The sequence below is a fragment of the Mesorhizobium kamtschaticum genome (genome assembly GCF_056174585.1).
The window spans coordinates 6,948,333-7,063,675 of the sequence record NZ_CM149691.1 but is presented as its reverse complement, the minus strand read 5'-3'; the positions used below and the strand labels follow the sequence as shown (position 1 = coordinate 7,063,675).

At 62.4% G+C, this 115,343-nt stretch carries 90 protein-coding genes, 1 tRNA gene and 2 pseudogenes (2 of these 93 cut by a window edge); 53 read left to right on the top strand and 40 right to left on the bottom strand.

Annotated features, from left to right (window positions below; translation table 11 throughout):
* The 8 genes from AC0V7N_RS34740 to AC0V7N_RS34705 all read left to right on the top strand — a co-directional run.
* Positions 1-471: the final stretch of a chloride channel protein gene (locus AC0V7N_RS34740; protein WP_475453358.1), read on the top strand. It extends 873 nt beyond the left edge of the window; 471 of the gene's 1,344 nt are visible here — the last part of the coding sequence; the start codon falls outside the window, past its left edge; it ends in the stop codon at positions 469-471.
* A 226-nt stretch (positions 472-697) separates the two neighbouring features.
* Positions 698-1,663 (top strand): ABC transporter substrate-binding protein, encoded by a 966-nt coding sequence (locus AC0V7N_RS34735; RefSeq protein ID WP_475453356.1) that lies wholly within the window; start codon positions 698-700, stop codon positions 1,661-1,663.
* Positions 1,664-1,675: 12 nt separating this feature from the next.
* A complete protein-coding gene (locus AC0V7N_RS34730) occupies positions 1,676-2,626 on the top strand; it encodes an ABC transporter permease (RefSeq protein ID WP_475453354.1) in 951 nt (316 codons plus the stop codon).
* Positions 2,607-3,458, top strand: a complete 852-nt coding sequence (locus AC0V7N_RS34725) for an ABC transporter ATP-binding protein (RefSeq protein WP_475453352.1) — start codon at positions 2,607-2,609, stop codon at positions 3,456-3,458. Before AC0V7N_RS34730 ends, AC0V7N_RS34725 begins: the two co-directional genes overlap by 20 nt.
* A gap of 11 nt (positions 3,459-3,469) precedes the next feature.
* Complete coding sequence (locus AC0V7N_RS34720) at positions 3,470-4,276, top strand: TetR/AcrR family transcriptional regulator (RefSeq protein ID WP_475453350.1); 807 nt, start codon at positions 3,470-3,472, stop codon at positions 4,274-4,276.
* Positions 4,277-4,314: 38 nt separating this feature from the next.
* The gene (locus AC0V7N_RS34715) at positions 4,315-5,679 is read left to right on the top strand and encodes an aminotransferase family protein (protein ID WP_475453348.1); all 1,365 of its coding nucleotides are present in this window, start codon (positions 4,315-4,317) and stop codon (positions 5,677-5,679) included.
* An 80-nt stretch (positions 5,680-5,759) separates the two neighbouring features.
* Entirely contained in the window at positions 5,760-6,929 is a 1,170-nt protein-coding gene (locus AC0V7N_RS34710) for an acetyl-CoA acetyltransferase (RefSeq protein WP_475453346.1), read from the top strand.
* A complete protein-coding gene (locus AC0V7N_RS34705; RefSeq protein ID WP_475453344.1) occupies positions 6,926-8,563 on the top strand; it encodes an acyl-CoA synthetase in 1,638 nt (545 codons plus the stop codon). The genes AC0V7N_RS34710 and AC0V7N_RS34705 overlap by 4 nt, the downstream gene beginning before the upstream one ends.
* A 54-nt stretch (positions 8,564-8,617) precedes the next feature.
* Here the strand turns inward: AC0V7N_RS34705 and AC0V7N_RS34700 are convergent, their stop codons facing one another.
* Positions 8,618-9,349 carry a Gfo/Idh/MocA family protein gene (locus AC0V7N_RS34700; protein ID WP_496627610.1) on the bottom strand — a complete coding sequence of 244 codons (732 nt, stop codon included), beginning with the start codon at positions 9,347-9,349 and terminating at the stop codon, positions 8,618-8,620.
* Entirely contained in the window at positions 9,298-9,771 is a 474-nt protein-coding gene (locus AC0V7N_RS34695) for a Gfo/Idh/MocA family oxidoreductase (protein ID WP_496627609.1), read from the bottom strand. The genes AC0V7N_RS34700 and AC0V7N_RS34695 overlap by 52 nt, the downstream gene beginning before the upstream one ends.
* Before the next feature lie 128 nt (positions 9,772-9,899).
* Between AC0V7N_RS34695 and AC0V7N_RS34690 the strand changes: the two genes are divergently transcribed.
* From AC0V7N_RS34690 to AC0V7N_RS34675, 4 genes are all read left to right on the top strand, one after another.
* Positions 9,900-10,916, top strand: coding sequence for a sugar ABC transporter substrate-binding protein (locus AC0V7N_RS34690; protein WP_475453340.1), 1,017 nt, complete (start codon positions 9,900-9,902; stop codon positions 10,914-10,916).
* 78 nt (positions 10,917-10,994) lie between these two features.
* Positions 10,995-11,771 (top strand): ATP-binding cassette domain-containing protein, encoded by a 777-nt coding sequence (locus AC0V7N_RS34685; RefSeq protein WP_475453338.1) that lies wholly within the window; start codon positions 10,995-10,997, stop codon positions 11,769-11,771.
* 8 nt (positions 11,772-11,779) lie between these two features.
* Positions 11,780-12,793: an ABC transporter permease gene (locus tag AC0V7N_RS34680; RefSeq protein WP_475453336.1), complete on the top strand. Its 1,014-nt coding sequence runs from the start codon at positions 11,780-11,782 to the stop codon at positions 12,791-12,793.
* Between the two features lie 51 nt (positions 12,794-12,844).
* On the top strand, positions 12,845-14,011 hold the full coding sequence (locus AC0V7N_RS34675; protein ID WP_475453334.1) for a Gfo/Idh/MocA family protein: 1,167 nt from the start codon (positions 12,845-12,847) through the stop codon (positions 14,009-14,011).
* 34 nt (positions 14,012-14,045) lie between these two features.
* Here the strand turns inward: AC0V7N_RS34675 and AC0V7N_RS34670 are convergent, their stop codons facing one another.
* Positions 14,046-14,717: a GntR family transcriptional regulator gene (locus tag AC0V7N_RS34670; protein ID WP_475453332.1), complete on the bottom strand. Its 672-nt coding sequence runs from the start codon at positions 14,715-14,717 to the stop codon at positions 14,046-14,048.
* A 238-nt stretch (positions 14,718-14,955) separates the two neighbouring features.
* Between AC0V7N_RS34670 and AC0V7N_RS34665 the strand changes: the two genes are divergently transcribed.
* From AC0V7N_RS34665 to AC0V7N_RS34640, 6 genes are all read left to right on the top strand, one after another.
* Positions 14,956-15,789, top strand: coding sequence for an HpcH/HpaI aldolase family protein (locus AC0V7N_RS34665; RefSeq protein ID WP_475453330.1), 834 nt, complete (start codon positions 14,956-14,958; stop codon positions 15,787-15,789).
* Positions 15,786-16,997, top strand: coding sequence for a M24 family metallopeptidase (locus tag AC0V7N_RS34660; RefSeq protein ID WP_496627608.1), 1,212 nt, complete (start codon positions 15,786-15,788; stop codon positions 16,995-16,997). The genes AC0V7N_RS34665 and AC0V7N_RS34660 overlap by 4 nt, the downstream gene beginning before the upstream one ends.
* A 70-nt stretch (positions 16,998-17,067) precedes the next feature.
* Positions 17,068-18,111: a Gfo/Idh/MocA family oxidoreductase gene (locus AC0V7N_RS34655; protein ID WP_475453326.1), complete on the top strand. Its 1,044-nt coding sequence runs from the start codon at positions 17,068-17,070 to the stop codon at positions 18,109-18,111.
* Positions 18,112-18,120: 9 nt separating this feature from the next.
* Positions 18,121-19,374 (top strand): 3-oxo-tetronate kinase, encoded by a 1,254-nt coding sequence (otnK, locus tag AC0V7N_RS34650; RefSeq protein ID WP_496627607.1) that lies wholly within the window; start codon positions 18,121-18,123, stop codon positions 19,372-19,374.
* A complete protein-coding gene (otnC, locus tag AC0V7N_RS34645) occupies positions 19,371-20,006 on the top strand; it encodes a 3-oxo-tetronate 4-phosphate decarboxylase (protein WP_475453322.1) in 636 nt (211 codons plus the stop codon). Before otnK ends, otnC begins: the two co-directional genes overlap by 4 nt.
* A 2-nt stretch (positions 20,007-20,008) precedes the next feature.
* Positions 20,009-20,788, top strand: a complete 780-nt coding sequence (locus AC0V7N_RS34640; RefSeq protein ID WP_475453320.1) for a hydroxypyruvate isomerase family protein — start codon at positions 20,009-20,011, stop codon at positions 20,786-20,788.
* A gap of 282 nt (positions 20,789-21,070) precedes the next feature.
* Here the strand turns inward: AC0V7N_RS34640 and AC0V7N_RS34635 are convergent, their stop codons facing one another.
* Positions 21,071-21,823 (bottom strand): GGDEF domain-containing protein, encoded by a 753-nt coding sequence (locus tag AC0V7N_RS34635; protein WP_475453318.1) that lies wholly within the window; start codon positions 21,821-21,823, stop codon positions 21,071-21,073.
* Between the two features lie 241 nt (positions 21,824-22,064).
* Positions 22,065-22,706 carry a ribbon-helix-helix domain-containing protein gene (locus AC0V7N_RS34630; RefSeq protein WP_475453316.1) on the bottom strand — a complete coding sequence of 214 codons (642 nt, stop codon included), beginning with the start codon at positions 22,704-22,706 and terminating at the stop codon, positions 22,065-22,067.
* A gap of 603 nt (positions 22,707-23,309) precedes the next feature.
* Between AC0V7N_RS34630 and AC0V7N_RS34625 the strand changes: the two genes are divergently transcribed.
* The 4 genes from AC0V7N_RS34625 (at position 23,310) to AC0V7N_RS34610 (ending at position 26,453) form a co-directional block, all read left to right on the top strand.
* Positions 23,310-23,846 carry a hypothetical protein gene (locus AC0V7N_RS34625; RefSeq protein ID WP_475453314.1) on the top strand — a complete coding sequence of 179 codons (537 nt, stop codon included), beginning with the start codon at positions 23,310-23,312 and terminating at the stop codon, positions 23,844-23,846.
* 389 nt (positions 23,847-24,235) lie between these two features.
* Complete coding sequence (locus AC0V7N_RS34620) at positions 24,236-25,546, top strand: pilus assembly protein TadG-related protein (protein ID WP_496627606.1); 1,311 nt, start codon at positions 24,236-24,238, stop codon at positions 25,544-25,546.
* Positions 25,546-26,019, top strand: coding sequence for a TadE/TadG family type IV pilus assembly protein (locus AC0V7N_RS34615; protein ID WP_496627605.1), 474 nt, complete (start codon positions 25,546-25,548; stop codon positions 26,017-26,019). The genes AC0V7N_RS34620 and AC0V7N_RS34615 overlap by 1 nt, the downstream gene beginning before the upstream one ends.
* 38 nt (positions 26,020-26,057) lie before the next feature.
* Entirely contained in the window at positions 26,058-26,453 is a 396-nt protein-coding gene (locus AC0V7N_RS34610) for a TadE/TadG family type IV pilus assembly protein (RefSeq protein ID WP_496627604.1), read from the top strand.
* A 161-nt stretch (positions 26,454-26,614) separates the two neighbouring features.
* Here AC0V7N_RS34610 and AC0V7N_RS34605 read toward each other — a convergent pair whose 3' ends face one another.
* The 9 genes from AC0V7N_RS34605 to AC0V7N_RS34565 all read right to left on the bottom strand — a co-directional run bounded on the left by AC0V7N_RS34605 (position 26,615) and on the right by AC0V7N_RS34565 (position 32,838).
* Positions 26,615-27,181, bottom strand: coding sequence for a hypothetical protein (locus AC0V7N_RS34605; RefSeq protein ID WP_475453306.1), 567 nt, complete (start codon positions 27,179-27,181; stop codon positions 26,615-26,617).
* On the bottom strand, positions 27,178-27,759 hold the full coding sequence (locus AC0V7N_RS34600) for a L,D-transpeptidase (RefSeq protein ID WP_475453304.1): 582 nt from the start codon (positions 27,757-27,759) through the stop codon (positions 27,178-27,180). The genes AC0V7N_RS34605 and AC0V7N_RS34600 overlap by 4 nt, the downstream gene beginning before the upstream one ends.
* Complete coding sequence (locus tag AC0V7N_RS34595; protein WP_475453302.1) at positions 27,746-28,909, bottom strand: CpaE/TadZ family protein; 1,164 nt, start codon at positions 28,907-28,909, stop codon at positions 27,746-27,748. Before AC0V7N_RS34595 ends, AC0V7N_RS34600 begins: the two co-directional genes overlap by 14 nt.
* On the bottom strand, positions 28,906-29,175 hold the full coding sequence (locus AC0V7N_RS34590) for a TadE/TadG family type IV pilus assembly protein (RefSeq protein ID WP_475453300.1): 270 nt from the start codon (positions 29,173-29,175) through the stop codon (positions 28,906-28,908). Before AC0V7N_RS34590 ends, AC0V7N_RS34595 begins: the two co-directional genes overlap by 4 nt.
* A gap of 72 nt (positions 29,176-29,247) precedes the next feature.
* Positions 29,248-29,547: a hypothetical protein gene (locus tag AC0V7N_RS34585; protein WP_475453298.1), complete on the bottom strand. Its 300-nt coding sequence runs from the start codon at positions 29,545-29,547 to the stop codon at positions 29,248-29,250.
* Entirely contained in the window at positions 29,534-30,973 is a 1,440-nt protein-coding gene (locus tag AC0V7N_RS34580) for a type II and III secretion system protein family protein (protein WP_475453296.1), read from the bottom strand. The genes AC0V7N_RS34585 and AC0V7N_RS34580 overlap by 14 nt, the downstream gene beginning before the upstream one ends.
* A gap of 49 nt (positions 30,974-31,022) precedes the next feature.
* The gene (gene cpaB / locus AC0V7N_RS34575) at positions 31,023-32,099 is read right to left on the bottom strand and encodes a Flp pilus assembly protein CpaB (RefSeq protein WP_475453294.1); all 1,077 of its coding nucleotides are present in this window, start codon (positions 32,097-32,099) and stop codon (positions 31,023-31,025) included.
* 146 nt (positions 32,100-32,245) lie between these two features.
* Positions 32,246-32,437, bottom strand: a complete 192-nt coding sequence (locus AC0V7N_RS34570; protein WP_475453292.1) for a Flp family type IVb pilin — start codon at positions 32,435-32,437, stop codon at positions 32,246-32,248.
* Between the two features lie 209 nt (positions 32,438-32,646).
* A complete protein-coding gene (locus AC0V7N_RS34565; protein ID WP_475453290.1) occupies positions 32,647-32,838 on the bottom strand; it encodes a Flp family type IVb pilin in 192 nt (63 codons plus the stop codon).
* A 540-nt stretch (positions 32,839-33,378) separates the two neighbouring features.
* Here AC0V7N_RS34565 and AC0V7N_RS34560 point away from each other — a divergent pair.
* From AC0V7N_RS34560 to AC0V7N_RS34540, 5 genes are read left to right on the top strand one after another with little or no spacing between them, the layout of a single operon-like run.
* Complete coding sequence (locus AC0V7N_RS34560) at positions 33,379-34,764, top strand: TadA family conjugal transfer-associated ATPase (RefSeq protein WP_475453288.1); 1,386 nt, start codon at positions 33,379-33,381, stop codon at positions 34,762-34,764.
* Entirely contained in the window at positions 34,764-35,735 is a 972-nt protein-coding gene (locus tag AC0V7N_RS34555) for a type II secretion system F family protein (protein ID WP_475453286.1), read from the top strand. The genes AC0V7N_RS34560 and AC0V7N_RS34555 overlap by 1 nt, the downstream gene beginning before the upstream one ends.
* Before the next feature lie 8 nt (positions 35,736-35,743).
* Complete coding sequence (locus AC0V7N_RS34550) at positions 35,744-36,727, top strand: type II secretion system F family protein (RefSeq protein WP_475453284.1); 984 nt, start codon at positions 35,744-35,746, stop codon at positions 36,725-36,727.
* A 24-nt stretch (positions 36,728-36,751) separates the two neighbouring features.
* Positions 36,752-37,309 (top strand): tetratricopeptide repeat protein, encoded by a 558-nt coding sequence (locus AC0V7N_RS34545; RefSeq protein WP_475453282.1) that lies wholly within the window; start codon positions 36,752-36,754, stop codon positions 37,307-37,309.
* A 1-nt stretch (position 37,310) separates the two neighbouring features.
* Positions 37,311-37,835, top strand: coding sequence for a prepilin peptidase (locus AC0V7N_RS34540; protein WP_475453280.1), 525 nt, complete (start codon positions 37,311-37,313; stop codon positions 37,833-37,835).
* A gap of 42 nt (positions 37,836-37,877) precedes the next feature.
* On the opposite strand, the gene AC0V7N_RS34535 is transcribed toward AC0V7N_RS34540, so the two are convergent.
* Positions 37,878-38,702, bottom strand: coding sequence for a sterol desaturase family protein (locus AC0V7N_RS34535; protein WP_475453278.1), 825 nt, complete (start codon positions 38,700-38,702; stop codon positions 37,878-37,880).
* Between the two features lie 225 nt (positions 38,703-38,927).
* Between AC0V7N_RS34535 and AC0V7N_RS34530 the strand changes: the two genes are divergently transcribed.
* Complete coding sequence (locus AC0V7N_RS34530; protein WP_475453276.1) at positions 38,928-39,596, top strand: methyltransferase family protein; 669 nt, start codon at positions 38,928-38,930, stop codon at positions 39,594-39,596.
* Between the two features lie 197 nt (positions 39,597-39,793).
* Here AC0V7N_RS34530 and AC0V7N_RS34525 read toward each other — a convergent pair whose 3' ends face one another.
* A complete protein-coding gene (locus AC0V7N_RS34525) occupies positions 39,794-40,780 on the bottom strand; it encodes a phosphatase PAP2 family protein (RefSeq protein ID WP_475453274.1) in 987 nt (328 codons plus the stop codon).
* A 158-nt stretch (positions 40,781-40,938) separates the two neighbouring features.
* Between AC0V7N_RS34525 and AC0V7N_RS34520 the strand changes: the two genes are divergently transcribed.
* Positions 40,939-42,081, top strand: coding sequence for a hypothetical protein (locus AC0V7N_RS34520; protein WP_475453272.1), 1,143 nt, complete (start codon positions 40,939-40,941; stop codon positions 42,079-42,081).
* 216 nt (positions 42,082-42,297) lie between these two features.
* Complete coding sequence (locus AC0V7N_RS34515) at positions 42,298-43,941, top strand: peptidoglycan L,D-endopeptidase MepK (protein ID WP_475453270.1); 1,644 nt, start codon at positions 42,298-42,300, stop codon at positions 43,939-43,941.
* A 12-nt stretch (positions 43,942-43,953) separates the two neighbouring features.
* Here the strand turns inward: AC0V7N_RS34515 and AC0V7N_RS34510 are convergent, their stop codons facing one another.
* On the bottom strand, positions 43,954-44,724 hold the full coding sequence (locus AC0V7N_RS34510) for an SDR family NAD(P)-dependent oxidoreductase (RefSeq protein WP_475453268.1): 771 nt from the start codon (positions 44,722-44,724) through the stop codon (positions 43,954-43,956).
* 229 nt (positions 44,725-44,953) lie between these two features.
* Here AC0V7N_RS34510 and AC0V7N_RS34505 point away from each other — a divergent pair, with 229 nt between their 5' ends.
* From AC0V7N_RS34505 to AC0V7N_RS34495, 3 genes and pseudogenes are all read left to right on the top strand, one after another.
* A complete protein-coding gene (locus tag AC0V7N_RS34505; protein WP_496627603.1) occupies positions 44,954-48,817 on the top strand; it encodes a caspase family protein in 3,864 nt (1,287 codons plus the stop codon).
* Between the two features lie 176 nt (positions 48,818-48,993).
* Positions 48,994-52,802, top strand: a pseudogene (gene metH / locus AC0V7N_RS34500) (methionine synthase).
* Positions 52,803-52,931: 129 nt separating this feature from the next.
* On the top strand, positions 52,932-54,326 hold the full coding sequence (locus tag AC0V7N_RS34495; protein WP_496627602.1) for a multicopper oxidase domain-containing protein: 1,395 nt from the start codon (positions 52,932-52,934) through the stop codon (positions 54,324-54,326).
* A gap of 42 nt (positions 54,327-54,368) precedes the next feature.
* On the opposite strand, the gene AC0V7N_RS34490 is transcribed toward AC0V7N_RS34495, so the two are convergent.
* From AC0V7N_RS34490 to AC0V7N_RS34480, 3 genes are all read right to left on the bottom strand, one after another.
* The gene (locus AC0V7N_RS34490; protein ID WP_056566028.1) at positions 54,369-54,656 is read right to left on the bottom strand and encodes a PTS sugar transporter subunit IIB; all 288 of its coding nucleotides are present in this window, start codon (positions 54,654-54,656) and stop codon (positions 54,369-54,371) included.
* Positions 54,657-54,676: 20 nt separating this feature from the next.
* Positions 54,677-55,138 carry a PTS sugar transporter subunit IIA gene (locus AC0V7N_RS34485; RefSeq protein ID WP_475453262.1) on the bottom strand — a complete coding sequence of 154 codons (462 nt, stop codon included), beginning with the start codon at positions 55,136-55,138 and terminating at the stop codon, positions 54,677-54,679.
* 72 nt (positions 55,139-55,210) lie between these two features.
* Entirely contained in the window at positions 55,211-56,524 is a 1,314-nt protein-coding gene (locus AC0V7N_RS34480; RefSeq protein WP_496627601.1) for a PTS transporter subunit IIC, read from the bottom strand.
* 343 nt (positions 56,525-56,867) lie between these two features.
* Between AC0V7N_RS34480 and AC0V7N_RS34475 the strand changes: the two genes are divergently transcribed.
* The gene (locus tag AC0V7N_RS34475; protein WP_475453260.1) at positions 56,868-58,184 is read left to right on the top strand and encodes an NAD(P)H-dependent oxidoreductase; all 1,317 of its coding nucleotides are present in this window, start codon (positions 56,868-56,870) and stop codon (positions 58,182-58,184) included.
* A 3-nt stretch (positions 58,185-58,187) separates the two neighbouring features.
* On the opposite strand, the gene proC is transcribed toward AC0V7N_RS34475, so the two are convergent.
* The 3 genes from proC to AC0V7N_RS34460 are packed head-to-tail and all read right to left on the bottom strand — an operon-like array spanning position 58,188 to position 61,376.
* On the bottom strand, positions 58,188-59,003 hold the full coding sequence (gene proC / locus AC0V7N_RS34470; protein WP_475453258.1) for a pyrroline-5-carboxylate reductase: 816 nt from the start codon (positions 59,001-59,003) through the stop codon (positions 58,188-58,190).
* Positions 59,004-59,062: 59 nt separating this feature from the next.
* Positions 59,063-60,409, bottom strand: a complete 1,347-nt coding sequence (locus AC0V7N_RS34465; RefSeq protein ID WP_496627600.1) for an O-antigen ligase family protein — start codon at positions 60,407-60,409, stop codon at positions 59,063-59,065.
* Positions 60,378-61,376: a glycosyltransferase family 2 protein gene (locus AC0V7N_RS34460; RefSeq protein WP_475453256.1), complete on the bottom strand. Its 999-nt coding sequence runs from the start codon at positions 61,374-61,376 to the stop codon at positions 60,378-60,380. The genes AC0V7N_RS34465 and AC0V7N_RS34460 overlap by 32 nt, the downstream gene beginning before the upstream one ends.
* 171 nt (positions 61,377-61,547) lie before the next feature.
* On the opposite strand from AC0V7N_RS34460, the gene AC0V7N_RS34455 reads away from it, so the two are divergent.
* From AC0V7N_RS34455 to AC0V7N_RS34445, 3 genes are read left to right on the top strand one after another with little or no spacing between them, the layout of a single operon-like run.
* Complete coding sequence (locus AC0V7N_RS34455) at positions 61,548-62,720, top strand: glycosyltransferase (protein WP_475453254.1); 1,173 nt, start codon at positions 61,548-61,550, stop codon at positions 62,718-62,720.
* Entirely contained in the window at positions 62,717-63,511 is a 795-nt protein-coding gene (locus AC0V7N_RS34450; RefSeq protein ID WP_475453252.1) for a WecB/TagA/CpsF family glycosyltransferase, read from the top strand. Before AC0V7N_RS34455 ends, AC0V7N_RS34450 begins: the two co-directional genes overlap by 4 nt.
* The gene (locus AC0V7N_RS34445; protein ID WP_475453250.1) at positions 63,508-64,437 is read left to right on the top strand and encodes a DUF6492 family protein; all 930 of its coding nucleotides are present in this window, start codon (positions 63,508-63,510) and stop codon (positions 64,435-64,437) included. Before AC0V7N_RS34450 ends, AC0V7N_RS34445 begins: the two co-directional genes overlap by 4 nt.
* Positions 64,438-64,439: 2 nt before the next feature.
* Here the strand turns inward: AC0V7N_RS34445 and AC0V7N_RS34440 are convergent, their stop codons facing one another.
* Entirely contained in the window at positions 64,440-65,735 is a 1,296-nt protein-coding gene (locus AC0V7N_RS34440) for a lipopolysaccharide biosynthesis protein (protein WP_475453248.1), read from the bottom strand.
* A 199-nt stretch (positions 65,736-65,934) separates the two neighbouring features.
* On the opposite strand from AC0V7N_RS34440, the gene AC0V7N_RS34435 reads away from it, so the two are divergent.
* The 4 genes from AC0V7N_RS34435 to AC0V7N_RS34420 all read left to right on the top strand — a co-directional run bounded on the left by AC0V7N_RS34435 (position 65,935) and on the right by AC0V7N_RS34420 (position 72,449).
* Positions 65,935-68,505, top strand: a complete 2,571-nt coding sequence (locus AC0V7N_RS34435) for a GumC family protein (RefSeq protein WP_475453246.1) — start codon at positions 65,935-65,937, stop codon at positions 68,503-68,505.
* A gap of 183 nt (positions 68,506-68,688) precedes the next feature.
* Positions 68,689-69,588, top strand: a complete 900-nt coding sequence (gene folD / locus AC0V7N_RS34430) for a bifunctional methylenetetrahydrofolate dehydrogenase/methenyltetrahydrofolate cyclohydrolase FolD (protein WP_475453244.1) — start codon at positions 68,689-68,691, stop codon at positions 69,586-69,588.
* Between the two features lie 8 nt (positions 69,589-69,596).
* Complete coding sequence (locus AC0V7N_RS34425; RefSeq protein ID WP_027045179.1) at positions 69,597-70,616, top strand: GlxA family transcriptional regulator; 1,020 nt, start codon at positions 69,597-69,599, stop codon at positions 70,614-70,616.
* Between the two features lie 159 nt (positions 70,617-70,775).
* A complete protein-coding gene (locus tag AC0V7N_RS34420) occupies positions 70,776-72,449 on the top strand; it encodes a vWA domain-containing protein (RefSeq protein WP_475453242.1) in 1,674 nt (557 codons plus the stop codon).
* Positions 72,450-72,511: 62 nt separating this feature from the next.
* On the opposite strand, the gene edd is transcribed toward AC0V7N_RS34420, so the two are convergent.
* From edd to zwf, 3 genes are all read right to left on the bottom strand, one after another.
* Complete coding sequence (edd, locus tag AC0V7N_RS34415) at positions 72,512-74,335, bottom strand: phosphogluconate dehydratase (protein WP_475453240.1); 1,824 nt, start codon at positions 74,333-74,335, stop codon at positions 72,512-72,514.
* Positions 74,336-74,405: 70 nt separating this feature from the next.
* Entirely contained in the window at positions 74,406-75,122 is a 717-nt protein-coding gene (gene pgl, locus AC0V7N_RS34410; protein ID WP_475453238.1) for a 6-phosphogluconolactonase, read from the bottom strand.
* A complete protein-coding gene (gene zwf / locus AC0V7N_RS34405) occupies positions 75,104-76,573 on the bottom strand; it encodes a glucose-6-phosphate dehydrogenase (RefSeq protein WP_027045183.1) in 1,470 nt (489 codons plus the stop codon). The genes pgl and zwf overlap by 19 nt, the downstream gene beginning before the upstream one ends.
* A 309-nt stretch (positions 76,574-76,882) precedes the next feature.
* Here zwf and AC0V7N_RS34400 point away from each other — a divergent pair, with 309 nt between their 5' ends.
* Both AC0V7N_RS34400 and AC0V7N_RS34395 read left to right on the top strand, forming a co-directional pair.
* On the top strand, positions 76,883-77,629 hold the full coding sequence (locus AC0V7N_RS34400; RefSeq protein ID WP_475460660.1) for an SDR family oxidoreductase: 747 nt from the start codon (positions 76,883-76,885) through the stop codon (positions 77,627-77,629).
* A 106-nt stretch (positions 77,630-77,735) separates the two neighbouring features.
* A complete protein-coding gene (locus tag AC0V7N_RS34395) occupies positions 77,736-79,040 on the top strand; it encodes a Mur ligase family protein (RefSeq protein WP_475453236.1) in 1,305 nt (434 codons plus the stop codon).
* Between the two features lie 42 nt (positions 79,041-79,082).
* On the opposite strand, the gene AC0V7N_RS34390 is transcribed toward AC0V7N_RS34395, so the two are convergent.
* From AC0V7N_RS34390 to AC0V7N_RS34375, 4 genes are all read right to left on the bottom strand, one after another.
* Positions 79,083-79,961 carry an SH3 domain-containing protein gene (locus AC0V7N_RS34390; RefSeq protein WP_475453234.1) on the bottom strand — a complete coding sequence of 293 codons (879 nt, stop codon included), beginning with the start codon at positions 79,959-79,961 and terminating at the stop codon, positions 79,083-79,085.
* A 291-nt stretch (positions 79,962-80,252) separates the two neighbouring features.
* Positions 80,253-81,539: an NAD(P)/FAD-dependent oxidoreductase gene (locus AC0V7N_RS34385; RefSeq protein WP_475453232.1), complete on the bottom strand. Its 1,287-nt coding sequence runs from the start codon at positions 81,537-81,539 to the stop codon at positions 80,253-80,255.
* 57 nt (positions 81,540-81,596) lie between these two features.
* Positions 81,597-81,962 (bottom strand): four helix bundle protein, encoded by a 366-nt coding sequence (locus AC0V7N_RS34380; protein WP_475453230.1) that lies wholly within the window; start codon positions 81,960-81,962, stop codon positions 81,597-81,599.
* Positions 81,963-82,007: 45 nt separating this feature from the next.
* Positions 82,008-83,444: a glutamine synthetase family protein gene (locus tag AC0V7N_RS34375; protein ID WP_475453228.1), complete on the bottom strand. Its 1,437-nt coding sequence runs from the start codon at positions 83,442-83,444 to the stop codon at positions 82,008-82,010.
* A gap of 143 nt (positions 83,445-83,587) precedes the next feature.
* Between AC0V7N_RS34375 and AC0V7N_RS34370 the strand changes: the two genes are divergently transcribed.
* Positions 83,588-84,298 carry an HAD family hydrolase gene (locus AC0V7N_RS34370; RefSeq protein WP_475453226.1) on the top strand — a complete coding sequence of 237 codons (711 nt, stop codon included), beginning with the start codon at positions 83,588-83,590 and terminating at the stop codon, positions 84,296-84,298.
* 7 nt (positions 84,299-84,305) lie between these two features.
* Here AC0V7N_RS34370 and AC0V7N_RS34365 read toward each other — a convergent pair whose 3' ends face one another.
* The 3 genes from AC0V7N_RS34365 to aceA form a co-directional block, all read right to left on the bottom strand.
* Complete coding sequence (locus tag AC0V7N_RS34365) at positions 84,306-84,710, bottom strand: response regulator (RefSeq protein ID WP_475453224.1); 405 nt, start codon at positions 84,708-84,710, stop codon at positions 84,306-84,308.
* A 280-nt stretch (positions 84,711-84,990) separates the two neighbouring features.
* Positions 84,991-85,233 carry an SMc00767 family acetate metabolism repressor gene (locus tag AC0V7N_RS34360; protein ID WP_006202762.1) on the bottom strand — a complete coding sequence of 81 codons (243 nt, stop codon included), beginning with the start codon at positions 85,231-85,233 and terminating at the stop codon, positions 84,991-84,993.
* 57 nt (positions 85,234-85,290) lie between these two features.
* On the bottom strand, positions 85,291-86,580 hold the full coding sequence (gene aceA, locus AC0V7N_RS34355; protein WP_475453222.1) for an isocitrate lyase: 1,290 nt from the start codon (positions 86,578-86,580) through the stop codon (positions 85,291-85,293).
* Between the two features lie 238 nt (positions 86,581-86,818).
* On the opposite strand from aceA, the gene AC0V7N_RS34350 reads away from it, so the two are divergent.
* From AC0V7N_RS34350 to AC0V7N_RS34325, 6 genes and pseudogenes are all read left to right on the top strand, one after another.
* Complete coding sequence (locus tag AC0V7N_RS34350) at positions 86,819-88,267, top strand: helix-turn-helix domain-containing protein (RefSeq protein WP_475453220.1); 1,449 nt, start codon at positions 86,819-86,821, stop codon at positions 88,265-88,267.
* 138 nt (positions 88,268-88,405) lie between these two features.
* A complete protein-coding gene (locus AC0V7N_RS34345) occupies positions 88,406-89,359 on the top strand; it encodes a DMT family transporter (protein ID WP_475453218.1) in 954 nt (317 codons plus the stop codon).
* Positions 89,360-89,715: 356 nt separating this feature from the next.
* Positions 89,716-90,813 carry a polyamine ABC transporter substrate-binding protein gene (locus AC0V7N_RS34340; RefSeq protein WP_475453216.1) on the top strand — a complete coding sequence of 366 codons (1,098 nt, stop codon included), beginning with the start codon at positions 89,716-89,718 and terminating at the stop codon, positions 90,811-90,813.
* Between the two features lie 176 nt (positions 90,814-90,989).
* The gene (locus AC0V7N_RS34335; RefSeq protein WP_475453214.1) at positions 90,990-92,129 is read left to right on the top strand and encodes an ABC transporter ATP-binding protein; all 1,140 of its coding nucleotides are present in this window, start codon (positions 90,990-90,992) and stop codon (positions 92,127-92,129) included.
* 8 nt (positions 92,130-92,137) lie between these two features.
* Complete coding sequence (locus AC0V7N_RS34330; protein ID WP_475453212.1) at positions 92,138-93,106, top strand: ABC transporter permease subunit; 969 nt, start codon at positions 92,138-92,140, stop codon at positions 93,104-93,106.
* A pseudogene (locus AC0V7N_RS34325) lies at positions 93,103-93,920 on the top strand (ABC transporter permease). Before AC0V7N_RS34330 ends, AC0V7N_RS34325 begins: the two are co-directional and overlap by 4 nt.
* Positions 93,921-94,015: 95 nt before the next feature.
* On the opposite strand, the gene AC0V7N_RS34320 reads toward AC0V7N_RS34325, so the two are convergent.
* A complete protein-coding gene (locus tag AC0V7N_RS34320; RefSeq protein WP_475453210.1) occupies positions 94,016-95,869 on the bottom strand; it encodes an AsmA family protein in 1,854 nt (617 codons plus the stop codon).
* Between the two features lie 201 nt (positions 95,870-96,070).
* On the opposite strand from AC0V7N_RS34320, the gene AC0V7N_RS34315 reads away from it, so the two are divergent.
* Complete coding sequence (locus tag AC0V7N_RS34315) at positions 96,071-98,029, top strand: acetoacetate--CoA ligase (protein WP_475453208.1); 1,959 nt, start codon at positions 96,071-96,073, stop codon at positions 98,027-98,029.
* Positions 98,030-98,310: 281 nt separating this feature from the next.
* On the opposite strand, the gene AC0V7N_RS34310 is transcribed toward AC0V7N_RS34315, so the two are convergent.
* Positions 98,311-102,420, bottom strand: a complete 4,110-nt coding sequence (locus tag AC0V7N_RS34310; protein WP_496627599.1) for a PAS domain S-box protein — start codon at positions 102,418-102,420, stop codon at positions 98,311-98,313.
* Between the two features lie 250 nt (positions 102,421-102,670).
* Here AC0V7N_RS34310 and AC0V7N_RS34305 point away from each other — a divergent pair, with 250 nt between their 5' ends.
* Both AC0V7N_RS34305 and AC0V7N_RS34300 read left to right on the top strand, forming a co-directional pair.
* Positions 102,671-103,129 carry a phasin gene (locus AC0V7N_RS34305; protein WP_475453204.1) on the top strand — a complete coding sequence of 153 codons (459 nt, stop codon included), beginning with the start codon at positions 102,671-102,673 and terminating at the stop codon, positions 103,127-103,129.
* Between the two features lie 351 nt (positions 103,130-103,480).
* A tRNA-His gene (locus AC0V7N_RS34300) sits at positions 103,481-103,557 on the top strand.
* 363 nt (positions 103,558-103,920) lie between these two features.
* Here the strand turns inward: AC0V7N_RS34300 and AC0V7N_RS34295 are convergent.
* The 4 genes from AC0V7N_RS34295 to AC0V7N_RS34280 all read right to left on the bottom strand — a co-directional run.
* Positions 103,921-105,654: an SEL1-like repeat protein gene (locus AC0V7N_RS34295; RefSeq protein ID WP_475453202.1), complete on the bottom strand. Its 1,734-nt coding sequence runs from the start codon at positions 105,652-105,654 to the stop codon at positions 103,921-103,923.
* 29 nt (positions 105,655-105,683) lie between these two features.
* A complete protein-coding gene (locus AC0V7N_RS34290) occupies positions 105,684-107,045 on the bottom strand; it encodes an HlyD family type I secretion periplasmic adaptor subunit (RefSeq protein ID WP_475453200.1) in 1,362 nt (453 codons plus the stop codon).
* A gap of 88 nt (positions 107,046-107,133) precedes the next feature.
* Positions 107,134-109,434, bottom strand: coding sequence for a peptidase domain-containing ABC transporter (locus AC0V7N_RS34285; protein ID WP_475453198.1), 2,301 nt, complete (start codon positions 109,432-109,434; stop codon positions 107,134-107,136).
* Between the two features lie 210 nt (positions 109,435-109,644).
* On the bottom strand, positions 109,645-115,343 hold the 3' portion of the coding sequence (locus AC0V7N_RS34280) for a hypothetical protein (RefSeq protein WP_496627598.1). Its footprint extends 214 nt past the window's final position; 5,699 of the gene's 5,913 nt are visible here — the last part of the coding sequence; the start codon falls outside the window, past its right edge — the gene reads right to left on this strand; its stop codon occupies positions 109,645-109,647.

Here is a 115,343-nt window from a genome sequence, read left to right as displayed (position 1 = left end):
GCGGCGATCGGCATCGCTTCGGGCGGGCTGACCTTCGGCACCGGCTACGTGCAGGCGCGCAGTGCTGTCGAAGGCACGCCACTGCCGTGGTTCTTCTTTGCAGAGAAGCTTCTTGCCGGGCTGCTGTCTATGATTTCAGGCATTCCCGGCGGCATCTTCGCGCCGTCGCTGGCCGTCGGCGCCGGCATAGGCAGTTCGCTCGGCCTCATACTCGGCGCCAGCACCGGTGCCGCCGCACTGCTCGGCATGGCCGGCTATTTCGCCGGCGTCGTGCAGGCGCCGATGACGGCCTTCGTCATCATCCTGGAGATGACCGGCAATCACGACAATGTCATTGCACTGATGCTGGCCTCGATGTTGGGCTACGGCACCGCACGCATGATCTCGCATGAGCCGCTCTACCACGCACTGTCGCGGGTGTTTATCGCAGAAGCGATCCGGCGGCGGCGGGCGGAGGCCCTTCCAACATGATTGAGACAGCGATCATTCTGGCGGTCGTCACAATGTTACAAAACATCTTTTAAGTAATTGATTTTATTAATATAAGTCAAAGCCCAATCCTCCGTCCATAGCGCCTTCTCTGTCAGAAAGCATAATTTCCTCCAAAGCTCGATTGACAAATTATGAAACTGCATTCAGTTTCATAATCGGAACAGACGAGCGCCGCCGGCAAGGCGGCCAAATATGGGGAACTGACATGAAGTCACTGATCGCACTGTCGACGGTTGCAGGTTTGACACTCACTTGCCCGGAAGTTGGCAAGGCGGAGGATGCAGCGCTTTCGGGCAAGACAGTCTGTGTGAACAGATATGCGTCGGCGCCTGTCATTGATGACATCCTGAAAGGGATGAACGATGGCCTGAAGGCTTCGGGCGGCGAAAAGATCGTCCAGAACATCCAGAACCCCGAGGCTGACGCCGCAACACAGCAAACCATAGCGCAGCAATTTGCCAATGGCGGTTGCGATCTCATCGTGGTCATTGGCACCGCCGCGGCTCAATCCATACAGCAGGCGACCAAGACTGTGCCTGTGGTATTCGTCGGCGTGTCGACACCCGTCGAGGCCGGCATTGTCCAGTCCCTCGAAAAGCCCGGCGGCAACATGACTGGAGTCTCGGATCCTCTTCCCGTCGAATCGGAAATCGACGGCATGTTGAATATCCTGCCGACCATCGAGACGATCGGTCTTATCTACAAGGTTGGTGATCCCGCGGGCGATCCGCTGGCGGCGCGCGCTGTCGCGCACATAGAAAGCAAGGGTTTGAAGCACGTCACCGCGGGTATCGCCAATGCCGGCGAAACCACCCAGGCGGCGCAGTCGCTTGTCGGACGCGTTCAGGCGATCGAGTTCCCCTGCGACACGACAACGATCTCGGGCATGGCAGGAGCGCTGAAGGTTGCCAAGGACGCCAAGCTTCCAGTGTTCGGCTGCACGTCCGACGCGGTCAAGGGTGGGGCGATCCTGGCTGGCAGCTACAGTTATGTGACTGTTGGAACGAGGGCAGCCGACCTTGTGGTGGCGGTGCTGAAGGGCGCCAACCCCGCCACGACACCGGTCATCATTCCCAAGATTGCAGGCTTCGAGATCAACAAGACCGAGGCGGGCGCCTTGGGGCTCAAGATTCCCGAGACTATGATGACCTCAGCAGTCAAAACCTACTGAGGACGGATGTCGATGCTGATCGATGTGCTCGTGATCGGAGCCCAGATAGGGCTCCTCTATGGACCGTTGGCGCTCGGTATCTACCTGGCGATCAACGTGCTCAGCCTGCCGGATTTGACACTTGAAGGCTCGTTCGGCCTCGGCGGCGCCGCTGCCGCAAGCAGCCTTCTCATGGGCTTCGACCCGATCAGCTCCTTATTGCTCGGCATGTGTGCCGGCGCGCTTGCAGGACTTGTCACAGCCCTGCTGCACGTGATCCTTCAGATGAACGTTCTGCTTGCGGGTATTCTGATGACGACGGCCGCGTGGTCCGTTAGCATCGCGGTCATGGGCACGGGCAATGTCTCGCTCGTCCGGGTGGATACGTTATTCACCTGGGCCGAGAATCTCGGACTCCGCAACCAGACCGCTTCGATCCTTGTGGCGGGCGGTGTCACCTTGATTTTCGCCACCTTCCTGGTCTGGCTTCTGCACACCGGATACGGCCTCGCAACACGCGCAAGTGGGCTGAACATACAGACCGCACGAAGTCTCGGCATCCGCACGGAGATGCATCAGGTTCTTGGCCTTATGCTGGCCAATTCGTTGGCGGCTGCATCGGGAGCGCTGGTGGCGCAGAGCCAGGGGTTCATGGACGTCTCTATCCAGGGCGGCGTGATCGTAGTCGGTCTGGCCGCCTTGACGATCGGGACCAGCGTCATTCGTTCCGACAAAGTCGCTGTCGGGGTGACCTCCGTTATCATCGGCGTCATCATCTATCGCTGTATCGTGGCGCTCAGCCTCAGAATGGGCATTCCGCCAAATTCCGTTCGATTGATCACCGCGCTTTTGGTGTTCGCCTTCATCGCGGCCCGTATCCACGGGAAGGGCACGCTTACGCTTTCCGGGTTCGAGGGCTGGCGGGCCCGTCGGCGCAAACATGTGCAATTCTTGGAGAACGATCGTGTCACCACCCTTCTCTGAGCGACGCATTGGTGGTGCACCACCAGCGATACGCCTTCGCCACGCGACGAAGCGCTTTGCAGGCCTTGGCAAAAAGGAAGTCTTCACCGCGCTGGACGATTTGACCCTTGATATCGCACGCGGCTCCTATGTTGCGCTGATCGGCTCCAACGGCGCTGGCAAGTCCACCCTGCTTTCAATCCTCATGGGCACATTGCTGCTTGATGAGGGATCCCTGCACATTGACGACGAGGACATCAGCGAGAAGCCTTCGTGGCAGAGGGCTTCCAAGATTGCGCTCGTTCGCCAGAACCCCGAGCACAACGTGCTTTCCTCGCTCAGTATCGAGGAGAATTTCGCACTGGCCGTGATGGGAAGGGAGCGTGCCTTCCGCCTTCGCCGCTATGACCGCGATAACGTGAGGCTGGCCGCAAGAAACGCGCTCCAGCGATTTGGCATGGGACTGGAAGATCGACTTGGCGAATCGACAGGCACGCTCTCCGGAGGGCAGCGCCAGGCGGTCGCAATGGCGATGGCGGCGGTCCGCAATCCGCGCGTTCTGCTGCTGGATGAGCACGTGTCGGCGCTCGACCCCAAGCGCGCAAAAATCGTGGCTGACGTAACCGGGGAGATCGTGCGCGCACAAGACATCACGACGGTCATGGTCACGCATGATCTTGGCCATGCGCTCAGCCACACGGATCGAGTGCTGATGATGCATCGCGGCAAGGTGGTGATGGATCTGTCGGGCGAGAAAAAAGCAGCGCTCGACCTGGCCGAATTGGCCGGCCAATTCGAGCGACTGGTCGGCGAGGCACTGCCTGACCGCACGCTCCTCGCTGCGGCTTCCTGATGGGAGACAAGATGACCGATCAGAACGCGCCGAACGACTTGCGAGCTGGGGCTTCAGGCCAGAGCCAAGCTGCCTCCGCCGGACCTCATCTGGCATTGGGTGATCGCTACGTCGCCGCCCTGAATGCCCAGATCAAGGGCGCGGGTGGCGAAGGCAAGAGCGCGCGGACGCGAGCAAAACTGAAGCGGGCGGCGTTCGATTGCTTGACGGAAAGCGACCTTGCCAGCCTGACGATTGGCTCGATCACCGGCAAGGCGAAGGTCGCGGCAGGAACATTCTACCTGCATTTCGATAGCATCCGCGACCTGGTGCTTGAGGTCTTCTCGGAGTTCGCCGCGGTCGATATTGCGCCGGCGATTCCCGAAGGCGACGAATTTGTCGACCTGTTCTCCCAGATGAAGGCGACTTTCATCGAAATCGTTGGAGCGTTCCGCCGCCGCCGGATGTTCTTTCGGTCGCTGTTCCAGATGAAGCGGCAGGACGCGGAAGCCAACTCGGTCTGGCTGAGGCTGACAGCGCAGTGGGCGGAAATACTTTCGGCCATAGCCAGGGATCATGCGAAGCAGCCTGTTCCCGCAGCGTTCGACCGGTTTATCGGGCACGCAACGAGTGCGTTCGCCGACGAGATCATGACCCGTATCTATGTCGACGAGATTTTTGGCGCGGCATTCCCTGACGATCCGCGCAATGACGAGCACGTGGCTGAGCTCCTGGCCTTCACGCGCCATCGGATGCTGTTCGGATCTGACCCCGACCCGAAGCTGCTGACGGCAAATTCCCCCCTCAATGGTTTCTCTTACCCTGCCAAGCGGTTCTGAAAAGACCCGCCCCCGCAGGCAACAATGCGAGGATACTCATGACACTGCGCTATCAGCATTTCATCACGCCCGAAGGCGCGAAGGAGTTTCCCAAAGTCGTCCGCGGTGAGGGCGTATATATCTGGGACAGCACCGGTCGTCGTCTGCTGGATGGATCGTCCGGCGCCATTTCGGTCAATGTCGGTCACGCCCATCCCAGGGTCCTGGAAGCGATGCGCGACCAGATGGGGCGCATTATCTACGCGCACAGCATGAGATGGGACAACGACCCCAATGAGCGGCTGGCCGCCAGGCTCGAGCGCTTGAGCAACTGGAATTATGGCGCCGCGTTCTTCGTCTCCGGCGGCTCGGAGGCCAACGAGGCCGCGATCAAATTCGCCCGTCAGGTGGCGGTGGCGCGAGGTCAGGCATCGCGTTTCAAGATTATCAGCCGCATCCCTTCCTATCACGGCGCGACGACGGCGCTTCTCGGCATCACCGGTGACCCCGACTATGCATCAGCCTACAGGCCAATGTTTGTCGACATGCCAAAGATCGACGCGCCGCTGATGTATCGGCGCCCGGCCGGCGAAAGTGAAGAGGATGTCGTCGACCGCTGTGTGCGGCAGCTGGAAGAAACGATCCTCAGGGAAGGCCCCGAAACCATCCTGGCCTTCATGATCGAACCAGTCGGCGGCGTATCGACCGGAGCCCTGGTTTCCCCGGACAGCTATTCCACCCGCATCCGCGAGATTTGTGACCGCTACGGCGTCATGCTGATCTACGACGAGATCATGAGCGGCGCTGGCAGGACGGGCAAGTTTCTCGCCGGCCATCATTGGCCGGATTGCCGGCCCGATATCGTCACGCTCGCAAAGGGCGTCAGCGGCTCGTATGCCCCACTTGGCGTGGTCCTGGCGTCAGCCGACATGGTCCACGATGTCCGCCGTTCGGGCGGCTTCAAGCACGGCCATACCTACTCAGCCAATCCCGTCAGCTGCGCTGCATCTGACATGGTTCTGAGGGTTGTCGAGGAAGATGGTCTGATGGAGCGGGCGCGGAATTTGGGCGTGCTGATCAAGTCCCGATTGGAGGACATCAAAGGCAAGACCGGCATCATCGGCGACATTCGCGGGCTTGGACTGCACATGGCCGTGGAGATCGTCGCAGACCAGGTAACCAAGGAACCGTTCCCGGCAGAGATGCGCGCGAGCGAGCGGATAGGAATGATTTGCCGCGACCACGGACTGCTGCTGTTCTCACGGCGCACGGCCGGCGGTTCGTTTGGAGAATGGCTGATGGTCTGTCCTCCCCTGACGATCAGCGAAGCGGAAATCGAGGAACTGATGGAGTCTTTCACCGCCGGCCTTCGCGCTTTCGAGTCGGAGATTTCGGCGAAGCCGGAACGGCGCGCAAGCGCCTGACAGCAATGGCGGCGGTGGATGCCGCGAGCAAAAGAACGGGCTGATTGGACGGCGCTCTTCGAGTGCCGAAAGGAACTGATATGGCCAAAGCACAGATGATCGGTTGGGCTCACAGCAATTTCGGCAAGTCCGCCGCCCCCGACACCGAGACGTTGATGGCGGAGGTCGTTGGCCCGGCGCTCGATCATGCCGGCATTGGGGCCGCTGACGTCGATGGCATCTTCGTTGGCGTCTACAACAACGGCTTTTCCCGCCAGGATTTTCAGGCCGCACTGGTCGGCATGAGTCATCATGGGCTTGCCGCGACCCCTGCGGTGCGGTTCGAAAATGCCTGTGCGACCGGTTCAGCTGCTCTTTTTGGTGCACTCGATTTCATCGAGGCCGGTCGCGGACGCATCGCTCTGGTGATCGGCGCCGAAAAGATGACTGGCCTGACTTCCGGCGAGGTTGGCGATGTCCTGATGTCCGGCTGCTATCGCAAGGAAGAGGCGGACGTGGAAGGCGGTTTCGCAGGCGTATTCGGGCGCATCGCGGAGGCCTATTTCCAGCGCCATGGCGACAGATCCGAGGAACTGGCGATGATCGCCGCGAAGAACCATCGCAACGGTGTAGCCAATCCGGTTGCGCATATGCGCAAGGACCTGGGCTTCGACTTCTGCAACACCGTATCGAAGCGCAACCCCTATGTCGCCGCCCCTCTGCGGCGAACCGATTGCTCCTTGGTGTCGGACGGCGCCGCAGCCATCGTCATAGCGGACGAGGAGGCGGCGGCCCGCATGCCTCGTGCGATCGCATTTCGCGCCAGAAGCCATGCCAATGACTTCATGGCGCTGAGCCGGCGCGATCCGATCACCTTTGACGGCGCGAGGCGGGCTTGGGCGACGGCGCTCGAGACCTCCATGCTGACCATAGATGATCTCGATCTTGTCGAGACACATGACTGCTTCACCATTGCCGAGCTGATCGAATACGAGGCGATGGGCCTCGCATTACCCGGCCAAGGTTTCCGAATCGTGCGCGAGGGGGTCGCGGAACGTTCGGGGCAGCTGCCGGTGAATCCATCTGGCGGCCTGAAGGCGAGGGGCCATCCGCTTGGCGCGACCGGCGTCTCTATGCATGTGATGGCGGCACAACAACTGATGAACGAGGCCGGCGCAATGCAGGTTTCGAATGCGAGCCTTGCCGGTGTCTTCAACATGGGCGGCGCTGCCGTCACCAACTACGTCTCAATCCTGGAGCGGTCGCGATGAACGGGGCGACTGAAGGCTCAGTCGAGCCTGTGTCCAAGCGCGTGATGAACCTGTCGCAGTTCGTCTCCCAGGCAGCCAGGCGATTTCCCGAAAGAATTGCATTTGTCTGGGGAGACAGATGCTGGACATGGCGGCAGATCGATCGGCGGATCAATGCGATGTCCTTTGCCCTTGCTGAAACTTACGGGGTAAAGAAAGGCGATCGCGTTCTCGTGCAGTCGCAAAACTGCAACCAGATGTTCGAGTCCATGTTCGCCTGCTTCCGCATCGGGGCGGTTTGGGTGCCAACCAATTTCCGGCAGACACCTGAAGAAGTAGCCTATCAGGCAGAGGTATGCGGCGCCGCGGGGATGATCTGCGGCCACATGTTTACGCATCATCAAGCCGCTTGTGCGGCCTCTTCCGCGCCTCTTCGCTTCTTTATATCCATCGGCGAAACTGCCTTCGGTGCGGACTACGACAAGGTGGTTTCGCAGCACGACGGCAAGCAGATCGAAACGGCCGCGGTCGAACGAGACGACCCCTGTTGGTTCCTGTTCACATCAGGCACGACCGGCCGGCCAAAGGCAGCCGTGCTAACGCATGGCCAGATGGCGTTCGTCATCACCAATCATCTTTGCGATCTCATGCCGGGGACGACAGAAGACGACGCATCGCTTGTGGTCGCGCCCCTTTCGCACGGCGCTGGCGTTCACCAGCTGACCCAGGTGGCGCGAGGCGCCAAGACGGTGCTTTTGGCCACAGATCGCTTTGACATCGAAGCGGCCTGGGCTCTCATCGAGAAGTGGCGCATCACCAATCTCTTCACCGTGCCCACGATCCTTAAAATGCTCGTCGAGCATCCTGCCGTGGATCGCTACGACCACTCCTCGCTTCGCCATGTCATCTATGCCGGAGCCCCGATGTATCGCACGGACCAGGAGCACGCCCTGACGAAGCTCGGCCCTGTGCTGGTCCAGTATTTCGGACTCGGCGAAGTGACAGGCAATATCACGGTGCTCCCACCCAATCACCATCGACTGGGTAATGGCGCGGATGCGAGGATCGGCACGTGCGGCTTTGAGCGAACAGGGATGCAGGTTGCCATCAAGTCCCCTGATGGCACAGAGCTCTCACCCGGCGAGACAGGAGAAATTTGCGTTATCGGTCCAGCCGTTTTTCCGGGATATTTCAATAATCCAGAAGCGAACTCCAAGGCATTCCGGGATGGCTGGTTCTGCACCGGTGACGTCGGGCACATGGATTCCGATGGTTTTTTATACATAACAGGCAGGGCATCGGACATGTATATCTCCGGTGGCTCGAACATTTACCCTCGCGAAATCGAGGAAAAGATACTTGCGCATCCCGGCATCAGCGAGGTGGCTGTGTTGGGCGTGCCCGATCCAGTGTGGGGCGAAGTCGGGGTTGCTGTTTGTGTCGCCGCACCTGGCACCGACGTCGCAACACTCGATATCGATTCCTGGCTGAGGGATAAAATTGCCCGCTACAAGCTGCCGAAGCATTATCTGTTCTGGAGCCAGCTTCCCAAGTCGGGCTATGGAAAGGTCGTCAAGAAAGAAATTAGAATGACTCTAGCTGGCGAGACAAATTCGACCGTCACTTGCCCGCAGACGCTATGGCGCTTTGCCTAGAAAGTATCGGAAGCGGCACCGCCAGCCGCTCCAGCCGCGTGTCACGCGTCTGCTTCATGTGCGGAACGTGACGGTTTCGAAGGTTTTCGATTGTGCCGACCGGGCGATCGCATCGACGGTCTCAGCAACACGGTAGCCGTCCTCAAACGTGGCTCGCGGCGCGATCGGCTTGCCGCCTTCCACGGCTTCCAGCATATGTCTGGCCTGATGGGCGAAACACTCGTTCCAGCCGAGCGGATGCTGGCCCTGGATGCCCATTGGCAGCCAAAAGTCGCTGTAGGGATGGCCGGCCTGTGTCACCATCTGCACTCGCGGACCGCGCTTCGGCTCGTAGATCACTAACTCGTTCAGCCGCTCCATGTGGAAAGCGATGGACCCTTTGGTGCCGTCGACCTCGATGAAGCCACCAAGATTATGGGCTCCGGCAACGCGCGTCGCCTCGAACGACGCCGTCGCTCCGTTTTCGAGCCGTGCCGCGCAGACGAAGGCATCGTCGTTGACGTCAAGGATCTGGTTCGAGGAATCCTTGCTCCATGTTCCGGTCATCGCCGCCACCTGGGCGACCTCGCCGACGAGGAAGCGCGCCTGGTCGATATGGTGCGAGCCGAGATCGCCGAGTGCACCGAGGCCGGCCTGCGCCTTGCTGAAGCGCCAGTTCAGCGGACCGCCAGTCAGCATGTTGAGCAGGAAGCGGGACCGGAAGTGGCGAATCTCGCCAAGTTCGCCTGAGCGGATCATGTCGCGGGCGAGGTTGAGTGCGGGATAGACCGATGCATGAAGGCGCACATGTTGATCGCGCCAGTTGCTTCGACTGCCTTCCACAGGGCGTAGGCTTCGTCGGCGGAGCCGGCGAGCGGCTTTTCGCAGAAGACGGCTTTTCCCGCTTGGGCTGCCGCGATCGAAGGTTCCGCGTGCAGATGATTTGGGCCGGCGTTGATGAAGAGATCAATATCCGGTGAGGTGGCCGCGTCGCGCCAATCCCCGCTGCTGCGCTCGAATCCATAGCGCGACTGCGCCAACTGGGCTGCATCCAGGTTTTGCTCCGACAAGGCAACAAGCCTGATGTCGATCTTGGGCTGCCAACTCGCCATCGACGCCGTGGTGAAGGTCAGGCCATGCATCTGTCCGATGAAGCCCGCACCCAGAACGCCTATCCTGATCATGTCCGTTTCCTTCTGTAGAGGGACCGCACGGGATGCCGCGACCATCCTTCCCACTTGATTTTCTTACGAAAAAGCACGCGTCGAATTTGATGTCAACTAAATTGTTGACAATTATGATGACAAAGCCTAGCGTCCCCTAACTGTTGGGAAAACAGTGTAACGGGAGAAGAAAAATGAACACCAAATTCACACGGCGCCAGGTCGGTCTGACAATCCTCTATGCATCCGCTGCTATCGCGTTCGGGTCGTTGCCGGCGCTCAGCGCTGGCAACAAGATCGCGATTATGCCGAAGACGCTGATCAATGACGTGTTTCAGATCAAGATCGCGGAGTCGGCTGAAGCCGAAGCGGCAAAACTTGGTCTTCAAACCGAAAGGTTCGGATCGAGCAACGACGTGGCCGTGGAGGACCAGATCAACATCATCGAAGCGGTCATCTCGCGCGGCGAATTTGGCGGCATCGTGCTGGCCGCGACTGTCGCCAAGGGGCTTGGCAATGTCGTCGAGCGAGCCAAGGAAGCGGGGATCTATGTCGTCCTCGTCGACAGCAAGACCGACGGCAATGATTTCGTCACGGTCATACAGACTGACAATGTGGGCGCCGCGGCGGTCGCCGCGGACTACAGCGCCAAGCTGATCGGCGGAAAAGGCAAGGTCGCCATGCTCGAAGGCGAACCGGGCGGCGAAACCGCTGCCCAGCGCACGAAGGGCTTCCATGACGGGATGAAAAAATACCCGGGAATCGAGATCGTGAGTTCTATTACTGGGCATTGGACGCTGCCCGGCGGTGTCGAGGCGACTGAAGCCCTGATCGCCGCCAACAAGGACATCGACCTCATTTTCACTGCTTCAGACATGATGGGTGTCGGCGCACGGCAGGTTCTTGATCGCGCTGCGAAGAAAGCCGAAGCCGACGGTGACACCGCGCAGGCCAAGAAATTCTCCGAGGTCAAGATCGTTGGCTTCGACGGTGTCGCGGAGGCCGTCAAGCAGATCTGGGGCGGCAAGTTTTCGGGCACGGTCGCACAGCGTCCCGACGTCATGGGAACCAAGGCGGTCGAAATTCTGGCATCCCTGATGAAGGGCGAGAAGAAGGCGTCTGATTTTCCGAAAGTCATCGATTCCGGCATGATGATGGTGACGCCCGAAAACGTCGACGACTATGCCAAGCAGATTGGCGTTCAAAAGTAGTAATATCTTCCCCTGCAACGGGGCCGCAGACAATTTGCGGCCCCGTTGCAATTAAGATGACGCTGTTGGAGCATGTCGATGTCGATCCTGTCCGTATTCAATATCCAAAAACAATTTGGAGCCTTGTTTGCCCTCGACAAGGTTTCGGTCGACTTCAATGAAGGCGAAGTCGTCGCGGTTCTTGGTGACAACGGCGCCGGCAAATCGACGCTCATCAAGATTATCTCCGGCACCTACGTTCCGGACGACGGGGAAATCGTGCTTGGCGGCCAGAAGGTGGAATTCGCCAATCCGCGGGCTGCTCTGGATGCCGGAATCCAGACGGTTTTTCAGGATCTGGCGCTTTGTGACAATCTCGACGTCGTCGAAAATCTTTATCTTGGCCGGGAGCTGCGCAAGTCCGTTGTGCCCGGCCTCTCCTACTTCGATCGCCAGCTGATGCGCGAGAGTGCGATCAAGCTTTTGAAGGAACTCGCGGTCGATCTGCCTAGCGTTGATGCCAAGGTGAAGGATTTGTCCGGCGGCCAACGGCAGTCGGTTTCGATCGCCAAGGCAGTCAATGCAAAATGCCGCATCATCATCATGGACGAGCCAACCGCGGCGCTTGGCGTGGCGCAGACCCGCAAGGTGCTTGCGCTGGTGAGAGAACTGCGCACCCGTGGCATGTGCGTGATCTACATCACGCACAACATGCACGACGTAATGGAAGTCTGCGACCGCTGCGTGATCATGAAGAACGGGCGCAAGGTGGGCGAAGTATTTACCGCCGACGTCAGCAGGGACGCGTTGGCGAACATGATCATCACCGGCGACGTTCCGCCGTCGGCTGCAACCGCCCCTCATATTGCTGAATAGGTGGACAGATGACCTTGATTGCTCCCAAAATGCTCAGAAACAATGGTTTGTCCGTTAATTTCTGGCGCTTGTTCGACAGAATAGGGCCGATCTTGCTGCTTATTGTTGTCTTGCTCGTCGTCACGGCGATCAAGCCCTCGTTTCTGACGGGGGCAAACCTGATGACGATCGGTCTGCAGGCGTCGGTGAACGCCTTGCTCGCGATCGGCATGACGCTGGTCATTATCTCCGGCGGCATCGATCTTTCCGTTGGAACAATGATGTCCTTGGCGATGGTCGTCATGGCGATTTCCACCATGACAATAGGCGTGCCGATGCCTGTCGGAATCCTGGTCGCGCTGGCGGTGGGCATGATCGGTAGCGCAATAAGCGGGTTTCTCATCGCGTATGGCCGCATACCGGCCTTCATCGCGACGCTCGGCATGCTCGGGATCGCGCAGGGGACGGCTCTCAAGCTGTCAGGCGGCTACTCGATGTATGGTTTTCCGGACTGGTTCGACTTCATCGCAAACGGGCGCGTGCTGGGCATACCTTTTCCAATCTGGATCGTTGCCGCCGTTGCGATCATCGCCCACTACGTTTTCACGCAGCGTCCCATGGGGCGGTATGCCTATGCCTTGGGGGCAAGCGAGGAAACCGTCCGGAGGGCTGGTGTCGACGTCCGCCGGCTGAAGGTGAAGATCTATGTTTTCTCAGGCGTGACCGTTGGTCTGGCGGCCGTAGTCCTGTCCTCGCGCATCAACTCCGCCCATCCCGGCATCGGACTTGGATATGAGCTCGACGCTATCGCCGCGTCGGTCATTGGTGGCGCCAGCCTCATGGGCGGTCGCGGCAATGTCGTCGGTGCGATCAGCGGAGCCCTGGTCATGGCTACGATCCGCTTCGCTCTCAACATACTCGGAATGGAACCGTTCCTGCAGCAGATCGTCGTGGGTGTGGTCCTCATCGGCGCCGTCTATCTAGATACTATCCGCGTCGCCCAGGAAGAACGCCGGACCAAGGCCCGGGCGCGGCAGCACTGACGGGCCGCCGCCGTGAGGCAACAACTGTTCAAGTCAAATGGAAGCATGTCCATGTATCACGATAGTCTTGCGAAATTCGGCCGCCGGCTACGGCTGGGTATGGTTGGCGGCGGATTCGATTCGATCATCGGCGAGACGCATCGCATAGCGTTCCAGATCGATGGCCATTATGAACTTGTCGCCGGTGCGTTTTCGATCGATCCGCAGGTCTGTCGGGAAACGGCGAAAGGGCTCTTTGTCGCCAGCGACCGCACCTATCTCGACTATCGCGACATGGCCCGCCTCGAGGCGGCCCGTGACGATCGCATCGACGCCGTCGTCATCGCAACGCCACCTGGCCTGCACAAGGACGTTGCGATTGCCTTTCTCGAAGCTGGCTTTCACGTCATTTGCGAAAAGCCTCTGACGCGGACTGTCGCCGAGGCAGAGGAGCTTGCTGCTGCCGTAAAGGCGTCGGGCAAGATCTTCGTTCTCACGCATTGCTATGCCGGGTTTCCCATGGTGCGGCATGCGCGAGACCTCGTTGCGTCGGGTGCGCTTGGCGAGATCCGCATGGTCGACATGGAATTTGCCGGCGGCGCGGCAGGGGTAGCCGAGGAGCCCGAAGATCCGGCACTTCGCCATTGGCGCTTCAGGCCGTCCGGCGGCAAGGAGATGATCCTCGGCGAGGTGGGATCGCATGCCTATCACATGATGCGCTACGTCAGCGGCATGTCGCCGTCGCGCCTATCAGCCCGCATGCAGACCTTCGCAGCACGCCGCGAAGTCTATGACAATGCATATCTCGACCTCGAGTTTACGAGCGGGGCCGTCGGCAGGCTCTGGTCCAGCTATATGGCGACAGGCACTCAGCATGGATTGGCCATGCGTATCTTTGGCGAGAAGGCCGGACTGGAATGGCGCGAGGAGGATGCGGAGTTCCTGCGCTTCCGTCCCTTGAACGGTCCCGAAACGATCCTGCGCTCGGGACAGGACGACACGTCGGAATTCGTGACCCGGTCGGCACGGTTCAGACCTGGCCATCCCGAAGGCTATCCGCTCGCCTTTGCCAACATCTATCTTGAAGCAGCGCTCGCCATTGTCGCTGCCGAGACCGGTGGGGACTTTTCCGCGCTGCTCGCCAATCTGCCGGGGGTCGACGACGGCGTCGCCGGAATGCGGATGATCTCGACCGCCGCGATTTCCAATCAGAACGATGGAGCGTGGCAGCCGCTTTAGGCGCCACGCAACGGACGCGGGTTCCAGGAAGTTATCAGGCCCGGAGTGCTTGCCGCGCCGTGGACTGGTTGCCGTAGCGGATCTGGTAGATGCGAATGTATTCTTCCGGCGAGCCGGGCAGGTGGTCGCGAATCAGCTGGACCAGGCGCTCATTGTCATTGCCCTTCATCGCGTCGATGATCGCCCAGTGATGTTCCACGACTTTCTTCATGTGGATACGGTCGCCATATTTTGTCGCGCGGATGAGATGGGCCTTTCGCGCATAGTCCTCGATCGTCTGGACGAGATGCCGGTTCGGGCAGGCTGAATACTGCAAGCGGTGAAATTCTATGTTGAGGTAGAACACGTCGCGGAACCTTTCCTGCGAAACGGCCTCCGTGTGCCGCCGCTGGACTTCGCTCATCTGCTCGATGAGTTCGTCCGACACCGGAAGCTGCGTCAGCATGCCGGCCCTGGTCTCGAGCAACTCGCGCATGTCGTAGATTTCCAGAACCTCGGCCGGCGTCAGTTCGGTAACCAGTGCTCCCTTGTTCGGGACTCTGACAACGAGGCCAAGATCCTCAAGCGTGGAAAAGACCTCGCGAATGACGTGTCGCTTCGCATCGAAGCGCTCCGCCAGACGCTCCTCGACGAGCCGGGACTGTGGCGGCAATACGCCGAAAACAATGTCTTCTTCGATAGCTTTCAGAATTTGCTGGGTCTGCATGGATTGCCTTCATTCGCGCAAGAGACAGGGCCGACTGGTAGCACAAATATATCATCGCGAAAATGCCGTCAAGATTGTTAACAATATGATTGACAGATATGTGGGAGCCGCTACAGTGTGAATTGTCGGCGATCGACGAGGGACATCAGGGCGACAAACGAGGTGCCAGTGTCCTGTCACAGGAAGTTTCGATTTCGATGAAATCGGGCCTTTCTTCATCCGGAAAGGACTATGCGTCATGCGCCCCAATGGCCTTCAGACCGTCTGGGAGACAAAGAACTACGCGCTCAACGCCTGGCTTTCCATAGGGTCGAGTTACAGTGCGGAGATATTCGCCAACTTGCCCTACAATGCAGTAACCGTCGATCTCCAGCACGGTATGTTCGATCTGGACACCGCACTTTCGATGCTCCAGGCGATTTCGACGACGAACGCCGTGCCCATGGTGCGCGTTCCTCACAACGCAACGTGGCTCATCCAGAAGGTCCTGGATATGGGTGCCTACGGCGTGATCTGCCCAATGATCGACACCCGCGCGGATTGCGAAGCCTTTGTCCGCTCAATGCGCTATCCGCCCCATGGAGAACGCAGCTTTGGGCCTTCGCGCGGCCTACTGTATGGCGGCGCAGATTATGTCTTGAAAGCGGGCTCCACGGTGCTGTCCTGGGCAATGATCGAAACGCAGACGGCCCTCGGCAATCTCGATGCGATCGCTTCCGTCGAGGGGCTGGACGGCATCTATATCGGCCCGAGCGATCTTTCGATGACGTTGGAAGGCACAATAACCAATCCGCTGTCGCCGCGTGTCGTTCGCGAGATCGAGCGGATCGTTGAGACCGCGCGAACGAATGGCTTGCGCGTTGGCATTTTCTGCCCGGACGTGCCGTTCGCCCGGGATATGGTGGATCTGGGCTGCGACCTGATCACGGTCATGAATGATGCCGGGCTGGTTCGCAAGGCGACAAGCGCTCTGCTCGACGAGCTTAAAACCGCAATGGCCGCGCGCGTCATGAATGGTGGCGCTGTGGCCGAGATCGCCGCAAGGGCTCGGCTCCAAGGAGAACTCAAATGAAGATGCAGAGCACCAAGCCGGAAACGTTGGAGCCCTTCAAGCCGGGAGAAGGCAAGCCGCCTTTCGAATCCGATCGCCTGGATCGGCTCATGGAGGAGGCCGGCCTCGAAGCGCTGCTCGTCACCTCCAAGCACAGCATCCAATATCTGCTCGGCGGCTATCGCTATTTCTTCTATTCTTACATGGATGCGCACGGCCTGAGCCGATATCTGCCTTTCTTCGTCTACATCAGGGGCAAGCCCTTCGCTTCGACCTATGTCGCAAGCCCGATGGAAACCTACGAACAGGAACTCGGCAAATTCTGGGTTTCGCAGTTCGACTTCAAGAATATGACGACCGTGGAGTATGCCGCCGCCGCTGTGCGCAGTCTTCAACGCTCCGGCTGTGTATCAGGGCGGATAGGCGTCGAGATCGGGTTCCTGCCCACCGACGCTTACCGGGTGCTGGCGGCAGGTCTCCCGGATGCGGACATCGTCGATGCGACCTTCACGCTTGAATTGCTCAGGGCGCTGAAGTCGCCGCGGGAACTCGACATCTTGCGCGTGGCATCCGAGAAGGTGATCGATTCCTTGCTTGCAGTCATGGCCGGCCATGGCGCTGGAACGACGAAGCAGGCGCTCTTCGACGCCGTCAGGCGTGAAGAGGAAAGCCGCGGCCTGAAGTTCGAATACTGCCTGACCAATATGGGGCGGAGCTTCAACCGGGCACCGTCCGATCAGGTCTGGCAGAAGGGCGATGTCCTGGCGCTGGATTCAGGGGGAAACTACAAGGGCTACATCGGCGATCTCTGTCGGATGGCCTATCTTGGCGACCCTGATCGGGAACTCCAGGATCTGCTCGGCGAGGTCGAGACGATTCAGCAGGCCGCGCGCAAGCCGATCCGTGCTGGAGCCAGGGGCGGGGACATTTACGTCGAACCCGAAGCTATGGTCGCACGCTCGGCCAATTGGGGTGAGCTTTCCTTCGTGGCGCATGGCATGGGCATCGTCAGCCATGAAGCGCCGTGGCTGACCGATAGCTGTTCGGTGCCATACCCCGCATACCACGCCGACCGGCCGCTGGAAGCCGGAATGGTCATCTCGATCGAAACAACCCTGCTTCATCCGCGGCGCGGCTTTATCAACCTTGAAGATACGCTTGCGGTAACCGCCGATGGCTGGGAAGCATTCGGCGATCATGGCCGGGGCTGGAATCGTGGGTTGGACTGATGAGCGGTTCCGGAGCGATCGAGGCTGAGAGTGTCGAAGAAAAACGACCAGCTGAGGCCGGGCGGCCATGATGAGGTTCGGACTGGTCGGAGGGGGCCGCATTGGCGCGGTGCATGCTCGCAACCTTGCTGCCAGCAATTCGGCGGTCCTAGTAGCTGTGGCCGACCCCGACAAGGCGCGGGCACGCGGCATCGTTGAAGTTCATGGCGGCACCGTGGCAGTCAGTTTCGAGGCCCTGCTTGCCGATACGTCGATCGATGCTTTAGTGATAGCGTCGCCGACGGCACTCCATACCGAACAGGTAATCGCAGCGGCGCGTGCCGGAAAGGCGATCCTGTGCGAGAAACCGCTGTCGCTAGGTCTCGACGAAGCGAAGCGATGCAGCGCGATCGTAGCAGCAACCGGCGTTCCATTCATGATCGCGCTAAACAAGCGCTTCGACCCGGCAATTGCGGAACTCGAACACCGCCTTCGCGCCGGCGAGGTCGGAAAGATCGAGATGATAAGTCTGATCGGCAAGGATCCCGAGCCGCCGCCAGAAAGCTTCATTGCAACGTCCGGAGGCATTTTCCGCGACATGATGGTTCACGACATCGACCTTGCCATGTTCCTGAGCGGAGAGGCTCCAAGCGAGGTATGGGCAACTGGGGCGGTGCATGTCTCCAGCGCCTTCGAGGCATCCCACGATTTCGACACGGCGGCGGTGATCATGAAGACGCCAGGAGGCGTGATCATCACGCAGACGCTCTCCCGGCGCGCAACGTTCGGTTTCGATCAGCGGATCGAGGTTCACGGATCAAAGGGAATGCTCAGAACCGAGAACCATCACCGAAACCAACTCGAGTCCCTTTCGGGCGCTGGGTTGGTTCGATCGCCGTTGAAGCACTCGTTCCTGGAGCGATATGCCCTGTCCTATGCGGCAGAACTCGAAGATTTCATCGACAGGGTAAGTTCCGGCCGAAAGATCGAGATCGACCTGAGCCACGCGATTTTGATCCAGTCAGTAGCCGATCTGTTGACCGCCGCCGCACGGGACGGAAGAGGTTGGCACGTTTCGGAGCCGCCTAATCGCAACCCGTTCGAACCGCATCCCAGCGCTGACGCGCGGCAATAGGAAATCGCCATGCTTTTAGGGGCCATAGCCGACGATTTCACAGGGGCGAGTGATCTCGCCAACACGCTGGCCAAGGGTGGCATGGCGACCACACAGTTCGTCGGCATCGGAGCCGGCCCAGTGCCGTCCGATTGCGAAGCCGGAATTGTCGCCTTGAAGACGCGTTCAATTCCAACCGAGGACGCTGTGCACCAGTCGCTCGAGGCCGCGCGCTGGCTGCTTGCCCAGGGCTGCGAGCAGATCGTCTTCAAATATTGCTCGACCTTCGACTCCACGCCGAAAGGCAATATCGGCCCGGTCGCCGAAGCGCTGCTCGACCTTCTTGGCGCCGACATGGCGGTCGTCTGCCCGGCCTTCCCCGCGACTGGGCGCCGGCTGTTCATGGGCCATCTTTTCGTCGGCGACCGTCTCTTGAACGAGTCCGGCATGGAGAACCATCCGCTGACGCCGATGACCGACGCCGATATCCGGCGCTGGCTTCGGCTTCAAACCAAGGGTGATGTGGGACTGGTGTCGCTGGATGCGGTTCGCAGCGGGCCGTTTGCCATCGAACAGGCGTTCAGCGAACAGAGGGCGCAAGGGCGGCGGCTTATCGTTGCGGACGCGGTCGCCGATGACGATTTGATGCGCCTGGGAGAGGCGCTTGCCGGCCACAGGCTTGTCACCGGTGGATCTGGCATCGCGCATGGGCTGCCGGAAAACTTCCGCAGGACCGGTAAGCTTTCGGGAAAGCCGAGCGGAACTGCCGGAGCGGTGGGGCCTGCCGTCGTTCTGTGCGGCTCCTGTTCGAAAGCTTCGCAAGCGCAGGTCGCGTCCTATCTTACTGCCCATCCCGGCCTCGCGCTTGATCCGGCAGCACTCATGGATGGCACCATGACAGTCCACCAGGTGGCCGACTGGTTCTGGCAGCAGGAACAGGCGCCGATCGTCTATTCGACGGCCGATCCGGGCAAGGTTGCCGATGCGCAGGCGCGCCACGGCCGCTACGAGGTGGCGCAAGCCATCGAGCATTTCTTCGCGACACTCGCGCGCCGGCTCGCCGATGGCGGCGTGCGCCGCGTGGTGGTCCGTGGCGGCGAAACATCCGGGGCGATCGTCGAGGCGCTCGGTGTGAGCAGCCTGGAGATCGGCGCCGAGATCGATCCGGGCGTGCCGGCGTTGCTGGCCGAACGCGGCGGCCCATTTGGTCTCGCGCTCAAGAGCGGTAATTTCGGCGCGAATGATTTTTTCGAGAAGGCAGTCCAGAGGATCGGCACTGCATGACCGAACAGGCAATCCGCGACAATCTGGTCAAATGGGGCAAGTCGCTGTTCGAGCGCGGCCTCACCGCAGGCTCGTCAGGCAACATGTCGGCGAGGCTCGATGACGGGTTTCTGTTCACGCCGACCAATTCCTGCCTCGGCTTCCTCGACGCGGGCAGCCTGTCGAAGCTCGACGCCTCGGGCAAGCATGTCTCGGGGGATGCGCCGACCAAGGAATTGCCGCTGCATTTCGGCTTCTACGACAAGCGGCCCGCGGCGCGCGCCGTCGTGCATCTTCATTCGACCTATGCGACCGCACTGTCCTGCCTTGCGGATGTCGATCCGGCCGACGCGATCCCGCCGATCACGCCCTACGTTGTCATGCGCGTCGGGCAGGTGCCGGTCGTGCCCTACTCGCGCCCCGGCTCCTCGGCGGTCAAGCCGTTGATCGACGCGCTGGCGGCAGAACATCCCGCAGTCCTCCTGCAGAACCATGGGCCCGTGGTAGCCGGCACCTCACTCGATGCGGCGGTGTTTGCCATCGAGGAACTCGAGGAAGCGGCAAAGCTTGCAATCATCCTGCGCGGGATGGCCGTGCGCCATCTCGACGCCGACGCCATTGCCGAACTCAACCAGCATTTCAAGTTGAAGTGACGATGCCGAAATTTTCCGCCAACCTTGGTTTCCTGTGGACCGACCGACCCTTGCTGGATCGCATCGCTGCCGCAGCGTCAGCGGGTTTCAGGGCGGTCGAATTGCATTGGCCCTATGATGTTCCAGCCGACCATGTGAAGAGCGCTTGCGACAAGCACTGCCTGGAACTGCTCGGCATCAATACCCCCGTCGGCGACACGGCCAGGGGAGACTTCGGCCTTGGCGCGCTGGCCGGCCGGCAGGCCGATTTCGAGAAGAGTTTTCGTCAGGCCGCGGCCTATGCGCGCCACAGCGGCGCGTCATCGATCCATGTCATGGCCGGCGTCGTCGAGCAGGCAGCCAAACTGGAAGCAACGGAAATCTTGGCGCGAAATCTGGCATTCGCGGCTGCCACTGCACCGGATCTGACATTGTTGCTGGAGCCAATCAACCAGCGCGACAAGCCGGGCTATTTCTATTCGACGATCGGCGAGGCGGCAGCCCTGATCGACCAAGTCGGCGCGCTCAACATCAGGATCATGTTCGACGTCTACCATGTCGGCGTCAGCGAGGGCGATGTCCTCAAGCGCCTCGAACGTCACCTACCGATGATCGGCCATCTGCAGATCGCCGCCGTTCCAAGCCGTGCTGAACCGGACGAGGGCGAGATCGCCTATCGCGCCATATTCGCGGCGCTCGATCAGCTTGGCTATGCCGGCTGGGTCGGTTGCGAATACCGACCCCGCGCCGGCACCGACGAAGGATTGCGTTGGGTGGAGAGCCTGGGGATTTCACTCTATTAATTGCGAAATATGGCTTGCGGGCTTCCGGCGATAAGCCGCCTCCGGTGGGGCCGCCCGTCAGAATCGATAGTTTCACAAGGAGGAGGCGAGTCAAGTCCATGATGCAAGGCAGCAGCCGAAACCCAACAGCTATTGAGAGGTCATTTGTTAGTCCGTCACAACGTTACAAAAACAGTCATAAGTATTTGATTTTATTAGAATGAACCAGAGTTCAATCCTCTCTCGCAGCACCAGTTTCCCCTGGTTTCGTGAAATTTTCCTGCTTTGGCGCCCCGGCTGTCGTCAGCTGTGGAGATGCGCCAGTTCAAAGCCGGCTTCATCCTGCGCATCGGACAGGCGCTGTTCGGCTGAGCGGAACATGTCCGAGAACTCCATCTCGTTCTCCAGCATCACGCCGCCGACCTTGATGGCGAGGACATCCTCGGTGCCTTTCGGCGCGAAATAGACTTGCGCGACACGCGTGCGGATACGCTCGCCGATTTCCTCGGCCTCCGCCTCGGTCGCGCCCGAGAGGAAAACCCCGAACATCGAGGCGCCGATGCGCCCGATCAGGTCCTCCTCGCGCACCGACGACTGGATGGTCGAGACGATGAGCCGCAAGGCCTCGTCGCCCCACTCAAGGCCAAAGCGCATGTTGATGGACCGAAGGTGTTCCGGGTGAATGACCAGGAAGGCGCCGGAGCGTGGGCCTGGCCCCGATCGCCTGGCTGCCCGTCGTTCGATCATCGACGTGAAGACCGGCCCGTTCAGGCAGCCCGTCACGCTGTCATACGTCCCGGACCTGTTGAGTTCCTGCCTGTAATTGCGGATTTGCATCTGCTGCCAGCCGACCAGCACGAAGAGCGGCAGGCCAATGATCGCGGGCAGCAGCGCCGCGGTGATCATGCTGCACCAGAACGGCGTCAGCGTGTCGCTGAACAAAAGCAGGTAGTTGAGGCTCACCGAAAGGCCAAGGCTCGCCGTTGCCCCCAGAACGGCCAGCAACGCAAGCTTTGTCCACGCCGGCGTGGAGGTGGTTGCTACGGTTTGTGCCATCGGCCAATGTCCTGTCAGATCAGCAGGTATAAAGCCGGCCTACCGCAATTTCAGTTTCGGCGAACCATACAAATTGATCGATCTGGCCAATGATTGTTCGCGAAACCGGCTCGCCCGGGCAAACCTGCTCCGCAACGGTCAACAAATGGAGTACCAGCGGCCGATCAGGGGCCGATCCATCTCATCTCGCTTTTTGGCATGTCGTCTTCGCAAAACCGCGATCGCTTTCGGGCGGCATGCATCAGCCGCCGAAAATGAAGGCCATCAGCAGCTCCGGCTCGAGCACCGGCGCCCGCACCGTGTTCAATTGCCCCCGGTAGCGGCGGTCGCCCGCACCGATGACGAAACCGGTGGCGACCGGCGTTTCGCCATTGGCGTCGAGCCGCGCGAATATGTCCGCGACATTGAGGTCCAGCGCGAGCTTCAGGTCGTGGCGCGCATCCTCGTTCGCCGCCACCGGCAATTGACGCCTGACCAGTTGCTGGAACGGCGCGTTGAAGGTCAGAATCTTCTTCGACGATGAGAGTGCAAAAGCCGGTGACGGGCAAGCAACCAGAATGGCGTTGATCGTCTTGATCGACGCGAGCCTTCGCAAGGTCTGGCTTTCGTCGGCCAATCCGCGCATGCAGGCCACTCGGATAGCCGATGTCAGGTTTCCTGTGTTGGCATGGCTCTCGGCGATCTCGTCGATCAGCATGCCGATCGTGCATTTGCGGCTTTCGGCCATCTGCTTCAGCGAGGTCCAGAACGCCCGCTCAAGACGAATGCCGCGTCGCGTGCCGCCACGCGCCACAACCCTGAATTCCAGCCCGAAATCCTCTGCCGCCATGGGTGGAAACAGCCGGTTGCGATCGACAAGAGGGGAGGTGGCGCTATCGCTCACTCATCGCCTCCCCACGTGCCTTGTTGATCGGCTTTGATGAAAGCCCAGGTTTCTTCTTTGCCTCTGCCACGATCGAGGCCTGAAGCACGTAATTCGAGATAGCCCTGGACAACCGAGAGCCCGATGAATTCGGACCGTTCCAGCACACGAACGAGGTGCTTGTGTCGTATTCATTCAACCCGCCCCAAACGTTTCCCCCGCACCTTCTTCGAGCGCTGAACCAAGCCTGAGCCTGTCTCAGGGGATTATCCAACAGTTTCGAGAAATACGTGAGTGATTGTTGATTTAGGTGTCGCTAAATATAGGATTTTGGACACACGGTCGGGAAATGTAGCAAAAATGGCACAAAATGGGGTCGCTGTGGCTTCATCCAAACACGTCGAGTGTGGAAAGTCGAAAGGCCCAAATGGCTTAGTGCCGGCACCGAAAAGCGCGAGAAATTTGATGACGCCTCAACCAAGATCATGGCGTGGCAGCACGGACGGACCGATGCTGAATTTCCAGCTGCCTGGATGAAACTCCCATGTAAGAGCCATAACGCCCTTCCGTTAAGCCTCGCGCAACCTCCGCAATCTAAGCTGACGCCAGATTGTCGAGGACAACATGAAGCGCAAGTCGATATTACTCTTCGCTTTTCCCGCATTCATCCTGATGATCATGGCAGGCGAGCGAGCGGCAACGCTCCTGCTCGGAACCTATCCCGCCAGCCCTGCAATGTGGTGGATCTGGCTTGAACTGCGCCCCCTGTCGACGGTGTTCTGGCAGCAGGTCGACCTCTGGCTGGGCGATTCGATGGTTCTGGATGCCGTCTTCCTGATTGCAGCGGCGATCGCCTGCTGGAGCGCTTGTTGCGTCAGAAAGTCGGCGGCTTTCTTCCTTGTCAATCACGTGGCCCTGCTTTTCGCCGGGCTGATGATCGCCGTCGGCAGCCATTCGGAAACGGCGAGCGCCATTGCCGCTTTCGCGGCTCCCAGCGGCTTCTCGTTTCCGCTGACGGTAGACTTAACCTGGGAGAACAGCCTGGTGCTTATTCTGGGTTTTGCAGCCTGTGCTTACTGTCATGTCGCGTTCCTTCGCGAGACCCGACAGCGTGGAGAAGCACTAGCCGTGCGCCTCATGGCTTTGCAGCGGGACATCTGACCCGGCGCCGCGGGCACTTCTGGAAGCGACAATAGCGACGACCTCCATCCCCGCCGTCTCAATTGATCTTGCGATAGTAGACCTTGCCGTCCGGCGTTTCCGTTCGCTGGTATCAGCGAAGCGACATTGAACTCGAACACGATCAAGATCTCGTCGCTGGTCCCCGGCACGCATAAGATCTGAGCAGCTGAGCGTATAGCATCCCAGCCGTCGAGCGCTCCGCAGGATTGGCCGGATACGGCCGAGATGGAAACCTAAGGCAAGCTCTCAGAAGACTACCCCCGAAATCGCTGTCGTCATCCTTGGCGAGGTGATCTATTGGCAGATTGTTACAAATCTATTATAACATTAGGCAGGGCTAATTTAAATGAGGCAAAAGGGCTGGGGACATGAACCTAAAATTCGGGCGCCGTCCTGCATTGTTTAATCGAGGCAATGGCGACCGCGCGAACAATCCCCGACTGTTAAGTCGGTTTCTGCGCGACGAATCGGGAACCTATGTCGTGCTTATGACATTGCTGACGCCGATCATAGTCGGCATCACCGGCCTTGCCGGAGAGGGCGCCAATCTCCTACTTACCCACCAGACTCTGCAGGCTGCGGCCGACTCCGCGGCAACGAGCGCCGCATGGGCCTACAACACCGGCTCAAGTCTCCAGACACAAGCGAACGGTATCACGGCGACGTATGGCTTGGTAAGCGGCAGCAATAAGGTCACAGTAACCGTAAACAGTCCCGCGAAGTCGGGAAACTTTACGAATGCCAGCGGCTATTCGTGCAGTGTGTATCCATGCTCAATCGAGGTTATCGTTACGAAGGGGCAAGCTCCTATATTTTCATCGCTCTGGCTTTCGCACGATATTGACGTCTCAGCGCGGGCCGTCGCCTTGGTGGGTACATATAGTGGCTGTGTCTTGGCTCTCGATCGAACGGCGTCGAACGCGATTTCCGTCAGCAACAACGCAAGTTTGACCAACTCGAATTGCGGCATTTATTCAAACTCGACCTCATCCAGCGCGTTGAATTGCAATAACAACTGCACCATCAATTCGCCGACTTTCGTTGCTGGCGGGGTTACCGTCGGCAACAACGGACACCTTAATGGATCGCCGAACGTAACAAATTCGAAGAATTTTGCGGCCGACCCGTACGCCGGTGTCTCCGCAGGAAGCGCGGGCGCTTGCACTAGGACAACTCCTGTGACAAGCGGCTCTATATCGCCGGGACATTATTGCGGCGGAATTAACGCAACGAATAATGCGACAGTGACTATGTCGTCCGGCGTTTACTACATTGACGGCACGTTCAATATCTCGAACAACGCAACGCTCAACGCCAATCCAGTGGGCGGCGTTACGATCATAATAAATGGCACCTACGCGATAGGAATTGGCAACAACGTTACCCTGAACATAACAGCCCAAAGCACCGGTCCCTTTGCCGGTATTGCGCTCTTCGGCCCGCGCAACAGCACTTCTAGCGTGACGCAAACGTTCAGCAACAACAGTCACAACAACATCCAGGGCGCGATTTATTTTCCGAGCCAAACTGTTAATTTTGCCAATAATTCCAGCTTCAACAGCACTATGTGCACTCAGGTCATTGCCGACAAGATCATCTTTGGGAATAATGCAAGCATGGGCACAAACTGCACGGGGACCGGCATCGTCGCCATTGGGACGAAACCATTGGTGGAGTGATGAACACCCGAGAGCAAAAAGACCGCATAGCGATGTCTGGGATGTGGCAGGTCGCGCGTAGGTTCTTGGTCGGAGCGGACGCAACAGCGGGTACTGCGCTGGTTGAATTTACCCTGTTCGTACCGTTGCTCGTTCTGATCAGCATCTACGCAATGGATTTTGGCCTGCTCGTTTTTAACAGGATGGAAGTGCAGCATGCTGCCCAGGCAGGTGCACAATACGTCATTGCCAATGGTTTTCCTTGCGACACGTCAGTTGGTTCGCCGATTAAATCGGCGGTGACCAATGCCACGCTCTTTACAGCCGTCACTGCAACCGTGACGACTTGCAGTTCGAGTTGCGGTGCTGGCCCGGGCAGCTATTGCACGATCAGCGTTTCGTCCAACGCCGCGTACCAAGCCTTCGTGCCCTATGGGCTGGTCCCCAGCAGTTGGGGTAACCTTACTGCACAAGCGACGGTGCGCATCCAATGAGGCTGAGACAGCTACTCGACGATACGAGAGGCGGCGCCATGGTCGAATTTACGATCACGATGCCGTTCTTCCTGGTTTTGACCTTTGGTGTCATTCAGGCCGGATTGCTGTTGTGGGCCTATGTCGGTCTACAGCATGGTGTCGAAATGTCTGCGCGTTGCGCGAGCGTAAGTGACGCTGCCATAAATTACGCGGGGCTGGACGTGACGAAGCACCCTACGCCTTGCTATAGCGTCAATGGATCTGCCGCGAGCAACGCGACCAGCATCAAGAACTATGCCGCAAATAATTCTTTTGGTATTGGTGCAGGTCCATCGGCTTTCACCATAAGCACGTGTTCAGGCGGCAATCAGGTCAGTGCAAGTCAATTGTATAATTTGATGAATTACATATTCTCGCCGACTCTGAACGCTAAGTCATGCTATTCAGGTTAGTTCATGGGACAGCGATGATTCGCATATTTAAGAGAATGTAGATATGAAAAACAAGGGGGCTAGAGCCCGTTTCCTTCCCGATTTACTTGGGATGGGGTTCTGCCTTTTTGTTTGAACATGAGCTTCTACGAAGGCTGGATTCCACGTTTCAGGATCAGGCTCTAGTTCGTTTTGCGGTAGTATACCTTACCGTCCGGCTGCTCGATGCGCTGGTAGGCAGGATTCGGAGCAGGGGGGGTGGCTTTCCTTCTCGGCGTACGCGGCATCTCGATTGCGCCGGGCTCCGCCGTATTTTCGGCGACGGTGGGAGCCTCTGCTATCGGGTCGGTCGTAACCGGCGCAGGCGCGGCGGCACTCGTCTTCGGCTCGTCGGCTGTGGAGGGCGGGTTCTGCTCGAGCCGGGCAATGCTGCCGTCAATCTCACCGAAATTCGCCTGCAATTGGCTGTCCAGTTTTTCGAACCGGCTCTGGAAGCCGTTGTTGACGGTATCTAGGCGGGCGCCGATGCGCTGCTCGAATTGCCCAAGTTCCTCCAGACGCGCTTCCACGGCGCGCAGGTCGCTGATGCCGCGGCATAGATAGATGGCGGCGGTCAGGTTCACCAGCGTGACCAGCGCTGCGCCAATGACGATGACGCCGATGGTGCCTTTGCGGCTAGGCTTGCCCGCGGCGACTTCCTGCGCGCCGATCTCGATCGCCGGAATGTCCGGGTCGCTGATCATGGTCATTCCACCACCACCTTCGCGCCCACTGCGACGCGCTTGAAAAGATCGATCACATCGGTGTTAGTCAGGCGAAAGCAGCCAGATGTGCCGTCGAAGCCGACACCAGTGGGATCGTTGGTGCCATGGATGCGATAGAGTGTGTCGCGCCCGTCCCGGGAGAGGTAGAGCGCGCGCGCGCCAAGCGGATTGTAAGGGCCAGCGGGCACCAACGCTGGCAGTTCCGGCTGGCGCGCGCGCATTTCCTTCGGCGGCCGCCAATCCGGCCATTCCGTCTTCGTCCCAACCTTGACTATCCCGGTCCAGCTGAACCCCTCCCGGCCGACGCTGATCTGGTAGCGCAGCGCCTGGCCTTGCCCTGTCACCAGGTAAAGTGCTTTCTCGTTCTTGCGGATGATGATGGTGCCAGCCCGTTCGGCGGTTGCGAAGGCGACCGTCTTGCGCAGGCTGGGACCCATGGCTGGCAGCGGCGGGCGGTCCAGCCCGGACCGAGCTTCGGCGAACTCAGCGCCCGAGGCCAGCGTCACTGCAAGTATGCAGGCGCCGGCGAGCAGTGGGGCGAGATGATGCCTAGCGAGCGGCATCGCCGAGCCGCTCCCTGAAAATCAGCTTCAAATCCTTGTTGAAGCGCGCCCGTCCGTCCACTTCGGAAGGCAGGATGGCGCGGTTGAGCGCATCGGTCAAAAGTGCGTTGTCGAGCGCGACCGACTTGATGTTAGGCGCCTTGAATATCTTTTCCAATTCGCTGTGTGAGAAGTGGTTTCCGAACCATTTACGCTTGTACTTGTTGGCAACCAGCGTAATGCTGACCGCATTGCCGCGCAGCTCGCGGATCTTCTTGTAGAGCCGCTTGCCTTGCCGCAGCGAGGCGACGTTGAGTTCGAAGACGATGAAGATCTCGTCGCTCGTCGAAAGCACCGAATTGTGCCATGGGGTCTCGATGTTCGGTAGGTCGATAACAATGTCGTCGAAGCGGTAGGCAACAAGGTCGAGCAGCCGAAATACGAAATCGGCGCCTTTCGGCTCGAATGGCAACTGCGGCCGCTCGAAAGAATAGAGCGTCAGCCCGGACGGGCGCGAAAGCTTGATGACATCCATCAGCTCGACATCGAGCCTTTCGGGCTGGCCGATGATGCCCGCAAGGTCGAACTGGTTGAACTGGTTGAGATAGGCGCCGCAATTGGCGCTCTGGAAATCGAGATCGACCAGGCAGGTCGAAGCAGCGTGCGCGGCCGACTTCGATGCCAGGAACTCCGCCGCCGACAGGGCAAGCGTCGTGGCGCCGGCGCCGCCACTGGCGCTGATGAAGGTGATGATCCGGCTCTTCGCCCCTTGGTTTCCGGTGTCGTGGAAGGTGACGGCATTGAGCAGCTCCTTGGCATCGAGCGGCTTGTGCAGCCAGTCCGACGCATTCATGCGTACCAGCACGCGTGTCCGTTCGGATGTCAGCTCATCGGAAATTGCGATCAGCGGCACCGATGACCATTTGGAACGCGCCTCGACGGTGCCGGGTTGGCCGAGCAACTCGCCACCGCCAAGGTCGAGGATGACGATGCCTGGCCGCGTATCGGCGGGTGGGCCTTTGAGAAAGTCGTAGGTCTCGGAAACCCTGACATCGTAGATGGCCAGCGCCTCGAGCCTGCTCGCCACCTCGCGCTTGAATTGCGGATCGGACGAGAACAGCGCCACCTGCCTTCGCTTGGTCTGCAGGATCTTGGTGTTGATGGCATTCATGGCGAGGTGCTCTTTGTGCTCAGCATGGAGGGCATGGAGATGTTGTCGAACCCGAGCAATCTCCGCAGGAAGAAGAGCTGGAAGATCAGGTCTGTCGCCGCTGCCATGGCGTCCGCCGCCTTCTGCAAATCGTTGTGGAGGTTATTGGCCCGGCTCATATCGATCACCAGCAGGGAAAGCTGATACTTTGCCGGCAGCATGACGCTGGCGAGGATCAGCGCTATTCCCCTTTGATCGTGCCAGAACGCGCGAATGGTTCGCAGCATCGCTTTATTCTTTGCTCCCCTGACGCCAGGTTTCCTCGTATGGCCTGGCGCGCTGAAACCGCATCCTTCTGTTCAATTCGCAGTGTTGGTCACGCCCGCCCCGCCGACATTGACCGCTATGGCCGGTGGCGGTGGCGGAGGCGGTGGAAATTTGTAGTTGTGCGTAACAGCGGCAGCCCGCGAGCCGTCGCCCTCGATCTTCGTGTTTTTGGAGGCCGGGTTGAGCGGATCGACCGTCTGCAGCAGCGAATTGTATTTCTGCGTATCGCCGGCGGCCAAGGTCACCGAGTCGTAGTGGTTCAGATAGTCCGCGGCGCAGCCCGTCAGCAGGCCGGCGGACAGAATGAGGATCAAGGCGCTATTTCTTGACATAGAGCATCTTGTCCTTCGATTTGAAGTTCAGCATGTGGCCATAGGGGCCAGTGACGCCATCGCCCGTTTCATATTTTCGGATCATGTCCTTGTTCACTTCGAGCTGACCGAGCACGAAGAATTCCGGGTCGTTGGCGGGTCGCGTCTTGTCGAACGGCGTTGCCAGCTGTTCGCCGGGCTTCACCGGCCGCACGATGTGCGGCGTGACGATGACCACCAGTTCGGTCTCTTCCTTCTGGTTGCTCGAATTGCGAAACAGCGCGCCCACGATCGGCACCTGGCCAAGCCAGGGCACCTGGTTCTGCAGCTTCGTGGTCTTGCTGGACAGCAATCCGCCGACGGCGAAGCTCTGGCCGTCGCGCAGTTCGACGACTGTTTCAAGCTTACGGTTGGAGAAGATCGGGTCGCCTGCGGTGGTGAAACCGGTCAGATCGCTGACTTCCGGCGCCAGCTTCATATGGATCTTACCGTCGTCGAGCACGACCGGCGTGAATAGCAGATTGACGCCGAATTGCTTGAACAAGATCACGACCTGGCCATTGGAGTCGACGCTGCGGACAGGGACTTGGCCGCCGGCGTTGAAACTGGCCGGCTCGCCCGACAATGTGGTGAGATTGGGTTCAGCCAAGGTGCGCACCACGCCCTTGTCCTCAAGCGCCTGGATGATCAGATCGACCTTGATGTTGCTGTCGATGACGCGGGTGATCAGCGCCGCGAAGGGATTACTCTTCGACAGCAGGCCGCCGACCAGATCGCCAGCCGCGAGTCCGGTTCCGTCGGTGTTCGCGGCGGCGACGCCAGTTCCGACCAGTGTGGTGCCCCGGCTGTTCGTGCTCTGGATCGACACGCCGAGATCGCGGCCGGCATTGCGCTTGGCTTCCAGTATGCGTACTTCCAGATTGACCTGCTGGCTGTCGTCAATGGTTACGGAATTGATGATGTCGTCGGGTCCATATTGCTTCGCCACTTCCATGATGGCCGCCATAGTGGCGCCGTCCTTGACATGACCGCCAAGCCTGACCCTGCCGTTGACCGAGCCGATTTCGATGCGCGACTTTGGGGCCACCTGCCGGATCGCCTGCGCCATGTCGCCGACATCGACGCCGACCTCGATCTGGATGACGCCGAGCGAGCGTTTGTCTGTGGAAAACAGATTGACCGTGGTGGTGCCGGCGCCCTTGCCGATGATGTAGAGCGTGCGATCGGTCATCGGCTGGGCATCGGCGATCTTCTCGTCACCGACGACGATATCGCCCAGATTGGCATTCACCTGGATCGTCACCGATTGCGATGCCGGCAGGAAAACACGATGGACGCTGGGGGTCGACACATCGATGAAGCGGTCGGCTGCCTCTGCCGAAAGGCTCAATAGCGCTGCGACACAGCACGACGCGGCCGCCGCCATCCTCACCCAAAACCCCTGCATCCCCGTCTCCCCAGTTGCCGCCGGTGGCAGCTAATATTTCGCCGCACCGTTATGGTTGTCGCGGCACGTCATACGTCTCCAGCTTCACGCCCCGAAAAACCCCGACCGTCGCTCGTGCCGGCGGCTCGGGCTGCACATACTTGACCACTTCCTTGACGACTTCCCGGGCTTCCGGCGCCGACACCACGACCGGAGCCGGCTTGACCTTGCTCAGCTGGTCGAGCTTGTTTCCCACGCGGTCCACGGCCTGTGCCAATCCCGCGATCTTGTCGTCCGCGCGCTTGCGAGCGTCTTCCGCGCTCTGACGTTCAGCCGCGGCAGCAGCGTCGGCCGCGGCCTGCCTGGCGAGTTCGGCTTGCTTTTTGGCGACGTCCGCCGGCATTTCGCCAGTCAGGTCCGAAAGCGTTACGCGCTCGGTTGCCTCCCCCTTGCTGGCGGCGGCCTGGCGAAGCGCCAGTGACAATTGGCCGGCGCCCGCCGCAAGGGTCAGCTTCTGCGCGTCCTTGGTGCTGGCCTCGAGCGTGACCGATTTGACCACGGTCGGGCTGTCCTTGCTTTCGTCGGCCACCTGGTCAACGGCGAGCACCTTCATGCCCTGCAGCAGCACGTCGACAAAACTCTGATCCGTGCCATCGTCGCCTCGCACGGTGCGCGTCAGCAGCACATCAACCCGGTCGCCAGGGAAGACGAAACCGGCGACGCCAAGCACGTCGTTGACGCGGATGGAAACTGCCTTCATGCCTTCGCCCAGAACCGCCGAGAGCGTGGCACGCTGGCCGGGGCCGGTGATCTTGGTGGCAAGGACAGGTTCGTTGACGCTGATGGCCTGCAACGCCTGCTTGGGGCCTCCGCCAACGGGAAGGTCCTTCGTCAGAAGTTCATCTGTCGTCTTGAAAGCACCGGCCGGAACCGCGCCCGCCGGCCATGCGACTTCGCGCAATTTGTCGGCCGACAGCGTGTCGCCGAACTTCAGCGCCACCGCGGCCACCACGACCGTATCGCGCTGCATATCATTCGTCTGCGCAAGCGCGCTACGCTGGTTGGCCAGCCAGATATTGGCGAGCACCACGGCAAGTACGCCGAACACGCCGGCGAGGACGATCATGATGACGGTATTTGCACGCATAGCCCCAAGCCCCAAGCCGACAATGCGGGAATTCGCCCGCCGCGACCGATATCAGGCCCAGGTTTTTACGACCCCGGCCTGAATGTTAGTCACAGTTGGTGTGGCCCGTTCTTGCCTCTCCAACCGCTTAGTTTAGCTGCCGCCGGCTAGGCCGCAGGCGTGGCTGCTTGTAGGTTGGTATTTAGTGTCGTCCACTGGCCACCCACCCATGTGCCGACTAGGATTACTGTGGCTATGACAGCCACGGTAATGATGCCAAGCAGCACCGTATATTCGACCATGGCCGCGCCGTTTTCGTCGTCGCTGAACTGCCGGGTCATCGTTATGAGCTTTTTCACGTCAAATTCTCCCTTAACCCGACGAGACGAGCGGGGATGATTCAAACCCAAGCGTTCCCGTCATCTTCAAATCGACAGCCAGCACGCAAATGCAACACCGTGAACACTATGTCAGTGTTTGCGCGTATTCCCGCCTGCCAACCGAGATCGATCGATCTCCCGCTCAGAGGACCAGGTCAGGACCTTGCGGACCTGGCCCTGCAAGAGAATTACGCGGCTGGAGTAGCAGCCTGAAGAGCCGTATTCAGCGCAGTCCATCTGCCGGTGACCCAGGTGCCGACCAGAATCACGGTGGCGATCACCGCTACCGTGATGATGCCGAGCAGCACCGTATACTCGACCATGGCAGCGCCGTTTTCGTCGTCGCGGAACTGCCGGGTCATCGTCATGAGCTTCTTCATGCCAATTTCTCCCTTTGGAGTTTGAACCCGACGAGACAGAGCCAAGGATGAACCCCATACCCAAGCATCCCCCGTCATCTCGATCCTAGGTCTCGGGAAATTGCAGAGTCAACGGGATTAACGGTTCCTTAACTTTCCAATACACGGACTTTCGAGTTCAGACAGGGGGTTAAGTTTCAGCAAGAGCTTGATTCGACTAATTTTTCAGCCGCTCTTAACCATTCGTTCACAATCATGCCGACGTGCTAATAAAGCTATCTCTAATTTAGCAAAATGGCATACCCCTTTATATCTAAGGGGTTATCGCCAATTGCGGAGTGGATACCCATGTCAGAGTACGCAAGGTGCTCAGAGTGCTGGAAGGCCTAGTGCGCCACTCAAGTTCGACGGCGCGGCAGTCACAAATAAAACGATATTTTCGGGCGCCGATTCTTAACTATGTTGAAAGTATTGGCCATGCGTGGCGCGCCCCGGCGCTTGTGCCTCGCTTGGTTAACGTTTAGTTTCCGCTAATATGCGCTCAAGGGAGTATAGCGGATTATGCTGGGGCGGTTCATCAAGGGTGGCGAGGCGCGGATCGAGCCAAGGGCGGAGTCGTTCGCGGTCCTCCCCGTTGCCAACGGCGCCCTTCCTGTCGCCGATCTCGAGCCGCATGGTGACGAGTTCCTGGCGTTGAAGGTCGATCTGCATCGACATCTGATTGACCGGTTCAACCTTGCGTCGCTCGAAACGGCGTCGAAGGACGAGATCCTGAACGAGATCCGCCCCATCGTACGCGAGTTCGTGCGCGTTCGAACCGTGCCCCTGAATGCCCGCGAACTCGACCAACTGACCAGCGATACCGCCGACGAGATGTTGGGCCTGGGGCCAATCGAACCGTTGCTCAAGGATGACTCGATCACCGACATTCTAATCAATACCCACAAGCGCGTCTTCATCGAGCGAAATGGTGTGATCGAAGAGACGAAGATCCGCTTTCGCGACGAGGCGCATCTCCTGCGCGTCATCAACAAGATCGTCTCGGCGATCGGCCGGCGCGTCGACGAATCGGCGCCGATGGTCGATGCGCGTCTGGAAGACGGCTCCCGCGTCAACATCGCGGTGCGGCCGGTCTCGGTCGACGGCCCGCTGGTCTCGATCCGAAAATTCTCCAAGAATCCTTATTCGCTCGAACGTCTGATGGCGTTCAACTCGATCCGACAGCCGATGGTCGATCTGCTGCGGATCGCCGTACAAACGCGCAAATCGATCCTGGTTTCCGGTGGCACCGGCAGCGGCAAGACGACCTTGCTCAACGCGCTGTCGAGTTACATCCCTTCAAGGGAACGCCTGATCACCATCGAGGATGCGGCCGAGCTGCAATTGCAGCAGCCGCATGTCGGGCGGCTGGAGACGCGTCCACCCAATGTCGAGGGCAAGGGCGAGGTTCGCCAGCGCGAATTGCTGAAGAACGCGCTGCGCATGCGGCCGGACCGCATTATCGTCGGCGAGGTTCGCGGCGAGGAAGCCTTCGACATGCTGCAGGCCATGAACACCGGTCATGAAGGCTCGATGACCACCATCCACGCCAACACGCCGCGCGATGCGATCTCGCGGCTCGAACAGATGGTCGGCATGGCCGGCATGCCGATGACCAACGATTCAATTCGCGCGCAGATCGCCTCGGCCCTCGACATCATCGTGCAGACCCAGCGTCTCTCGGATGGCGGGCGGCGTGTCACCTCCATATCGGAACTGACCGGTATGGAAGGCAACGTCGTCCAGGTTCAGGAAATCTATCACTTCGTCCGCCGCGATGTTCGCGCCGATGGCGCCATTGTCGGCGACTTTCGCGCTACTGGTGTCCGGCCGCGATTTGCCACCGAAGCCGCGGCTATGGGACACCATTTCGCAAACGATGCGTTCAATCCGCAGGTCTCACTCTGATGCCATCCGGTCAGACTCTCCTCTATTTCATTTATGTGCTGGCGGCGGCATCGGTCATCCTCGCTGCCGAATCCTTCTATCTTTCATACGCCGGGCGGCGGGCGCGGGCAGGTATCATCAATCGACGCTTGCAGCGACTAGGAGACGAAGCCCCGGCCGAGCGGAGTTTGCAGGGGCTGCTGCAGGAGCGTGGGCTGACCGCATCGGGCGACTTCATATACGGCGCAATCGCGCTCAACCGGCTCTATACGCAATCCGGCATCACCGGTAATCCACTGGCTTTCCTCGCAGTCTTCCTGCTTGCCGGCCTTGTGCTGGCGCTCCTCCTGCCATTGCTTTTGCACTTTTCCGTCATTGTTGCCGTCATCGTCTTCCTGATTGTCGGATTTGCCCTGCCGGTTCTCGTTTTACGAGGCGCCCGGAACAAGCGCATCAACAAATTTTCTCTGCAGCTTCCCGATGCACTCGATATGATCGTGCGTTCTCTGCGCGCCGGTCACCCGACGACCGTCGCGATAGGGGTTGTCGCGCGTGAAATGCCCGATCCTCTCGGCACTGAATTCGGCATCGTTTCCGATGAAATCAGTTTTGGCCTCAGTCTGGAGCAGGCTGTTCGAAAATTGTCGGAGCGGGTCGGTTTCGAAGGTCTCCATCTGCTTTCGGTGTCGCTCTCCATCCAGGCAAAGACCGGCGGCAATCTTACCGAAATACTCTCGAACCTGTCGTCGGTACTGCGTGAACGGAGGAAATTGCGCATGAAGATCAGGGCGCTTTCCGCCGAAGGCCGCATGTCTGCCTGGATAATCTCGCTATTTCCGCTTCTGATGCTTGGGGTGCTGTCGATCGCCGCTCCGAGCTTTTACGGTGACGTCTGGGGTAACCCGATCATCGTGCCAGTGTTTGCGATCTTTGGGTCGTTGGCACTGGTGGGCGACTTCATAATGTACCGAATGGTCAACTTCGATTTCTAGTGGCGGGCATGGACGTGTTTACCAATCTAGGAAATTCGGCCACGCTGCTCTCTCTCGCCACCTTCCTGGCGGCAGTGGCGCTTTTTTTGCTGGCCGCCTTTGTCCTCATCCCGGTCTTCCAGACAAGAAAGCTGGTTGCACAAACCCTTTTGTCCGAGGGGATCACCGATCGCCGATCGCTCTATGCCCAGCGGGAGCTCAACAGGATTTCCGCGCGGCGGCCTGTCGATGCCTATTTCCGCAGCCTGGAAAAAGAACGCGGCGAACCGAATGCCTTGGAAGCGAAACTGTTCCGGGCGGGGTTCTATCATTCAGGCGCTCCGGCAATCTACACGCTCTCTCGCCTCGGCGCCGTCTGCGTCGGCTTCTTGGTCTGTTACGCGGTTCTGTCGCGGGCGTTGCCGCCGCAATTGCCGGCTTTCGCGGCATTTGCAGGTTCGGCGGTGATCGGGCTTGGCTGCCTTGTCATACCCAGCATTGCTCTTGACCGCTTCGAAAGCCGGCAAAAGCAGGTCTATCGGCGCGGCTTTCCCGATTTCATGGATATGATGATCACCTGCGCCGACGCCGGCATGAGCCTCGAGGCGGCCGTGGAGCGCGTTGGCGCCGAGTTGGCCGGCACCCACAAATGGCTGGGTATTCAGCTCTCGATCGTGACCCTGCAGTTGCGTGCGGGCAAACCGTTGCGCGAGGCACTGCGCGAGCTTGCCGACCGCATCGGGCTTGACGAGGCGCGCGCTCTGGCCGTTCTGTTCCGCCAGTCGGAAGAGCTGGGCACCAGTCTTACAGGCGCCCTGCGCATCTATAGCGACGAAATGCGCACCCAGAGAATTATGAGCGCTGAGGAACGTGCCAACGCCTTGCCGGTCAAGATGATGATCCCGCTGGGCCTCTGCATCTTTCCGGTCGTGATGATGGTCGTCATGTTGCCCGTGCTCATCCGCATGAAGGGCATTTTTTCTAAATGGTTATATGCTTTGGTTCTAAAATAGGGTCGGGGACTCTTGGGAGACAAAATGACAGGGCCAATGCGCCTCGCAGCCGTAGCCGCAGCCAGCCTGTTGATGGCGCTTGCCGGTTGCCAAACCAATGGTGCGAACACCACCGATGGTGTCGTGCGCACCAACGAGCCGTCGAAAGGCGACGTCACGTCCTTTGGCGATGCCTTCGATGGGCTGAAGACGGTCAGCGACGTCGAATATTACGCCTCGGACCAGGCCGTGGCTGAAGCCACGAACCAGTTTCGCGCGGAAAATTACGGCAACGCCGGCGCGCTGTTCTTCAAGGCGACGCAACTGGCCCCCAATGACGGCGGTGCCTGGATGGGGCTGGCCGCATCGTGCGACCGCATCCATCGATTCGACCTCGCCGACCGGGCCTATAGCAGGGCTTTCAAGCTGGTTGGCGCGTCACCCGAATATTACAACAATATCGGCTACTCCTATTTGCTGCGCGGCAAGCTGCAGGACGCACGCAGCAGTTTCCTCAAGGCCTATGAACTGGCGCCCAACGATCCGACGGTCGCCAACAATCTGAAACTTCTGTCGTCAAGCGTGCAGAACATCGAGCGCTAGCATGTTGCTTGTCGAAGTGCTGCTGCTGAAAGCACTCGCCATACCCTTGCTTGCAAGGATTGCGTGGCTGGATTTCACCACACAGAAGATAGCCAATCGCGACGTGCTGCTGCTGCTCTGCCTGGGAGCGGGGTCGCTGTTGCTGCTGTCGCTCCAGACCGGATCCTGGTGGGACATGGGGCTGAGCGCCGTCGCCGCGCTTGTGCTGTTCGTGGCGCTCTTTCCGTTTTGGGTGCTGCGAAAGGTCGGCGCGGGCGATGTTAAGCTGATGGCAGTCGTGCCGTTTCTGGTCGGCGGAAATGATCTCGTCGGGTTTTCCATCTTGCTGCTGCTTTTCGCCCTCGCCACGGCCATGGTCGTGAAAAATCCATTCTTGCTGCCGCAAGGCGCGTTCCGGCTCTACGTTCAGCACCTTGATCGCAAAGGTGTCGTCCCGTTTGGCGTACCGATCTCAGTGGCATCGATCTGCATGATCGCCCTGCAGGTCGCATACGGCTTTATGCTCCCTGGCTCGCTATCGATGTGATAACCGACAGGCGGTGGTCTGCCGATGCGCTACTTCATTTGGCTATGTCTCGGTCGCCGGCTTTACGATGGTATCCGCGGTATTCCGGCGTTCTTGAATGCGGCGCACGAACGGGTAGCCGTGCTGGCCGATATAGTTCGTCGGGATCGGCTCATCGACTCCATATTTCTCGGGCATCTTGGAGTCTGGAACATGAAACGTGCCGAATAGAGCATCGATGATGGCTAATTGACTGGCGAAGTTCTTGTCATAGGCGTCACGTTGATCTGCATGATGCCAGTGATGGAATTGTGGGGTTGCGATCAGCCATTTGAGCGGCCCGAAGTTCATCCTCACATTAGCATGCAGAAGCAGCGCATGCCCGGTGGCGATGATGAAGTATACAGCGATGGCCTCTGACGAAAATCCCAGAAAGAATACAGGCAGAAGCGAGACAGCCTTGGTGATGATCTGGTCCACAGGATGAGCTCGGAAAGCAACCATCCAGTCCAACTCCTCGATGCCGTGATGGATCGCGTGGAATTTCCAGAGCGCCGGGATTGCATGAAACGCTCGGTGCGAGGCGTAGATGCCGAGATCGGTGAGGATGATGATCTCTATGACCTGGAGCCATGTTGCCTGACCGCTCACAGCCATTGTTACCCTCTCCGGTACCAAAGACGCCGAGGCATTCATTGCCGCTGCCGCCATGAGGAGAATGCAGATCTTGAGGAACGCGCCGTTGACCACCGCGTAGATCACATCTGTGCCGAGACCCTTGCGGAATATCCTTTGTTGCGTCCGCAGGGCGAGGAGGTGCTCCAGCGGTACGAAGATCAGGGCGCAAATGAGCAGCGATTGCAGACCAAGGAGGTCCATCGGCTCCATCTCCCAATGTCATTTACGCGAGGAGTGAACCACTTCGTGGTCCGTCACACAAGGCGATGGTTTCCAAACAGTTAACCGGTGCGCTCTGGCCATCTAACCGGGAGCTTTGATGACTTCGACAACGCGCCTCGACGAACAGTCAGTTTGGACGTTAACGCTTAGGAAACCATTTACTTGTCCGCACACGCAAGTAATGCTTCAGTGCCTCTTTGCAGGGGTGGCGAAATGTTGAATGAAGATTTTCTCGGCCGGATCGCGATCGTCTGTATCATGACGGTCCTGGCGGTTCTCAGCGCGATTCCTCTGTTCGCCTATTTCCATCAGGGCGTGTCGGCAAGTTCGCTGGCTGTCGTCAACCAAGTCCTGGCGACCGCGTTATCCGCCCTGCAGGTTTTCCTGACGGTCGGCCGTCTCCCGCCAAAAGGAACCGCCCAGGGAATAGAACCAAGGGTCACCTCGGTGGCCGGAACGTTCCTGATCATCGTTGCAATGTTTCTGACGCCAGCGGTGGAAAACGAGACTGTGCAGATGGTGGCCCTCGGCTTGATTTTCATCGGCATGTTCAGTTCTGTGTATTGCCTCTGCTGGCTCGGCCGCTCTTTCTCCATCATGGCTACGGCCCGGCAGTTGGTTACCTCCGGTCCATACTCCATTGTTCGCCATCCACTTTACATCTGCGAGGCGACATTCATTCTCGGAATGATCCTTTCGCATTTTTCGGTGCTGATGGTGGCGTTAGGCGCGGTCCAATTTCTTCTGCAGTATCGACGTGCCCGGAACGAGGAAGGTATTCTTCGAGAGACGTTTCCCGAATACGATGAATACGCTCGGCGCGTCCCCATGCTTCTGCCGCGGTTCTTCCGCGCAAGAGCAGCGGTTTCCGGGCGGTCATAGATCAACCAAACTTACACAGGCATTTATTTGTTTGCGGCTCGACGATCTTGACTGCGGGGGCTGCGGGCCGATTCAGAATGCCTTCAGCAACGTAATGTTCGTAGAATAGTATTTCGGCGCGCTCGGCGTTCTTTCGACCGCCAACATCGCGTCGACGATCTGATGCACCGGCGTCGTCTCGGTGGCCGCCGACGCTATCAGCTTCGGGCCGTGATCCTCTGAGCCAATTCTTGCTGATTTGCGCTAGTGAAGATGGTCACGCTGATGATGGCTGTGGCTGCCACGACACCGCCACCGATGACATCGACTAGGTAGTGGCCGCCCTCTGGCACCGTCGAGACAATCATAGCCGCATTAACCAGGGCAATCGGGATCAGCAAGGGCGTCCTTCGCATGGCATAGGTGATGATGATCCCGAGAGTGGTGTGGAATGAGGGAAAGCACGTGATCCCAACTGTCTTAGAGATCAGGAAGTCGAAAGGCGCCCCGGAGCGCAGCGCATCGACCGTTGCAGCATGGGACAGGCCGGCATTCGTGAAATGGTCGAATAGCGAAGGCGCCGGGTGGAAATAGAGGTAGGGGCCGTCCACCGGGACGGCGGCCATGATGATGGCGGTCAACACCGACGATGCAAACAGGATCGCGGTGAACTCGAGCAGCCGGCGCCGCTGATTTGTGGCGGCATGCCAGAGCACCACCACCGGCAACTGATAGGTGAGCGCCTCGTAGCAGAACACCAGAACTGCTGCGATCTTCGGATAGGAATTGGCGTAGCCCAGCGCCGAGGGCCATTCGAAGCCAAGGGTCTTGTCTCCGGCGACGAGCAGCCAGTCGAGCCGAGGTCTGGTTGTCGATGCGGCAAGATACATGAACAGGCAGCTGGCAATCGACATCGGAATGAATACCGCCACGAAGATGGCGATGTTTGCGAAGGCAGCCTCGGCACCTTTCCATACTCGGGAAAGTCCAGACTGGCTTCGATTTGCCATTAGGGCGGCAAACTTTCCAGCACCCCAATAAGCGCCGGCGATCGAACAAGCGATGATCAGTTCGACGCCATTATAGGCATCGATCGTGATGTTGCTGACGGATAGGCAGAGAAAATCGGCCAGAACAAACGCCGAGATCGACAGGCCGATAATTTGCGCGTATCGACGTATAGTCGGAGCTTCGTATGCCAGCATCCCCTACCCTCTCGGGGCAGAGAATATTCGAAATTTCAGAGCACTGCAAAACCTGCTCGCAAGCGAAATTAGTTCTTAGACGAATACGTCCTGCCGCTGGCCAGATGCAATCGACGGCCTATCTCGCGACGTCGTTCTGATCACAGGGAGAAGGCACCATGGCACTTCACCTTTCGGCAGATGCCCCGGCTTCCGTCGCGGCCACGCCGCAAAAATATCTCTTTGGCCCGTTCATCGACTTTTTCATGCTTGGCGGAAGCGCGCTTGTCATCCTGCCGGTGCTGTATTTCCTGCCGCTCCGCTACGAAGCCGCCGTGACGCTGACGATGTTCCTGCTCTCGCATCTCATAAACCAGCCGCACTTCGGTCATTCGTACCAGATCTTCTACCGCAACTTCGCGCGCAAGGTGCGCGGCGACGGTTACAGCCGCAACCTCCAGATCCGCTACATCATCGCCGCCATTGTCGTCCCGTTGGCCATGACCGCCTTCTTTGCCTATGGCTCGCTGGCGGGCAACGCCCGCCTGCTGGGCAACGCAACCAACGCGATGGGCTTTTTCGTCGGCTGGCACTACGTCAAGCAAGGCTACGGCATGCTGATGGTGGACGCCGTGCTGAAGCGCAAATTCTTCAGCGAACAGGACAAGAAGGTGCTGCTGTTCAACGGCTACGCCGTGTGGTTGTTCGCATGGCTTCAGACCAACGTGGTGATCAGCGAAAGGCAATTCTGGGGTTTGCAGTACTACACCTTCGCGGTCCCGCCATGGCTCCTCACCATCGCCATGTCGATCGCTGCCGCCTCCTCGGCGGCAACCGCGGTGATGTTCATCAATCGCTGGCGCAAGCATGGTGGGGCGCTACCCTACAACGGCGTCGTCGCTTACGTCGTGTCCCTCTATGCCTGGATCCTGTTCGTGACGCTGAACCCGCTCTGGCTGCTCGTGGTGCCGGCGCTCCATTCATTGCAGTACCTGGCGGTGGTCTGGCGCTACCAGACCAATGTCGAGCGCGATCGTGCGGATGCCGTCGAGAGGCCGGGATTGAAGGTCCTGTCCATTCTTGGACCGCGATACAGGCTGCGCGTGCTGGCCTTCATTGTGGTCGGCGCAATTCTCGGAGCGCTCGGCTTCTGGCTGGTGCCGATGGCGCTGATCGACCTGGTTCCCTACGACAGGGCAGTGCTCGGCTCGTCGCTTTTCCTCTTCATCGCCTGGATCTTCATCAACGTGCACCATTACTTCCTGGACAATGTGATGTGGCGGCGCGGCAATCCGGAAGTCTCGAAATATCTGTTCCGCTGAAGCGATCGGCTGAATGCTTTCGGGCAACCCGCCCCTGTCGGGAAGGCTCATGCCCGCCACGAACACGATTCGTTAACCAAGATGCTGTTCATCGATAGGACGGGACGGATGCCCGTCTGCCTGGTGGGGCCTGCTTGTCGGGTCGAGCGCTTCGAAAACAAGGCTCCCATCCGGCGAAGACGTCAAATCGCCCGAAACAGAAACAATGTGCAAGGCATGAACGTGACTGAAAGCGGACAGAACGCGCCCTCCCATCCTTGGACATGGCTGCCGGCCATTGTGGTCGCGTTCCTTTGCCTGTGCGTCACCGGTGCGTCCGCCGAGACGCGCGCTTTGCGGATTCAACATCTCCATACCGGCGAGAAGGCCGAGATCGTCTTCAAGCGCAACGGCCGCTACGATCAGGCTGGCTTGAAGAAGATCAACTTCATGCTGCGCGACTGGCGTCGCAACGAGCCGACCAGGATGGATCCGCGCCTGCTCGACCTCGTCTGGCAGGCCTATCGCGCCAGTGGTTCGACCTCCTATATCCATGTGGTCAGCGCCTATCGCTCGCCGGCGACCAACGCCATGCTGCGCAGCCGCTCGAAGGGCGTGGCCCGGGAAAGCCAGCACATGGTTGGCCGCGCGATGGACTTCTTCCTGCCGGATGTGCCGCTGAAGAAGCTGCGCGACATCGGCCTCAAGATACAGGGCGGCGGCGTCGGCTATTACCCGACCTCCGGCTCGCCCTTCATTCATATGGATGTCGGCAATGTGCGGCATTGGCCGGGCATCAGCCGCCAGGAACTCGCCAGGGTCTTCCCGAACGGCAACACGCTGCATGTGCCAAGCGATGGCAGGCCGCTGCCCGGCTTTGACCAGGCGCTTGCCGCCTACAAATCGCGCAAGAGCGCCGGTACGCCCAACATCGAACTGGCAAGCGCCGACGCCGGCCAACGCAAGTCGCGCGGCCTGCTGGCGACGCTCTTGGGCGGGCGCGACGAGGCGGAGGATGTCGCGGAGACGGCGCCGGCGCCACGCAAACCGGCCAAGTCCGTGGAGTCCAAGGCGGCAGGGCAGGGCATCGCCATCGTGCCGCCGGAGGCAGCCCAGCGGGCGGATTTCCAGGCGGCATCCGCCGGTGCGGCTGAAGAACCACTCGCCGAGCAAAAGAGTAACACGCCTGAAGCAATCGTCATGGCGATGGCGCCCAACACGGTGCCGTTGCCGGCCGTCGCCCCGCGCGCTGTCCCCACGGCCAGCATTGCGACCCCGCAAACCGCGCCGTTCGCAACGGCCGGCGCGTCCGCGACGCGGGCCGAACTGCCGGCTGCCAAGCCGGCGGCAAGCAACACGGAGGTTCCCCCGGGCAAGACGGATGCCGCTCCGGCGGCCGCCGCGCCGGAGATGGCGGCGCTCACCGTCCCCTTGCCGACATGGCGGCCGCAAAGCCAGACAAGCCCGACGCGTCAGCCGGAAGCCGCCAAATATGGCGACGCCGTCGCTGCCTTGCTGGCCATGCATCACCCCGATAACAGCCTCGATGGGCTGGCAGGTCAGCGCGCCGCGGTCCCTGCACCGAAACCCGAAGATCGTGTCCGGACAAGCCCCAAGGCCGACCGTGTCCAGCCGCGTCTCGATCCCGAAGCCACCGCCGTGATTGTGCCCGTCGCGTTGACTGTCAGGCCGCTTCAGGCAGGTCGCGGCATCGCCGGCGGGACCGGATCAGCAGCGGCGCCCGTCATCGCCGCCCATTTCATCCGCACGGCGCCGGAGCAGGTCTATCTCGACGGTTTCCAGCCGCGAGGACAGACGTCCGATCACCGCCGCTTCACCGGCTCCGCGGTCAAGTTCCTGCCCATCGCCAGCTTCAAATAGGCTGGCTGCGGCCTACGCCACCGACCAGCCGCCGTCGACCAGTATATTCGTTCCCGTAATCAGCGACGCTGCCGGCGAGGCGAGGAACACCACGGTTCCCGCGACATCGATCGGGTCGCCGATGCGGCCGAGCGGAATGTGCCCCAGCACATGCGCATGGAAATCCGGTTCAGCGAGTGACGGCCGCGTCCCGTCGGTCCAGATGAAGGTCGGCGCCACGCTGTTGACGGCGATCTTGTGCTGCGCCCATTCGGCCGCCAGGCAGCGCGTCAGATGGTTGATCGCCGCCTTGGTCATGCAGTAGATCGCCTCGCCCTTCAGCGTCACCGTGCCGGCCTGAGAGCTGATGTTGATGATGCGCCCACCTTTTTGCGCGATCATCAGTTTGCCGACAGCCTGGGTGGTGAAGAACGTGCCCTTGAGGTTGACGTTCACCGTCAGGTCGAAATCCTCCTCGGTGACGTTTTCCGCCAGGTTTTCCGGCCCGAGCCCGACATTGTTGACCAGGACATCGATGCGGCCGAAGGTGGCATGCGCATCGGCGACGCCTTTGCGAACCGTGGCGAGATCGGTCGCATCCATCTGCACGGCAAGCGCCCGCCGGCCGATGCGTTCGATTTCGCCCACAAGCTCCGCCCCGTCGGCCTTGCTGCGCACGCCGACGATCATGTCGGCGCCGGAGCCGGCGCAAGCCAATGCGCAGGCACGGCCAATGCCGCGCGAAGCGCCGGTGACCAGCACCACCTTGCCGGCCAGATCGAATTTTGGTGTGAAGTCCGTCATCGCAACCTCCCTGAAGCTTTTCGGGCCGAACCTGTCGCCAGCGCGCGCATAGGACGGCCGCTTTTGTTGAAGACTACCTGCTCACGGCGTGAAAACCAGCCGGCATCCGCGCCTCACGACAAGAACACCATTCGTCCCGCGCCTTGCCATGCGCCGGCCATCATGATGCCATCTCGCAAGGTAAGATCGCGCCTTGCGGGTTCCGGGGTGGGCGATGCAGCTTGGGCGAATGACCGTCGAAAGGGTGCGCATGTGCGTGGCGTTTGCCGCGGTGCTCATGCTGTGCCTTTGCGCGCTGCTCCCGGCTCAAGCCGAGGAGCCGAAGGCGCTGAAAGGTATCGCGCTCATCATCGGCCAGTCCGACTACAAGCATGTCGGCAAACTGTCCAATCCCGAAAACGACGCCCGCGCCATCGAGGAAATGTTCGACAAGCTCGGCTTCGAAACAACCGTGGCCACCAACCGCGACGCGCGCAAATTGCGGCGCGATCTCGAAGGCTTCGTCGACGATGCCGAGGGCGCCGATGTCGCCGTCATCTATTATTCCGGCCACGGCATCGAGGCCGGCGGCGAGAATTTTTTGGTGCCTGTCGATGCCGATATTTCGGCGCTCGACGATGCCGGCGAGAAGCTGGTGCCGCTGTTGTCGATCGTCGCCGACCTCAAGGCCAAGGTGCCGGTCACCATCGTGCTGCTCGACGCCTGCCGCAACGATCCGTTCCCGCCGGGCACGCTGCTGAAGCTGTCGCCAGGCGATGACGGCAAGCCGATCGGTGCCGGTGGTCTCGGCGAAACGCGCAGTGTCGTGGCGTTGAAGACCACCGCGCCGGCCAAGGGCTCGGCCGATGACAGTCTTGGCCAGGTGATCGGCTTTGCCGCCGAGCCCGGCAAGGTGGCGCTCGATGGTCCGGCCGACGGCAACAGCCCCTATGCGGCGGCGATCCTGCGCCACATCGATACGATGGGCGGCGAGGAATTCGGCACCGTTCTGCGCATGATCGGCGAGGAGGTCTACCTCAAGACCAACGGCCAGCAGCGGCCATGGGTCAATGAGAGTTTGCGCCGGCTGCTTTATTTCGGCACGCCGGCCGAGGCGCCGAAGGGCGATGAAGGCGACATCCTCAGCGAGCGCCGCCAGCTGCTGCTCACCATTTCGGCGCTGCCTGATCCCGAGCGTCGCCAGATCGAGACCATTTCGCGCGACGGCGGCGTGCCGATGGACGCGCTCTACGCCATGCTGAAGACACTCGGCACCGACACGCCGAAGGACCCGGCGGAGCTCGACAAATTGCTGCGCGGCCAGACCGAGCGGCTGAAGCAGGTGCTGGCCGAGCAGGCGGCGCTGAAGAGCCAGGACCCGGAAATCGTCCGCCTGTCGAAACTGGCCGACCAGGCGGTGCGCGAAGGCGCGCTCGATGCCGCCAGGAAATTCCACGAACAGGCCAAGGCGCGCGTCGGTGAATTGTCAAACACGGTCGACAAGGCCGAAGCCGATCTCAAGGCGCGGCGGCTGGAATTCGCCGAGGTGTTTGGCGACAGCGCAAAAACCTACGAAATCTCGTTCAAGTTTCAGGAAGCGGCCCAGGATTACGGCAAAGCCTATGAGCAGGCCGAGAAATGGGACGATCAGGACGCCTGGTTCTACAAGGCGGCAGAGGCCAACGCGCTCTCCCAGCAAGGCACCTTCTCTGGCGACAACGCTTTCCTGGCGCAGGCCGTCGCGGCTTATGAAAAGAGCCTGACCTATGTGTCGCCCGAGAAAAATCCACGGCAATGGGCGGCCACTCAGAACAATCTCGCCACCACGCTGTCGACTTTGGGCGAGCGCGAGGCCGGGCGCGAAAACCTCGACAAGGCGGCCGCCGCCTTCGAGCAGGCACTGACGGTCTATACGCGCGCGGCCTATCCGGATGATTGGGCGTCCACCTCAGGCAATCTCGGCACCGTCTATTGGCGACTCGGCCAGCGCGAGACCGGCACCGTGCTGCTCGACAAGGCGGTCGCCACCTTCCGCGCGGCGCTCGAGGTGCAGGGGTCGAAGAAGGTGCCGCTCGAATGGGCGGCGACGCAAAACAATCTCGGCATCGTGCTGTCGGAGCTTGGCGAGCGCGAGACGACCAGCGACAGTTTTCGCGCCGCCATCGAGGCGCATCGCGCTGCGTTGACGCAATACAGCCGCGAGCGCGTGCCGCTCGACTGGGCGTTGAGTCGGGTCAATCTCGGCGCCGCTCTGTTTCGCCTTGGTGCACGCGAGAAGGACGTCGCAACGCTCGAGCAGTCCGTCGCAGCCTACCAGTCGGCGACGGAGGAAATGACGCACGACCGCGCGCCGGCGCAATGGGCGACGATTGAGAACAATATGAGCTCAGCGCTAGAGACGATCGGCGAGATCAATGGCGACATCCCGACACTGCAGCATGCGCGCGAAGCGGCGGAGGGGGCGCTGACTGTGTGGACACGCGAGCACGCGCCGGCAAGCTGGGCCAATGGCCAGCTGACGCTCGGCAACGCCTTGCAGCGCCTCGGCGTGAAACAGGACGACACCGCGACGCTGCTCAAGTCGGTGTCCGCCTATGAGGCCGCGCTCTCGGAATATCCGCGCGAAAAGCTGCCGCTCGACTGGGCCTCGCTGCAGCAGAATCTGGGCTCGGCCTATGCCTCGCTCGGCGAGCGCGATACGGGAATCGACTATCTGCAGAAATCGGCATTGGCCTATCGCAGCGCATCGGAAGTTTACACTGCCGCGGCCGCGCCCACGGAATTCGCGTCCATCGAGCACGGTCTTGGCAGCACGCTGTCGAGCTGGGGCGATCGTGCCGGCGACAGAGCGGTGCTCGAACAGGCGGTCGCCGCCTACGACGCCGCGCTCACCGTGCGGACCAAGGACAATGCCCCGAAAGACTGGGCAAAAACGCAGTACCGGCTGGGCGCCGCTCTCTCCATGCTGGGCAAGGCCGATGGCGGTCCGACCGAAGCGCTCGAACGCTCGGTGACGGCCTATCGTGCGGCGCTCGAAGTGCAGACCCGTGACAGCGATCCGGACGCCTGGGCGGCAACACAATGGGGGCTAGGTCATGTGCTTCTGGTGCTGGGCGACCGGGTGCAGGATGGCGACGATTTCAAGCAGTCGGTGACGGCGCTCGAAGCGGCTTTGCCGTTCTACGATCTTGCCGCCGTGCCGCAGGATCATGCCCAATTGCAGAACGATCTCGGCAGCGCCTATTACTACCTCGCCGGCGCGAGCAATGATCCGTCGCTCTACCAGAAGGCGGCGACGGCGCATGAGGCAGCGCTGGCCGTCTATGCCACGCTGCCGGACCGCAAGCTGTGGGCCTCGGTCGAAAGCGACCTTGGCAATGCGCGCATGATGCAGGCAAGTGCGGCTTCCGACCCGGACATCATGGCCAAGTCCGTGCAGGCCTATGAGGCGGCACTGACGATAACGACTCGCGACAAGGATGCCGACGGCTGGACCCGCAACCAGTCCAATCTGGCGAGCGCACTGTCGTCGCTGGGCTACTGGCGCAACGACGTCGCCTTGCTGAAGCGCTCGGCCGGCATCTATCGCAGCATACAGGCCGTGCGCAGCCGGGCTCGCGATCCAGAGCGCTGGGCGACCACACAGGGCAACCTCGCCAATGTGCTGAGCATGATCGCGGCGAAAGAGCCGTCGCCTGATGTTTTCGACGAGGCGATCGCCGTCAACCGGGCGCTGGCCGAAGAGGTTGGCCGCGACCACGATCCCGACCGCTGGGCGAGCCTGCAGAACGAGGTCGGCTATGCGCTGACGATGGCCGGCCGTTCCGAAAACAACGTCGCCCGTTTCGAGGAGGCGGTGCCGATCTTGCGCGAGGCGATCGCCGTGCAGAAGAAGATCAATTCGGTGCCGGCCGTCGCCTTCACCGAGGACAGCCTGTGCGACGTGCTGACCGATTTGGGCGCGGCCCGCAAGGACAAGGCGCTGGCCGAGGAGGCTATCGCCGCTTGCCAGGAGGCGCTGGTCATCTTCAGGGACCGCAAGATGGATGATCTCACCGCCGGCTCCGAGAAGAACCTTGCCGAGGCGCAAGCCTTGCTGGCCGACTTGCACTGACACAGGAGTGCCGCGTGTCCACTTGGACGCGCAAAGGACGCCCCGGCAAAGGTCGTTTTTGACGTTTGTTGCTCTGGCACCTGCAATGGCGCGTGACTCCGTCTAGCGAGAAGCGTATATTGACATAAAGATATCCTTATGTGACATGGACAGGCTTGTCGTCCAAAGGATAGAAAATGTCGCAGAATTCTGCATCGCTGGATGACCTGTTCGGCTCCGTCGCGGCCAAGCCCGACGGTTCCGAAGTGCTCGCGGCGCTGACCGCGGCGGCGCGTGAGCGCATTCTGATCCTCGACGGCGCCATGGGCACGCAGATCCAGGGGCTTGGTTTCGACGAAGACCATTTCCGCGGCGAGGCCTTTGCCGGCTGCGCTTGCCATCAGCAGGGCAACAACGACCTTCTGATCCTGACGCAGCCCGCCGCGATCGAGGAAATCCACTATCAATACGCCGTTGCCGGCGCGGATATTCTCGAGACCAACACCTTCTCGTCGACCTCGATCGCCCAGGCCGATTACGGCATGGAGGATGCCGTCTATGCGCTGAACCGCGACGGCGCGCGGCTGGTGCGCCGGGCGGCGAAGCGGGCTGAGCAGGAAGACGGCAAGCGCCGCTTCGTCGCCGGCGCGCTCGGGCCAACCAACCGCACCGCCTCGATGTCGCCCGACGTCAACAATCCCGGCTACCGCGCGGTGACCTTCGACGAGTTGCGGCTTGCCTATGGCGAGCAGTTGCGCGGGTTGATCGACGGTGGCGCCGACATCATCCTGATCGAGACCATCTTCGACACGCTGAACGCCAAGGCGGCGATCTTCGCTTGCAACGAGATCTTCATCGAGAAGGGCGTGCATCTGCCGGTGATGATTTCGGGCACCATCACCGACCTTTCCGGCCGCACGCTGTCGGGCCAGACGCCGACGGCCTTCTGGCATTCGGTGCGCCATGCCAATCCCTTCACCATCGGCCTCAACTGCGCGCTCGGCGCCAACGCCATGCGCGAACACCTGGCCGAAATATCGGGCGCCGCGGACACATTCGTCTGCGCTTATCCGAATGCCGGCCTGCCCAATGAATTCGGCAGATATGACGAGAGCCCGGACTTCATGGCCGCGCAGATCGAGGACTTTGCGCGCGAGGGGCTGGTCAATGTCGTCGGCGGCTGCTGTGGCTCGACGCCGGATCATATCCGCGCCATCGCCGAGGCAGTCAAAAAGTACCCGCCGCGCGCCATTCCAGAGATCGAGCGCAAGATGCGCCTGTCCGGGCTGGAGCCGTTCACGCTTACGGACGAGATTCCCTTCGTCAATGTCGGCGAGCGCACCAACGTCACCGGCTCTGCCAAGTTCAGGAAGCTGATCACGGCGGGCGATTATGTGCCCGCGCTAGACGTAGCGCGCGATCAGGTCGCCAACGGCGCCCAGATCATCGACATCAACATGGACGAGGGGCTGATCGATTCGAAGAAGGCGATGGTCGATTATCTCAACCTGATCGCCGCCGAGCCTGACATCGCCCGCGTTCCTGTCATGGTCGACAGTTCGAAATGGGAGATCATCGAGGCGGGCTTGAAATGTGTGCAGGGCAAGCCTCTGGTCAACTCCATCTCGATGAAGGAAGGCGAGGAAGCGTTCCTGCATCACGCGAAGCTGGTGCGCGCCTATGGCGCCGCCGTGGTCGTGATGGCTTTCGACGAAGCCGGCCAGGCCGACACCAAGACGCGCAAGGTCGAGATCTGCACCCGCGCCTACAAGCTCCTGACCGAACAGGCCGGCTTTCCGCCCGAGGACATCGTCTTCGACCCCAACGTTTTCGCGGTCGCTACCGGCATCGAGGAGCACGACAATTACGGCGTCGACTTCATCGAGGCCACCGGCGAGATCACGTCGACGCTGCCGCATGTCCACATTTCCGGCGGCGTGTCGAACCTGTCCTTCTCGTTTCGCGGCAACGAGCCGGTGCGCGAGGCCATGCACGCGGTGTTCCTCTACCACGCCATCCAACGCGGCATGGACATGGGCATCGTGAATGCCGGCCAGCTCGCCGTCTACGACACGATCGAGCCGGAGCTGCGCGAGGCCTGCGAGGATGTCGTGCTCAACCGCGTGCCGAGCGCCGGCGGCACCGCCACCGAGCGCATGCTGGAGATCGCCGAACGCTTCAAGGGCACGGCCGGCAAGGAAGCCAAGGAGCGCGATCTCGCCTGGCGCGAATGGACGGTCGAACAACGGATTTCGCATGCGTTGGTCAACGGCATCACCGAATTCATCGACGCCGACACCGAGGAAGCGCGGCTGGCGGCCGAGCGCCCGCTGCATGTCATCGAAGGCCCGCTGATGGCCGGCATGAATGTCGTCGGCGACCTGTTCGGCGCCGGAAAAATGTTCTTGCCGCAAGTGGTGAAGTCGGCGCGGGTGATGAAGCAGGCGGTAGCAGGACTGCTGCCGCATATGGAGGCCGAGAAGCTGGCCAACGCTGCCAACGGCATCGACAATGGCGAGCGCCAGACGGCCGGAAAAATCCTGATGGCGACGGTGAAGGGCGATGTCCACGACATCGGCAAGAACATCGTCGGCGTGGTTCTCGCCTGCAACAATTACGAGATCATCGATCTCGGTGTCATGGTGCCGGCGGCGAAAATCCTGCAGACGGCGCGCGAGCAAAATGTCGACATCATCGGCTTGTCCGGCCTGATCACGCCGTCGCTGGACGAGATGGTGCACATGGCCGCTGAGATGGAGCGCGAAGGCTTCGACATTCCGCTGCTGATCGGCGGCGCGACGACCAGCCGTGTGCACACGGCGGTGAAGATCCATCCGCGCTATGCCAGGGGCAGACCGTCTATGTCACTGACGCCAGCCGGGCGGTCGGCGTGGTCTCGGCGCTGCTGTCCAACGACAGCAAGGCGGACTACGTCGAGACGGTGCGGACCGAGTACAAGAAGGTTGCCGACGCGCATGCCCGCTCCGAGGCCGACAAGCAGCGGCTGCCGCTGGCCAAGGCGAGGGCCAATGCGCACAAGGTCGACTGGTCTGCCTACCAGCCGCCGAAGCCGTCCTTCACCGGCGTAAAGGCGTTCGAGAACTGGGACCTGACCGAGCTGGCGCGCTACATCGACTGGACGCCATTCTTCCAGACCTGGGAGCTGAAGGGCCGTTACCCCAAGATCCTCGAGGATGAGGCACAGGGACCCGCCGCGCGCCAGCTGTTCGACGACGCGCAGGCGATGCTTAACAAGATCATCGCCGAGAAATGGTTCGCGCCGCGTGGCGTCATCGGCTTCTGGCCGGCCAATGCTGTTGGTGACGACATCAGGCTGTTCGCGGACGAGGGGCGCTCGCAGGAACTGGCGACCTTCTTCACGCTGCGCCAGCAACTCACCAAGCGCGACGGCAAGGCCAATGTCGCGCTGTCGGATTTCGTCGCACCAATGGACGGCGGCAAGTCCGACTACATCGGCGGCTTCATCGTCACCGCCGGCATCGAGGAAGTGGCGATATCAGAGCGTTTCGAGCGCGCAAATGACGATTACTCCTCGATCATGGTCAAGGCGCTGGCCGATCGCTTCGCCGAAGCTTTCGCCGAGCGCATGCACGAGAAGGTGCGCAAGGAATTCTGGGGCTATGCTGCCGACGAGAAACTGGCGCCGGACGAACTGATCGGCGAGCCCTATCGGGGCATCCGCCCGGCACCCGGCTATCCGGCGCAGCCAGACCATACCGAGAAGGCAACGCTGTTCCGGCTGCTTGACGGCGAGCGCAATGCGGGCGTCAGCCTGACCGAAAGCTACGCGATGTGGCCGGGCTCGTCAGTGTCCGGCATCTATCTATCACATCCCGAAAGCTATTATTTCGGCGTCGCCAAGGTCGAGCGCGACCAGGTCGAGGACTATGCTGTTCGTAAGGACATGCCCTTGGCTGAGGTCGAGCGCTGGCTCGGGCCTATCCTCAACTATGTGCCCGCGCAGTATGCCGAGGCGGCGGAGTAGGGCTCTGTCGTCTCATCCTGCCGCCATGGCAAGACACGATGTGCCCATATAGGCATTTGCACGGATTGCTCGCTCATGGTTCAAGGCGGCGATAGATATTGGGCAGCCGTCTTTGCAGTTGGAGCTTGAATGACCGTCCTTACACGCCGCAGGCTCTTGAAAACCGCCGCCATCGCTGGCGCCAGCGGGATAGGGCTCTCGGCCATCGGCAGGCTTGGCAGTTGGGCCGCCGGCAGTCCGGAACCGGTGGTGCTGCAGACGGCGAAAATCCAGGCGAAGCTGATGGATGTCGGCCCGACCAACAATGTGCTGACCTATGGCAACGCCGGAATGCCGCCTGTGCTCAGGATGAAAAAAGGCGAGCCCTTCGCTGCCCGCCTGATCAATGCCATTGATGATCCCACGACCATCCACTGGCACGGCATTCGCGTTCCAAATAAGATGGATGGTGTGCCCTTCCTGGTCCAGCCCTACGTCTACACCGGCGATCATTTCGACTACGCCTTCACTCCGCCCGACGCCGGCACCTTCTGGTATCACCCGCATTGCAACACACTGGAGCAGATGGGCCACGGCCTGACCGGCGTGATCGTGGTCGAGAACCCCAGCGATCCGAAATTCGACGCCGAATTCGTCCTCAATCTGCGTGACTGGCGCCTTGGCGACGATGGCCAGTTCATCGATCAGTTCCGCCCGCGCGATGCGGCGAGAACCGGCACTTACGGCACGGTGCGCACCGCCAACTGGCTCGACCAGCCGCAATATGACGCGCCGGCCGGAGGCCTGGTGCGGCTGCGGGTCGCGATCACCGACGTCACCCGCATCTATGCCTTTCGCGTCGACGGCGCCGAGGCCACGGTCATGGCGCTGGACGGCAATCCGGTGCCGCAGCGTTTTTCGCCCGATGCCTTGCTGCTTGGGCCGGGACAACGCATGGAACTCGCCATCCGCATGCCTGACCAGGAGGGCGCGGTGGTGAGCCTGCGCGACGTCAGGGGCACCAAGCCCAAAATCCTGGCGACCTTGCGTGGGACCGGCAGTTCTCTGAAGCGCGACATCCGCGATGTTGCACCGCTGGAGGTGAATCCGGTGGCGGAGGTCGACCTCACCGCCGCCCAGCATATTTCGCTGGCGCTCAGCGCCACGGCGGAAAACGTCCCGAGCGACGGCATCTGCGGTTCGCTTGGCTACAGTTTCTGGGCCATCAACAAGGTGCCGTGGCCAGGCGATACATCCGATCCGACCGCGCCGCTGGCCGAGCTGAAGCTCGGCAAGAGCTACGTCATCGACATGGAGAACCTGACGCCGCAATCGCATCCGATGCATCTGCACGGCATGAGCTTCAAGGTGCTGTCGTCCTCGACACGGCCGGTTCAGCCTGTCATTTCCGACACCTATCTCATCCAGCCCAACGAGAAGGTTCAGCTCGGCTTCGTCGCCGACAATCCCGGCGACTGGCTGCTGCACTGCCACATCATCGAGCACCAGAAATCGGGCATGACGAGCTATGTCAGGGTGGTTTGAAGCTGCCGCAGAGGCGTCAGCCTCCGCGACCGCTGGTGACCATCACTTGCGCAGCTGCGCCTCGATCTCGTCGAGCACCTTGTCCTTGCCGATGCCGGTGAGGAAGGCGAGGCCCTTGATGACCGGCTTGGTCACCGATGCCGAGATCGGCGTGGTGGCGACGATGAAGTCGACACTGTCGGCCAGTCCCGGCACCTCGGTGGCTTTAGCCTGCTGGGCATTGAAGGTGAGGCCCCGCTTCTTCATCGCCTCGGTGACGGCGACATTGACCGCGGTCGACGTCGCGATGCCTGTGCCGCAGGCAAAGAGAATTGTTTTCTGTCGGGACATCTCTTGCTTCTCCTTGGTTGTCAGCCGAGCGCGGCACGCACGTCGTCAAGCGTCCTGGCCGACCTTAAGCCGTCCAATGCATCTGGATTCTGGATGGTGGCCATGACGGACTGCAACGCTTCAATCTGCTTGTCCTTGTCATTGATGGCAAGCAGGAAGACGAAGCCGACCGGCAGCTTTTCGTCGGGGTCTTCCATATTGGCGAAGGTCACGGGCTTTCTCAGCGTGCCCATGGCGATGCCGGGCTTCAGCACATGTTCGGGATCGGTATGCGGCACCGCGACATTGTCGGCACGTTCCAGCGGCAGTCCCGTCGGCATGGTCATTTCGCGAAGTACGACCGCGTCGGCATAGGAGCTTTTGACGTAGCCAAGGCTCTCGAGCCGGCCGGCCAGGATACGGATGATCTCCTCATTGGTCGAGGCATCGGATCCGAGCACGATCGCCTCGGGGTCCAGAAGCTGCATGAGGCCATCTGACATGTCTTGCTCCGTTACAGATCGTGCGCCCGGGGAGGGCGCACGATCGTTTTTGCAGTGAAGGCGCGATGGCGTTCAGGCGGTGACTTCGGCCGGCTCGTCCTCGGCGCCAGCTGCCCGTTCCCAGCCGAGTGGGTTGCGGCGGTAGAGGACAAACAGTGCGGCGATGACCACGGCGATCACGATGATGCCGACAAGGCCAAGCCCCATAGCCTCGATGATCACATAGGGCACCCACAGGAAGCCGTCGACGACCGAGGTGATCTGCAAAGCGTCCGCTGGCAGCTTGAAGCCCGACGAGACGGCGGCGCTTGTGAATAGCGGCGCAAGCGCATTGGCGACATAGAAGCCGATGGCCAGGGTCACCGTGCCGATCACCACCATGCGGAACACATTGCCTTTGACCAGCGGCGCGGTCATGGCGACGATGAAGGGAATGACCGCCAGGTCGGCGAATAGGATGACGCGGTTGCCCGGCAGGATCACCGACAGGATGATCGCGATCGGCACCAGGATCAGCGACGACGAGATCGCGGCCGGATGGCCGATCAGGATCGCCGAATCGAGGCCGACGAGAAGCTCGCGGTCGCCGGTGCGCTTGCGCACGAATTCCTGCGCAGCGTCGGAAACCGGGATCAATCCTTCCATCAGGATCTTCACCATGCGTGGCAGCAGCAGCATCACGGCGGCAAGCGTCATGCCGGTGCCCAGCACCTTGGCCAGCACCACACTGAGATCGCCCGCATTGTAAAAGGCGATGGCGCCGAGCACGAGGCCGATGATCAGGCCAAGCACCACCGGTTCGCCGAACACGCCGAAGCGACGCTCGATGGTTTCGGTGTTGATGTTGATGCGGTTGATGCCGGGGATACGGTCCATGATCCAGTTCAGGATGATGGCGATCGGCAGGATCTGCGCCGAGGCGAGATGCGGCACCGAAATGCCGGGCACGCCGTAGAACTGCTGCACCGCGCGTGCCGACCAGTCGGCGAACAGCAGCGACAGTGCTGCGACCAGGGCAGCGATGGCAATGCCGTAAGCCAGATTGTTGGTCGCGGCGACAACGAGCGAGCCGACAAAGGCGAAGTGCCAGAAATTCCAGACATCGACATTCAGCGTGCGCGTCATGCGCGTCAGCAACAGCACGATATTGACCAGGATGCCGACCGGAATGACCCCTTTCGCGCCGCCGTCACCATCGGCGTCGCCTTTATCGGTATCAACCTCGTGCTCGGGCTGATGTTCACGTCGATCGGCGACGTCGCCAAGGCAGGCCTTGCTGACCTTGGCTCCCAAAACCACGGCTATGATGAAAATGACGATCGGCAGCAGGATTGTCGCGCCGAGCGTGTCGATGGCCCCCTTGAGGCCAGCGAGAACAGTATCCATTCTTCCTCCCCTGGAGCCGCGAGCCTACGCTTCGCAATGCTCCTTGATCTCATCCAACGCCTTTGCCGCCGCCTCGGCGCAAAGGCACTCCCCAGATTGCCGCGAAACGAATGCCCCTCCGAGCGTTCGTCCCAATGAACATTTGCCTTTGTCAGCAAACGAATGTTTTATTGAGGCTGTTCACAGCAATGTCAATTGGCAACCCTTTGGGCCAATCGGCTAAGGCGAAGCCGCTTTTCCCGGGGCATTTTTGCCGGGAATCGCCACCCGCGAGCGGTTTCATTGGCACACGCGACCGGTCCCTGCTAATCCGGCCGCAAATCAAGAAGCTGTGGACATCCGCATGACCAATGTCGCCTTGACCGGCCTTGCCCGCGATCTCGCCAAGCGTGCCGCTGAGGGCCGCCCGGTACGCATCGGTGTCATCGGTTCGGGCGAAATGGGCACAGACCTCGTCACGCAAGGCATGCTGATGCCTGGCATTTCGGTTTGCGCCGTTTCCACACGGCGCCCTCACACCGCCCGTGACGCCATTCGCATTGCCTATGGCGATGAAGCGATGGCAGTCGAAGCCGACACCGCGTCGAAAGTCACGGCGGCGATCGAGGCCGGAAAAATCGCCATCACCTCGAACGAGATGCTGGTCACCAATCCATTGATCGACGTTGTCATCGACGCCACGGGAAAACCCGGTGTCGCCGCCGATTTCTGCCTGTCGGCGATGGAGCATGGCAAGCATCTGGTGATGATGAATGTCGAGGCCGACGTCACCATCGGCTGCTATCTGAAGCAGCAGGCCGACCGGCTTGGCGTCGTCTATTCGGTCGGCGCCGGCGACGAGCCGTCGAGCTGCATGGAACTGATCGAGTTCGCGTCCGCGCTTGGGCTAACCATCGTCTCGGCCGGCAAGGGCAAGAACAATCCGCTCAACCATGACGCCATGCCCGACGACTATCGCGAGGAAGCAATCCGCCGCAACATGAACCCGCGCATGCTGGTCGAGTTCGTCGATGGCTCCAAGACGATGGTCGAGATGTGCGCCATCGCCAACGCCACCGGTCTGGTGCCCGACGTGCCCGGCATGCACGGCCCCAAGGCCGACCGCGACGACCTCGTCAAGGTGCTGATTCCGCGCGAGGACGGCGGGCTGTTGCTGAAAAAGGGCGTCGTCGACTACACCATCGGCAAGGGTGTCGCGCCCGGTGTCTTCGTCATCGTCGAGGCAACGCATCCGCGCATCATCGAGCGCATGGACGATTTGCATATCGGCCACGGTCCCTATTACAGCCTGTTTCGGCCGTACCATCTGACCTCGCTGGAAGTGCCGCTGACCGCCGCCCGCATCGTGCTGTTCGGCAAGCCCGACATGGTGCCGCTGCCCAGGCCGGTCGCCGAGGTCTGCGCGGTCGCCAAGCGGGATCTGGCGGCTGGCGAGACCTTCGATGCGATCGGCGAGACCTGCTACCGCTCTTGGACCATGACCGTCGGCGAAGCCCGCGCCCAGCGCGCCGTCCCGGTAGGCCTGATCGAGGGCGGCAAGGTGCTGAAACCGGTCAGGAAAGGCGAATTGCTGACCGCCGACAATGCCGCGCCCGACCAGACGACGAGGCTGTTCGCCTTGCGCCGGCTGCAGGACGAGATGCTGTACGAAACGAACTAAGGCTTACTTCCCCAACTCGATCGACCGCAGCCGCGCCGCCTCTACTGCCTGCGTGAGCAGACTGGTCAGCCGGTCCTCGCCCATCAGCACACCAAGCGCCGCCGCCGTCGTGCCGTTGGGGCTGGTCACCTGCTGGCGCAGCACGCCAGGGTCCTCGCCGCTTTCGGCGGCGAGCGAGGCAGCGCCGTAGACGGTTTGCATGGCGAGGAGCCTGGCGGTCGCCGCCGGCAGGCCCGACTTCTCCGCGGCGACAGTCAGCGCTTCGATGAAATGGAAGATGTAGGCCGGTCCCGATCCCGACACGGCGGTCACCGCATCCATCAGGCCTTCGTCGTCGATGGTGGCCACTTCGCCGCTGGCCGACAGCAGGTCGGCGACGAAACGCTTTGTATCATCGGACACGAGCGGGTTGGAAAACACGACCATCATGCCCTTGCCGATGGACGCGGGCGTGTTGGGCATGCAGCGCACGATCGGCGCGCTGTTGCCAAGGATCTGCTCGAAGGTCGCCACGGGCGTTCCGGCGGCGATGCTGACAAAGGTGGTGCGGCCGTCGCCGAAACGCTTGTAGGCGGCCGTCACCTCGCGGATCACCTGGGGCTTCACCGCGATGACGACGAGATCAGGCACGGCGTCTGCCGGAATGTCGCTGGCGTCAGCAGCCGTGGTACAGCCGAGTGCGGCGGCGCGCTGGCGCAGATCGGTGTTGGGCTCGACCACGAAAACCGCCGATGGCGCGAGCTTGCCGGATTTCAGCCAGCCCGAGAGCATGGCGTAACCCATATTGCCGCAGCCGGCGAGAACAAGCCTGATCGTCATTGGAGCCCTCCAGAAGAAGGCCCTGACATAGACGCTCGCGCTTCCCTGGGGAAGCCCCGTCAGACCGTGCGGGAAGATCGCGCATCGCGATCGGAGCCACGCACCGCGATCGGCCGCAGCGACACTTGCCTCAGGCCAAGCACGCCGAGCACGAAGAACAGCCAGACCGGGTCGCCGCGATGGAAGAAGAAGCTTTCGAGGAAAGCGTTGAGCGCGGTGAACAGCACCACCATCATGAAGAAGTCGCCGAGAAAGATGTTTTCTCGGCGCAGCGGAATGCGCATGTAGTCGCGCAGCGGCGCGATGAGGAAAGTGTAGACCGCCACGCAAAGGGCCGGGATGCCCATCAGCACGGCAATGTCGAGATAGCCGTCATGGCCGTGCACGATAGTCCTGATGTCCCACGGCCGGTCGAAGGGCTGGTCCTGGTTGAGGAGCAGCGGCGTGCCCCAGAAGCTCTCATAGCCGTAGCCGGTCCACGGCTTCTTCGCCAGCATCGAGCCGGCGAACTCCCACAGCGTCGTGCGGCCGGTATAGGTCATGTCGGGGAAATAGATCGCCGCCAGATGTTTGACCGGTGGCAGGAAGACGATGCCCAGCGTGCCGACCGCCGTGGCGATGATTGCCAGCGCAAACAGGATCGGCGTGCCGAGCCGCATGCCCATCAGGCTCGGCAGCACCACGATCAGGATCGAGAACGGCACCAGGCCGGCCGTCGTCTTGGAACCGGTGTGCAGCATGAAGATCATCGCCGCGCAGAAGATGCCAGCGCCCCACCAGCGCTGCCCGCGCCGGTAGAGATAGAGGCCCGCGAAACTGAAGCAGGCCATGATCGGGCCGGCGATGTTCTTGTGGGTGAACACGCCGCGCCACAGGCCGGCATGTTCGGGTTCCTGGGAATCGGCCGTGTGCATCGCCTCGTGCGGAAAGACGATGAGGCCGAGATAGGAAAGGCCCATGACCACGACCGCGGTGAAGATGATGACTTTCGAAAAGGATTCGGCATCGCGCGGCAGCGCCAGGATCGTCGCCATCGTCAGGATGCCGATCATGGTGAAAGACGCGGCACGCATGGCCGAGGGCGGGTCGGTCGCCAGCACCACCGACAGGAAGAAGAAACCCAGCATCAGCACCCAGGACGGGCTGAGCAGCGAGCGCACGATGCGCGGATCGGCAAAGGCCATCAGCGAGAAGATCGAAACGGCGCCAAGCGAGCCGAAGCCGAGCTGGTTGACGATGTCGCCGCCGTCGCCGGTGAGCTCGGCGCCAGCCGGCTGGAACGGGCGGAAGGACACCATGATGACGGTGAACAGCAGCGCGGCGATCGCGGTCGCCACGCCGTCGCGCGTGAACGCGTCGCTGAGCGGGGCGCGCTCAGTTTTTCTCGGGCTGGCGATACTGCTCATTGGCATATCCGAATTCGGCCATCACGCGGCCGAGCGCCACATGGACGGGGTAGATGGCGATCGCCGGCGATCCTGTCCGCGCCAGCCGGATCAGGCCGCGAAGCGGCGCTGCGGCAAGCAACGCCAGGCTCTTCGCGAACACTCTGGCGCCGGCCAGTGGCGTGCCCGCGCGTTTCTTCTTTTCGACCAGTGTCGAGATGACGCCGTTGCGCAGGCTGCGGGCCCGGATCCAGTCGGCCTCGACGCGCCGCGCCGGAACGGTTTCGCGCACCTTGGCCTCGGCGCACCAGCCGAGCACAAAGCCCCTTTGCGCCGACCGGCTGAGAAAGTCGGAATCACCGCCGCCCATGAAATTGAATCTGAGGTCGAGGAAGGGCGGCCCCATGGCGACCAGCACGTTGCGGCCGACCAGGAGATTGCCGGACGAATAGAGCGCCGGCACGCGTCCCGTCTCCCGGTAGGGCGGCGCGAAGACAGGGTGCTCGGCCCATTTGGCATGGGCGGGATCGGCGAAGACCGGCACCTGCGGACCGCCGACAATATCGGCGCCGAGCGTTTCGGCAGCCGCGCACATGCGTTCCAGCCAGTGCGGATCGGCGATCTCGTCATCGTCGATGACCAGCAAATGCCTGAAGTTCGGGAAATGCAGGATCGCTGTCTGCCAGCCGGCATTGTAGGCGCTGCAATTGCCGCGCTCATGCGCGATGATGACCATGCCCGGCATCTCGCCGCGCTCGAACAGCGGCAGCACCGCCTTGGCGCCTTCACGCGCGTCCGCTTCGTTCTCCATGACGATCACGGCAAAGCGCCTGCCGGTCTGCTGCGCGCTGAGCGACGCCAGCGTGTCCAGCACCTGTTCGGGCCGCTTGAAGGTCGGCAAGGTGACGACCGCCTCGACAGCCTCCACGTCGAGCCGGGGAGACCGTCCAGCAATCGATACCGAACTATCCGATGGCAAAGGGATCATCCGTGTCCAGCCACATGGTGAGTCGCGTTCTGGTAGCACCACGGTGATAAGGTTTCGTTAATCACCTTGCACGGAGAGGCCCCTCAGGCACGGGCTTTCGGGCGTTGAATGTGCTCGCTTAATCAAGGGTTCACCGCGCTTTGCTACCGGCTACACCACAGGATAGGTGAGATGCATCTGCTGTTCGCCACATCGATCGTGCCCGACGGTGCTCTCACCTCGGGCTACGAGATCGCCAACGCTGCGATCATCGCTGGTTTGCGGCGCGCCGGCGCGCGCGTCACGGTGATCGGCTTCATTTGGCCGGGAAAAGCTGCGACCGACCTCGAAAACACCGTGGTGCTGGGTGCCATCGATGTCCGCACCGAAAGTGCCTCTACGCTGCAAAAGCTCGCCTGGGTCGGCAAGGCGGTGTTCTCAGGCCTCACCTTCGCGTCGGTCAAGCTGCGCGCGGTGTCCGACCGCGATGTTCAGGAGGCTCTCGAACAGGCCGGCCCGTTCGATGGCTATGTGCTGAATTCCGTGCAGTTCGCCGGCGCCTTCGAAAAGCTCTTCGAAGACAAGCCTTCGATCTTCGTCGCCCATAATGTCGAGCATCTCTCGGCGGAGGAGAACGCGGCTGCCGCCGGCGGCCTCTTCCAGCGCCTGCTGTTCCGCCGCGAGGCAAGGCTGCTCAAGGTCGTGGAAGAGCGTCTCTGCGGCCGCGCGCGCTTTGTCTTCACGCTGGCCGAGGAAGACCGTGCGGCACTTGGCGTCGCTGCCGCCGACCGCTCGGCGGTGCTGCCGCTGGTGACCGGTGCCAAAGCGCCAACCCGGAAAGGCCCGCGCCGGATCGGCTATGACGCCGCTTTGATCGGCACCTGGACCTGGCAGCCGAACCGCATCGGCCTCGATTGGTTCCTGGGCAAGGTGGTGCCGCGTCTGCGGCCCGATTTCCGCATCCGCATTGCAGGCCATATGCCTTCTGGCGTCACTTCGGCGCATCCGGGCGTCGAGTTTGTCGGCCGTGTCCCGGATGCCAGGGATTTCGTCTGCGGCGCGGCCGTCATCCCGCTGATCAGCACCGCCGGCAGCGGTGTGCAATTGAAGACCATCGAGACCTTCGAGCTCGGCCTGCCATCGGTCGCCACCAGCCGTTCGCTGCGCGGCATTGACCATCGGCCCGACAATTGCGTCGTCGCCGACGACCCGGTCGATTTCGCCAGGGCCCTGGAGGCCGCCGCGGCCGACGTCCGGGACGTCGACGGCGGCGCGTTCCATCGCCAGCAGATCAAGGCGCTCGATGCCGCCATCCGGCTCGGCTTGGAAAAACTCGGGGGCGTCAGGCAGGAGGTGTTTGCATGAATATGCACAACGCCCGCGCCGTGTTCGGGCTCGACAGCTTGAAGACCATCCTCGGCATCTCCGTGCTCGCCATCCGCTGGGACGATGCCATCGCCTTGCTGAACCGCCTGATTGCCGAGCGTCGCTTCACCAAAGTCAGTTTCCTCAACGCCCACAACGCCAACATCGCCTGGACCGATCCGGTCTTCGCCGAGGCGCTCGACGACTTCCTGATCCTGCCGGATGGCATCGGCGTCGATCTCGCTGCGCAGCTTCTCTACGGCGCGCCGTTTCCGGACAATCTCAACGGCACCGATTTCGTGCCAGCCTTCCTGCAGGCCTCGACGCGGCCGCTGACTGTCGGGCTGCTCGGCGCGACGCGTGTCAACGCCGAGGCGGCGTCGGTCAAGCTGGCCGCCCTTGCCGTGCAGCACAATTTCGTGGTCATTCATGACGGTTATTTCTCCGCCGAACAGGAGCCGGAGATCATCGGCCGGATCGCGGCGCTGCGGCCTGATATGCTGCTGGTCGCCATGGGCGTGCCGCGCCAGGAACTGTGGATCGCGCGCCACATCGACGAACGCCACTGCACCATGCCGGTCGCGGTCGGCGCGCTGCTCGACTTCCTGAGCGGCTCGGTGCCGCGCGCGCCGCTGTGGATGCGCCGCCTGCGCCTGGAATGGCTGTTCCGGCTGGCGGTCGAGCCGGGCCGGCTCTGGCGCCGTTACGTGGTCGGCAATCCTGTTTTCCTGTGGCGGGTCGTCAAGCAGAGATGGTCGCATGGAGCCGAAACGGACGGAGATCTCCGTTGAACAAGCGGTTCGTTCCAGACGCCCTTGCCGGCCCCGGCCTGTTGTCGAAGACGCCGACGGCGGCAGTGGTGACGGCAAGCTACGCGCCGGATTTCGAGCGCTGCCGGCTGTTGTGCGAGACCCTCGACCGGCATGTCTCGGGCGCCGCGCACCACTACATCCTGGTCGAACATCGCGACGTCGCGCTTTTCCGCCAACTGGAAACCAGCCGGCGCACTGTCGTCGATGAACGAGACCTGCTGCCGCGCTGGCTGCGTGCTTTCGACGATCCGCTCAGCCTGTTTCGCCGGCGTGTCTGGCTCAGCCTGAAGACGCAACCGCTGCGCGGCTGGCACGTGCAGCAACTGCGCCGCATCGCCATCGCGGCGCATGCCAGGGAAGACGTTCTGGTCTTCTGCGATTCCGACGTTGCTTTCCTCAAGCCGTTCGACTGCACCGCCTTCTGGCGCGATGGCAAGGCGCGGCTGTTCCGCCGCGACGGCGTGCTGGCGGATGACGGTCACGACGAACATCGCATCTGGTCGCGCAATGCGGGTTCGGCACTCGGCATCGACCCGTCCCGCACATCGACCCACGACTATATTTCGACGCTGATCGCCTGGCGCCGCGACACCGTGCTTGCCATGTGCGGACAAATCGAGAAGGTGCATGGCCGCGACTGGGTCGAGGTTGTTGGCTCGGCGCGCAAATTCTCCGAATGCATGATCTATGGCCGCTATGTCGACGATGTGCTCGACGGTGCCGGTCACTTCCACGGTTCGGAGGAATTCTGCCGCGTCCACTGGACGGGCGAGGCGTTGTCGGACGATGAGTTCCGCCGCTTCGTTGCCGGCATGGCGCCGGAGCAGGTGGCGATCGGCATGCAATCCTTCATCGGCACCGATATCGGCCGCATCCGCCGCCTCATCGGACTTCAATCCTCGTAGTCTTAGATCGGCTTGGCCGGCCTGCGCAGCGCCGAATAGGTCAGCAGCATCGAGGCAAGATAGAGCAGCAGGAAAACGACGTTGAGCGAGAGCACCAACGTCGGCGTGTCAGTGATGGTCGTCAGCACATAAGTCAGCAACAGCCCCTTCAGTCCGGCGAGCAAGCCGAGGTTGATCGCGCGTACCAGCGTCTGCCCGCGCGCGAACAGCAACTCGGCCTGGTACTCGACCAGATTGCGCAATCCCGGAACGCAGATCGCCAGCGCCACCAGCGGTGCAGCCTCGGAGACATTCCTGCCGAGCGCGTTGGGGAAGAAATGCAGCACGATGCCAAGCGCCAGCAGCGCCAGCGTCGAAACCAGGAAGACGCCACCCTCGATGCCGCTTTTGACCGTCAGCCGCGACAACAGGTCCGGCGCGCGCATCATGCGTTGCACCAGCATCATCGAGAAGGTGCGGATCGGGATCGCGGTCAGGTCGACCAGCCGCATGATGATGGCATAGATACCGGCCAGATGCGGACCGCCGATCGCCAGCACCAGCAGCTTGTCGAATTCCGATTGCAGGTAGAACAGGATTTCGGCGCCGGCCACGTAGAGGGAATCCGCCAGTCGCCTGAGATAAAGCTCGATGCGCAGCCGCAGTCTTTGGCGCGGATAGAACCAGCCGAAAGCCAGAACCAGCGAGGCGGCATTGGCGCCGATATAGAACCATGACCAGATCCAGATGCTGTGCTGGGCCGAGAGCATGAACAGCACCGCGCCCAGCGCCCGCAGCGCCGTGGCCAGGATCGCCAGCACGGCGGCGCGGCCGAATTTGCCCAACCCGTTGTTGACGATCAGCGCCACCTCCACCGGCCGCCACAACAGCGCTTCGGCAAACACGATCGCCGAAAACACCGACAGCGGCACCGTGCCGGCGAAGAAGATCAGGTAGACGCCGAACGAGGCCGCGGCCAGCAACGGCAGCGAGACGATGCCGAGCAGCAGGAAGCCGGCTGTGAAGGTGCCGATCAGATTGGGGCGGATGGTGGCGGTGCGATAGAGCGCCGAGATGAAACCGAAGGCCAGGATCCGCGACAGCATCACACCGGCCGCCGACGCGGTGGCGAACATGCCGAATTCGGAGATGGACAGTGTGTTGGCGAGCGCGATGAAATAGGCCAGCGAAAACACCAGTCGCCCGCCGGCGCCGCTGATCGCCGAAAAATAGTCGCGCACCAGCCCCCGTCGTTCGGCCACGAAAGTGCCGATCCGGGCGAAAGTCCGCCTTTGCGGTATGCCGCGAGCCTCGGTCATTGCTGGGCAAGCCATAGGCGGCAAAGCTTAACGTGCCGTTTTGAGGTCCGGATGCGCTGAAATTCCCGCCCGTGAGGTTATGAAAAGCTTACCCGCCGGCCTGCCGAAATTAACCTTTTGTTTCCTATGCTTGTTTAGCGTGACTTAACGATTGGCCGACCGCCGCTGCCAAGCGGCCAAAGAGTGAAGCTCCAAGACAATGGTCGACAGGGAAAACCGTGAAGACTGGAGGCGCGAGCGTTCATTGCTGGCGCTCGGCCAGGCCATGCGCGGTGAGGATGACGCGTCCCTGGTCTCGATAGGGGACCGGGCAGATTCGGCCTGGCGCGAGGATGCCGCCACGCGCCATCGCCTTGCCCGTTCACGGCGTGAGGCGCGGGCGAACCCAACGCCATCCGCTGCCGCCGGAACAGAGCGGTTCCAGTCGGATGAGCAGCCGCAAGCGGCTACACAGGATGACGCTTGGCGCTCGCAGGACGACATCGGCACCAGCGATCTGCCGCCGGCCACGCCGTACGCACGCTCGGCCGCTGAAGAACCGTCCGGCAGCGCTCGGTCTCATGAGACCTCTGGACCCCGCTATGAGGGCGAAGCGAATGCGCCCTTTGGCGATCACAGGGACGATCAGCAGTGGAAGCCGCTGATCGATCCGATGCAGGTGGTGCGCGGCATTGCCAGGTCGAAGCTGCTGATCATCACGACCACCTTGATCGGTGCCGGGCTCGGCATAGCGATCGCGCTGTCGACGCCGAAAAAATATGAAGCCACCGCCGAACTGATCGTCGATCCGCGCGACCTCAAGCTCACCGACCGCGACCTCACCCAGAATGTCGTCGCCTCCGACGCCACGCTTGCCATCGTCGAAAACCAGGTCAGGGTGCTGACATCGGGCACGGTTTTGAACAAGGTCGTCGACAAGCTCAACCTGAGCAATGATCCGGAGTTCAATGGCCAGGGTGCCGGCGGCCTTGGCATCAGGTCTCTCATTCGCTCGATTCTTCCGCACCAGGATAGCCCGAGCGGTGCCGACGAGGTTCGCCGCCGCGCGCTTGCCGTCGGCAACCTGGCCGAAAGCCTCTCGGTCGAGCGCGGCGGCAAGACTTTCGTCATCACCGTCAGTGCGATCACGCAGAATGGCGAGAAATCGGCCCTCATCGCCAACACGATGACGGACGTGTTCCTGCAGACCTTTGGTCAGATTCAGTCGGACACCGCCGGCCGCGCCACCGATGAATTGACGGCAAGGCTCGATGAACTGCGCAAAGGCGTCGAGGTGGCCGAGCGCAAGGTCGAGGAGTTCAGAGCCTCGCACGATCTTGTCGATGCACAGGGCCATTTGATCAGCGACGATGAGATGCTGAAGCTCAACGAGCAGCTCTCGGTTGCCCGCGCCCGCACACTGGAACTCAATGCAAGGGCGGCATCAGCGCGCTCGATCGACGTCAATTCGGTTCTCTCCGGCACCTTGCCGGAAGAGATCAACTCCAACACGATGAGCGATCTGCGCTCGCAATACGCGACGCTCAAGCAGGAGGCGGACCGTGCCGCCATCCGGCTTGGCCCGCGCCATCCCGAACTCCAGGCGCTCAACGCACAGATCGCCGGCGCGCGCGACCGCATCGCTGGAGAATTGCGCCGCATCGCCTCCTCGCTGCAGGTCGACCTGAAACGCGCCGTCCAGCTCGAACAGGATCTCTCCTCCCGCCTTGCCCAGCTCAAGGTCCGCAGCGGCGACGTCAACAACGATCTGGTGTCGATGCGCGAACTGGAGCGTGAGGCCTCTGCCAAGCGCTCCGTCTACGAACAATATCTGCTGCGCGCCAAGGAGACCGGCGAGCAGAAAGACATCAACACCGCCAATATGAACGTGATCTCCAAGGCGTTTGCGCCGCTCGAGGCGAAGGGGCCGTCGCGCGCCTTGATGGCACTTGCCGGCCTGCTGCTCGGCTTTGCCTCTGGTGTCGGCCTTGGCGCCATGCGTGGAGCCTATGAGAGCCTGCGCGAGACCGCGAACTCGCGCTCGCGCCGTGAGCGCAAGGCGCCTCTCGAGGAGCAGGCATTCCGGGCAGCACCGTCGCCCGCGCCGCCAATGCCGGCAGCGCCGATGCCCCCGGCGCCGCCACCACCTGCATCGCCGCCTGCATCACCACCGCCCTTGGCACAGGCCGAAGCCGCTCCCGTCGAACGGCCTGGGCGTATCGCCGCGCTCATGGCGAAGCTGCGCAACGCCGTATCCCGCAAGCCGTCCACAGAGGCGGACGACGACAGCGAGTTCGCCGCCTTTGGTGGAAACACGCGGCCGGCGGATGCTGCCATGCCCTCCGGCGTCCCGAACCCGGATTCCGCCTTCATGCCTCGGGTGTCGGACTATGCACGGCCGCCTTTCCAGCCAGGCTTCGATGCCACTTATTCCCAGCCGATGGGGCCGCCGTCGCGGTCGCCCCTGATGCCGCCGCCCATCTATCCGGCTCCGCCGCCCTATCCTCCTGCACAGCAGGCGGGTTATCCGCAGATGCAGCCTTGGCAGCCACAGCCGCCGGCAGGTTCCCCCTATGCCCAGGGCATGGCGCCCTATGCCGGGCATGTGCCATATCCGCAGCCCGCTCCGCCGCAACCATCGGCCTATCCAGCCCAGCCACCGGCTGAGCCTTCGCCGGTCGAGGAAAGCGCCGAACAGGCGCCGATCGAGGAAATTCGCGCCAGCCTGCGCGAATTCCGCGAGGCTGTTCGCGAACTCACCGAAAGCCGCACCCGCCGCCGCTACTTCTGAGCCACAAATTAGGTTGCCGAGGCCGAACAAAACCATCCCGGTTTTCGCGTAAACGGCATGGGACGGCGCTTTGGCGGGATTGCGTGCCGGAATTTTCGTGACAATGCCGCGCTACATGTTGCCGATGACGCCGCGTTGTGTTGTCGAAAGCGGCGATGGGCAAAACAGTGTTGAGGATGGTTCATGGCCGAAGTGATTGATGGAAAGAGCGTTGCCGAGGACGTGGTGCGGACGGTCAAGACGCTGACCGCCGAGCTGGTCGCCAAGGGCAAGGCCAAGCCCGGTCTCGCCGTGGTCATCGTCGGCGAGGATCCCGCGAGCCAGGTCTATGTCGCGTCCAAGTCGCGCACCGCCAAGGAATGTGGCTTTCATTCGCTCCAGCACACGCTGCCGGCCGAGACCTCCGAGGAGGCGCTGCTCAAGATCATCGGCGAGCTCAACGCCGATCCGGCGATCAACGGCATTCTGGTGCAACTGCCGCTGCCCGCCCATATCGATGCCGGCAAGATCATCCAGACCATCGCGCCGGAGAAGGACGTCGACGGCTTCCATTTCATCAATGTCGGCAAGCTCGGCACCGGCGAACTCGACACGGCCTTCGTTCCCTGCACGCCGGCCGGCTCGATGCTTCTGATCGAGCGCGTGCGCGGCAAGGACCTGTCCGGCCTCGCCGTGGTCGTTGTCGGCCGCTCCAACATCGTCGGCAAGCCGATAGCCAATCTGCTGCTTGCCGCCAACTGCACCGTCACCATCGCCCACAGCCGCACCAAGGACCTGCCGGCGCTTGCCCGCACGGCCGACATCCTGGTCGCCGCCGTCGGCCGGCCGGAAATGATCAAGGGGGATTGGGTGAAGCCCGGCGCCACCGTCATCGATGTCGGCATCAACCGCATTCCCGCACCCGAGAAGGGCGAGGGCAAGTCGCGCCTCGTCGGCGATGTCGCCTATGCCGAGGCGGCCAAGGTCGCTGGCGCCATCACGCCGGTGCCTGGCGGTGTCGGGCCGATGACCATTGCCATGCTGATGGCCAATACGTTAGCTTCCGCCTACCTTGCGGCCGGATTGAAGCGGCCCTCCTTCTGAAGCCCGGGTTGACCCTGAAAGCGCCAGTTTTGCCGAACCCCACCATTTCCCCGGAGCGGCCGGTCACGAGTGATCCCGTTCAAGGTGGCCGGCAGTTCGCCTTCCTGCTGGTCGACAAGTTTTCCATGTTCTCGCTGGCCGCCGCGATCGACACCTTCCGCTCGGCGAACCGACTGCTCGGCCGCGATTTCTATGGCTGGACCACGGTGTCGGCCGACGGCGATCCGGTGATGGCGTCCAACGGCCTGCCGCTCAAGATCGACTATGCCGTCGCCGACCTGCCGCCGGTCGACATCCTCTTCGTCTCGGTTGGCCTGACGACGGAATTCCCCGGCAAGAGCAAGGTTCTGGCTGCCCTGCGCAGCTGGGGCCGGCGCGGCAACGCGCTCGGCGCGCTGTCGGTCGGGTCCTACCTGCTGGCCGAGGCCGGCCAGCTCGACGGCTACCGCTGCACCATCCATTGGGAAAACCGCGCCGGCTTCATGGAACGCTTTCCCGACATCAACTGCACCGGCAATGTCTTCGAGATCGACCGCAAGCGCTACACCTGCGCCGGCGGCACCACCTCGATCGACCTGATGCTGGAGATCGTGCGCGGCGATTTCGGCTCGAACCTCGCCAATGGCGTCGCCAACCAGTTCCAGCACGAGCGCATCCGCTCGGCCGGCGACCGCCAGCGCGTCGGGCCGGAACGCGACCTGACCGGCAAGTCGGAGAAGCTGAGGCGCATCGTCGAACTGATGGCCGACCATCTCGACGAGCCGCTGTCGGCGGTGCAGCTCGCCAAATCGGCCGGCCTTTCGGTGCGCCAGGTGGAGCGTCTGTTCCTGCGCCACCTCAACGTCACGCCTGGCCGCTATTACATGCGACTGCGGCTGGAGCGGGCGCGCGAATTGCTGCGCCAGACCAACATGCCAATCCTCGACGTGGCGATTGCGACCGGCTTCACCTCGCATTCCTATTTTGCCCAGAGCTACCGGCTGCAGTTTGGCAGGCCGCCCTCGGAAGAGCGCCGCACCACCTACTGAGCCGGACTCCGGTCTAGGCTCGGGACGCCCGCTGCCCGGCACGAAGGCTCTGTTCCCGCTCAGGGCCTCTGAACGTGATGGCTGCGCCCGGGCTTGTGTCCTGACGCGGCGTCAAATAGCTTCCCTGTGCGGACTAGGGGGCTAACTCAGGAGATTTCGATGGCGGTATTTGCGCGGGGCGTCGCTGCGGCGATCCTCCTGTTTTCCATGACGACGTTCGGCTTTGCCGCAAACAAGGTCATCATCATTCTCGACGCTTCCGGCTCGATGTGGGCGCAGATCGACGGCAAGCCCAAGCTTGAAATCGCCCGGGAGTCGCTGAGGACCGTGCTTCAATCGGTGCCCGCCGACGACGAAATCGGCTTCATGGCCTATGGTCATCGCGAAAAAGGCAGCTGTGACGACATCCAGCTGATCGTGCCGCCCCAGGCGGGCTCGGCAAGCGCCATCACGGATGCCGCCGACAGTCTGAAATTCCTCGGCAAGACGCCGCTGACGGCGGCCGTCAAGCAGGCGGCCGAAGCGCTGAAATACACCGAGGACAAGGCGACCGTCGTCCTCATCACCGATGGGCTCGAAACCTGCGGCGGCGACCCCTGTGCGCTTGGCAAGGAACTCGAGGCGTCCGGCGTCGACTTCACCGCCGACGTCGTCGGCTTCGGCCTGACCGCTGACGAAGGCAAGCAGATCGCTTGCCTTGCCGAAAACACGGGCGGCAAGTACATCCAGGCCTCCGACGAGAAGGCGCTGCAGGAAGCGCTGGTCGAAACCGTCGCAGCGCCGGCACCAGCCCCGGCTCCCGCGCCAGCACCCGAACCGGCGCCTGCTCCCGCGCCCGCCCCGAAAGCGGCCGAGGTCGACTACAATCTCATCCCGCAAGCGTTCTTGAAAGAGGGCGGCGAGGTGCCGAAGATCGACGTCTACTATGAAGTCTTCAAGGACGATGCAAAGGGTGTCGGCGGAGACAATGTCAACTACGGCTACAACACTATCAAGTTCCACGTTCCCGCTGGCAACTACATCGTCGTTGCCACCAGCGGCGGCGCCAAGGCCGAGCAGAAGGTCTCGCTGACGGCGGACAAGGCAACAGAACTGGCGCTCAACCTGAACGCCGCGGAACTCTCCATCCACGCCCGGCCGGCGCCCGGCGCCGATGTCGACCGGAATGCGCAGATCAGCATCGCCTATCCCGGCGGCACGTCTGACAGCAACTACGGCGAGGTCAAGTTCGTCGTTCCGGCCGGCGAGACCAAGGTCACCGTGAAGCTGGGAGCCGGCGAGGTGAGCGAGACCATGCAGCTTGTCGCCGGCCAGGTTGTCGACAAGGACATGATTGTCGGCGTCGGCAAGGCCAAGGCCAACGCCTTCTACACCCAGGGCGGAGAGAAGGCCGAAACCGATGTGGGTTGGAAGGTCTACAAGGCGGCCAAGAAGCTCGACGGCACGCGCGATCAGGTGACCTATGCCTACGGCCCCGACAGCCAGTTCGATCTGCCTCCGGGCGACTATGTGATGGGCGTCGATGTGCAGGCTGTGTCCACTGAACAGCCTTTCAGTGTCACGGTCGGGCAGATGACCGATGTCAGCGTGATACTGAACGCGGGCGTCCTGGCGGTCGACGCGCCAGGCGCGGACGGCTTCAAGATCTTTGAGGCCAAGAAGAACCTCCAGGGCGAGCGCAAGCAGGTCACCTACGCCTATGGAGAGAAGATGCAGACGACGCTGGCAGCGGGCGACTACGCGCTTGTGACCAATTTCACCACCGACAAGGCCGACAAGGAGACGCCCTTCACGGTGAAGGCCGGCGAGCGGACCGAGCTTAAAGTCCAGTAGAATCCAGCAGGATAAAAAAGGGCGGCTCAAGGCCGCCCTTTTTTATTTGGAAATCAGAAAGCTCAAGCCGTTCCGAAAGCGCTGGCGCCGTGGTCGGCGCGGCCAACCAACTGCCGGAACCCGGCGAAAAGCTCGCGGCCAAAGCCGAACTCGTTGCCGATGAGATCGGCTTCGGCGGTGCGGCGCAGCGCGAACTCCGTCCCCGGCACCAACACTTCGAGCGTGCCGGCATCGGCGTCGAGGCGGATGATGTCGCCGTCATGGATCCGGGCGATCGGCCCGTCCTCGACCGCTTCCGGGGTCACATGGATCGCCGCCGGCACCTTGCCGGAAGCGCCAGACATACGCCCGTCGGTGACCAGGGCCACGCGCTGGCCGCGATCCTGCAGGATGCCGAGCACGGTGGTCAGCTTGTGCAGTTCCGGCATGCCGTTGGCCTTCGGACCCTGGAAGCGGATGACGGCGATGAAATCGCCGGTGAGCGTACCCGCCTTGAACGCTTCGTTCAGGCCCTGCTGGCTGTCGAACACCTTGGCCGGTGCCTCGATGAGGCGTCGTTCCGGCTTGACGGCCGAGGTCTTGATGACGGCATGGCCGAGATTGCCCGCCAGCACCTTCAGGCCTCCCGTCGGCTGGAAGGCCTTGTGGAATGGCGCCAGCACCTTTTCGTCGCCGCTTGCCTGCGGCGAGGCCTCGCGCACCACGGAACCATCGGCGCCGAGCTTTGCCTCGACCGCATAGGGCCGCAGGCCCTCGCCCCACACCGTCTGCACATCCTCGTGCAGGACGCCTTCGTCGAGCAATTCGCGGATCAGGAAGCCGAGCCCGCCCGCGGCATGAAAATGGTTCACGTCGGCAAGCCCGTTGGGATAGACGCGCGCCAGCAATGGAACCGCTTCCGAGAGGTCCGAAATATCCTGCCAGGTCAATGAAATGCCCGCCGCCGCCGCCATGGCGATGAGATGGATGGTGTGGTTGGTCGAGCCGCCGGTGGCATGCAGCCCGACGACGCCGTTGACGAATGAGCGCTCGTCGATCATCCGCCCGACCGGCGTATAGGCATTGCCGAGCGCGGTGATCGCCAGCGCCCGCTTCGTCGCCTCGCGCGTCAAGGCTTCGCGCAGCGGTGTGCCAGGATTGACGAAGGAGGCGCCCGGCGTATGCAGGCCCATGATTTCCATCAGCATCTGGTTGGAGTTGGCCGTGCCGTAGAAGGTGCAGGTTCCTGGCCCGTGATACGACTTGGACTCGGCCTCGAGCAACTCGGCGCGGCCTGCCTTGCCTTCGGCATAGAGCTGGCGAACCCTAGCTTTCTCATCATTGGGCAGGCCGGTTGTCATTGGTCCGGCCGGAATGAACACCGCTGGCAGATGGCCAAAGGTGAGCGCCGCGATCACCAGCCCGGGCACGATCTTGTCGCAGACGCCGAGAAAAACGGCGGCGTCGAACATGTTGTGCGACAGGCCGACCGCTGCCGACATGGCGATCACGTCGCGCGAAAACAGCGACAATTCCATGCCGGGCTGGCCCTGCGTGACGCCATCGCACATTGCCGGCACGCCACCGGCCACCTGGGCGATGCCGCCGGCCTCGCGCGCGGCGTCCTTGATCAGGGCAGGGAAGGTCTCGAACGGCTGATGCGCCGACAGCATGTCGTTGTAGGAGGTGATGATGCCGAGATTGGGCACCTTGTCGGCGCCGAGCGCCAGCTTTTCCGAGGGACTGCACACCGCAAAACCATGAGCGAGGTTGCCGCAGGACAGCACCGACCGGTTGGCCGTCTGGTTCGACGCCTCGGCGATACGACCGAGATAGCGTTCACGTCCCGCCTTCGAACGTTGACGGATGCGCTCCGTGATGGCTTCGATGTCGCGTCTTGCGGTCATGGCGATCGGTCCTTTCAGGCGAGGTCCCGGAAACATCCTCCCGCCATTGCCGGGACCACTAAACGTAAAATCAGGGCGCCCAGAAAACCTCTACGGGCCTGGGGGCAGCATCGAGTACGGCACGGATCGGCTTTCGCGGCCCGGGCGCGACCGCACCGTCAAAGGCGGTGCGCTTGTCCTCGCCCTCTATGTGCAGCGCGATGAAGCCCGCATCGATGATCCGCGCCAGCGTCAGGGTCAGCCGCGGCTCGCCCGCACTAGCCGCATGAACCGGCAGGATGATCCTGTCCGAGGCCGGGTCGAGCAGTTTTGCCAGATCGTCGGCATCGGGAAAGAACGAGGCGGTGTGGCCGTCCGGCCCCATGCCAAGCACCACGACATCGAGCGGCCAGGGCAGGGCCCGCAGTGCGGCATCGTCGGATGCCGCTGCATCCTCGATGCCTGATGCCTCATGATAGAGCGGCACGAAGCGCGCCGCCTTGGCCGCGTTCTGCAACAGATTGGCGGCAACCAGCCCGGCATTGGAGCGCGGCGAGGAGGCGGGCACGAAACGCTCGTCGACCAGCGTCACGATCACTCTGTCCCAGGCAATCGGCGTCGCCGAAAGCGCTGCGAAGAATTTTGCCGGCGTCGTGCCGCCGGAGACGGCCAGCACGGCCGTGCCGCGCTCGACGATCGCCTTGGTCAGGTGATCGGCGACGCGGGCGGCCAGCGCCGCCGCCAGTTGCGGCCGGTCGGGGAAAGCGTTCCAGTTGTAGCTGGCGCCGGTCAGTTGCTCTCGTGCCATGTCCGCCCGTCACGTTCGATCAGCGCTATCGAGGCCGATGGCCCCCATGTGCCTGCCGTATAGCCCTGCGCTTCCTGCTTGGCGCCTTCCCAGGCATTCTGGATCGGGTCGATCCATTTCCACGCGGCTTCCACCTCGTCACGGCGCATGAACAGCGTCTGGTTGCCGCGGATGACGTCCATGATCAGCCGTTCATAGGCGTCGGGCGCGCGACCGTCGAAGGATTGCGCGAAGCTCATGTCGAGCGAGATCTGGCGCAGCCGCATGCCACCTGGGCCCGGATCCTTGATCATGATGAACTGCTTGACGCCTTCGTCGGGCTGCAGCCGGATGACCAGCTGGTTGGCGAAGATCGGCCCGGCGCTGTCGCCGAAGATCGAATGCGGGATCGGCTTGAACTCGATGACGATCTCCGAGACCCGGGTCGCCAGCCGCTTGCCTGTCCTGAGGTAGAACGGCACGCCCGCCCAGCGCCAGGTGCCAATCTCGGCCTTGATGGCGACAAAGGTCTCGGTGTTGCTGTCCTTGCCGAGCTCCTCGACATAGCCCTTCACCGGGCCGCCAGCCGACGCCCCGGCGCGGTACTGGCCGCGCACGGTGTGCTTCGGCGCTTCGTTGCCGTTGATGCGCTTCAGCGCCCGCAGCACCTTCAGCTTCTCGTCGCGCACGGCGTCGGCGTCCATCGACGACGGCGCCTCCATGGCGACGAGGCAGAGCAGCTGCAGCATGTGGTTCTGCACCATGTCGCGCAGCGCCCCGGCCTTGTCGTAATAGGTGACGCGGTCTTCCAGGCCGACGGTCTCGGCGACGGTGATCTGCACGTGGTCGATATGGGCGGAGTTCCACAACGGCTCGTAAAGCGCGTTGGCAAAGCGCAGCGCCATCAGATTCTGCACCGTCTCCTTGCCGAGATAGTGGTCGATACGGAAAATCTGGCTTTCGTGGAAGTCGTCGCCGACCAGATCGTTGAGCGCCCGCGCCGAGGCAAGGTCGCGGCCGATCGGCTTCTCCAGCACGATGCGCGAGTTCGGCGTGATCAGCTTGTGCTCTTTGAGCTTGTGCGAGATATCGCCGAACAGCGCCGGCGCCACCGCCAGGTAGAAGGCGCGGATGCTCTCGCTCTCGCCGATCGCCTTCTTGAGTTTGTCGAAGCCGGCGCCGGTCGTCGCATCGGCCGAGACGTAGGAAAGCCGCGCCAGGAAGGTCTTCAGCTCCTTGGCGTCGATATCGGCCGGCTTGACGTGGTCGGAGATCGCCTGGCTGGCGAAGGCCTGGAATTCCTGGTCGCTCATCTTCGAGCGCGACGTGCCGATGATGCGTGTCGGCTCTGAGAATTGATGATCACGCTGGCGGTAGTAGAGCGACGGCAGAAGCTTGCGTTCCGACAGGTCGCCGGTGCCGCCGAAAATGATGAAGTCGAAAGGGTCGACGGGGATGATCTGGCTGGTCATGGTCTGTCCGCTTTGACGCCGCTCGCGAGTACGCGGCTGATATATTCTAATCGATTTAAATTTTCCAGTGCCATGGTGTCACATCGAGGACCAATCGCTGGATATTGATTGGGTCCACCTGTGCGCTTGACACTGGCGCTTGCCGGAGGCTTGTCGGTGAACGAAGACTCCGGAAGCTTTCGCAGTTGCAGCATAGAACGTGAATGTGACGAAAGCTAAGGGAGAAATGGCGCGTTGTCTGTCGCGGCATGGGCCGAGGCGGTCAGCCACCCCATTGGCTCCGGGAAGACATCAATGAGCGGGAAAAGCATGCGTCTGGAAAACAAGGTCGCCATCATCACCGGCGCGGCATCCGGGTTCGGCGAAGGCATGGCCAAACGCTTCGCCGAAGAAGGTGCCAGGGTGGTCGTCGCCGATCTCAACGCCAAGGGCGCCGAGCGTGTGGCCGGCGAGATCGGCGAGGCGGCGATCTGGACCCAGACCGATGTTTCGCTGCGCTCCGAATTCGACGAGATGGTCTATGCGGCGAAAAGCGCCTTCGGCCGTATCGACATCATGGTCAACAATGCCGGCTACACCCACCGCAACGGCGACATGCTGAATGTCGACGAGGAAACCTTCGACCTGATCACAGCCGTCAACATGAAGGCGATCTATCACGCGGCCCTTGCCGTGGTGCCGATCATGGAGCGGCAAGGCGGCGGCGTCATCCTGACCACGGCGTCCACCGCAGGGCTCAGGCCGCGGCCCGGCCTCACCTGGTACAATGCCTCGAAAGGCTGGGCGATCACCGCCACCAAGTCGATGGCGGTGGAACTCGCGCCGAAGAACATCCGCGTCAATTGCCTCTGCCCGGTCGCCGGCGAAACCGGCATGCTGGAGAAATTCATGGGCGCCGACACGCCCGAGATCCGCGAGACATTCCGCGCCTCGATCCCGCTCGGCCGATTGTCGACGCCGCTCGATATCGCCAATGCAGCACTCTGGCTGGCATCGGATGAAGCCGCCTTCATCACCGGCGTGGCGCTGGAGGTCGACGGCGGCCGCTGCATCTGAAGCATCAAACCAGACGCAATCGCCGGCTTGATCATGCCTAGGGCTTCGACTTGACTGGAGGTTGCGTGGCCTGGTTTTCTTCCAGGAGCGAGGGGTTGGTGGCGCGATGAAGTCGAAATTACGTAAGGGGTTCAAAGACCTACGGTGGCGCGTCAATGTCTACAGGGCGAGACGTGCCCGCGCGAAAAGCAAGGCGACCTTCATCGGCGTCACTGGCAGTTCGGGAAAATCGACCGTCACGGCACTGCTTGGGCACATATTGGCCGCTCATCGACCCGTCTACACGCAGGTTCTGGCCAACACCATCCATTCAGTTGTCAGCACACTCTACAAGCGCATGAAGCAAGTGGAAGGGGCCGACTATGTCGTTATGGAAACCGGGGCGTACGGCATCGACACGATCCGGCCAATGGCGGAAATGCTGCAGCCGCACGTGGCCGTCGTCACCATGGTTCGTCTGGAGCACGTTGCCAGTTTCAGGACACTGGAAAACGTCGCCGCCGAAAAAAGCGCATTGGTCGCGGCGTTGCGACCGGACGGCCTTGCGGTCCTCAATGCCGACGATCCCCATGTAGCCAACATGGCTGCAGGCACCGGATGCCGTGTCGTCACCTTCGGCACGGCGCAAACGGCCGACTATCGTGTGACCGACATCCACGCCGCCTATCCGGACCGGCTGACCCTTTCGATCCATTGGCGGGGAGGGCTGCTGCAACTCGAGACGCCTTTTCCCGCCGAATATTTCTGGCTGCCGACCGTTGCCGCTGTCGCGACTGCGCTCGAACTCGGTGTCCCCCCCGACAAGGTTGCCGCCCAGGTGGCAACGTTCCAGCAAGTCGCAAATCGCTGTACCGTGCTGATCACCGAAGGCGGTCCGCAATTCATCGTCGATGCCGCCAAGGCGCCCTGGCACTCGATCAATCTTGCCCTGGACATGATGGCCAAGGCCACCGCCAACCGCAAGCGCATCGTAATTGGCCAGATTTCGGACTACACCGGCTCGAGCAGGAAATACGCCTACGCCTATCAAACCGCGCGGGAAATCGCCGATCAGGTGATCTATACCGGAGACAATGCACATCGCTCGCGTGCCAGTCAGATCGACCGCGACAGCGGCCAGTTTGTCGAGCTTCGGACGGCGAAGGAAGTCTCCGACCATATCAAGCGGACGGCGGTGCCCGGCGAACTGATCCTCATCAAAAGCTCATCCAATCTGCACCTGGAGCGCATCGCGCTCGCCTGGACGCATGACGTCAAATGCTGGATCCCTATCTGCGGCAAGCGGGAGGGCTGCCGCACTTGCGGTATGTATGAATTGCCTTACGAGCAGCATCGCGCCCACGTTGTTCAACGCAGGCGCGCCAAAATGTGGCGGCGGTTCCGCAGCATGTTCGGTGGTAATTCGTCATAGGCTGGCCCCGGCAGCGAAGCCGGTCCCAAACGCGCAGTCCCATTACGCGCCGGGCTTGATGTAGCTCTTGTAGATCCAGCCGTGTTTGCCGTTGTAGACGATCTCGCACCACTGCTTGCAGCCCATCAGTTGCACTGAAGTCCGGGCAGGCACTGTACCGATGGGGGTCGCCCCCTTCTTCGGCGCACTGCGCATGGTCACAGCCCTGAGGATGCGGCCGCTGCCCGCCGCCGCTACCTTCCGCGGCTTCGCTTTGGCATTGTCGTCTTGTGCATTTGCGGGTTTTTGTTCCGGTGCTTGCGGCTGCATCTCCGGGATAGCCGCGGTCTGCGCGCCATCCGGATTGCTGCCTGCCGCCGGCGCCGGTGCGGCAACCTTGGCAAGTTCGGTGGTGGCATCGGTATCGGTCGCCGATTGTGCGAATGCCGCCGTGGTAGCCGGTTTGTCCGGCGCGGGCTCATCCTGGTTGGCCACTTGGCTGGGGGCGGCTGCTTGATCGGCATCAGGAGCCGCGGAAGCAGTCTTCGGCGGCGCCCCGGTCCAGCGAGGGTCATTGGCCGCGAGCGCTTGTATGTTTGCTTTCGCTGCCGCCACGGTCGGTGAAACCTGGTCGGACTTGCGGGCCGGCTGCGGCACCGTCGCCGCGGCCACCGTGGTTCCGGCAGGGACGATCTTCATTGTCTTCACAGGAATGGTCGGAATGCTTTGTTCCTGGCTGGCGGCTGCCTGCCGCTCGCTCGTCGGCAGTGCCAGCCAGAGCGCCACCGCGGCCACGCCGAGCAGCGCGGCGGTGCCGACCGCTGCAATCACCAGATGCGAGTTCGAACGGACTTCCTGCCAGAAGGACGGCCGCATGTCGTATCCAAACTGCATGGCAAAGCGCCGACGTTCCGGCGCACCGAAACTGAAGGGCTCTCTCACTCTTGCCACCTCCATAAGCGGGCCGGTGTTCTTTCGATCGCTGCCGGAAGTCCGGCGTCTGATCGGCATCGGTCCCAAAATCAACGCGGACAAGCCCGCAGCAATCCCCGAATAATCGCCCAGAAGCGGGAACCTTTCGCCCGCGATTGTGGCATCAGTACGCCTTTACTGGGGATTCTGCGCCTTTGCCGGCATTTCCGCAATGTGCCGCTAGGGCAACAAATGTTACAATGAATATTACAATATTACATCAGGTCGTGATGGCGTGGGACCGTGGCAATCCGGTCTCGCCTAGATTCTGTCCCGCAGCGCGAACCAGTTGAGCGCCAGGAAGAGCAGCGGCGCGCGGAAGCGGCGGCCGCCGGGAAATGGCGGAATTTTCAGGTCCTCGATCAGCTTCAGCCGGTCGCGGTTGCCGGCAACGGTCTCGGCATAGAGCTTGCCGAAGAAGTTCGACAGCATGACACCATGGCCGGAATAGCCGCCGGCCGAGATCACATTGGGCATCACTTCGCGCACGAACGGTTTCCGCGGCACGGTGATGCCGACATAGCCGCCCCAGCCGTGGGTGATCTCGATATCCTTCAATGCCGGATAAAGTTCCACGATCTGGCGGCGGATATGGATGTGGATGTCCCTCGGGTCGTTGACGCCATAGACCTCGCGTCCGCCGAACAGTAGCCGGCCGTCCCTCGACTTGCGGAAATAGCGCACGACGAAGCGCGAATCATCAACGGCCTCACCGCCGGGCAGCACTTTCGAATCCGACCCCAAGGGCACCGTCGCGCCGATGAAGGACCCGATCGGCATGATGTGCGCCGCACTCACCGGTTCGAGCGTACCACCATAGGCATTGACCGCGATCAGGCATTTTTGGGCCGTCACCGTACCTCTTGGCGTCGAGACCTTGACTTTGCCGCCTGCTGAAATGATGCCCGTCGATGGCGTCCCTTCGAACAGCTGCGCGCCGGCCTGCGCCGCCACCCGCGCCGTGCCGATCACCAGCTTCATGGGATGGATGTGGCCGGTGCCGGTGTCGCGCGTGCCGCCGAAATAGGCGGTCGAGCCCAGCCGCTCAGCCGTCTCCTTCGCGTCCATGAAGGAGATATGCGGATAGGAGAAACGGCTGGCCATGATCTCGGCATGCGCTTTGTAGTCGTCGACATAGCGCGGCTTGTGCGCCACAGAGAGCTGACCCGGCATGTAGTCGATATCGATCTGGTTGATGGCGGCGAATTCAAGGAGATGCGCCTTCGCCTCCTCGGCGAGATCGAACAGTGCCTTGGCGCGGGACAGACCGTATTCCGCTTCCATATCCTCGGCCCAGGCGCGCTGCCCGGTGCCAAGCTGCCCGCCATTACGCCCCGAAGCGCCGTCGCCGAAACGGTAGGCTTCGATCAGAACGACGTTCGTTCCAGCCTTGGCCAGATGCGTTGCCGCCGACAGACCGGTGAAGCCGCCACCGATGATGACGACGTCACAGGTCCTGTCGCCGTCAAGCGCAGGATATTCGGGTCGCGGGCCGGCGGTATCCTCATACCAGGAACGGCCGGGAGAAATGGGAGATTGGTAGGGCATGATGCTCACAGGGCAGTAGGGCAGTAGGGCAGTAGGGCAGTAGGGCAGTAGGTAGAACTATTCAGGTGACAATTTGCGGATCAGAAGCCGCAAGAGCGTTCCCACGCTCTCACTCTGGGCCATCAATGGTTTGGCTACCTCATGGGATGTGATTCCGACGCGTTGCGCGATCAGCAGATGGGTTTCCAACTCTTTGAGCGATCCCTGCGCGATCCTGAGAAATTGTTGATAGGAGGCTCGGCTCTCTCGCCCATAACCCTCGGCGATATTGGCAGGTACGGAAGTGGCTGCTCTGCGTAATTGAGCCGTCAATCCATAGATCTCTGCTTTCGGCCAGGCTCGTGTCGCTTCGTAGATTGATACAGCTAGGTCCATGGCCTGCTGCCAGACGATCAAATCTCTGTACGATTCGATCTTCGCCATCGTCAGCCACCCCCTACTGCCCTACTGCCCTACTCCCCTATTTCCCTAAACGTTGAGCAGAAGGTACTCCCGCTCCCACGGGCTGATCACTTCCATGAAGGTCTCGAATTCCGCCCGCTTGATCGCCGCATAGGTGGCGGCGAAGGACTTGCCCAGCAGCGCGCAGAGTTCCTCGTCGCCCTCGAACAGATCGACGGCTTCGAGCAGGCTGCGCGGCAGGTCGATCTCGTGCGCGTTGGCGGTCGTCAGCACCGGAGGCTCGGCCTTGAGCTTGTTGGTGATGCCGATCAGTCCGCAGGCAAGCGAGGCCGCCAGCGCCAGATAGGGATTGGCGTCGGAGGATGGGATGCGGTTTTCGACACGCCGCGCCGCGGGATCCGAACGCGGCACGCGGAACGCCGTGGTGCGGTTGTCATAGCCCCATTTGTTGTTGACCGGAGCCGAGGCCGCCTGTGTCAGCCGGCGGTAGGAATTGACGTAGGGCGCGAACATCACCAGCGCGTTCGGCACATGCTTCTGCATGCCGCCGATGAAATGGAAGAACTCCTCGGTTTCCGAGCCGTCCTCGGCCGAGAATATGTTCCTGCCTGTCTTCTTGTCGATGATCGACTGATGGATATGCATGGCCGAACCCGGCTGGCCCTGGATCGGCTTGGCCATGAAGGTAGCATAGATTTCGTGCTTGAGCGCTGCCTCGCGGATGGTGCGCTTGAACATGAACACCTGGTCGGCGAGTTCGATCGGGTCGCCATGGCGCAGATTGATCTCGAGCTGGCCTGCGCCCTCTTCATGGATGAGCGTGTCGATCTCCAGGCCCTGGCTTTCGGAGAAATGGTAGATGTCGTCGATCAGCTCGTCGAACTCGTTGACGCCAGCGATCGAATAGCCGGCGCCGCCGCCGATTGCGCGCCCCGAGCGGCCGACGGGCGGGGTCAGCGGATAGTCCGGGTCCGGGTTCTTGCGCACCAGGTAGAACTCGATCTCGGGCGCCACCACCGGCTTCAGTCCAAGCTTGTCATAGGCGGCAAGCACGCGCTTCAACACATTGCGCGGCGTGAATTCGACCGAGCGGCCGTCCTGGTGCACGAGGTCGCAGATGACGGCGGCCGTGGGGTCTTCTTCCCAGGGCACCACCGTCAGCGTCGACAGGTCCGGCATCAGCTTGAGGTCGCCGTCGTCTTCCGGATAGTGGAAGCCGTTGCCGTCCTCGGGATAGCCGCCGGAAATCGTCGTCATGAAGACGGCCGAAGGCAATGCCAGCGAGGTGTTGGAGGTGAATTTCTTCGACGGCATCATCTTGCCGCGTGCCACGCCAGCCTGATCAGGCGTGATGCATTCGATGTCCTCGATGCCGCGCCATTGCAGCCATTCGCTGACTTCCTTCCAGTTCTTCACACCACGCAGGTTTTTCACGAAGGCAGGCGTGCGCGCCCGTCCTCCGCGGCTCGACGGACGGACTTCCTTTTTTGCAGGCGGCATCATTCACCAGATTGGGTTGCGGATTTCGGAGTATAGCCGTGCCCCCCTATGGAAGGGAAGGGGAGCCGCTGCCGGCATTTGCCGCCGAGGTTGAAAATCGCGCTGGTCGGCTTAGGTTCGGGCGGCTCCCAAACTGGAAGGCATCGATGCGAAACAACAACGAACTGACGACCATTGGCTTCGATGCCGACGACACGCTTTGGCAGAACGAGCAGTTCTTCCGCATGACGGAGAAGCGCTTCGCCGCCATGCTTGCCGACCATGGCGAGGAGAAACAGATTTCGGCGCTATTGCTCGAGGCCGAACGGCGCAACCTTGCCGTATATGGCTTCGGCATCAAGGGATTTACGCTGTCGATGATCGAAACGGCCATTGAGGTCACAGACGAGCGTGTGCCGGCTTCGGTCATAGCGGAGATCCTCGATGCCGGCCGCGAGATGCTGAGCCACCCGATCGAGGTCCTGCCGCATGTGCGTGAGACGGTGGAGAAACTCGCCGGCGCATACCGCCTTGTGCTGATCACCAAGGGCGACCTCTTCGACCAGGAGCGCAAGCTGGCTGGCTCCGGCCTCGGCGACCTGTTCGACGCCGTCGAGATCGTCAGCGACAAGAATGCCGCGACCTATGCGCGCCTCTTCAGCCGCCACGGTGATGGTCCGGCAAAGAGCATGATGGTCGGCAATTCGCTGAAGTCGGACGTGGTGCCGGCCATCGAGGCCGGTGGCTGGGGTGTCCATGTGCCGCACGAACTGACCTGGGTGCTCGAGCATGTCGAGGCGCCGGTCGCCGAGCCGCGATTCCGCCAGATCGCCGATCTCGGGCAATTGCCCGAACTGCTCGAAAGCATCACGAGTTGATCGTGGTTTAGCGGCTGATCAGGCGATCGATCACCGGTTGCAGCCGCTCGGGCGTGATCGGCTTGGCGACCACGACGTCAATCACGCTCGACAGGCCGAGGCTCTCCGGCGTGCCAGTCTTGGTTGAAAGCAGGATCACGGAAGGCAGCGATTTTCCCGAAGCCCGCCGCAACGTTTCGATGCCGGACATCAGAGTGTCGCAGTCCCTGTTGTCTGCGCCGCCGTCCAGCACGATCACGCCTGGCACCAGCGTCCGCAAGGTTTTCGCCGCCATATCGGGCGATTCCGAGATCGGCCTGAGCCCGGATCGCTCGACGATCTTCGACACCACCACGCGATTGATCGGCGATTTCCCGACAACAAGCACTTGCGAGGGACTGCGGGTCGTCTCGGCGCTTGAATCCTGGGTCACCAGATTCGGATGTTTTGCGGTCTCGCCCTCGCTACTCACTGGGCACCCAAATCGGCCAAGAAGCTCGCCCCCATTTCAATGCAGAGTTGAATCTGGCCGACAATTGGCGTGAGATCGCACCCCATGTCAAGTTGAAATAAAAGGCCTTTGGAAACACCTCCTCCGACAGTGAAGTCAAGCAACAGGACTGTACTGCCCTGTCCATGGATTGGTTGCGTAAAAATAAAATTCACCTGCGCATACGCTGCGCAGGTGAAGGGTCGGTTGCAACGATTTCCGGTCAGCCATGGCTCTGCTGGGTGACGATCACCGGGATCAGCAGATCGCCCCAATTGCCGTCGCCGCCATGGTGCCTGGCCGAGCGCACGAGTTCCACCGAGACTCCCGCCTCGACCGCCTTCATCACCGACTGGTTCAACCTGTGCAGGTCGTTGGCCAGCATCCGGATCGTCGCCTGCTGGTCGACGCTCATCGTGGTCGATTGTTCTTCTGCCCGTTCCTTGACGCGGCTTATCGATGCCATTGGTCTTCTCCTGTGTCTGAAGCCCTGCTGGGCGTTTCCTCGGTGTTTTCTGATCCGCTATTCGGCGGCCGGCTTGAACTGTGCGTGCTCGGTCGATTCGTGCATGGCGGTGGTCGACGACTTGCCGCCGGTGATCGCCATCGACACGGCGTCGAAATAGCCGGTGCCGACCTCGCGCTGGTGCTTGGTCGCGGTGTAGCCGTTAGCCTCCGCCGCGAACTCGGCTTCCTGCAGCTCGGAATAGGCTGCCATCTGCCGTGCCTTGTAGCCACGCGCCAGTTCGAACATGCCGTAGTTGAGCTGGTGGAAGCCGGCGAGCGTGATGAACTGGAACTTGTAGCCCATGGCGCCGAGTTCCCTCTGGAACTTGGCGATCGTCGCGTCGTCGAGATTCTTCTTCCAGTTGAACGAGGGCGAGCAATTATAGGCGAGCAGCTTGCCCGGATGGTGCTTGCGCACACCCTCGGCGAACTTCTTGGCCTGTGCCAGGTCGGGCTTCGAGGTCTCGCACCAGATCAGATCCGCGTAAGGCGCATAGGCGACGGCCCGCGCGATGCAAGGCTCGATGCCGTTCCTGACCTGGTAGAAGCCTTCCACCGTGCGGCCGGCAGCGTAGTCGACGAAGGGCTGGTCGCGCTCGTCGATATCGGATGTCAGAAGCTTCGCGGCTTCGGCGTCGGTGCGCGCCACGACCAGCGTCGGCGTGCCCATCACATCCGCTGCCAGCCGCGCCGCATTGAGGTTGCGGATATGCGCGGCGGTTGGGATCAGCACCTTGCCGCCGAGATGGCCGCACTTCTTTTCCGATGCCAGCTGGTCCTCATAGTGGACGCCGGCGGCACCAGCCTCGATGAACGCCTTCATGATCTCGAAGGCGTTGAGTGGCCCGCCGAAGCCGGCTTCGGCGTCGGCGACGATCGGCGCGAACCAGGTCTCGACCGAAAGCCCGTTGCCCTCGGAGGTCTCGATCTGGTCGGCGCGCTGCAGCGTGCGGTTGATGCGCTTGACCAGCTCGGGCGCGGCATTGGCCGGATAAAGCGACTGGTCGGGATACATCGCCGAGGCGGTGTTGGCGTCTGCCGCGACCTGCCAGCCCGACAGGTAGATCGCCTTCAGCCCGGCACGCACCTGCTGCATCGCCTGGTTGCCGGACATGGCGCCGAGCGCGTTGACAAAATCTTCTTCGTGGATGAGTTTCCACAGCCGGTTGGCACCCATTTCGGCCAGGCTCTGGCGGATCTGCACCGAACCGCGCAGCCGCTTCACATCCTCCGGCGAATAGGGACGTTCGATGCCGTCGAAGCGACCTTCCGGCGCCGAGGGAACGAGATTGTAAAAATCAGTCATGGGTCACTCCGAAGGATTGCTGCACTTTGTCCACGCGCTAATCTTCTGGCGCGCCGGGATGTGACTGAATTTACATTGCGGCGCGAAATCGGCCAGAAAAATCAGGAGTTATGGCCGAAGATAAGGGAAAACCTGTGTTGTGTTTGACAGGGGGCTGCTGTAAATTTGTCATAATTGTAAAACGAACGGGCAATGAGATCGCCGTGAATGTCGTGTAAATTCCTGTCAAGGACAGTCGATGGCTGACCAGAAGATTTTCGCCGGGCCGCGCATCCGCCGCATCCGCAACGCCAAGGGCCTGACCCAGACGGCGATGGCCGAGGGGCTCGGCATCTCGCCGTCCTATCTCAACCTGATCGAGCGCAGCCAGCGGCCGCTGACGGTGCAACTGATCCTCAAGCTGGCGTCCGTCTACAAGGTCGACCCGCACGAGCTGCAAGGCGAGGCAAGGGGGTCGGTCGCGGCCTTGAAGGAGGTGTTCACCGATCCGCTGCTGGTCGGCGAATTGCCGGGAGACCAGGAACTGATCGAGCTTGCCGAGGCGGCGCCCAATGCGTCCGCCGCTGTGATAAAACTGTTCCGCGCCTATCGCGAGCAGGCCGAGCGGCTGTCCGACCTCAACGAGCTCCTGGCGCGCGAGGGGCGGGCGACGGCGCTGTCCGGTGCTCGCCTGCCGATCGACGAGGTACACGAGACCTTCGAGCGGCGGTCGAACCATTTTACAGCACTCGAGGAAGAGGCCGAGGCGTTCACCTCTGTGCTCGATCCCGGCGACGATTTGTTCGGTGCGCTGAAGGCCTGGCTGAGGCGCGAATACGGCATCGTCGTCAAGGTGCTGCCGGTCGCCACCATGCCGAACTGGCGCCGCCGCTACGATCGCCATTCGCAACGCCTGTTCCTGTCGGAGCGGCTGTCGCCGTTCGACCAGTTGCGCGAAGTGGCGATGGAGGCCTGCCTGATCCGCATGACGGTTGCTGTCGCCGGTCAGATCCAGGCGCTCAAGCTGAGCACCGACGAGGCCCGCCGTCTCGCCCGCTTCGAGCTCGGCCGCTATGCCGCGCATGCGCTGATGATGCCTTACCAGGCCTTTCATGCCGCTGCCGTTCGCGCCCGCTACGACATCGACGTCCTGCGCTCCCGCTTCGGTGTATCCTTCGAGCAGGCGGCGAACCGGCTGACCATGTTGCAGCGGCAGGGCGCGCCGGGTGTGCCCTTCTTCATGCTGGAGGTCGACAATGCCGGGAACCGCTTTCGCAGGGCCGGCAGCCAGGGCTTTCCGCACAGCCGCTTCGGCGGCGGCTGTCCCAAGCTGCCCGTGCATGCCGCCTTCTCTCAGCCCGGCCAGATCTTCGTCGAAGCGGTGGAAATGCCTGACGGCGCCGAGTTCCTGTGCATCGCCCGCACATTGGAAGGGCCGCAAGGCGCGTTCTCGGAGCGTCCGCGCCGCACCGCGCTGCTGCTCGGTTGCGACATCGGCTTTCGCGACGACATCGTCTACGGCGCGGCCCTGCCTGGCGCGGCGGCCGCGGGAAAGTCGGGACAAGGCACCGTTGCGGCGACGCCGGTCGGACCCGCTTGCCGGCTTTGCGAGCGCGTCGGCTGCCTGGCGCGCGCCGAACCGCCGGTGACGCGCCCGCTTGGCCTCGACGAGATGGTGACGGGCCTGAGCGCCTTCGACTTCCAGTAACGCGGCAGCAAAGGGGTGCCACAATGGTCGCCGGTGTCTGGATCACCCGCGGCTCAAGTCTTTGCGTTACGCGAACAGAGCAGTTTTTTGTCGTCCTTTGCGCATCGTCCCGTCAACAAAAGCTCGACAGTCGCGCCCATGACAGACGCAGCATCATCGCCCGGCCTTGTTACGTCGACAGCCTCGCCGCGCGAGGAACGCGTCGGCATGCTTCTGGTCTTCCTGTCGGCGCTGATGTGGAGTTTCGGCGGCACCATCGCCCGCTTCATCACCGTCGGCGACAGCTGGACGGTTATCTTCTGGCGCTCCGTTTGGGCCGCCGCCTTCCTGCTCTCCTTCATGGCCTGGCGTGACGGCTGGCGCGGCATGCTGAGATCGTTTCGCGACATGGGCCTGCCTGGCCTTGCCGTCGGGTTCTGCTTTGCCATCGCATCGACCGCCTTCGTCGTGGCGCTCGCCTACACCACCGTCGCCAACATCCTCTTGATGCAGGCCGGCGTACCGCTTCTGGCGGCCCTGTTAGCATGGGCGCTGTTTCGCGAGAAAGTGACTGTCATGACCTGGGTGGCGATCGCCGCCGTCATCGCCGGCGTCGCCATCATGGTGTCGGAATCGCTTGATGGCGCCGTCTCGCCCATAGGCGACGGGCTGGCGCTGCTGATTGCCTTCATGTTCTCGATCGCCACCGTCATCACAAGGCGGTTTGCCAGCGTTCGGATGACGCCGGCGACTTGCCTCGGCACGATCCTGGCCGCGGCCTTTGCCGCCTCGCAGGCGTCGACCTTCACGGTCTCGGCCGGCGACATGGGCTTTCTGTTTGCTTTCGGCGTGGTCAATCTCGGCATTGGCCTCGCCTTCTTCGCCACCGGCGCGCGGCTGATCCCGGCCGCCATCGCGGCATTGCTCGGCACGTTCGAGCCGATCCTTGGGCCGATATGGGTCTGGCTCATCCATTCCGAGGTGCCGTCCGGGCGCACCATCATGGGCGGCGCGGTGGTGGTCACGGCGCTGCTCGTCCATATCGGGCTCGAGTTCAAGCGCCAGGCACGGCCGCAGCGGGCAGGGGTCACTGGGGTGCCGTCGCCGAATTGATGCAGGCCGCTGAAGCTTTGCCATTGACAACGTTGCTGCCGCCCGGGCAGGCTGTGAGCACGGCAACAACAAGACAGGCGTATCTTGCCAAGTCTCCCCGCCGGTCCGATCGAGACCGGTCCACATCGTCGTATCTCTGCCCACGCCACGGCGAAAGCCTCTGACGGCACAGGCACGCCAACCGGGCCGCAGCCGGGACACGGAGCCATCATCCGCCACGCATCGAACTACATTGATGGTGTCGGCAGTTCGAGCTTGTCGCCCTCTGGAAAGCTCAATAATCTGAAGCAAATGCCCGGCCGCGCAAGAAATGTCGCGACGAGCCGGCGATGGAACACTCACCAAAGGAGAATAGCATGATCCGCAAAGCGCTCTGGCTTTCGGCAACCTCGGCAGTTCTGGCACTTTTCACTGTCGGCGGTCACGCCGAGGACCGTGTCGTCAACGTCTTCAACTGGTCGGATTATATCGACAGTTCCGTCATCGAGGACTTCACTAAGCAGACCGGCATCAAGGTCGTCTACGACACCTTCGATTCCAACGAGATCCTCGAAACCAAGCTGCTCGCCGGCGGCAGCGGCTATGATGTCGTCGTGCCGAGCGGCAACTTCCTTGCCCGCCAGATCCAGGCCGGCGTGTTCCAGAAGCTTGACAAGTCGAAGCTGCCGAACATCTCCAACATGTGGGATGTCATTTCGGAGCGCACCGCCAAGTACGATCCCGACAACGAATATTCGGTCAACTACATGTGGGGCACGGTCGGCATCGGCTACAACATCAAGAAGGTGCAGGCAGCGCTCGGCACCGACAAGATCGATAGCTGGGACACTTTCTTCAACCCCGAGACTCTGGCCAAGCTGAAGGATTGCGGCGTCTACGTGCTGGACTCGCCTGCCGATATGATACCGGCGGCGTTGAAATATCTCGGCCTTGACCCGAACAGCACCTCCCCCGACGACATCGCCAAGGCTGAGGACGCGCTGATGAAGGTCCGTCCCTTTATCAGGAAGTTCCACTCGTCCGAATACATCAATGCGCTCGCCAATGGCGACATCTGCCTGGCGGTCGGCTTCTCGGGTGACGTCTTCCAGGCCCGCAACCGCGCGGTCGAAGCCAAGCAAGGTGTCGAGATCGGCTATTCCGTGCCAAAGGAAGGCGCCCAGATATGGTTCGACCAGATGGCGATACCGGCCGATGCGCCGCATGTCGCCGAGGCGCTCGAGTTCATCAACTACATGATGAAGCCGGAAGTGATCGCCAAGTCGTCGAACTTCGTGCTCTACGCCAACGGCAACAAGGCTTCGCAGCAGTTCGTCGACAAGGCGATCCTGGATGATCCGGCGATCTATCCCGACGCGGCGACGGTGCAGAAACTCTACACCGTCCAGCCCTACGATCCCAAGGCCCAGCGCGTCATCACGCGCACCTGGACCAAGATCGTCACCGGCCAGTAGGCAATTCGAGGCGACCCCGGCAGCCAACTGCCGGGGTCGATTTCTTTGCAGCAATTCTAGGAAAGTGGGAAACGGTTTTCCGTCCGGAATTGCGTCAAAACCAGGAGATGGAGCGGTTCTGCGTTTCCGAGAAACGATGAACCGCTCCAGGGGAACTACAAAGCACGGAGTGGGATATGAAATCGCTTGGCAGCATCCGCAGGGATTTCGCGCCATGGACCGACCCGAACGCCAAGCCATATATCCAGTTCGACAACGTCACCAAGAAGTTCGGTGACTTCACCGCCGTCAACAATCTGTCGCTGACCATCTTCGAGCGCGAGTTCTTCGCCTTGCTCGGCGCCTCGGGTTGCGGAAAGTCGACGCTGCTGAGGATGCTTGCCGGCTTCGAGGAGCCGACGGCCGGCCGCATCCTGCTCGATGGCCAGGATCTGCGCGGCATCCCGCCCTATCGCCGGCCGGTCAACATGATGTTCCAGTCCTATGCGCTGTTCCCGCATATGACGGTTGAGAAGAACATCGCCTTCGGCCTCAAGCAGGAAGGCATGCCCGCGCCCGACATCGAAAAGCGCGTCGCCGAGATGCTGAAACTGGTCAAGCTCGAGCAGTTCGCCAAACGCAAGCCGCACCAGCTATCGGGCGGCCAGCGCCAGCGCGTCGCGCTTGCCCGTTCGGTCGCCAAGCGGCCGAAAGTGCTGCTGCTCGACGAGCCGCTCGGCGCTCTCGACAAGAAGCTGCGCGAGGAAACCCAGTTCGAACTGATGGACCTGCAGCAGAACCTCGGCCTCACCTTCGTCGTCGTTACCCACGACCAGGAAGAGGCGATGACCATGGCCGATCGCATCGCCATCATCGACAAGGGCGAGGTGATGCAGGTGGCGACGCCGGCGGAAGTCTATGAGGCGCCGACCTCGCGCTTCGTCGCCCACTTCGTCGGCAATGTGAACATGTTCGAGGGCAAGGTCACCGAGCGCGCGGCAAACACGACCCGCATCACCGGCGCGACAGGCGCCCAGATCGTCGTCGAAAACAGCGCCGGTACCGCGGCCGGTTCCGACATCGTCTTCGCCATCAGGCCGGAGAAGATCAAGGTCTCGTCGAAGAAGCCGGCCGATGCCGTCAATGCGCTGGAAGGCGAGGTCTACGACGTCGCCTATCTCGGCGACATGACCGTCTACCACATCAGGCTGGATGACGGGCAGATCATCAGGGCAAGCGCCTTGAACGCAGCGCGCGTGACCGAGGATCCGCTGACCTGGAACGACCGCGCATGGGTGTCCTTCCGGCCGGACGCCGGCGTCGTGCTGGCGCGGTAGGGGCTGATATGTCCAACATCGCTGTCACCGATGCCGCGGCCCCATCGACCGTCGCCAAGCCGTTCCTGACGCGCCTGGGTGCCGGCTTCGTCAACCGGCTCGTCATCATCGTCCCCTACCTCTGGCTGCTGTTCTTCTTCCTCATTCCCTTCGTCATCGTCTTCAAGATTTCGCTCTCGCAGACGGCGATCGCCATGCCGCCCTACACGCCGGTGCTCGATTTCAGGGACGGCATTTCCGGCTTCTTCGCCGGCTTCCGCAACCTCAACTTCGACAATTATGTCTGGCTGACGCAGGACTCGCTCTATTTCAAGGCCTATGTGACGAGCGTCATCATTGCCGCCATCTCGACCGTCCTGACGCTGATCGTCGGCTACCCGATCGCCTATGGCATGTCCCGCGCGCCGGCGACGATCCGTCCGACATTGCTGATGCTGGTCATCCTGCCGTTCTGGACCTCGTTCCTGATCCGCGTCTATGCCTGGATCGGCATCCTCAAGCCTGAGGGACTGCTCAACCAGCTGCTCCTGTCGCTGCACATCATCAACCAGCCTCTGGTCATCCTCAACACCTACACGGCGATCTTCATCGGCATCGTCTATTCCTATTTGCCGTTTATGGTGCTGCCGCTCTATTCGTCGCTGGAAAAGATGGACTACTCGCTGATCGAGGCGGCCAAGGATCTCGGCTGTCCGCCGACAGCCGCCTTCTGGAAGATCACCTTCCCGTTGTCGCTGCCCGGCGTCATTGCCGGCTGCCTGCTGGTGTTCATCCCGGCCGTCGGTGAGTTCGTCATCCCCGATCTGCTCGGCGGCTCGTCTACGCTGATGATCGGCAAGACGTTGTGGAACGAGTTCTTCGCCAACCGTGACTGGCCGGTGTCGTCGGCTGTCGCCGTCATCCTGCTGCTGTTGCTCACTGTGCCGATCATGCTTTTCCAACAGGCGCAGGCTAAGGCCCAGGAGCAGGACAAATGAACGCCACCTGGAGCCGCTTCAACGTCACCTCGATCGTGCTTGGCTTTGCCTTCCTGTATTTGCCGATCGTGCTGCTCATCGTCTTCTCCTTCAACGAATCCAAGCTGGTCACCGTCTGGGGCGGCTTCTCGACCAAATGGTATGTGTCGCTGTTCCACAATCAGGGCCTGATGGACGCCACCTGGGTCACGGCGCGCGTCGGCGTCATTTCAGCGACGGTGGCGACCGTGCTCGGCACGCTGGCGGCGCTCACTCTGACACGCTACACGCGGTTCCGGGGCAGGGTGCTGTTTTCCGGCATGGTGTTTGCGCCGCTCGTCATGCCGGAAGTCATCACCGGCCTGTCGCTGCTGCTGCTCTTCGTTGCCGTCGGTCTCGACCGCGGCTTCTTCACGGTGACGCTCGCCCACATCACGCTGACAATGTGCTTCGTCGCGGTCGTCGTGCAATCGCGCCTGGTGTCTTTCGACCGGTCGCTGGAGGAGGCGGCGATGGATCTCGGCGCAACGCCGGCAAAAACCTTCTTCCAGATCACCCTGCCGGTCATTCTGCCGGCGATCGTGTCCGGATGGATGCTGGCCTTCACGCTGTCGCTCGACGATCTGGTCATCGCCAGCTTCACCTCGGGGCCGGGCGCCACGACGCTGCCGATGAAATCTACAGCCAGGTCCGCCTCGGCGTGACACCGGAGATCAACGCCGCCTGCACCATCCTGATCGCCGTGGTCGCGGTCGGCGTCATCATCGCTTCGATCGCCAACAAGCGGCGTGAGGTGCAGCGCCAGCTCGACGAACAGGCCGCCCAGCGCGGCTGAGCATGATCCCGAAAAGCATGCCCTCGGGCCTGACCCGAGGGTGGTTCCGGTTTCGGAACCGATCATGCTCAACTGAACTAAAGCGGGCGTCGGAGTTATTCGCCCGAAACGCCGCGGCTTATCGGGGAGATGAACGGCGTGCTCCACGTTCCGCCGACGAAGAAGGACGACTGGTTGGGTCCCTGCTGGCCGGTCTTCTGTGTCGCCGCCTGGTCCGGCTGGATGACGCCGCCGGATAGCGCCAGCCCGCGCCCCGCATAGGAGGCGATGCCGGAAAGCCAGATCTTGTATTTCGCCGAATTGGCCTCGGCCTTGTCCAGCCTTGCCACGCCTCGCGAAATGGTTGCCTTCACTTCGGCGCCGTCGATCGGCAGCGTGCCGTCCGAGACATCGTCGAGCGCGAAGAAGCCGCCCTGTTCGGTATGCTTGAGAAAGGCCGGCAGGTTGAACTTGCTCAGCGCGCCGGGGCCGAAGGTCGCCGAGACCGAACCATCGGCATTTTCAAAGATCGAATCCCAGGTCCTGCCCGGCCCCTTGAGGATGACCGAAACGGTGCCCGTGCCGACCGGCACCAGCCGGGTCATGCCGGCTGCCGTGCCGAACGCGCCGCCATCGACATCGGACGCAAGCAGCCGGATCTCGACCTGGGTGCCCTCGGGCTTGCGGTCGAAACGAAGACTGGTCTGGATGTTGCCGCCAAAGGCGGAGGCGTCGGAGATATCGAAGACGGAAAGACCATCCTTGACCTGGGCGGTGGCGGCGACATCGGCAAGCTGGATAGCGCCGGCCGTGGCATGCGCCGCCGATAGCCTGAGATCGAGATTGACCCGGTCGGCGAAACTTGCCTCGACGTCCCCTGGCGCAGCCCCGCTCGCCGGCCCCAGCGGCGTGAAGGCGGACAGGAAGGACCTCAGGTCGAGCGTGTCGAAGGCGAGCGTGCCCGAGATCACCGGCTGGGCGTCGCCAAGCGACAGGTCGAGCGCGCCCATGCCCGGATTGTTGTCCAGCGCAAGCGCGGTGTTCTCGAACTTGATGCGTCCGGCCGACGCCGTGACCTTGCTCGAAATGCTGACGGAGCCGATCGCCGCGCTCGGCGCGATGCCGGCCTGCGACCACTCCAGCACGCGACGCAGCGAAGGTGCCGCGAACTTCACCTGGCCGTCGAAATAGGCGTTCTCGGACATGCTGGCCGTGCCGTCGAAGGAGAAGGTGGCGGGCGCTGCCTTGAAAGACAGAGTGAGCGGCGCCATGCCACCGGCAAACAGCACCAGCGGCTTCGGCGAGGCCGCGTCGACGGTCACACTTTCGCCGCGCCAGATCCCGGTTGCCGACAGTGTCGCATTGCTGTTCATCGCCGCCCAACTCGCCTGGCCGCTGAGGCTGCTCAGGATTTCCACGTCCTTGCCGTTGGCGGAAGCCACCATGCGGCCGTCCCTGAACTCAACCGTGCCGAAGGCGTCGGTCGGCAGCTTGTCGAGGTCGGGCTTGGCGGGATCGGCACTGACCACGCCGCGCGCCGTGTCGATGGAACGCGCAATGCGCCCGCCCGTCGGCACGGTGGGCAGGAACAGGCCATCGGCCGTGCGCTGGACCCGGATCGTCGGCCGCACCAGCCGAGCCGTGGAAAACGCCACATCGCCCTGCAGCGCCGCCATGGCCGAGAGGTCGATCTCCACCCGTTCGGCTTCGACGACCGGCGGCGCGTCGGCGTCGGTCCACTTCGACAGCGTCACATCGGTCAGGATTGCGCGGAATTTCGGCCAGACCTCGATGCGCGGCGAGCCGTCAATGGCGACCCGGAAGCCGCTCCAGGCGCTCATTTCCCAGGCGATGCGGTCGCGCACGATGCGCGTCGAGGCGATCAGCGGCAGCGTGGCGACCACCAGAGCGATGACGATGACGGCAGCGCCGATCGCCCATACTCCGCGGCGGATCAAGGATGATGGCATATCGCCCTATACGCTTCCATTCCGACAAAAATCGCCCGACGGGTTTAGTCCCAGTCGTCACTACGACTTAGGACTGAGGCATTTCAAGTCTTTATGGCCCGGCGATGGCATTTGCGCACACCTGGCCGCTTGCGCCCAACAAAATCTTGCTCTGCTGCGCTGCGATATGCATAAGCGATGACAACCGTGGGAGGATCGATCATGGCTGCCGAAGTACCGCTCTGGACCCCGACGCAAGACCAGATTGACACCTCGCCATTGACCGCTTTCCTGAAAGCCGTGGAGGCGAGAGCCGGCGCCACATTCTCCACCTACCCCGATCTTCACCGCTGGTCGGTCGAGGATCGCGAGGCTTTCTGGAGCTTGGTCTGGGACTTTTGCGGGATCATTGCCGAAAAGGGCGAGCGCGTGCTCGTCGATGGCGACAGGATGCCGGGCGCCTCGTTCTTCCCGGATGCGTCGCTGAATTTCGCCGAGAACCTGTTGAAGAAGACCGGCGCTGGCGAGGCGATCGTCTTTCGCGGCGAAGACAAGGTCGAGCGCCGGCTATCGTGGAATGAGCTCAATGCGCTGGTCTCGCGCCTGCAGCAGCTTTTCCTGTCGCTCAAGGTCAAGAAGGGCGACCGCATCGCGGCGATGATGCCCAACATGCCCGAAACCGTCGCCGCCATGCTGGCCGCGGCCTCGATCGGCGCGGTGTGGTCATCCTGCTCCCCAGATTTCGGTGAGCAGGGGGTGCTCGACCGCTTCGGCCAGATCGAGCCCGTCATCTTCATCGCGCCCGACGGCTACTGGTACAATGGCAAGGCCATCGAGGTCGCCGACAAGGTCGCGGCGGTCGCGGCCAAGCTCGGCAGTGTCCGCAAGGTCCTGCTCGTCGACTATCTCGGCACCTCGGCCGACGTGGCCGCAACCATCGACAAGGCGGTGGCGATGGAAGAGGCGCTGGCGCCCTTCGCCGTCAAGCCTGTAACTTTCGAGCGGCTGCCATTCTCGCATCCGCTCTACATCCTGTTCTCATCGGGAACGACCGGTATTCCCAAATGCATCGTCCATTCGGCTGGCGGCACGCTGATCCAGCATGTCAAGGAACACCGGCTGCATGCCGGGCTCATCGACGGCGATCGCTTCTTCTACTTCACCACCTGCGGCTGGATGATGTGGAACTGGCTGGTGTCGGGCCTCGCCTCCGGCGCGACGCTGCTGCTTTACGATGGCTCGCCTTTCTATCCCGACGGCAATGTGCTGTTCGATTTCGCCGACGCCGAGAGGATGACCTTCTTCGGCACCTCAGCCAAATTCATCGATTCCGTGCGTAAGGCCGGCCTCAAGCCAATCCGCACGCATGATCTTTCCACGGTGCGCAGCATCTCCTCCACAGGGTCGCCGCTGTCGCCGGAGGATTTTCGCTTCGTTTATGACGGCATCAAAAGGGACGTGCACCTGGCCTCTGTCTCGGGCGGCACCGATATCGTCTCCTGTTTCGTGCTCGGCGTGCCGACGCAAGCTGTCTGGACCGGCGAGATCCAGGGGCCGGGCCTCGGCCTCGCCGTCGATGTCTGGGACGATGACGGCAAGCCCATCAGGCAGGAGAAGGGAGAACTGGTCTGCACCAAGGCGTTCCCGTCGATGCCGATCGGCTTCTGGAACGACCCGGACGGCAAGAAATACCAAGCCGCCTATTTCGAGCGTTTCGACAACGTCTGGTGCCATGGCGATTTCGCCGAATGGACCGTCCATGGCGGCATGATCATCCACGGCCGCTCCGATGCCACGCTCAATCCGGGCGGCGTCAGAATCGGCACGGCGGAAATCTACAACCAGGTCGAGCAGATGCCGGAGATCCTGGAGGCGCTGTGCATCGGCCAGGATTTCGACAATGACGTGCGCGTCGTGCTGTTCGTGCGGTTAGCCGCCGGCATGACACTCGACGAGGATCTGGAAAAGCGCATCCGCGCCAAGATCCGCAGCGGCGCCAGCCCCCGCCACGTGCCGGCAAAAATCGTCGCAGTCACCGACATCCCGCGCACCAAGTCGGGCAAGATCACCGAGCTTGCCGTGCGCGACGTCGTGCATGGCCGCGCCATCAAGAACAAGGAAGCGCTCGCCAACCCGGAGGCACTCGAGCTGTTCAGGAACCTGCCGCAGCTTGCCGACTAACGGGCGGGCGCCATGGTTAACGAAATCTGTCGGTAGAATTTACCTAGATTTCATGAGTGGTACACATTCGTAAACTTTTCGACGGCCCGGTAAGGACTTGTTAAGGCCCGGCGTCGATAGTCGCATGTAACTTGAGGGAGAAATCCCGTTCCTCAGCCCCCGGAGGATCTGAATTCGCTCAAGCCCCCGTTGTGACAGCAATCCCATCTCTTAAGGCGTCCTTTGGGCGCCTTTTCTTTTAGCGGAATGGGTTAGCGGAAGGCTGTCGGGGAGGCCGTGACCTATTCCGCGAGCACCCGGGTCGAGGGGAAAGCGACCTCCACCAGCGTGCCTTCGCCGGGCGTCGAATTGATGGTGAAACGGGCGCGGTTTGCTTCCACCATCGCTTTGGTCAGCGGCAGACCAAGGCCGGTGCCGTCGCCGCGTCCGCGCTTCAAGGCGTTGATCTGCTTGAACGGCTTCAGCGCCTGTTCGATCTCTGCCTGGCTCATGCCGATGCCGGTGTCGCGCACGCGCATGACGACATCACCCGAAGTCTCGTAGGCGGTTGAGACGATCACCTGACCGCCGGCCTGGGTGTAGCGGATGGCGTTCGACAGGATGTTAAGCGCGATCTGGCGCACGGAGCGCAGGTCCGCCACCACCTCCGGCAGCCGCGAGGCGAAGCTGGAGCGGATGATGACGCGTTCGCGGTTGGCTTGCGGCTGCATCATCGCCACGGTCTCGGCCAGCGTGTCGTTGAGCGACACCGCCTCATAGGCCATCTCCTGCTGGCCGGCCTCGATCTTCGAGATGTCCAGGAGGTCGTTGACCAGATCGAGCACATGGTTGCCCGAGCGATTGATGTCGCGCAGATAGTCGCGGTAGCGGTCATTGGCGACCGGCCCGAACTTCTCGTCGACCATCAATTCGGAAAAGCCGATGATGGCGTTGAGCGGCGTGCGGATCTCGTGGCTGATGCGGGCGAGGAAATCGGTTTTCTGCGAGGAAGCCCGTTCAGCCACCGCGCGCGCCTGGGTGAGATCTTCCTCGGCTCGCTTCCACTGTGTGATGTCGCGCACGACGGCACAGAAGCCACTGTCATTGGGCAGCCGGCCGATGGTCATGAACAGCGGTATGAAGCGCCCCTGCGCTTCGCGTCCGATCACCTCGCGGCCGTCATTCATGACGCTCGCCACGCCGGGCTCGGACAGGCCGGTGAGATAGTCGCGCGCCGCGCGTTGGCTTTCGATGGCAAACAGCGAGGCGAATGGCTTGCCGGTCACCTCGTCGCTGTCGAAACCGAACAGCGCTTCGGCCGGGCGGCTGATCGAGCGGATGGTGCCGTCGCTGCCGATCAGCACGACGCCGTCGGTGGCGGTGTCGATGATGGTGCGCATCTCGGCGATGCGTGCCTTGAGCTCGGAAATGTCGGGCTGTGTCGGCTCCTCGCCGACCAGGTGCAGGGCAGCGGGCGCTTCATCCTCGCCGGAACGACGCACGACCAGCATCAGCGCCTTGCCGTCGCGCCAGGGAACGGAGCGCAGGATGGCGTCGATCGGGAATTCCTGCCCGTCACGCGTCTTCAGCCGCAGCGCCCGGTCGCTGCCGTCGGACGTGCCGTCATCGGCGTAGGGATCGGCAAACAGCGCGCCCAGGCCGCCGGAATCCTCGAGATCCTCAAGCGTGTCGTAGCCGGTCAGGTCGAGGAACTCCTCGTTCGCATAGTGCAGCTGGTCGCCCGAATGGATGAGCAGCGGCACCGGCAGCTTGCCGAGCAGCGAGGTATCGGGAGCCTTGCTTTCATTGCCAACGGAAAAGGCGGAGGGCACGAACCCCTCGGTTTTGAGCGGCGGTACCTGCAGGCGTGGACGCTGGATCTCGGCTGCATCTTGTGCACCGACAGTCTCGGTGGCTGGCGCAATGGCTTGGCCTTCGGAGATTGTCGATGGCCCGGCGTGCTCCACGGCCTGATCATCAACCGCGGCATCTTCCGCGCTGTCGGTCCAATCTTCATTGTCCTCGGCATCGCGAAAATCGGCCGACGTCATGCTGTCGTCGTCGGCTGCTACATGTCCGGCGCCCGCAACGGCCGGTTCATCCTCAATCGCGGCGGGCTCGGCACTTTCCGGTTCAGCGGCGACCGGTTCAGAGGCCGTGGGCTCGTCATTGTCCGCGATGGGGCTGGGCTCGTCGTTGTGGTCGGCGTAGCTGAGCAGCGAGCCTGTCGCACCGGACGGCGCGTCGGCATGCTCCTCGTGAACCACGTCGTCCGGATGGGCGCCATCAAGCCGTGCGAGATCCGCCTCGTGCTCTCCATCGACTTCGGTCTCGGATGGTTCGGCCAGCACCGCATCGTTCTCTGGCTCCGCCGCGGGGATTTCGCCGACCTCTGTCGGTTCATGATCCGGGGCAGCGTCAGGCGTCGAGGCAAGCTCGCCAGCGGATTCGATCGGAGTTTCCGTCTTGGCGGCCGGGGCCTCCGCTGCTGTTTTCGCCACGGGCTCGGCCGGTATCTCGATCGCCGGTTGCGTCGGGCTTTCGATGCCGGGCTTGTCGGCTTCCGGCGGCTCGGCCGGCGCACTGTCCTTCTTCAGCCGCTCGCCGATCTCACGGAAGGCGCTGCGTTCCAGCGTCGACAGCCCCTTGTCGTTGGCCGGCTGCCGGTGTTCGGCGAGCCGGATGACCTTGTCGGCAAAACGCCGCTCTTGTTTCGGCACGATGGTCAGCGCCGGCACCTCGCCCTTGAATGGATCTGCCGCGTTTGGCTCCTCGGCCTTCGGCGCTTCAGCGGGAGGTTCGACGGCTTCCGGTACGGACGATGCCGCTGGGGCCTCGCCATTGGGCACCAGGGCCATGCCGATCGCTTCCAGATCGACGACCGCGTCGCCGGTCCGGGCAACGCCGAAGCCGCGAAAACCTTCGAAGGCGCGGCTGCGGCCATAGACAGGCAAGGCCGCGAGGTCGACGGGGATCTTCAGGTCGGTGCCGACGACGGGCCACAGCACGGAGCGGCCGGACCAGGTGTCGCGCCGCTCCAGGAGGCCGGCGATCTCGCCGGACGCATCAAGGCCGAAGGTCGCCGCGACATCCCTGAAGCGCCGGCCGATCACGTCGGCGGCCGGCTTGCCGACGATATCGGCGAATTCCGGCGACAGCGCGCTGAACTTGCCCTCGCCGTCGGTGCGCCAGACGAAGCGCAGCGGCGCCGCCGTGCGGTCTATCGTCCGGGCTGGGGTTGCGGTAGGTGTGGACGGGGAGGTGGCCTTGTCCTGCTCCGCGCTGTCCACCGAAGCCTCGGCACCGGTCGCTTCGGCGACGTCCTTCGGTTCCGGCGTGGCAGGCGCGGGTCGCGCGTCATCCTCGCCGGCATTGAAGTACCAATGGTCGTGCTGTGGCGGCGTGCCGCCCGCTACCGGCTGATCGTTGTCGGCAGCAACCGATGTCGGCCCGGTCGGTTCCGCAATCTCTTGCGCTGCCTGTTCCGGCATATCTTCAGTCACGGACTCGGAAGGGGCAGGCTGCTCAATCTCGGCAGTAGCGGGCTCGACAGTGGCTGGCTCGGCAGTGGCGGGAGGAGCCTCGATCGCCTCTGCCTGCGAAACATCCGCCGTCGGCTGATTGTCCTGGTGAGGTTCAGATTCGGCGGCATTTTCCGCCGCTGTTGTTGCGCCGCCGATCTCGTCGGTGGGGCCTTCCGTTACTTCGGGCAGGGCTTGTGCCGAGGCCTCTGCCGCAGAAGCGTTGTCCTCAAGCTGATCTTCGTCGATCACCACCAGGAGGTGCCGCTCCGGCGTCAGCCGGGCGAGGCCGGCGGGGTAGGAGGTGTTGCCGCCCGGAACCAGGCGCTTGACGATGCGCTCGTCCTCGGCAGCCACATCGGCCACCAGGGCCGCCAGCGTCGCCGGCTGGATGCCGAGCTTCGAAAAGCCGTCGGACGCCGCCTCGATATTGCCCCCGGCATCGATGAAGGCGATGAAATGGCCGTCTTCGGTGAAGCCGCTGATTGCCCGGCTGGCGATCTCGGCAGCGCTGCGCGAACCGGTCTGCGCCGCCGGCACCGCCAGCATGATCGCTTTCTCGCCGTCGGGCAGCGTCACGGCACTTGCCTGGAAGCCGACGGTGCGGCTGGTCATGCCGGTCGCCAGCCTGACGGTGATGCCACGATCGCTGCCGATTTCGGGAAAGCCGCTGGTCGCCATGATCTGGCGGCGGGCGATCAGCGGCAGCTGCGCGGAGGCGCCGATGATCGCTTCGATGTCGGGGTAGCCGAACACGGCGGCGCCCGGCCCATTGGCCCAGATCACCTGCTCCAGGTCCAGCGACAGGATCGCGATCGCGTCGCCGGCGGCAAAGCGCTGGCGGACCGCGTCGAGCACGGCGACGTCGAGGAAGGAATATTCGGACGGCATGCGCTTGGCGAACCCTGACGGAGCGGCGAAATTTGCAGTTAACGCTTTGTTAATAAAAGCCGGAGACGCGAAGGTAAACAAGCCAGAACGTGCAAAGGCTGGTTTCTGGGCTTTTGGTTAACGGCCCGAAAGAAATTTATGGTGCAGTGCAACAAATATATTGCAATGCACAAAAATTGCCTTTATATTGCCATCATAACTGAACGAGACGGCTTTCTGTCAAAGCCGCTGCCGCTGAAAAGGATGGAAAATGTCCAGGACCAAGACCGCCGACACGATCGAAAACGTTGAATTCCCGAGCTTCGACGCTTCCAAGACCACCGACCAGATGCGCGCTTTCGCCGAAAAGGGCGTTGAGCAGTCGAAAGAGGCCTACGCCAAGCTGAAGACCGGCGCCGAGGAGACCCAGAAGGCTCTGGAGTCGACCTACGAGACCGCCAAGACTGTTTCCAGCGACCTGTCGCTCAAGACCATCGCTGCGCTGCGCGCCAATGCCGAAGCCGGCTTCTCGCATCTCGAAGCCCTGATCGGCGCCAAGTCGCTGTCGGAAGTCGTCGAGCTGCAGACCTCCTTCCTGCGCAAGCGTATCGAGTTGACCGTCGAGCAGGCCAAGGACTTCCAGGCAGTTGCCTCCAAGGCGGCCGAAGACGTCTCCAAGCCGATCAAGACCGCCTTCGAGAAGGCAGTGAAGGACATCAAGGCTGCTTAACATTTGCGCATGATCTGAAGATGCAACAAAAGGTCGCATTTTCTTAAAAACGATCAGGCGTATGATGGTAGCCATCACGGAATACCCGGCGAGTGGAACCTCCTCCCTCTGCTCCCCGGGGTGACCAGCCAGCACCTCCTCCCGCTGGCTCGTAACAGGAAAAGGCCGGCACCTCCTCCCGCCGGCCTTTTTCTTTGCCCGGCGAAACCAGCGCCGTTGCGGCGAGATGTGGGGAAGTGGCCTTTGCTTCGCAAAAGCCTTGAATTAGAATCCATAAGCCCGTATGGACGCATCGCCGAACGACAGAGCGGATCGCGGAGACTTTCCACCTCGACCCGCTCGGGCAAATGTGCCGTTGTAGCTCAGATGGTTAGAGCGCCGGATTGTGGATCCGGAGGTCGCTGGTTCGATCCCAGCCAACGGTACCATCGGAGCTATCAAATAAGTGATTGAATTTGCTGGGTAATTTCAATTCTATGGTCGTCGATCCCGCTTCATTTCACTCATTTGTGTTACCTATTGTGCTACTTGTCAGGAGTTTTGAACGAAGCGGTTGTGGGCCTGTTTGTAAAGTTTCTCCGCTAGTTGATGGCACTTGTCTCACGTAGCTCAACCCTCCCGATTTCGAAAGACCGTGCATCGACGCGTGCGGTAATCGGCGGCAACGACGTGCAATTAGGCGGTCTGTTCCTCGGCTACAGACTCAAAGCTGCCGCACGAAACCTAAAATTCTCTGATTATCCTCGTGCGTGGCGGACCTGCGTGGGTTGGCGTGCTTGCACATGCAGGGCTCAACCCGAAGCGAACTCAGAGAGTTCGTCGACCGCTTCACTGATACCGTGCGCGGCTGCACGCTCGAGCCAAAGGCGACCGGCGGCCGGGTCGTACTCCCCGGCGAGACCTTTGGAGAGATAACGACCAAGCATGAGTTGGGCTTGGCTATGCCCACGTCCAGCGGCGGCAGCGTACCATTTCTGCGCTGCCGTCTGGTCAACCGGCAGGCCGTGGCTGGCTCCGTACAGCGCGCCAAGCGCAAACATGGCCCCGGCGTGACCGTCGGCGGCCGCCCGCTCAAACAGCTGCATCGCAGCCGTTGGCTCGCTCGTGCCTCCGCGCCCGTTGAGCAGCATCTCGGCGAGCGCCACCCGTGCGTCGAGCACCCCGGCGTCGGCCGCCCGCGCAAACCATATGCGGGCCTGCGTTGGGTCGGCCGCAACGCCACGTCCATCTTGGAGGAGGCGGGCATACATATACTGTGCCTCGGCGACGCCCTCGGCCGCCCGCCGCAGCCAATGTGCCGCTTGCCCTTCATCCTGGCGGACGCCGACTCCCTTGGCGAAACAGAGCCCAAGGTTGAATGCCGCGATGAGGTCGCCCGATGATGCGGCCGCCTCGAACCATCCGGCAACGCTTGCAGCATCGTCGGGCTCGCCGGTTCCGCCGAGGACAAGATTGGCGAGGTCGGTCTGTGCCTCCTGATTGCCGCCATTTGCCGAAGCGCGCAGCCAGCGTGCTCCCTCTTCGACATCCTCGGCTACACCACTCCCGGTCAGGTAGAGAGAGGCCAAAGCGCGGGCGGCGGCCTGGTGACCCGCTTCGGCAGCCCGCCGATACCAGTTTGCGGCTTCTGCAAAATCCGGCGGCTGCGTCTTCACATAGCGATCGCCGAGGAGATAGGCTGCCTCGACATTGCCAGCCAAGGCGGCACGCCGCATCCACGCCTCTCCGGCAGCGACATCTTGGGCGACGAGTGCACCGTCAATCAGTGCCAATCCCAACCGGAATTGGGCGGAGGGCAGGCCCTTCTCCGCAGCAGCCTGATAAAGTTGAGCGGCTGCCGCCATGTCGCGTGCCACGCCGAGCCCGTGTTCGGTTAGGACCGCGAGAAGATAGGTTGCGGTCGGCAGGCCGGCTTCGGCCGCGCGCCTTACCTCTTCTGCAATCCTGACCCTGTTTTCGCGTTTGCCGCCGCGGGCCAACGACAGGGCAAAACCAAGGCACCCTTCGGCGCAGCCGGCAGAAGCCGACTTCTCGTACCAGCGGTGGGCCGCATCGGCATCGCGCATCGATTTGGGGCCGCTGGTATGGATATATCCAAGGATGGCCTGTCCCGTGGCCGAGCCCGCCTCGGCCGCCTTCGTGGCAAAGCTCAACGCAGCCGTGAAGTCCGGTTCGGTCGGGGAATCCCGTTTGAACAAGTGCTCCGATGCGGCGCCCTCGCCGTCGGTTTCCGCCGTCACCAGCCCGGTGACGTAGAGAGCAGCGAGGAGCGCCTGGGCATCGGCGTTCCCGTGGTTGGCTGCCCGCAGCAGCCATCGCGCGCCTTCCATGCGGCTCGGCGGCACACCCGAGCCTTCGAGATAGCAACGCGCGACCCGGTACTCGGCGTCGGCGATCCCCGCGCGCGCCGCTGTCGCCATGAGCGGAAAGGCTTCAGCGGCCTTGCCGCTGTCAGAGAGCTGGATCGCCCGGCGCAACGCCGCCGCCGGGAAGGCCAGACCAGTCAGCCGATCCAGGATTGTCATCGATCCGAGCCCCTGATTCCTGCAATGCCCTATGGCTCCCGCATCGCCTCCTGGCCGATCGGGAGCATCACACCGAGAATGTACTTGAGTATTGTGCGCCGGCCGACCTTGACGTCGGCGGTCACCGGCATGCCGGGGCTGACGGCGAAACCGGCGGGCACGCCGTGGAGGGCGATCTGGTCGATGGAAATCCGCGTGCGATAGAACGGCTCGGAGTCGGAAGGCAGCATGGCCAGCGAGCTGTTCGGATCGCGCGCTTGCTCTTGTGCCGAGAAGGAATCAGGGCTGAGTGCCCGCACGGTGCCGTGGGCGAGGCCGTATTGCGAATAGGGGAAGGTGTCGAATTTGATGACCACGGGGTCGCCGACATGGACAAAACCACTGCTCCTGCCAACGATGTTTGTCTCGATCTCGAGCGGCGCATCGGCCGGCACCAGCGTGATGAAGCGCTCCCCTGACTGCATGACCGAGCCGACGGAGACCTTTGCCACCGATTGAACGATGGCGTCCGATTGGCTCTTCAACTCGACCAGCTGTTTGCGAAGCTTTGCCTTGTTGAGGAGTTCGCGGGCGTCGGAGATCCGCGAGCTCGCCTCCGACAGGCTCTGCGAGACCTCAGCTCGCCAGCCCTGAATATAGCCGTCGCGCTCGGCGGCCACCGCTGCTTGCTGGCGCTTGGCGGCTTCCGCGGTCTGCTCGGCATTGCCGAGAGCCCGGGACATTTCCGCCCGGTTGTCCTCGGCAAGGAGCGTATTGAGGCGGCTTCCTACCTGCCTTGCCTCGAGCTGCTTGCGCATCTGTTCGATCGAGTCGGCGACCGAGAGCCGCTGGCGGTAGCCGTCGGCATCCGATTGCGATCGCGAGATCACCGAGCTGAGTTCGTCGCGCTGGCGTTCGAAATTCTCCACCTTGGCGTCGTAGACCGCCTTGCGTTGCTCGAATATAGACACCTGCAGGGTCCAACTCGGGTCGAGGCCGTTGTAGGTGAACGCTTGACCGCTGGCCTCGGCCTTCAACCGCGCCACCTCGGCTTCAAGCGTCGAGACCTGCATCGCCAGTGCCGCCAGATCGGCGGAGGCAAAGGTCGCATCGAGGCGGGCAAGCAATTGGCCGGCCTGGACGCGCTGTCCCTCCCGCACCTCGATCGAGCGGACAATCGCCGTCTCCAGCGGTTGCACGACGATGTTGGGGGATTGCGAGACCACCAGCCCCCTGGTCGTGACGACCTGATCGACCGGTATCAGTCCCGCCAGGGCGATCAGCGCGATGACCAGGCTCGAAACGATCCAGACGATGCCGCGCGCCGCCCGCGGAATGGGCGCATTGGCGACAGCCGTCGACGGCCACTGGAACTCGAGTATGGCCGGCGTCGTCGGATCCCTCGTTTCCATCCGATGCCACCGGGCGGGGAGGGCCGTGAGAGAGGTGCTGCTACCCATGATTACCGGACCTGATGCGAATATGAGCCGCGCGACATGGTCAAACCAACCGCGGCGGAACGGCGACCGGGCGGCCGTGGCGGCCGTCGAGGTGCCGGTTCTGCTGCGACCACAGCTGGCGATAGAGCGCGCATCGTTCGAGCAGGGTCGCGTGCGGCGCGACGTCGAGAACCTTGCCCTGATCCATGACCAGGATGTTGTCGCACTCGGTCAACGAGGAGAGCCGGTGCGAAACGATGATCATCGTGCGTCCGCTGGCGATGCGCATGAGGTTGGCGCTCACCACCGCCTCGCTTTCCGGGTCGAGTGCGCTGGTCGCTTCGTCGAGGATGAGGATGGTGGGATCGTGGATGAGGGCGCGCGCGATCGCCAGCCGCTGCTTTTGACCGCCCGACAAATTGGGCGAACCTTCCTCGATGTAGGTGTCGTAGCCATTAGGCATCCGCTCGATGAATTCCTGGGCGCCGGCGAGGTGCGCCGCGCGCATGGCGTCGGAAAGCGTCAGGCCCGGGCGCCCGGCGATGATGTTGTCGCGGATCGACCCGCGGAACAGAAAATTGTCCTGGAGGACCACGCCGAGACCCTGGCGAAGATGGCGTAGGTTGATTTCCTTGAGGTCGACGCCATCGAGCTTGAGGAAACCACTGTAGTCGCGGTTTATCCCCTGCAGGAGGCGCGCGATCGTCGATTTTCCCGACCCGCTGCGGCCGACAATGCCAAACATGGTGCCGGCTGGAATGTGGAAGCTGACCCGGTCGAGCGCCGGTGTCTTGGTAGCGATATAGCTGAACGTCAGGTCGCTGAACGCGACCTCGCCGACCAGCCTGGGTCTGAGCCCAGTGGAATTCGAACTGCTCTCCAGCGGCCGGTTAAGGACCCCCGCCGCCTCGCCGATCGCCGCACCGACCTCCTCGTAATCTTCAACCAGTCGCGCCAGGCCGACCAGCGGCTGCGCCACGCGCTGCGAGATCATCATGAAGGCGAACAGGCCGCCGACCATATAGCCCGTGCGATCGTTCATCGCGAGATAGGCGCCGATCAGCATCGTGCCGAGCACCATCACGCGTTCGATCGGCGTGACCAGGGTCTGCGGCCAGCTTGCCAGCTGTCCGAAGGCGAGGCGCGCCTTTCCGGATTCCGCCACCCGCTCGTCCCAGAGCGCCTTGCGCTGCGGCTCGAGACCGAGCGCCTTCACCGTCTTGATGCCGACGACTGTCTCGCCGAGCGCCGCCGACTTCCAGGTCTCGGCCTCGACCACCCGCTGGTACCTTCGGCGCAGGGGCTTGAGGAAGGCGAGGATGATCAGCATGATCACCACCGCGCAGGCCAGCACGATCCAGGCCAGGGAGGCGTTGATGTAGAACATGACCGGCACCAGCACGCAGAGCGTGATCATATCCAGGAACGTGCTGAGCAGTTTTCCGGTCAGGAACTCGCGGATACGATAGACCTGGGCGAGGTGATACATCGTCTCGCCGGCCGGATGCCGCTCGAAATAGTCGAGCGGCAGGCGCAGGAGCCGGCTGAAGACGTGCAGTTGCAGCTTGGTGTCCAGACGGGCGCCGACGACATTGATGATCAGTCGCCGCGCATGGCCAAGCAGTGTCTCGTAGGCGAACACCACGGCGATCACAGCCGACAGCAGCACCAACGTCGAGATGCTGTTGAACTGCAGCACCTTGTTGACCACCGTCATGACGATGAGCGGCGGCAGGATGGTAAGGACGCTCAGCGTGAACGAGGCGATGGTGATATCGCGCAGGGCGTGACTCTCGAGCCGCACCAGTTCGGCGAGCCAGCGAAGGGTGAAGGGCGCGTCCGCCGCGACATAGGACCGGGCGGCGCGCAGCAACAGCGCCTCGCCCGTCCATACCTGCGACAGCCGCAGCTCGTCGATGGCGGTGGCTTCACCATCGTCGGGAGCATCCGCACTTTTGAGGAAGACGATGTTTCGCTCGGCGCTCGCCCCGGTAAGGAGAGCCGCGCCGCCATCATTGAACAACAGGACGACCGGTCCGGCTTCCTGGAAACGCAAAAGGTGAGACCAGCGGATGCGCACGGCGCGTGACCACATGCCGGCGTCCTGCGCCCACTGCGACAGGTCGGCAGCGGCCGGAACCGCGCTCGCGGACCTGAATTCGTTCGGATCGAGCTCGACACCGTGATAGCGGGCGGCCCGCAGCATCGCCTTGAGGCGTGGCCCGATCTTGTCGAACTCGGCGGGGCCGCCAGGAATCCGCCCCACGTCGCTCACAACCCCACCCTTGCCGGTGGTGTCGGCTTCGATGCCGGCGTGGATCGGCACCGGTTGGTTTTCGGCATTCAGAGGGATGTTCACCATGGACGTGCCTTCCGGCAGGCGAGCGAACTCGACAATGCCCGGGCCGAAGTGCCTCTGCCGAGGTTTTCGATCATGCCACCATTGTACTCCGAATTGATCGACCGCGCGACTCTCCTGCCAACCGGTGTCCGGGCATGTTTAACGCGCGAACCTCGCACTCCCGCGACGTTCGCGCGTTTCCCTTCGATGGTCTGTCGCCAGGATTCTTGCTCACTCATGCGGCTTCAGAAGATCCTTCAGCGTCGTCTTGGCGGTGTGGTCGGTACTGGCATAGCCGGTACCGTGCTTGGTCACATCCAAGGTCTGGTCCGTACTCGCGCCAGACGGCTTGTTCAGGTTCTGACCAAATCCCTTGATCGTATTGAGGATATTCAGGAGATCGGTCGTCACCGAGCCGGCCACTAGGCCGATCAGGTGGTGCAGCGACGGCTGGCCGCCGCTGCCATTGCCTGTCGAGCCCGACCGCAGGAATTGCCAGGTATCCTTGAGGCCGAGCGAGTCGGACGTGACATTGGCGGTCTTCTGGGTCGTCGTTGCCAGGGTTGTGGTCGAAGCGACAACCGAGTCGTGATGACCGCTCGAGGGTCCGGTCGGACCGGTTGGGCCGGTCGGACCCGTGGCGCCCTTCGGCCCGGTATCGCCTTTAGGCCCGGTATCGCCCTTCGGTCCGGTCGAGCCAGTCGAGCCGGTTGCGCCGGTCGAACCCGTGGCGCCCTTAGGCCCGGTATCGCCTTTCGGCCCGGTGTCGCCTTTCGGTCCGGTCGAGCCGGTTGCGCCGGTCGAACCCGTGGCGCCCTTAGGCCCGGTATCGCCCTTCGGCCCGGTGTCGCCTTTCGGTCCGGTCGAGCCGGTTGCGCCAGTGGCACCTGTCGCGCCCTTGGGTCCAGTATCGCCCTTGGGTCCAGTATCGCCCTTAGGCCCGGTGTCGCCCTTCGGTCCGGTGTCGCCTTTCGGTCCGGTCGAGCCAGTCGAGCCGGTTGCGCCGGTCGAACCCGTGGCGCCCTTGGGCCCGGTATCGCCTTTCGGTCCGGTCGAGCCGGTGGTTCCAGTGGCGCCTGTTGAACCTGTGGCACCCGTATGGCCGGTCGCTCCCGTAGCACCTGTAGAGCCTGTGGCTCCGGTCGCGCCCGTGGCACCTGTAGCGCCAGTCGAACCTGTAGCACCCGTATGGCCGGTCGCTCCTGTAGCACCCGTAGAGCCCGTCGCTCCAGTTGCGCCGGTCGCGCCTGTGGCTCCGGTTGCGCCAGTCGAACCTGTAGCACCCGTATGGCCGGTCGCTCCTGTAGCACCCGTAGAGCCCGTCGCTCCAGTTGCGCCGGTCGCGCCCGTGGCTCCGGTTGCGCCAGTCGAACCTGTAGCACCCGTATGGCCGGTCGCTCCTGTAGCACCCGTAGAGCCCGTCGCTCCAGTTGCGCCGGTCGCGCCCGTGGCTCCGGTTGCGCCAGTCGAACCTGTAGCACCCGTATGGCCGGTCGCTCCTGTAGCACCCGTAGAGCCCGTCGCTCCAGTTGCGCCGGTCGCGCCCGTGGCTCCGGTTGCGCCAGTCGAACCTGTAGCACCCGTATGGCCGGTCGCTCCTGTAGCACCCGTAGAGCCCGTCGCTCCAGTTGCGCCGGTCGCGCCCGTGGCTCCGGTTGCGCCAGTCGAACCTGTAGCACCCGTATGGCCGGTCGCTCCTGTAGCACCCGTAGAGCCCGTCGCTCCAGTTGCGCCGGTCGCGCCCGTGGCTCCGGTTGCGCCAGTCGAACCTGTAGCACCCGTATGGCCGGTCGCTCCCGTAGCACCTGTAGAGCCCGTTGCCCCGGTGTTGCCGGTTGCACCGGTGGCTCCGGTCGAACCCGTAGCTCCTGTCGAACCCGTTGCTCCGGTACCGCCGGTCGCACCTGTGGCTCCGGTTGCACCGGTTGAACCCGTGGCGCCTGTATCGCCGGTCGCGCCTGTGGCTCCTGTTGCTCCGGTCGAACCCGTGGCACCCGTGTCGCCGGTTGCACCAGTGGCTCCGGTTGCACCTGTGGCTCCAGTTGCGCCAGTCGAGCCCGTGGCTCCAGTATCACCGGTCGCGCCAGTGGCACCGGTAGCTCCAGTCGAACCCGTGGCGCCCGTATCGCCGGTCGCACCAGTGGCGCCGGTTGCTCCGGTTGAGCCCGTGGCGCCGGTATCGCCGGTCGCGCCAGTTGCGCCTGTGGCACCGGTTGCTCCGGTAGAACCCGTGGCGCCCGTATTGCCGGTCGCACCCGTGGCTCCGGTCGCTCCGGTGGAACCCGTGGCGCCGGTATCGCCGGTCGCGCCTGTGGCTCCGGTTGCTCCAGTTGAACCCGTGGCGCCTGTACCACCGGTCGCACCAGTGGCGCCGGTCGCTCCCGTGGATCCCGTGGCGCCTGTATCACCAGTCGCACCTGTGGCTCCGGTTGCACCAGTTGAACCCGTATCGCCGGTTGCACCCGTGGCGCCGGTAGCACCAGTCGAACCTGTTGCACCCGTATGGCCAGTCGCACCTGTGGCTCCGGTTGCACCGGTTGAACCCGTGGCGCCTGTATCACCAGTTGCACCAGTGGAACCTGTAGCTCCGGTCGAACCCGTGGCGCCCGTATCACCGGTCGCGCCAGTTGCTCCGGTTGCGCCTGTCGATCCGGTGGCACCTGTATCGCCGGTCGCACCTGTGGCCCCGGTTGCTCCGGTCGAGCCCGTATCGCCGGTTGCTCCGGTCGAGCCAGTCGCGCCGGTATCGCCGGTCGCACCTGTGGCACCGGTTGCTCCAGTCGAACCCGTAGCGCCCGTATCACCAGTCGCACCAGTGGCTCCCGTTGCTCCGGTCGAGCCGGTGGCACCGGTAGCTCCAGTCGAGCCCGTGGCGCCGGTATCGCCGGTCGCGCCTGTGGCTCCGGTCGAGCCGGTTGCACCAGTCGCACCTGTGTCGCCGGTCGCGCCTGTGGCCCCGGTTGCACCGGTCGAGCCCGTGGCACCCGTATCGCCGGTTGCGCCTGTGGCACCAGTTGCGCCAGTCGAGCCGGTTGCTCCAGTTGAGCCGGTGGCACCGGTATCGCCGGTCGCACCTGTGGCACCGGTTGCTCCAGTCGAACCGGTGGCACCCGTATTGCCGGTCGCGCCTGTGGCTCCGGTAGCACCGGTCGAGCCCGTGGCGCCCGTATCGCCAGTTGCTCCAGTCGAACCTGTGGCGCCTGTATCGCCGGTCGCACCTGTGGCTCCAGTTGCGCCGGTCGAACCTGTGGCTCCGGTATCGCCAGTCGCACCTGTGGCTCCGGTATCGCCAGTCGCACCTGTGGATCCGGTAGCACCGGTCGAGCCCGTGGCGCCCGTATCGCCAGTTGCTCCAGTCGAACCTGTGGCTCCGGTATCGCCAGTCGCACCTGTGGATCCGGTAGCACCGGTCGAGCCCGTGGCGCCCGTATCGCCAGTTGCTCCAGTCGAACCCGTAGCACCCGTATCGCCAGTCGCACCTGTCGCTCCGGTTGCGCCTGTCGATCCGGTGGCACCCGTATCGCCTGTCGCGCCGGTATCACCAGTCGCACCTGTGGCGCCGGTTGCTCCGGTCGCACCCGTGGCTCCAGTTGCGCCAGTCGAACCGGTTGCTCCAGTTGAGCCGGTGGCGCCTGTATCGCCAGTTGCTCCAGTCGAACCTGTGGAGCCAGTTGCTCCGGTCGCACCTGTGGCCCCGGTCGCTCCAGTCGAGCCGGTGGCGCCAGTATCGCCGGTTGCTCCAGTCGAGCCGGTGGCTCCGGTATCGCCGGTCGCACCCGTGGCTCCGGTTGCTCCAGTCGAGCCAGTGGCACCGGTTGCTCCGGTCGAGCCAGTGGCGCCCGTGTCGCCGGTCGCACCCGTGGCGCCGGTTGCTCCGGTCGAACCAGTGGCGCCGGTTGCTCCAGTCGAGCCCGTGGCACCCGTATCGCCGGTCGCACCCGTGGCTCCAGTTGCGCCCGTATCGCCGGTCGCACCGGTGGCGCCGGTTGCTCCGGTCGAACCGGTGGCGCCCGTATCGCCAGTCGCACCTGTGGCACCAGTTGCACCGGTCGAGCCCGTGGCACCGGTATCGCCGGTCGCACCTGTGGCTCCGGTTGCTCCGGTCGAGCCCGTGGCGCCGGTATCGCCGGTCGCACCTGTGGCACCGGTTGCTCCAGTCGAGCCCGTTGCGCCGGTATCGCCGGTCGCACCCGTGGCTCCGGTTGCTCCAGTCGAGCCAGTGGCACCGGTTGCTCCGGTCGAGCCAGTGGCGCCCGTGTCGCCGGTCGCACCCGTGGCGCCGGTTGCTCCGGTCGAACCAGTGGCGCCGGTTGCTCCAGTCGAGCCCGTGGCACCCGTATCGCCGGTCGCACCCGTGGCTCCAGTTGCGCCCGTATCGCCGGTCGCACCGGTGGCGCCGGTTGCTCCGGTCGAACCGGTGGCGCCCGTATCGCCAGTCGCACCTGTGGCACCAGTTGCACCGGTCGAGCCCGTGGCACCGGTATCGCCGGTCGCACCTGTGGCTCCGGTTGCTCCGGTCGAGCCCGTGGCGCCCGTATCGCCGGTCGCACCAGTGGCGCCGGTTGCTCCAGTCGAGCCTGTGGCACCGGTATCGCCGGTCGCGCCTGTGGCTCCGGTTGCTCCGGTTGCTCCAGTCGAGCCAGTGGCACCGGTTGCTCCGGTCGAGCCAGTGGCGCCCGTGTCGCCGGTCGCACCAGTGGCGCCGGTTGCTCCGGTCGAACCAGTGGCGCCGGTTGCTCCAGTCGAGCCCGTGGCACCCGTATCGCCGGTCGCACCCGTGGCTCCAGTTGCGCCCGTATCGCCGGTCGCACCGGTGGCGCCGGTTGCTCCGGTCGAACCGGTGGCGCCCGTATCGCCAGTCGCACCTGTGGCACCAGTTGCACCGGTCGAGCCCGTGGCACCGGTATCGCCGGTCGCACCTGTGGCTCCGGTTGCTCCGGTCGAGCCCGTGGCGCCCGTATCGCCGGTCGCACCAGTGGCGCCGGTTGCTCCAGTCGAGCCTGTGGCGCCGGTTGCTCCGGTCGAACCAGTGGCGCCGGTTGCTCCAGTCGAACCCGTGGCGCCGGTATCGCCGGTCGCGCCTGTGGCTCCGGTCGCTCCAGTCGAGCCCGTAGCGCCTGTGGCACCGGTTGCTCCGGTCGAACCCGTGGCGCCCGTATCGCCAGTCGCACCTGTGGCACCGGTTGCGCCAGTCGAACCCGTTGCTCCGGTATCACCAGTCGCGCCTGTGGCTCCGGTTGCGCCTGTGGCGCCGGTTGCTCCGGTCGAACCCGTGGCGCCTGTATTACCGGTCGCGCCCGTGGATCCGGTTGCGCCGGTCGAGCCAGTAGCTCCGGTATCGCCCGTTGCGCCAGTCGAACCTGTGGCGCCTGTAGCACCCGTGGAGCCAGTCGAACCTGTGGCACCAGTAGAGCCGGTCGCACCTGTGGCTCCGGTTGCACCAGTCGAGCCCGTGGCGCCTGTAGCGCCGGTCGAACCTGTGGCGCCGGTCGCCCCCGTGGCTCCGGTTGCGCCCGTCGAACCTGTGGCTCCGGTCGCACCTGTGGCGCCAGTGGAACCCGTGGCGCCCGTGGCGCCCGTCGCGCCGGTGGCACCTGTCGCACCCGTGGCGCCAGTCGCACCTGTGGCGCCGGTCGAGCCTGTAGCGCCCGTCGCACCCGTGGCGCCAGTCGCACCCGTGGCACCGGTCGAGCCTGTAGCGCCTGTCGAGCCTGTAGCGCCGGTCGCACCCGTGGCGCCCGTCGCACCCGTGGCGCCAGTCGCACCCGTGGCACCGGTCGAGCCTGTAGCGCCTGTCGAGCCTGTAGCGCCGGTCGCACCTGTAGCGCCGGTCGCACCGGTGGCGCCCGTTGAACCTGTTGCGCCGGTCGAGCCTGTAGCGCCGGTCGAACCCGTAGCGCCGGTCGAGCCTGTAGCGCCGGTCGAACCCG

Bases quoted from the DNA above. Each gene is read 5' to 3' on its own strand.
- AC0V7N_RS34735 (WP_475453356.1), top strand. From the start codon at position 698: ATGAAGTCACTGATCGCACTGTCGACGGTTGCAGGTTTGACACTCACT.
- AC0V7N_RS34730 (WP_475453354.1), top strand. From the start codon at position 1,676: ATGCTGATCGATGTGCTCGTGATCGGAGCCCAGATAGGGCTCCTCTAT.
- AC0V7N_RS34720 (WP_475453350.1), top strand. From the start codon at position 3,470: ATGACCGATCAGAACGCGCCGAACGACTTGCGAGCTGGGGCTTCAGGC.
- AC0V7N_RS34715 (WP_475453348.1), top strand. From the start codon at position 4,315: ATGACACTGCGCTATCAGCATTTCATCACGCCCGAAGGCGCGAAGGAG.
- AC0V7N_RS34710 (WP_475453346.1), top strand. From the start codon at position 5,760: ATGGCCAAAGCACAGATGATCGGTTGGGCTCACAGCAATTTCGGCAAG.
- AC0V7N_RS34705 (WP_475453344.1), top strand. From the start codon at position 6,926: ATGAACGGGGCGACTGAAGGCTCAGTCGAGCCTGTGTCCAAGCGCGTG.
- AC0V7N_RS34695 (WP_496627609.1), bottom strand. From the start codon at position 9,771: ATGGTCGCGGCATCCCGTGCGGTCCCTCTACAGAAGGAAACGGACATG.
- AC0V7N_RS34690 (WP_475453340.1), top strand. From the start codon at position 9,900: ATGAACACCAAATTCACACGGCGCCAGGTCGGTCTGACAATCCTCTAT.
- AC0V7N_RS34685 (WP_475453338.1), top strand. From the start codon at position 10,995: ATGTCGATCCTGTCCGTATTCAATATCCAAAAACAATTTGGAGCCTTG.
- AC0V7N_RS34680 (WP_475453336.1), top strand. From the start codon at position 11,780: ATGACCTTGATTGCTCCCAAAATGCTCAGAAACAATGGTTTGTCCGTT.
- AC0V7N_RS34675 (WP_475453334.1), top strand. From the start codon at position 12,845: ATGTATCACGATAGTCTTGCGAAATTCGGCCGCCGGCTACGGCTGGGT.
- AC0V7N_RS34670 (WP_475453332.1), bottom strand. From the start codon at position 14,717: ATGCAGACCCAGCAAATTCTGAAAGCTATCGAAGAAGACATTGTTTTC.
- AC0V7N_RS34665 (WP_475453330.1), top strand. From the start codon at position 14,956: ATGCGCCCCAATGGCCTTCAGACCGTCTGGGAGACAAAGAACTACGCG.
- AC0V7N_RS34660 (WP_496627608.1), top strand. From the start codon at position 15,786: ATGAAGATGCAGAGCACCAAGCCGGAAACGTTGGAGCCCTTCAAGCCG.
- AC0V7N_RS34655 (WP_475453326.1), top strand. From the start codon at position 17,068: ATGAGGTTCGGACTGGTCGGAGGGGGCCGCATTGGCGCGGTGCATGCT.
- otnK (WP_496627607.1), top strand. From the start codon at position 18,121: ATGCTTTTAGGGGCCATAGCCGACGATTTCACAGGGGCGAGTGATCTC.
- otnC (WP_475453322.1), top strand. From the start codon at position 19,371: ATGACCGAACAGGCAATCCGCGACAATCTGGTCAAATGGGGCAAGTCG.
- AC0V7N_RS34640 (WP_475453320.1), top strand. From the start codon at position 20,009: ATGCCGAAATTTTCCGCCAACCTTGGTTTCCTGTGGACCGACCGACCC.
- AC0V7N_RS34635 (WP_475453318.1), bottom strand. From the start codon at position 21,823: ATGGCACAAACCGTAGCAACCACCTCCACGCCGGCGTGGACAAAGCTT.
- AC0V7N_RS34625 (WP_475453314.1), top strand. From the start codon at position 23,310: ATGAAGCGCAAGTCGATATTACTCTTCGCTTTTCCCGCATTCATCCTG.
- AC0V7N_RS34620 (WP_496627606.1), top strand. From the start codon at position 24,236: ATGAACCTAAAATTCGGGCGCCGTCCTGCATTGTTTAATCGAGGCAAT.
- AC0V7N_RS34615 (WP_496627605.1), top strand. From the start codon at position 25,546: ATGAACACCCGAGAGCAAAAAGACCGCATAGCGATGTCTGGGATGTGG.
- AC0V7N_RS34610 (WP_496627604.1), top strand. From the start codon at position 26,058: ATGGTCGAATTTACGATCACGATGCCGTTCTTCCTGGTTTTGACCTTT.
- AC0V7N_RS34605 (WP_475453306.1), bottom strand. From the start codon at position 27,181: ATGACCATGATCAGCGACCCGGACATTCCGGCGATCGAGATCGGCGCG.
- AC0V7N_RS34600 (WP_475453304.1), bottom strand. From the start codon at position 27,759: ATGCCGCTCGCTAGGCATCATCTCGCCCCACTGCTCGCCGGCGCCTGC.
- AC0V7N_RS34595 (WP_475453302.1), bottom strand. From the start codon at position 28,909: ATGAATGCCATCAACACCAAGATCCTGCAGACCAAGCGAAGGCAGGTG.
- AC0V7N_RS34590 (WP_475453300.1), bottom strand. From the start codon at position 29,175: ATGCTGCGAACCATTCGCGCGTTCTGGCACGATCAAAGGGGAATAGCG.
- AC0V7N_RS34585 (WP_475453298.1), bottom strand. From the start codon at position 29,547: ATGTCAAGAAATAGCGCCTTGATCCTCATTCTGTCCGCCGGCCTGCTG.
- AC0V7N_RS34580 (WP_475453296.1), bottom strand. From the start codon at position 30,973: ATGCAGGGGTTTTGGGTGAGGATGGCGGCGGCCGCGTCGTGCTGTGTC.
- cpaB (WP_475453294.1), bottom strand. From the start codon at position 32,099: ATGCGTGCAAATACCGTCATCATGATCGTCCTCGCCGGCGTGTTCGGC.
- AC0V7N_RS34565 (WP_475453290.1), bottom strand. From the start codon at position 32,838: ATGAAGAAGCTCATGACGATGACCCGGCAGTTCCGCGACGACGAAAAC.
- AC0V7N_RS34560 (WP_475453288.1), top strand. From the start codon at position 33,379: ATGCTGGGGCGGTTCATCAAGGGTGGCGAGGCGCGGATCGAGCCAAGG.
- AC0V7N_RS34555 (WP_475453286.1), top strand. From the start codon at position 34,764: ATGCCATCCGGTCAGACTCTCCTCTATTTCATTTATGTGCTGGCGGCG.
- AC0V7N_RS34550 (WP_475453284.1), top strand. From the start codon at position 35,744: ATGGACGTGTTTACCAATCTAGGAAATTCGGCCACGCTGCTCTCTCTC.
- AC0V7N_RS34545 (WP_475453282.1), top strand. From the start codon at position 36,752: ATGACAGGGCCAATGCGCCTCGCAGCCGTAGCCGCAGCCAGCCTGTTG.
- AC0V7N_RS34540 (WP_475453280.1), top strand. From the start codon at position 37,311: ATGTTGCTTGTCGAAGTGCTGCTGCTGAAAGCACTCGCCATACCCTTG.
- AC0V7N_RS34535 (WP_475453278.1), bottom strand. From the start codon at position 38,702: ATGGAGCCGATGGACCTCCTTGGTCTGCAATCGCTGCTCATTTGCGCC.
- AC0V7N_RS34530 (WP_475453276.1), top strand. From the start codon at position 38,928: ATGTTGAATGAAGATTTTCTCGGCCGGATCGCGATCGTCTGTATCATG.
- AC0V7N_RS34525 (WP_475453274.1), bottom strand. From the start codon at position 40,780: ATGCTGGCATACGAAGCTCCGACTATACGTCGATACGCGCAAATTATC.
- AC0V7N_RS34520 (WP_475453272.1), top strand. From the start codon at position 40,939: ATGGCACTTCACCTTTCGGCAGATGCCCCGGCTTCCGTCGCGGCCACG.
- AC0V7N_RS34515 (WP_475453270.1), top strand. From the start codon at position 42,298: ATGAACGTGACTGAAAGCGGACAGAACGCGCCCTCCCATCCTTGGACA.
- AC0V7N_RS34510 (WP_475453268.1), bottom strand. From the start codon at position 44,724: ATGACGGACTTCACACCAAAATTCGATCTGGCCGGCAAGGTGGTGCTG.
- AC0V7N_RS34505 (WP_496627603.1), top strand. From the start codon at position 44,954: ATGACCGTCGAAAGGGTGCGCATGTGCGTGGCGTTTGCCGCGGTGCTC.
- AC0V7N_RS34495 (WP_496627602.1), top strand. From the start codon at position 52,932: ATGACCGTCCTTACACGCCGCAGGCTCTTGAAAACCGCCGCCATCGCT.
- AC0V7N_RS34490 (WP_056566028.1), bottom strand. From the start codon at position 54,656: ATGTCCCGACAGAAAACAATTCTCTTTGCCTGCGGCACAGGCATCGCG.
- AC0V7N_RS34485 (WP_475453262.1), bottom strand. From the start codon at position 55,138: ATGTCAGATGGCCTCATGCAGCTTCTGGACCCCGAGGCGATCGTGCTC.
- AC0V7N_RS34480 (WP_496627601.1), bottom strand. From the start codon at position 56,524: ATGGATACTGTTCTCGCTGGCCTCAAGGGGGCCATCGACACGCTCGGC.
- AC0V7N_RS34475 (WP_475453260.1), top strand. From the start codon at position 56,868: ATGACCAATGTCGCCTTGACCGGCCTTGCCCGCGATCTCGCCAAGCGT.
- proC (WP_475453258.1), bottom strand. From the start codon at position 59,003: ATGACGATCAGGCTTGTTCTCGCCGGCTGCGGCAATATGGGTTACGCC.
- AC0V7N_RS34465 (WP_496627600.1), bottom strand. From the start codon at position 60,409: ATGAGCAGTATCGCCAGCCCGAGAAAAACTGAGCGCGCCCCGCTCAGC.
- AC0V7N_RS34460 (WP_475453256.1), bottom strand. From the start codon at position 61,376: ATGATCCCTTTGCCATCGGATAGTTCGGTATCGATTGCTGGACGGTCT.
- AC0V7N_RS34455 (WP_475453254.1), top strand. From the start codon at position 61,548: ATGCATCTGCTGTTCGCCACATCGATCGTGCCCGACGGTGCTCTCACC.
- AC0V7N_RS34450 (WP_475453252.1), top strand. From the start codon at position 62,717: ATGAATATGCACAACGCCCGCGCCGTGTTCGGGCTCGACAGCTTGAAG.
- AC0V7N_RS34440 (WP_475453248.1), bottom strand. From the start codon at position 65,735: ATGACCGAGGCTCGCGGCATACCGCAAAGGCGGACTTTCGCCCGGATC.
- AC0V7N_RS34435 (WP_475453246.1), top strand. From the start codon at position 65,935: ATGGTCGACAGGGAAAACCGTGAAGACTGGAGGCGCGAGCGTTCATTG.
- folD (WP_475453244.1), top strand. From the start codon at position 68,689: ATGGCCGAAGTGATTGATGGAAAGAGCGTTGCCGAGGACGTGGTGCGG.
- AC0V7N_RS34420 (WP_475453242.1), top strand. From the start codon at position 70,776: ATGGCGGTATTTGCGCGGGGCGTCGCTGCGGCGATCCTCCTGTTTTCC.
- edd (WP_475453240.1), bottom strand. From the start codon at position 74,335: ATGACCGCAAGACGCGACATCGAAGCCATCACGGAGCGCATCCGTCAA.
- pgl (WP_475453238.1), bottom strand. From the start codon at position 75,122: ATGGCACGAGAGCAACTGACCGGCGCCAGCTACAACTGGAACGCTTTC.
- zwf (WP_027045183.1), bottom strand. From the start codon at position 76,573: ATGACCAGCCAGATCATCCCCGTCGACCCTTTCGACTTCATCATTTTC.
- AC0V7N_RS34400 (WP_475460660.1), top strand. From the start codon at position 76,883: ATGCGTCTGGAAAACAAGGTCGCCATCATCACCGGCGCGGCATCCGGG.
- AC0V7N_RS34395 (WP_475453236.1), top strand. From the start codon at position 77,736: ATGAAGTCGAAATTACGTAAGGGGTTCAAAGACCTACGGTGGCGCGTC.
- AC0V7N_RS34385 (WP_475453232.1), bottom strand. From the start codon at position 81,539: ATGCCCTACCAATCTCCCATTTCTCCCGGCCGTTCCTGGTATGAGGAT.
- AC0V7N_RS34380 (WP_475453230.1), bottom strand. From the start codon at position 81,962: ATGGCGAAGATCGAATCGTACAGAGATTTGATCGTCTGGCAGCAGGCC.
- AC0V7N_RS34375 (WP_475453228.1), bottom strand. From the start codon at position 83,444: ATGATGCCGCCTGCAAAAAAGGAAGTCCGTCCGTCGAGCCGCGGAGGA.
- AC0V7N_RS34370 (WP_475453226.1), top strand. From the start codon at position 83,588: ATGCGAAACAACAACGAACTGACGACCATTGGCTTCGATGCCGACGAC.
- AC0V7N_RS34360 (WP_006202762.1), bottom strand. From the start codon at position 85,233: ATGGCATCGATAAGCCGCGTCAAGGAACGGGCAGAAGAACAATCGACC.
- aceA (WP_475453222.1), bottom strand. From the start codon at position 86,580: ATGACTGATTTTTACAATCTCGTTCCCTCGGCGCCGGAAGGTCGCTTC.
- AC0V7N_RS34350 (WP_475453220.1), top strand. From the start codon at position 86,819: ATGGCTGACCAGAAGATTTTCGCCGGGCCGCGCATCCGCCGCATCCGC.
- AC0V7N_RS34345 (WP_475453218.1), top strand. From the start codon at position 88,406: ATGACAGACGCAGCATCATCGCCCGGCCTTGTTACGTCGACAGCCTCG.
- AC0V7N_RS34340 (WP_475453216.1), top strand. From the start codon at position 89,716: ATGATCCGCAAAGCGCTCTGGCTTTCGGCAACCTCGGCAGTTCTGGCA.
- AC0V7N_RS34335 (WP_475453214.1), top strand. From the start codon at position 90,990: ATGAAATCGCTTGGCAGCATCCGCAGGGATTTCGCGCCATGGACCGAC.
- AC0V7N_RS34330 (WP_475453212.1), top strand. From the start codon at position 92,138: ATGTCCAACATCGCTGTCACCGATGCCGCGGCCCCATCGACCGTCGCC.
- AC0V7N_RS34320 (WP_475453210.1), bottom strand. From the start codon at position 95,869: ATGCCATCATCCTTGATCCGCCGCGGAGTATGGGCGATCGGCGCTGCC.
- AC0V7N_RS34315 (WP_475453208.1), top strand. From the start codon at position 96,071: ATGGCTGCCGAAGTACCGCTCTGGACCCCGACGCAAGACCAGATTGAC.
- AC0V7N_RS34310 (WP_496627599.1), bottom strand. From the start codon at position 102,420: ATGCCGTCCGAATATTCCTTCCTCGACGTCGCCGTGCTCGACGCGGTC.
- AC0V7N_RS34305 (WP_475453204.1), top strand. From the start codon at position 102,671: ATGTCCAGGACCAAGACCGCCGACACGATCGAAAACGTTGAATTCCCG.
- AC0V7N_RS34295 (WP_475453202.1), bottom strand. From the start codon at position 105,654: ATGACAATCCTGGATCGGCTGACTGGTCTGGCCTTCCCGGCGGCGGCG.
- AC0V7N_RS34290 (WP_475453200.1), bottom strand. From the start codon at position 107,045: ATGGAAACGAGGGATCCGACGACGCCGGCCATACTCGAGTTCCAGTGG.
- AC0V7N_RS34285 (WP_475453198.1), bottom strand. From the start codon at position 109,434: ATGGTGAACATCCCTCTGAATGCCGAAAACCAACCGGTGCCGATCCAC.